Here is a 115,343-nt window from a genome sequence, read left to right as displayed (position 1 = left end):
CGCAAGACGCTGATGCTTAGTTTGCTCAGCTTTAGCGTCATCTCTTTGATCACCCCGTTTTCCACAAGCTTCTTGATGCTATACACTGTTCGCTTGATTGCAGGGGTAGCATTGGGTGGCGTGATGGTCTCCGGGTATCCGTATTTTGAAGAAATGCTGCCCGTCAAGCAGCGTGGAAAAGGTGTGGTTTATTTGTCAGCGGGATGGCCTCTGGGGATGCTTCTGGCACTTGGCATGACTGCCCTTTTCATGCAAGGAGATGGCATCCTCGGCGGGTGGAGAGGGGTAATTATTCTCAGTTCTCTGGTCGGTCTGTGGGCTTTGATGATTCGCAAAATTCCGGAATCCCCTTACTGGCTGGCTAGCAAAGGCAGACAGGAAGAAGCCAAAGCAGCGATCCGTTATTTGAGTGAAGGCAAGCTGGAAATCGGTGAGCACGAGCAGCTATGGGTCGAGCCGATGACAAAAGGAAACTACTTCACGATCTTCTCGAAACGTTTCCGCAGGCTGACTACCCTTCAAACCGTTGTTAACTTTTCCTTTGCTTTCGGCTACTGGGGATTGTATACATGGATTCCGACACTTTTGGAACAGAAAGGATTGTCCATGTCCCAGAGCTTGACGTTTTTAGCGCTGTCCACTGTTTGTCAGATTCCGAGCTATATGGTTGCCGCATGGTTAACAGGCAAGTATGGACGGAAACGGGTCATGGTGAGCTTTGTGGCGTTGGCTGTCGCATGTGGATTCGGTTTTGCTTACTCCTTGGATATGGTCGAGCTTTATGCATATAACTTTGCGCTCGCCTTTTTTAGTCTGGGAGCATGGGGTGTATGGAACACCTGGTTCGGTGAAATTTATCCAACCAATGGTCGCGTTGCAGGGTACAGCTTTGGAGCCGGTGCACAGCGCTGGGCAAATACGCTTGCGCCATCGATCATCGGAATGGTGATCGGTTGGGGATGGGCATTCAACTCGACGGTTTCCTTTATCCAGGTATTCATGGTGATTACCTTGCTGGTTATTTTGTTCCTTCCAGAAACGGAAGGGCACATTTTGGAGTAATGAACATAGAGAGAAACTTACAACGAGAGTCAGGAGAAGGGAGAGCAAGCATTGCGTATTTTATCCTTACCAGAAGTGGAAGATTTGCTTTACGGAGCGTGTATTTTTGGAACAGGCGGAGGTGGTAGTCTCACAGAAGGACTGCAGCTGGTTCGCCGATTGTATGCAGAGGGCCGGGCTGTTTCGATGATCTCTTTGGATGAGGTAAAGGATGATTGGCTTGTTGCCTCGCCGTATTATGTCGGATCGGTTGCACCACCATCTGCAGAGGTGATGCAACGGCTGGCAGGACTTCCGATGTTGCCCGACGAAGTGTCGACGCTTGCGGCAAGAGCGTTGCAAGACTATTTGGGCAAAAACATCATGGCAGTCGTAGCTACAGAGCTCGGTGGAAATACGGCGTGTGCCATTGAGACAGCAATCAACCTGCAAGTGCCACTCGTAGATGCTGATCCGGCTGGAAGAGCGGTTCCGGATTTGGCTCATACAACCTTTCATATACATGATGTGTCGATCTCTCCATTTGCGCTTGCAAATCGATTCGGGGATACCATGATTGTACAGCACGCAGTGAATCATGATCGGGCTGAACAGATTGCTCGTTCTTTTGCGGGTATTTCGGGAAATCTGGCTGGTGTATGCGATCATCCAGTGTCTGGCGAGCGACTAAAAACGTCAGTAATCAAAGGGACGCTCTCCAAATCAGAGCAGGTCGGAAGAGCCATGCGAGAGGCGAGAGAACAGGGAATCATCCCGGCAGAGGCAATCGTTATCGCGGGAGATGGAAAGCATCTATTCCACGGCATCATTCGCTTGGCAAGCTGGAAAGACGTTGGGGGCTTCATCGAGGGCGAGGTCGTGATTGAAGCGAAGGAGAAGGATGAGCTTCCACTGACGATCTGGTTCCGCAATGAATACATGATCGCCATAAAAGGAGAGGAGCTGCTATCTATTATTCCCGAGTTGATTTCAGTTTTGGATCATCAGACAGGGGAGCCGATCTTAAATCCTTCATGCGAGGCTGGAATGGTAGTGGATGTAGTGACCTTCCCGGCTCCGTCTGCTTGGGAAACAGAAAAGGGCTTATCGATTTTTGGGCCTGAGTATATCGGGATGGAGCGACAGTTGTATAAAACCATGAAGCAAGGAAGCTAGAGTGTCTGGTGGGCAATGCAGTACCGTAATCTGGTGCTGTGTTGCTCATTTTTTGTGCAGCGGGAGTTTGAGGTACCCAGATTTCGTAATCAGTAAAAATGGATAGAGGTTCAGACATTATCTGAAGACCCTATCCATTCTTATTACTAAGACACCCTGCTTTCGCAAGTAGTAATCAATCCTCAAGCAAAAGGCGAAGGTACAGGAATATCCATATACAGTGAACGGTATCACGGTCCTATGTGCAAGAAGGACCAGCTAACCCCATTATTTGCTAATTCAGACCTGTTGTTTTTCTGGGTTCGGTTTAGGAGATTTTTGCCCGTTTTTCCCTAGAACAATGCGATCCAAAGGTAGAACCTTACCTAGCAGATTGTGAATATGCTTCGATTCTTTGGTTAGCACTGGTCCTAAAATGGCGAGAATCAACACATACAGTGCTGTGAAAGGCTGAAGAATTTCCAACAGACCGCCAGCTTTACCCATATTGGCAATCAGGATGGAGAATTCACCACGGGCAGTAATCGTCAATCCAATGTTAGAAGAAGCACGAGGAGAGAGTCCTGCGCTGCGACCTGCCAAAAGACCAGCGGTGTAGTTACCAATTAACGTGATGACAACTGCGCCGAGTGAGAGCCAAACGGCACCTCCTAATGCTAGTGGATCAATCGATAAACCGAAACTAAAGAAGAACATAGCGCCAAAAAAGTCGCGGAAAGGAAGAATCATGTGCTCAATTCGCTTCATGTGTACGGTTTCTGCAAGAACCAGACCGACGAGCAGGGCTCCAATCGCTTCTGCAACGTGAATGGTTTCCGAAAAACCAGCAACCAAAAACAATCCTGCAAAAACAGTGAGCATGAATAATTCATTCGATTTGATGTTAAGCGCACGATTTAAGAATGGTACGAGCTTGCGACCAAGGATGATAAACAACAGCATGTAGCCAAGTGCGATGAGAGCAGATGTGACAACACCCATTACGGACGTAGCTCCGCTAAGCACAAGACCAGACATAATGGAGAGGTAAACGGCGAGGAACAAGTCATCGAACATGATCATACCGAGGATCATTTCGGTTTCCGGATTTGCCGTACGTTTGAGGTCAACCAATACTTTTGCCACGATGGCTGTGGAGGAGATCGTCGTAATTCCTCCGATAATCAAAATCTCTTTGAAAGGAACGCCTGCGAAATAACCGAAGAGGAGTCCCATCGTAAAGTTGATGCCGATGTAAATCGACCCGCCAATTGCAATGGAACGACCAGCTTTAATCAAGCGGCCTACAGAAAATTCAAGCCCTACGTAGAAGAGGAGGAACAGGACACCCATTCTTCCCATGAAATTGATGAGTGGTTCACTTTCGATAAAACGAAAATCAATTAAGCCAAGTGAGGCGGCGTGCGGCCCCACAGCCATCCCGATGAGTATGTAGAATGGCACAATCGAAAATTTGAGTTTCGTTGAGATGAAGCCTGCTAGTGCAATCAAACCAATGGCTAGACCAATTTCGAATACGATGTGCTCCAAATCAAGCCCCCCCTTTTATGAGCGTCGCTTTTAACGCTTTCACCTGCTTTCTTTCTCCTGCAACCACAAGTGTTACCCCTGCTGCAATCACACTGTCAGGTCCAGGACTCACCTTTTGCTTTTGATCCTTTTCAATGATGGCAATGACAGTTGCCCCTGTTTTTTGACGAATGTCCAGTTCCCCGATCGTTTTGCCGATGCAGTCCGACCCTGGTTCTATCTTGTACCATTCGATCACTAATTCATCCAAAGCCATCTCGATCGTTTCCAGTGCTTTTGGCATGTAAGTCATTCCACCGACGATACCAGCCATCTGCCGTGCTTCCTCGTCATCGAGTGTAATCATGGAGATACTCTCATCCCAATCATCCTTGTCGAAATGATAGATCTCCCGTCGCCCATCATCATGAATGACGATGATCAGTTTATCGCCTGCCCTGGTCTCGATCTGGTACTTTCGTCCAATCCCTGGCAAGTCAGATTCCCTGATATTGAACATGTAAACGCCTCCTAACTGATCTCACTATTTTTGTGCATAAACAAACGAAAGTTAAATAAGTATTCGTTTATATATAATTTTACACGTAAATGTGTCAAAAAGTCTACCTGATGAAACAGTTTGAAAAATAAATTGACACGTAAATTAATAAAATTGACTTATTTTGTTGGCAGGAGAGCTTTTTCAGCGCAAAATAGGACTACCCGATTGGAGTCCTATTTAAAAAAAGATACCATGGTATGCCATTTCTTTAGTCTTGCTAGTAACGAGGTAATTATTCTCAGAGCAGAAAAAAGACTTCTTTCATCCAATCGATCTCTTTTCATTGTGCTATGCACCATAGATCTCTATACTTAGAGAATAAGCATTGGATGATAACTGTGAGGGATGACATGCAAAGCTGGATGACCGATTTTATTGAACAGTACAGTTATTTGGGCATCTTTTTGATGATGGCTCTTGAAAATATTTTTCCGCCGATTCCTTCCGAGGTGATTTTGACTTTCGGGGGATTTATCACAACACAGTCCTCACTGACGATAACTGGTGTCGTCATATCCGCTACCGCTGGCTCTGTCCTGGGAGCGATTCTGTTATACGGCATTGGTTACTACGTTGACATCGACAAAATCGAGAAGATCGTCGAACGCTGGGGCCATATCTTGCGCATCAAACAAACGGATATCCAAAAAGCGAACCGCTGGTTTGAAAAATACGGGTACTGGACGATCTTTCTTTGCAGGATGATCCCACTTGTCAGAAGCCTGATCTCAATTCCAGCAGGGATGACAAGAATGAACCTGTGGCTGTTCCTGTTTTTCTCCACCATCGGTACACTCATATGGAATTTTGTGCTTGTCTGGCTTGGAGCGATTTTGGGACAATCGTGGGAGGATATTCTCTACTACATGGACGTGTATTCTACGATCGCATATGCAGGGATAGGATTGGGTGCGGCTATTTTTTTGGTCGTATTCTTAACAAAACGAAAGACAAGCTCATAGGTGACTCATTGCATAGAACCATCCTTCTTTTTGCAAAGGGATGGTTTTTTTATGAGGTGACGGGGCTACTTCGGAGAAATACAAAAGAAAAAGTAAAATTTTTATAAAAAGTGGTAATTTTCTTGCAAATATAAATGAAACGAATCCTTTATCTTGGAAGATAGAAGGTGTCCCACTAATGAGGATACTTTCACTTCTCGGGGTGGAGGCGATGTGGGTTGATCGATTTATTGCTGGTAAACGGAGTTGTCGTCACAATGGACAAGGAGCGGCGTGTACTGCAGGACGGTGCGGTCGCGATTCATGACGGGAGGATACTGGAGGTAGGACCGTCAAAGGTTTTGCAGGAAACATATCAAGCCAGTAAAGTAATAAATTGTGCCTATCACTGTGTTCTTCCGGGGTTCATCGATGCTCATGGTCATGGGGGCCATTCTTTGTTTAAAACCATTGCAACGGAAAATATCAACGATTGGATGCCAATCATCACGCAAACGTACAAGCACTTTGTAACAGACGAGTTCTGGTATTACGAGGGCAAGCTTTCCGCACTCGAAAGGCTGAAGGCGGGTGTGACAACCGGTGTCAGTGTGATGGGCTCCATGCCGCGTTCGGATGACCCGATTTTTGCGTTAAACCATGCCAAAGCCTACAACGAAGTGGGGGTACGTGAGATTGTTTGTACAGGACCATGTAATCCTCCTTGGCCGCATTCCTTCAGTCGTTGGGTCGATGGAAAACGTGTGATGAGAGAAGTTACATATGAAGAAGTGCTGGCCGGAGCAGAAGCGGTTATCGAAGCCCTGCATCATGCCAACAAGGATAAAACGAGGGCATTTATTACTCCATTTGTCATCGTAACCTCTGTCAATCCTTCCGCGCCTACTCCAGTAGATCAGTTATTTGGCTTGACCGAATTTGACCGATATCAGGCGAGAAAAATTCGAGAGATCGCGAAAAAATATCAAACGCGCATACATTCCGATGCCTTTGGAGGCATGATTCATTTGGCCATACAGGATAAGGAGTACGCCTTGCTAGGACCGGATGTTCATCTTCAGCATTGCCGGGGGATTTCTTTTGATGAAGCCAAAATTCTGGCAGAGACGGGGACAAACGTCAGTGCCTCGCCGGGATTTGGGCAAATTAATGCGCGCACACCTGTAACTGAACTGCTGGAAATGGGAGCCACTGTTGCTATTACGACAGATGGAACCTCTCCCATGACGCCTTTTGATATGTTTCAGGCCATGCGCAGAATGCAGCTATTACAGCAAGCAGCACTGCGTGATTATTTTTACTTGCCGCCAGGAAAGCTGTTGGAAATGGTGACCATAGACGCAGCGCGTTGTGTAGGCTGGGACGACGAGCTGGGGTCATTGGAAGCTGGAAAAAAGGCGGATGTCATTACCGTAAACATGGCACAGCCCCATTTGAATCCGGAAAATATGCATGTCCATCGGCTGGTTTATCAGGCAGTAGGCGGCGATGTGAATCATGTTATCGTAGACGGTCAATTAATAATGGATGAGAGAAACGTCCTCACCGTTGATGAAAAGCAGATATTGCAGGAAGCTAACGAAGAAGCAAACCGCACAATTGAAAGGGCAGGACTGGAAATCTACATGCAGCCAAGCAAGTATTTTTGGGGCCATGCCCGTGCTTATCTGGATGAAAGGCGCTATACACCGACATCATAGAAACAAGGAAAAAACAAAAAGCATCTCGACCCACAAGGATGTGAGGCGGGATGCTTTTCTTATGGAACAGAGATGCAGGGTGTTAGTAGATTACTGCGAACGGGATGAATTTTCTTTCTGTTTGATTCGCGTAGCGGAATTCTTACCAATCTGCAGTACAGTCAAAGTCATCAAGGCAATGACTACGAGCATTCCCGCTAGTGCAGGCGTGAAGCTGTGAAACATGTCCTTAGTGAACCCGACCAGCAGAGGACCAAATGATCCGAGCAAATAGCCGACAAATTGCGTCATAGCTGCCCAAGCAGTTGCTTCCTCGGCATTGTTCGATTCTTGAATCGGCAGCAGCAAGGCCAAAGGGAAAAGTCCTCCAGCTCCAAGCCCTAAAAATAAGGTTGCAACGACTGGGGAAGCACCCGCTAGCAGTAAGCTTACGCCAATGAATTCGGAAGCGCAGCAGATCAGCAGCCACAGCTTTTTTTGCTGATATTTGCCAGCGAGAAAGGGAATTAAAAAGCTGACAGGAATCTGAATCAGAGTGAACAAGGTAAGGATGTAGCCTGATTCCGAGCGTGGAAAGCCCATTGTCTGGACAATCGGAGCCAGCCAAGCGGTAATGGAGTAAAACATCGCCGCCATGCACCCGAAAAAGATCATGAGTACACGTACTCGTCTATCGCGCACACTCACTTTTTGAGGCTGTCCGGATGGCAGTCCTCTCTTTTCACTTTTCACAAGAGGCACTAGCAGCACGGCAGCGATGAGTGCTAAAATACTCCAGAAGCTTAATGATTTTTGCCACGAATCATTCAACTGATGGAAGAGAGGTACGGAGAGACTCGATGCGACCGCTGCGCCGATAACCATAGAGACAGAATAGACACTAGCCATAAACGGGCGCTGTGGGAAGTGCTTGCGAATAAAGCCAGATACCAAAGGACCTGCGATCCCAATGCCAATCCCGGCAAATAATGCGGTAGAGACGAGCAAGATCGGCTCCGATACATAAATGCGCATAAAGGTTGCAGCAAGGATACAGAGCATGGCGATCAGCAGTGACCATTCAATCCCGATTCGTCGATTGAAACGGATAGCCAGTACAGAGAATAACCCCATGCAAAAAACGGGAAGCGTTGTTAACATACTGACGGCAACACCATTCATATTTAAATCCCTTTGGATCAGATCGAGCAGTGGACCAATCGATGTGATAGATGGCCGCAAATTGAGAGAAATAAAGAATAACACAACAATAAGATAAACAAACTTCATAATGAACTACCTCCAATCGCTTTCGCTGGTTGTAGTGTAACGCTCGTCAGTATGATAGTTCAATTCTATTTTTTCTATAAAAACGATAGCATAAAACTATGGTTCAAGAGGTGAGTATATGGAGATCAGACAAATTCAATATTTCCTGATGCTATGTAATGAGCTGCATTTTACGGAAGCGGCAGACAAGCTGGGGATTTCTCAACCAACACTAAGTCAACAAATACGAGTCATTGAAAACGAGCTGGGCACACCATTATTTGATCGAATTGGAAAAAAGACCGTGCTAACGGAAGCGGGCAGACTCTTCCGTCAATACGCCCTGCAAATGGTTCAACAGCTCGAAAATGCCAAGGCAGCCGTAACCGAGCTCACCAACCAAAATGTGGGTCTATTTCGTGTGGCTGTCCTTCCATCCGATTTGGATTATCGTTTGACACCGCTTTTAATTGACTTTCATCGCGACTTTCCCAAAACGAAGGTTCAGGTCATTCCTTCCATGAATATTGAAGAGCTGGTGCTGGATAACGAAGTGGATCTGGGCGTGGGGCTAGCGATTCAACCAGACAGCCGTCTGGAACGCATTCACTTTTATACAGAAACGTACTGCCTGTTTGTCAATGAACGGCATGACCTTGCGGAAAAAGAGCTGGTACATCCAGAGGATTTGCCCAAGCTCCCGATAGTCATGTATCCTCAAGGCTTCTACGGGCGTGATCTCATCGATTCTTGGTGTGCCCAGCATCAAGTCTCCATACAACCCATTTTGGAAACAGGCTCAGCCACTTCGCTCTTCCAATTTGTCAAAGAAAATATTGGCGTGACGATTCAGCCAAGTCAGTTGATCACTCACTTTGAATCACTTGGGATTCGTGCAATTCCGATCATGGATTCGCCTTCACGCCAATTAGAAATGTATTATCGAACAGATAAATATTTGAATGTCGCGGTTCGAACCTTTATGGAAAGACTGCGTGACTACTTCGTCAAGTAAAAGGGATTCCAATATGTTCGCCTTACTTACAACGTTGATTTTCTAGCCATTCGTTCTAGAACTTCCATAGCCTCCTGCGCGGTGGGAATATGCCTCACATTCTGTTCTGCGAAACTTTGTGCATGCGGTTCTGTGGAGCTCATAATCTCTTTCGCTGCCGCCTCTACGTCATATGGTGTCCAGCGGTGCTCGTATCCGTTCGGTCCAAGCAGCAGCCAATATGCTCCTGGCTTTTCGGCATAGGGCATGCCTACACTTCCAGTGTTGAGAATAAGTATGTCGCTGATTTTCCGTTTGAACTGGATATGAGTATGTCCACAGATGACGATTCTTTGCGCAATCCCTTGAAACATCGGAAACAGTCTCTCTTCTGGAGTGAGTGGGGTGAAAATATCTTCGTCGCTGACAGGGGATGCGTGACAAAACAGCACTTCTCCCAGACCTTCGATTTCTAGGGGGAGGGTAAGTGGTAATTGGGACAGAAAGTCTCGCTGGGAACAGTTTAGCTGCTTGGAAACCCATAGAGTCGTTTCACGTCCCGCTTCTGACATTTCTGGAGGAAGAGGTGCACCGTCAAAAGCCGAGACAACTTCACGATCACCGTTTCCGCGGATAAAACGGACGGGTGTATCGAGCTGCATGAGCCTTTCAAGGGTTTCCGTGGGCATAGGTCCGGAAACGATGTCTCCACCAATGACGATCAAATCCGGCTTCTCATTTTCGAGTTCTGCCAAAAGAGCGTTTAAGGCAGGCAGATTTCCGTGGATATCATACAGCGCCGCAACTCTCATTACCTCATCTCCCATTCTGTATATATTTGTCTAATCATGGGGTCTAATCCTACGTTTTTTTGTATTTCACTCATTCTGTATTCCAGATGCATATCCCTTTGTCCAGTAAGGGAACTCACAACTACTGCTTACGCTTTCATAAGCTCCAAAGCCCGCTTCACGGTTCGTACTACGAACCACCTCAGGTTATTCTTCAGATGGTTTTTCTAGTTTGCCTTTCATAAGACTAAGTTTTTACCTTTACGCTGATCAATAACTAGGGGTTAGATGAATCTATTTGCCCCCTTGAATAAAAAGAACAAATCTGATAGATTTAGTACTAATTAAATATTTTCTTACTTCAAACCATTTGAAGTGAGGATAGAGGCGCAAAGACCATTAGTACGCAATTGGAGGATAATGAGGTCCTTTGATGATTGTGGAAAGGGGAATTTGCCGAAGCTTTTAAGATTCTCATTTGTCTTAGGGCTGGTTCTGCTATTGAATAAATGCAGAACTGTCATATAGGGAACTATATGGAGGGCTATCTCACGCACGGGAACTTGATTTTGTTTATGTTTCTATTGCAGCAGCGAGCCTTCGTTGCTGCATTTTTGCGTTGACTTGGAATTCCCTTAGCCACCTCTAATTTATTTAAAATAATGATAAGGGTGAGGAAAAATGTATTTTGGCCAAGTTCTAACCGCTATGGTTACACCGTTTGATCAAAATGGTGATGTAGATTTTAACGCGACGAGAACGTTAGTAAATTATTTAATTGAGAATGGCACAGATGGATTAGTAGTCGCAGGTACAACAGGTGAATCTCCTACCTTATCAACAGAGGAAAAGGTAGAGTTGTTTAAATTTGTAGTAGACGTTGTAGGCGGCAGAATACCTGTTATTGCCGGAACAGGTTCGAATAATACCAGGGCTTCAATCAGTTTAACAAAAAAGGCAGAAGCAACTGGTGTTGATGGAATAATGCTCGTGGCCCCATACTACAACAAGCCATCCCAAGAAGGTATGTATCAGCACTTTAAAGCCATTGCCGAGTCCACTTCATTACCAGTTATGCTTTACAATATCCCTGGGCGCAGTGTGGTTAATATGTCCGTTGAGACTATTGTCCGCCTATCCCAAATTCCAAATATTGTAGCGATAAAAGAAGCAAACGGTAATTTAGATGCCATGGCTGAAGTGATCAGCCAAACACCAAGTGATTTCACTTTATACAGCGGTGATGATGGTTTAACATTGCCTGTCTTAGGCATCGGCGGTGCAGGAATTATTTCCGTTGCGTCCCATATCATTGGAAACGAGATGCAGGAAATGATCAACCTCTTTAAAAACGGAAATATCGAAGAGGCAGCTGCAGCCCATCGCAAACTGCTTCCCATCATGAATGCGCTATTTGCTGCCCCAAGCCCATCACCGGTGAAAGCAGCACTAAATCTGAAAGGAATCAACGTCGGCGGCGTCCGCCTTCCTATGGTTCCACTAACCTCTGAAGAAACAAACACATTACAAAGCGTACTGCAACAGCTTGTATAAATGGCGGTTCGGCTGGAGAAGGGGCTTGGTACTGACCAAAAGCAAGTTCTCGAAATACAAGCCGATTACGACAGCCAAATGAGCAGATCTCTTCTATCGGATTTGAAAGGTTGGAGCAGGCATACAGCCACTGGGCGAATGCCTGCAAGCTCCATCTAACTCGCGAAATCTCCTTTTGGCGTATCGAAACTATGAGTCAATCGAAGACGAAATCGTGCGCCTACTTCGGATGAATGACAACCCAGTGTGGTCTGCTGGACGTTACCGTGGAGTTAACAACGACGCCTTGTTTGCGAGTGGGAGGCTGGTAACACCCAACCTCAACTAGTCGGGTTTTTTAAGTTCGGTCCAACTAGAGGCCTGATCTCATAGTTCCATATGTCTCCTTCATACTCCTCACCTGTGTAAAATAGAGCGAATTCTACTGGTGTATCGACTGTTAGTACATCTTCCAAGATAATCGGGATGCTGCCTACGACATCCGAAGATTGCAGGACCCAGTCTTTGCTTTTCCACTCGAGCGTGCCTTCCTTGCATTCAATTAAATCCCCTATAAACTTCTCGGTAACATAAATGTACATGCCGCCTGCTTGATTCCAAGTGGCAATGCCTTTGAAATGAACGGATTGGATGGTCAATCCGGTTTCCTCTTTCACTTCGCGAATGACTGCGTCATATGGCGTTTCATCATCCATGATCTTGCCTCCCACACAATTCCACATCTTTTCAAATGGGGGCTTGTTTCTTCTAAGCATTAGAAATTTATCCTCTAAATAAATGAAACAATGGACATAGTTGATAGACATGATTTTTTACTGAAGAAGCAAGCTGATCAATTTTTCTTTAAATAATGGATTGTCAATCGTTTTACAAACGTTGGCATTAGGGATGTGCCCTGCAAAGCCATCTGATATGGCAAGTTTACTGCCGTCATTCATAATCACTTGGCCGTAGGCAGCTTCTTCTATTGTGCAGACATAACAGTAACACAATTTGTCTTCAACTACGATTTCATCCCAAAGTACTACACCCATTGCTACAGCATCGGGCAAGTCAACAATATGCTCATTACTTCTTTGCAAATTGTATTCCAGTAAGGAACGGTTGCATTTTACGGAGAACTCGGCTTCCGCTTTGCCACTCGATAGCAGCATATCCATATCAGCTTTATTCAAAGCAGCTTCTCCTAAACATATGTCAAATCCAATGATCGTAATAGGGATGCCTGAGTTCAGCATAATACGATAAGCTTCTGCATCGACATACACATTAAATTCAGCAACAGGTGTAGTATTTCCGGGTCCGAAGCCAGAAGTGCCCATGGTATAGATATGTTTTACCAGCTTCATCGTTTCAGGTGCTTTTAAAATGGCAAGGGCAATATTGGTAACAGGACCTATGGTTACGATTTCGATTTCTCCAGGGTTATTCTCAATGATGTCCAGGATCGCATCTACAGCATGCTTGGTCTTCGGTAAAAGAGTAGGATGAATTAAATCACAATCTCCCATACCGTCTTCGCCATGAACATTTACAGCCGTAACCAAATCACGCATCAGCGGTTTGGCTGCTCCAACATAAAGAGGCGGTTTTTGAGCGTTGGCAACCTCGATAGTCATCAGCGCATTCTTCGTTGCCAATTCCAGCGGGACGTTGCCGCAAACGGTTGTGATGGCTTCCACTTTCACATCTGTTGATTTCAGCGCCATAATTAATGCTACGGCATCGTCGCTTCCAGTATCTGTATCAATAATCAATTTCCTCATAAATAAGACCTCCATTTCTAATTTGGACTTAGTATATCGTTCAACTTATAATGAAAAATAGGTCAAATGACCAAACGGTAGAGTAAAGGTGAGCATATGAATTTGAATGATATCGTAAATGTCGCGCCCAAATGGATTAAGAAAGAATTTATTTACAAAAGGCATAAAAAAGGCAGCCTTATCATTCATCCGCATGAGCAAAATGATTATCTCTATATTCTGACTGCTGGTATCGCAGAAGTGTATCGGCAAACTTACGACGGAGCGATGCTTTCCCTCTATATCTATGAGGCATACAGCTGCTTTGGGGAGATAGAGATTTTTAATGAAAAAATAAAAACGCTCAGTGTAATCGCGAAACAAAATTGCGAAACGATTGCGATCCATAAAGCAATGGTCTATGAATGGATGAAGACCGATTTTCAATTCAATTTTTACTTGATGAAACAACTTGCCTCGAAATTAATTTTAAGCTCGGACACAGCGGCGCAATTATCCCTGCTGACAGCGAAAGATCGCCTTCTGTTAAGCATCCATAATCATTATAAAATCGGCGATTTAGATACCCTGACCAAGCAAATGTTATCAAGCGAGGTCTGTGCCCCGATTCGAAGTTTGAACCGTTCTATTGCTCAGTGCATAAATGAGGGTTTTATCAATTATCAAAACAAAAAATTCTCTATCACCTCCATTGAAGCGATTGAAAAACAACTTGATCATTTTTTGCTAAGTTAATACTGCTATGAAAAAAGCACAGAGGGTGCTTTCTTCACTCTATCGTGGCGCTGCCGAAATCGGTGAAAGACGTTTGGCTTAGCTTGTGTTATTGTATGATGGGTAATAGAATGACTGCCTCAATAGGTATTGATCATATAGAACATAGGAGGCTGGAATGTCCTGGAGCAAATTGAAGCAACAGCTGGAGAGTTTTCTCTCTCCTGCGTTAAATGGAAGGGTTGAATACCGTGCAACCGGCTATCGTTATTTACCAGATAAAGCAGGACTTTGTTATATTGCGGTAGATAAAAAGAATGTACTCAATATGAGTGATAAAACTACCTTAATCAAATGGTATCAAACGGAGCTGGAAATTAAGAATGATCCAGATATCCAAATTCCTGTCAGCAATGAAGAAATGGAAGCTATCAGAAAAGAAACCAAGGGAGTAGTTCCCGAGGATCGTCTAAAAGTAATTGCAAGAAGTAGAAAAATATCAGAATATGCAAAGGAGCTTTTGTTAGCACAGTCATCATTAAGTAAATCAAATTTTAGCGCTGTAGCTACTAAATTTTTATCCACTTCTATTGAGGAAAGCATGGAGAGCAAGGATATATTATTAAATATTTTAGCTTTGGTGGATAGACGAGTTGGAAAAAAGCGAATGTTAAACATGGCAGAGAAAATGAAGGTAAAGCATCCAATTGTGCAGTATTTTTATGAATTACGTCTGAGTACCTTTTAAAAACAAATAACTGCTTCACATCCAATCGAGAGTGCTGCAAAACGAATACAGTATCTGTAAAATGAAACCCAGTGCCTTGATGGTACTGGGTTTGTTGTATTGTTGAGAAAAGTAAGTTGAGGTCGAAAACTACCAGCATGAGAGCTCGTCGTTGGACGGAATCTCTGTCCAAACGGCTGTGAATAATAAAATCTTTTGGACAAACAGGAACTTTTACAATTATCAGGAATAGTAAAAGTGGTAACAAAATAGTGATCGTAAAAACGGGATCTGAGCGACCGTTCATTTGTTTTGGCTACCATTCACATGCCTAGTAAGGGGAGGTCAACACGAGATGATGCACTCACAAGAAAACAAAGGAGAGTCCAAGAACGCATTGGAAAAAGACATTCATACAGACTTTCAAAAGGAAATGACCTACGGAGATTACTTGCAGCTGGATAAGATCTTGTCCAGTCAGGTCATGCAATCAACGCATCATGATGAAATGCTGTTTATTATTATTCACCAGGTCAGTGAGCTTTGGATGAAGCAGATTCGACATGAGCTCACAGCGGCTATGGAGAGCATTCGTAATCAGGAATTGGAGCCAGCTTTCAAAATGTTCTCACGTGTTTCACGAATTCAGCAACAGCTGATCAAATCATGGGATGTTCTCTCGACCCTGACTCCTGCTGATTACATGCAGTTTAGAGAGAAACTAGGTCATTCCTCCGGGTTCCAATCGTATCAAAACAGGCTGATTGAGTTTACGCTTGGCTACAAAAACAGTCATGTTCTCGCAGTGTACCAGCATGAGCCAGAACTGTATGGCCAAATGACCAGCGCACTACAAGCGCCAAGCATATACGATGCTTCGATCATGGCGATGGCAGAGCGTGGATTATCGATTGATCCCAAATGCCTGAATCGGGACTGGTCCGAGCCTTATCAGCCGAATGAAAGTGTCGAGCAGGCGTGGTTGACTGTATATCGGAACGTCAATCAGTACTGGGATTTATATGAGCTGGCTGAAAAGCTGGTAGATATCGCGAGTCAGCAGCAGCAATGGCGTTTTAACCACATGACAACTGTGGAACGGATCATCGGACAAAAGCAGGGAACGGGTGGCTCCTCTGGTGTAATGTATTTGCGGAGAGCTTTGGATCATCGTTTTTTCCCGGAGCTATGGAGTCTGCGGACACTGCTGTAAACATTAATGGAATAAAGAAGACCAGTCTAAAACATTCTCGCTCATGTTTGGAGTTCATATAATAGGGGTCACCTCACAAAACGGAATAATCGTACGCAAAAGCGATAATTGTAACATCGAAAAACCGGACTCCTCATTCCATAAAGGAGTCCGGTCTTCTGGTAGAACGCTCTACCCGTAAAGCGGAGTGAGATTCTCGTTTGTACGAAAGTCTAGAGCGTAGACGCTTTAATCGAGCCCCCGATGCTTATCTGACTGCATTGGAGCAGAAATGGGAGAAGATATTCTATTAGTCAATTATGTTGTTGTAGTTTTTTCGTAGAAAAAAGAGCCGCCATGACAGCTACTTTAGTTTGCAGACTTTTATCTAGTCTTGCTCGCTGGCGGTTGTTCTGCTACGTGGCGATTGACAGGTCCCCTGACTACTGCGATCCATACAAGTAGAAAAAGCATAATAACTGGAACTATCGCATCGCCAGCTGGCCCTTTCACAAGCGATGATATCATTGCACCGATCATAATCAACGCCAATAATATCGCGCCGTAACGCGTAGAAGACCGAATAAGTAACGCAATCGATCCGGAAATTTCCAAGACCCCAATTACGATACGAAACCATGCAGGATAACCGAGCTTGTTGAAGACTTCTACCATCGTTTGTACACCCATTAGTTTAAGGACCGCCGCCTGAATAAAGATCAGCGCTATCACAGCAAGCCCTATCCAGCCAGCATATTTCCGCAATTTGTCCATCTACACTTCACCCCGTTTCACTCCGTAGACAAGCTCTACGACTCCAGAACTAAACGTTTTGGTTTCCACAAGCTTAAGATCGATTCTGTCCTTGATATTTTTAAAGAGAGGTTTTCCTCCCCCAACAACAACAGGATTGACATTAATCCGATATTCATCAATCAAGCCGAGTTGCATAAACGTTTGCGCAATGCTAGTACTGGCGATCATCACAATGTTTTTGCCGGACTGTTGTTTCATTTTTGCTATTTCTTCGGGAATATGTTCTTTCACCAGTCGGGAATTGTTCCAGTCCACTTTTTCCAGAGTTTTGGAGAATACAATTTTCTCTGTTTTCTCGATCCAACCAGCATGTTCGGCATGGTACTTCGATTTTGACCAGACGGGATGCGCGTGTACAGTAGGCCAGAAACTTTCCATCATTTGATAAGTCACACGTCCAAATAGAACAGTGTCTACGGTGTTTAGCAAGTCGGTGACATAATTCTGTTCTTCCTCTGTATGGATAACCCAATCCATTTCACCGTTGGGTCCTGTTACGAAGCCATCAAGCGATACGTGCATGAGTAAAATGATTTTTCTCATTGCTATAATCTCCTTTCATTTACTTGGAGAAAAAATCAGTCAAAACGGGAGCGAGAAAATCCGGAGCTACGTTGTGATCCTGTCCTTCCAGGATGTGGGCCTTTGCATTGGGGAGTCTGTCCACGAGCGCTTTCACTGCATTTTGCTGGTACTCAGGACTTGCCCCTCCACCCACCACGAGCACAGGGATCGAGACGGAAGACCACCGCCCGGCTGGCAATGGGTTGCCCGACATGGTGTCACCCATGATAGTGCCATCATAGACCAATGTGTGCGCTACATCTTCCATCGCCGGCCAGAATGGCGCGCTTCGCATCGGAGCAACGAAATCGGCAGGAACGCCAGCTGCCTTCGTCAAGAAATACTCGACTGCATCGCCTCTTCGGCCTGACGTTGTTAGCTCTTTGAGCTGCTTTAAGTAATCATTCGGCAGCGGGGGACGCGTATTGTCAACGATGAACGGCGGCTCGTACAATGCCAGTTTCGCGATAGCAAGCTTGCGAGCCATTTCGAGGGAAAGGACTCCACCAGAAGACATGCCGAATACGAATGCCGATCCGCCAGCTTCGTTGATGAGAGCTTCGATATCTTCGACTTCGCGCTCAACCGCGTACGACGCTGTATCGCCGCTATCCCCTCGACCCCGACGATCGTAGTTGAACACAGTAAAGTGGGGTGACAGAAGTGATACAAGCTGTGACATCATCGGATCCGAACGAGTTTGAAATGCAGCGCATACCAGAATGATCGACGGTCCATTCCCGGATTTATCAAACGCAATGGCGGTTCCGTCTTTCGAAATTACTTTTTTCATTGTATTTGCCTCCTATGATTTGGAAATTACTTCTGAACGACCATTAATCCGTTTCCATTCGGGTCCTGAAACGTGAAGAACTGAATACCTTGTCTGGACTAGAACCCATTGTCTGCGATTCCCTTAGAGCAGAATTGATCCAATGTGGCAGCCAGATCGTGCGATTCAACGATTGGTTCATAAAATCGAAAATTTCGAACCTTCAGTCCTGCCGTTTTAGCAAGTTCACCAACATTTCATTCTCGTAGCATGATCATCCCCTTTTTTGGTTGCTAGCTTTTTACCTGTACACTCACTATACAGCCTTACGTTACGTAAGGATCAAGCCATCCTTCCAAAAAATGCTGTTGATTTTAATCAAAACGTTCCGATGGTTTTCGGAGGTTCGAAGGAATCAAGTAAGAGGTGAAGAAGATGGGGAGACCGAGTTACTGCCCGATAAGAGCTCAGACCCGTCAGCTAAACGTTATCGATTTACACGCCTTGGTCAGGTGTAACGAAGGAATGTAAGGGCATAGACCCTTTGAGTTATGGGATGGTGAACCCCAAGGTAAGTGTGGAGTATTCGAGTGGAAGATTAATCCTTGGGGAAATGTTCCATCATCATTTCGCCATTTTTGTGATACGGAACCGTACCATAAATAAGGGCAAGTTTTTTAGCGTTCAGTTTTTTATTAAGTCAGATAGGAGAGATACAAATGGGCATCTTTGGTGCAGCAGCGCTGCATGAATGGCAATGGGATCGATAGGTCAATGAACCAGAGGCATTCTAGGACTTTATTATCGTGTCCTGGACTGCCTCTGGCTCTTTTAACAAGGTTGGTCTAAAACTAATTTTACGATTGTAGCTGATTTAGTAATGTAAAAAACTGATTAGATCAACATCGTCAGTCTAAAACTTTATTATTTCTGTACAACATAAGCAAAGAAAGGAATCCGTTGCAAGGCGGATTCCTTTCTTTGGATTATAGAATTACATCTTATGCGAGCAAATTCGTTTCTCCAATGAGATTTTTAAAAGCGATCGGTGAAGACATTACGATCAGAGTCGTATAGGTTCCGTATTGATCGCACCGGTTTTCAAAATCCTCAAGCTCCTTGGTTGTTTCTGTGAGGATCTTCAATAAATAATTATGCTCTCCGCTTATCCGATAACATTCCGTGACCTCCGGTGATGAACGACAAAAATCAAGGAAAGGATAGCAATTCCGGGTCCGAACAAGCATATAGGCTATGCATTGCTTCCCCACTTTTTGCGAAGAAATGACGGTTCGGTATTCCTCGATAACACCCTTTTCTTCCATGCGTTTTACTCGTTCAGTTACGGCTGGCTGAGACAGTCCGACCAGCTTTCCTAAATCTGTCATTGATAATCTCGCTTGGTTCTGCAAATGGAACAGGATGTTTTTATCGATTTCGTCCAAGAAAATCACCTCCTTTAATTTAAAAGTTATTTCTTTAAAATACCTTTATAATCATCGAATATTTCTTTATCTAACTTGTTTGTTTTATGTAAAGCGGCAGAAATTATTTTTATAATAAACACACTTACTATAAATAATCAAGTAAATTACAGCAGGAGAGGATGAGAAGTATGAGAAATATCGATCTGGAATTGGTGCATAAAAGCGTAAATGAGGTAATTGACCACGCGCTTGAGGAAAAAAGGATCGTGGGTACCGTTGTCCAAATTGCATTAGGCGGAAACCTCGTTTACAGCAGGCCTGCTGGTTGGGCCGACCGCGAGCAGAAACGGCCGATGCAGGAAAATGCTTTGTTTAGATATGCTTCGGTAACCAAGCCGGTCGTGTCAACGGCAGCCTTGGTATTAATTTCGCAAGGGAGATTGCAGTTAAACGATCTTGTGGCAAAATGGTTGCCCGCCTTTCGTCCCAAACTGCCAAACGGACAGTATGCCTCCGTGACCGTTCACCATCTGATGACGCATACCGCCGGCTTAACTTACCGTTTCTTCCAGGAAGAAAAGGGAACTTATGAGCTTGCCGGGGTATCGGACGGCATGGATCTGGCGGGAATTACACTTGAAGAGAATCTGCAAAGACTCGCTTCTGTCCCGCTTCTATATGAGCCGGGAAAAATGTGGAGGTATTCCATAGCAACAGACGTGCTCGGAGCGGTCATCGAAAAGGTTACTGGAATGCCGCTTAGGGAAGCTGTACAGGTGCTTGTAACTCATCCACTTTCCATGATGGACACGGACTTCAAGGCTGTGGACACGGACAGATTGACCACGGCTTACGCAGATAGCGCTGGAGAGCCCCGGCGCTTGCACGATTTTGATACCGTTCCTTTCGTGGAGGGGACGGCAGGATTCCTCCTTTCACCCAACAGGTTTACCGATAAGACAGCTTATCCTTCCGGGGGAGCCGGTATGATTGGTAGCGCGGGAGACTTTCTTAAACTGTTGGAAGCTTTGCGGCAGGGAGGAAATCCGATTCTGCCAGAGTATCTTGTCACGGAAATGACAACCAATCAAATTGGTAACCTTGTGATGCCCTACTGGCCGGGGAGAGGCTTTGGGCTTGGCTTTACGCTGCTTAAAGACCCAGCGGATGCCAATACACCGGAATCGCCGGGAACGTGGCGGTTGGGCGGCACCTATGGTCACTCCTGGTTTGTTGATCCGAGAGAGGAGCTTAGTGTTGTAGCGTTCACCAATACGGCGCTTGAAGGAATGTCAGGCAGATTTACAACGGAGCTGTGCGAATCTGTCTACAAGGGTATTCGAGGCGTTAAGTAAAGAGTAAGAACGTAATCTTGAACAAATATTCGGAGTGTGCAGACCCTAGTTTGAAAGATTCGACCAACTTTCTCATAATCCAAATGAGCTAAGACTGTTTGCTTATTGGCCCTCTGCTTCTCTTTCTTACGATTGCCCTTGTTGTCCAATAATCAGGTTAACCAGTGATTTCTGGTTGGCCTTTTTTCTTGGGCGCTATAAGATGGCAGTAGCCGGGAAACGTGAACTTTATTGGGAATCAGCCCCGACGCGAAAAAAGTTTACCCACTAACCTAATGACCATGTTTGAGCTGGTTGAGACAGGGATCCCGCATCTCAAGCGAAGCTATGGGTTTGGAACCAACGACATATTTGGAAAATTGCATGGAAGAAGGTTTTATTGGCGAATACTATGACAGCGCAGTTTGCATTGATGCAGATGGCACATTGTTAGGAACCACAAGGATGGTTCACACCTTTGAAAACAGAGGTTTTAATGAAAAATTTTATTACGGCCCTGGAAATACAATCTACCCAGTCTATGAAACCGCAGCGGGAAATATAGGCATTGCCATTTGTTATGATGCCTGGTTTCCAGAAGTTACGCGTTCTTTAGCATTACGCGGTGCTGATTTGATTCTTGTACCTACAGTTGAAATGTATATTGATGTGATGGTTTGCCGCCAACAGATCACGTAGGCGGAACCATTTTTGAAGCTCTTTGCACCATGCAAAAAGCCAATGCCATACATAATGGTGTTTGGGTAGCATTTTGCAATCGGGTTGGTATAGAAGATGATATGCACTATATGGGATCCAGTCTTGTCATCGATCCATGGGGACATATTCAAGAGATGGCCAATGCAGAAACGGATGAGGTGCTAATAGCCGAGATTGACTTGGAACAAAACAGAAAAGTACGCCAAAATATGGCCAATGCTCAGAGACCGCAGAGTGGATACGTATGAAGTGCTGATGACGAGTTTTGGCAGCAAGCCATACTACCATCCAACCAAAGTAAGAATTTAAGAAAAATGATAGTTTAATCTAACGTTACGTAACTAGAGGTCATGTATCTAGATAACATTGAATATTTACTATACAGGGGAGCGGGAGCAGGTAAACAGGGTGATAAGACGGAATATTTTTCTTTTTGTCAAAATTTTTTGTTCGACACCGAGTCAAAGCCCTTCCTTCCCTATTAATAAGTTATTCTTCAATAGCTCAAATTAACAACTTTCCTTTCTTGGATATCATGAAAGTTAGTTATGGGTAGTAAGAGAAAGCCCCGGCGTGTTGCCGAGGCTTTTCCATTTGCCCACAATACTAAGCAAAGCTATTTCGAGTAGAGAAAGTAAATTTGCTGAAATCCATATTTATCAATGCTCATTTTGAAGCTCTGTGTATGCTACCAGCAATCAAGATTGAGATGGAAGACTCGATTGGATAATTTTTGATCCTTAGCCTTCTATTTAACGTGTAAATACTGTCTGCTGCGACTTTGACGCTTACGTTCCGAGTCGCTCAGGCACGTATTTTTTATTTTCCACCACTTTAAAAAAGTGAAGCGATGAAAAGTGCAGCGCATAAAATTAGGTTAGTTTCCGCCTTTAGATTGTGAAGTGAAGGACCGAAACATACTGCATGGTAGAAACATGTTTCATTAATTTGATGTATTAGAATCCTGCGTATTGATCAAGTGAGTATTTTCTGCAACTTCAAACCCTAATCTCATGTAATAGTCTAACAACCTCTTGATCAGTTCTTTTCTGGATCAATACTCATGGAAGAAGATTAATCGTAAAGGGTAGAAAGAGAGTTTGCAACTAGTACTCAATCCTCATGTTTTCACATAATTTACCTATTATCGGGACCAAATACCCTTTATTTTCAAAAGTCTGTATGGTTATTATTTTTTGAGATAGCCTATTTTTTAGAAAAAGCGGAAATGGAGTGACAATTGGATGGAGACAATGAAGCCACCAATGGAAGAACTATACGCAGCACAGCTTAGTGCGCTCAGATCCAATGATACGGGAGCCAAACCACCGAACTGGCTGATGTCACCGAAAGCGGTTCGTGACTTTATACTTGGTACGGATAAACCACTTACATACGAAGGCGAAAAAGTCGAAATCACCAAGAAATTTTATGGGGATGATGTCCTCATCGAACGGGCGATTGTTACACTGGCAGGTAACCGTGGATTGATGCTGGTGGGAGAACCAGGTACTGCCAAAACGATGCTGAGCGAGCTGTTGTCGGCAGCTATATCCGGAACGAGTACGAATACGATTCAAGGTACAGCGGGTACCACCGAGGATATGATCAAATATTCCTGGAATTATGCGATGCTGCTGGACAAAGGACCTACACCGCAAGCGCTGGTACCTTCGCCGCTTTATACAGGTATGAACAAGGGGATTATTACCCGCTTTGAAGAGATTACGCGATGCCCATTTGAGGTACAAGACGTCTTGATCAGTATTTTGAGTGATAAAGTCATGAATATACCAGAAATGGAAGACGGCATTTTATTTGCAAAGCCTGGCTTCAATATTATCGCTACAGCAAACCTGCGAGATAAGGGCGTAAATGAAATGAGCAGCGCCTTGAAACGTCGCTTTAATTTCGAGACGATCTCGCCGATTAATCATGTCAAAATGGAAGCACAAATCATTGAATCACAAGCAAAACTATTGCTCAAGCAAAGTGGTGTCGATATCGAAATCGATCGCGATGTGGTTGAAATTTTGGCGACGACCTTTATGGAGCTGCGCACTGGCGAAACAAAGGAAGGCTACAAAATTGATTCCCCGCAGTCAGTCATGAGTACAGCCGAGGCAGTATCGGTCTACGTCCAGAGTGCGATGACGTCCCATTACTATGAGAACAAACCAATTTCCTTGGAGCGTCTCGTACAAAACATGCTAGGCGCAGTGGTGAAAGAAAACCAAAAGGACGGGAGCATCCTAAAAACGTACTTTACCAAAGTGGTCAAAGAACGGGCAAAGGAAGAGGGGCTATGGGGAGCTTATTACAACGAGAAGAAATGGATCAGATAAACAAGCTGGCAGCAGAAGAAGTTTATAACCTGAACAAGCAAGTCGTTTATTTTCCAATTAGGCATCATAGTCCAGCTTGTTCCTTTCATTTGAAGAAAACGATTGAAGCCTATCAACCTACAACTATATTAATTGAGGGACCGGATAACAGTAATCACTTGATCCCGATATTGGCGAATGACCAGACGCAGCCCCCGGTGAGTATTTATTACGCATACACCACGGAAGAACGTAAATATGTGTGCTATTTCCCTTTTCTGTCGTATTCACCAGAGTACGTGGCCCTGCTGGAAGCGAAGCGCCTGCAAATTCCAGCCTCTTTCATCGATCTGGGATACGGGAGCAGGCTGGAGAGCCTCGAAGACGGTCATGATTTGAAAAAGCACAATGAGAAACAGTCCTATCACGACGAGCGCATGCTGTCGGGGTCCTCGTTTATTCAACAGCTATGTGCGACGCTGAAATGTCGCAATTTCGATGAGCTGTGGGAAAAGGTATTTGAAATCGAAGGCATCCGAAAAACGTCAGCCGATTTTGTCAAGGAAGTGTTTGCTTACTGCTACTTGTCACGCAAATGCTATGATGATGCGGCATTAGAGGCAGAGGGTGACCTGATTCGCGAAGCACATATGCGAAAAAAGATTGAGGAAGCCAAACAAACACATGACAGGATCCTCGTCGTAACTGGGGGTTTTCATACATACGGATTGATCGAGAACCGCCCTGTCACCTACACGGTGAAAAAAGCAAAGGAAGAAAAGGTGTATCCGATGGTATACACCTATCAGGAAGCCGATCAATTAAACGGCTACGCCAGCGGGATGCCGTTCGTCCATTACTACGAAAACGTATGGCGAGCGCTGGAGAAGAAGGAGAACGCCCCTTTTACGAAGAGCGCACTCACCTATTTGCCCCACCTGCTAAAAAAGCTGCGCGATAAAGATGAAAGCAACTCCACGGCAGATGCCATCGAAGCATACAGCTTGATGAGTGGCCTAGCTGTGATGCGTGAGAAATCTGAGGGTGGTGCATACGAGCTGCTTGATTCTGTGCTGTCAGCTTTTACAAAAGGGGAGCGATCTATCGCTACGAATCAGCCGATAGAAGCCCTCAGAGAGCTCATGACGGGCGACGGGATTGGTCAGGTAGCCAAAAATAATCTGGATGTGCCGATTGTTCGCGATTGCAAGGAAAAGTGCAAGACGCACAAGCTGCAAATATCTACCACGGGTCGCAATCAGAAAATATTGGAGCTGTATGCGAAAAAAACACATCGTCAGGCAAGTCATTTTTTTCATTGCATGCAGTTTTTAGGGACAGAATTTTGTCAAAAAGAAGCGGGACCCGACTGGATGAACTACAAGCATGTCAATCTCGTGCGGGAAACGTGGCGTTACGGATATTCCTCCTACGTGGAGGCACGTCTGATCGAGGCTTCTATCTATGGAGGTACGGTGCAGGAAGCAGCTGCCCAAAAACTGGAAGATATGGTGAAGGAGCTGCCGCAGCACCAAAGTCATGAGCTGGCAAAGTGGCTGCTGCAAGCCATCGTCATGGGATTGGAAGAGCTCGGAGAACGGTTGTTCGAGCTGGTAGAGCAATCAGTCAAGCAGGACGGACATTTTTTATCCTTGTGTCAAACGCTCAAGGTGCTGACCATGCTGCATGAACAAAAGCGTTTATTTGGACTAAAAGACACTGCTCGACTAGAACGGCTGCTTGATGAGATCTACTATGAGGCAGTAACGAAAATTGCCTGGCAATCCAATCCTCATCCAGACGAATGGAGTGCGATAGCAGAACAGCTCAAATTCCTCTACACCGTGAGCGAACAGAAGCAAGCAGCAGACGCACGGGAAATTTTTAGCGATCAACTTCAGGCATTGCTAAACAGTGACCAGCTACCAGCAAATCTTGTGGGAGTGGTGACAGCGATACTGTGCAATTTGGCGGTGCTGGACCGTTCGGAGGTTTCTCGCCGTGCCCGAGCGTATATGCTCGGCTCCCCTGATCAGATTTTACATACGGCTCCTTACTTGCAAGGTGTGTTTCTCGTCGCTCGCGACTATCTTTTTTACGAAGAGGCGCTTCTAAGTGATCTGAATCAAATGATTAGTTCCATTAGCTACGACGATTTTATCCAGGTCGTCCCTGAGCTGCGTCTTGCGTTCACTTACTTTAGCCCTATGGAAATCACGATGCTCTCAGAGAAAGTGGCAGCACTGTTCAATGCTTCTGTGGGAGATGTAATGGGTTCGTTTGTCGATGAGAAAGTCATGCGAGAGGCACGGCGGCTGGACCTGGGAATCAAGGAGGAATATGCCAAATGGAACCTCATCTAAGCCGGGAGGCCCTCAACCGATGGCGTTTGCTGTTGGGATCGCATGCCGAAGAATCGCTTCAAAGCTCGGAGCATTTTTCATCGCAAGATTTTTCTTATCAGGAATTGGATTCGATACTGGATTATCTCTACAGCAGAGAGTATGGAGAGGACCAGGGCTATCGTAAAGAGGGAGGGAGGGGCGATTCACAGCTGACCGTCCCAACTTGGCTGGGCAAGGTCAGGAAGCTCTTTCCGAAAAAAACAGTGGAAATTCTCGAGAAGCAGGCACTAGACAGATACGGCATGACCGAGCTGTTAACCGATAAAAAAGTATTGGAAAAGCTTGAGCCAAACATGACACTGTTAAAAAACATTCTGCAATTCAAAGGCAGGATGAAAGGCGAGGTCGTCAAAAGCGCCAAGGAAATCGTTCGTCAGGTTGTAGAGGATCTGCGGCGAAAGCTGGAATCGGAGGTCCAGACGAGCATTGTTGGAAAGCGCAATCGTCACAGGCGCGGGTACACCAAAACGATGCGAAATCTGGATGTGCATAAAACGATCCGTAAAAACCTGAAAAACTATGACCGCAAAAAGAATCGGTTCGTCATCGATGAGCTTTATTTCCACAGTAATATCCAGCATCACAACAAGTGGAACGTCGTCATTGTCGTGGATGAAAGCGGCAGTATGATGGATTCGGTCATTTACAGTGCAGTCATGGCGAGCATTTTTTACAAGCTGGCTGCGTTAAAGACGCATCTCGTCATCTTTGATACAAAGGTAGTCGACTTAAGTAATCGCTTGGATGATCCGGTAGATGTGCTGATGAGCGTGCAGTTGGGTGGGGGGACTCATATTGCACAGGCTCTCAAATACGGAAAATCCCTGCTTGAAAATCCAGCAAAGACCATCTTCATCCTGGTCAGCGATCTGGAGGAAGGCTATCCGATCAAGGAAATGTATCGCCAAAGTAAAGAAATCATCGATTCTGGCTGCAAATTTTTAGTGCTCACTGCACTTGATTTCAACGGTAACGCCACGTACAACAAACATGCCGCACGAGTCCTGGCAGATATGGGCGCCAATGTAGCGGCGATCACACCCAACGAGCTATCGCAATGGATTGGAAAGATCATTAAATAAGCGAGGGAAGATAGAGGAGGAGATTGAATTGGTACTGCGTAAAACAGTCGCTGATCCACTTACGAAACGATTTGTAGAAGAATATATGAACATTGGACACGTTAACAGTCAGTTGCATGATCAGATCGCTGACTACGTGACAGGTGAAACTGATGTACGCCCACCTATCGAAGCTAATCAGCGGTTTTATGGCTATTCGGTCATGAACCATCTCGACAGGCTGAAAAAAAGCGGGGATGAACAGGCTTTTTTCCGTGCGGCAGAGCTGGTGTATCGGGCAAGCCATCGTTTTTATGAAAAGAAAGACGTCATGGAAAAATGCTTCTGGGATGCAATCAAGCTGAGAAAGCTAAACGACACTTCCAAAAGGCGCGCTTCCAAAGAGGAAGAAGCCATCGAAGCAATGAAAAAAACGGCCACGCATTTTGGACACCCTATTTTCAGTGAGTTTATGGTGAAGGCTGCGGAGGATTATCGCGCCAGTATCAATCGGGACTACAATTCCATATTCGAGCGGGCGAACCATTTGCTGCTCATTTCGTATGCCTATGAAGTTTCGCCTACGCTACTGGAAGAAGCGAAAGTAAAGCTGGAGCCGATCTACTATCATCTCGTGACAGGAGACGAGGAAGCATACATCAACGAATTATGGAATCTGGCAAAGAACATCACCATGCTGCAAATCAACAGCAGTCATTCGGTCACAAATGAAGTGTTGCCTCCTGCATTTTTAAAAGAGAAAAGAGCGCAGGTTCGGGAAACCTATTTCCCTGACGAGATCGTAAACGAAGGGTCTGTCCTGAACCACAAGCACAAGCAGCGTTATATCGAGATGTTACTCAGCCTGGTGTACTACCGCGTGCATGTCGCTGGAGGGATTGAAGCTTTCCTAGCACAGCCGGATAAAAAGGATTGCGAGCTGCATTCTGTCTTGACCATTCTCATGGAGCTGTTCCCACTGGATGTACTGGCGCAGGATGTACAATTGGCTGAGCTTGTACAGATAGATGAACCCTATTTGTTGCTGCTTCAGCTGCGAAACCACCTTTCTTCCGCGCCAGTTTCTTGGCGAGAGCTGGATGAATTGACAGTGGCGAACATCGATAAGACGAGACGGGCATTTGAACTGACCACGCTACCAATCATTAAGGGCTATCTGTTCAAAACCATGCAAGCCGCAGGTATCGATCTATCGGATCAGGAGCATTCTCTGGAGACAATCATTTTGGACGCGCTTCGCCGGATGAAGGGGACGACCAAGCTCGCCAGCTTCCTGCAAGGCACTTGCACGATTGAAGAGGTGTTGGGATCATCCCACCTAGAGGACATGCAGCGAGTGGGACAGCAGATGTATTTGCTAAACTTCCTGCCTATCGAACACCCATTTATTCAGCGATTGATCCAATTTTTAAGCACGTATGTTGATAAATCTTCTCGTAAGGTCGGTCTTTCCTGCTTTGCTCATGCGTTCCAGGACCAACTGGGCAGCATTGTTGATTTGTACCGGACAGCCGAGGACATAGACTTGCAAAAGCTTGTCGTGCAGATCTTGGAAAGCAAGGGCTCGTATTATTACTACACACAGGTCAACGAAGAGAACTATGTAACTCTGATCAAAAAGTGTCCGGAAATCTGCCTGGCATCCTTTGGACAGTTTGAAACAGATGTCCGGGTGTTCGTTTTGGAAACCATGCTCGCGCAAAAGGAATCGTTGCCACTTGAGCTAAGGAATCAAGCTATACTGCTCGGAATGGGAGATACCTCGAAGAAGGTGTCAGCGATTGCGAACGCAGAATTCCTTTTGCAAAAGGACAAGGAGCTATACGTGCACGTCTACACCACGGAGAAAAAAGCAAAAGTGAAAGAGCTGGCATTGGATGCGATACGTGGTCTGGAAGATAGCAAAGTAATTTTGCAGGAGCTGCTCGCAAAAGAGAAAAACAGCAAATTTAAAACGCTGCTGCAAGCCTTTGTGGATTCGGAAGAAAGCGGACCGGATGCGAGCCTGTCCAATCTCGGCAATCTGGTTGATAAACGGAAATTGGTACGAATCAAATGGCTTCCATTGGAGCTCCTTCCTGCTCTCTGCGACATGGAAGGCAACGAGCTCGGCAGAGAAGTGATGGAATACATATTGACGTGCTCTATCGAAGCACAAACAGCGCCGAACCCGCGCGTCCTTGAACTGAAGGAGCATTTGTCGGCGTCGTCGTTGGCTAATTTTACGGCAGAGGTTCTGCGCACATGGCTGGATAACGGAGCTGTCGCAAAAGAAAAATGGGTCATGCCGCTTTGCATCGCGTTTGGGGACAGACGCAGTGTCGATATCATTGGACAGATGATCAAAGAGTGGACCGATCATTCACGCGGGGCATTGGCTTCGGATGGCGTTCGCGCACTATCGTTTTCAGACGATCTGGCTGCCTTGCGCATCATTGACCACACGAAGAGAACCATCAAGAACAAGCAGGTGAAGAGCGCAGCAGAAGAAGCATTACAAATGGCTGCAACGAATCAGAATATCTCGACGGAAGAGCTGGAGGATCGGTTGGTGACACAGCTGGGCTTTGATGCTTCCGGCAAGCAGGTATTTGATTACGGTGATCGCACCTTCACCGTCAAAGTAAACAACGAGCTGGAACTAGAGGTTATCAACGATAGCACGGGAAAAGCTGTGAAAAATCTGCCTGCGCCGTCAGCAAAAGACGATCAGCAGAAGGCGGAAGAGGCACGTGCAACATTTGCTTTGCTGAAAAAGGATTTGAAAAATCTGGTGAAAATTCAATCGCTTCGACTCGAAGAATTCCTGTCCAAGGCGCGCTTCTGGTCCACAGCAGCTTGGAAGGGGCTGTTTGTGGAAAACGTGCTCATGCAAAAGTTTGCGATTGGCCTCGTCTGGGGTGTTTACGAGGAAGGAAGGCTCGTTGATACATTCAGGTACATGGACGACGGCACGTTTAATACCGTGGATGAAGACGAATACGAGCTTGCAGATGATCAGTTCATCGGCTTAATTCATCCGCTGGAGCTGGACGCAGATACCCTTTCAGGCTGGCGCACGCAGCTGGAAGATTATGAAATTACGCAACCATTTGATCAGCTGAATCGTGAAGCGTTCCTGCCGACAGAGGAAGAGCTGAAGGCTCACGCAATCCTGCGTTTGCCACAGGATTCGTACACGCCTACGACCTTTGCCAAAACGATGGAGAAATTCGGTTGGATAAAAGGAATTCCGCAAGATGCCGGATTCTATTATGAGTTCTACAAAGTGTACGGGGATATTGTGGCTGAGCTTAGAATCAGCGGAGCGAGTATTTCGTATTACGATGGCATGGAGGATATCCAGCTGGAGGAGCTAGCTTTTTATTCAGCGAAAGACAATCAGTACCGCTACCATTACTACCAGCCAACCGAGCGGATCAATCTCAATGAGATACCTGCACGCGTATTCAGTGAAACCGTCTATGATGTGACGCGGGCAGCAGGAAAGTAAACATGGCCGAATTCAAGACAGAATTTCATCGATTTATTGCGCTCTGCAATGAAGAGTACTTGATTCAATACGCCAATAAAGGCATTTACAATCGTGCGCTTAAAGATATGGAAAAAGGGGTAACGGTTTCCTACGAGTTTGGGGAAGATTACGTCGAGTGTGCGCTGTCGGATGACAGCGTATGCCGACTTCATGCAGATATCTCGCGTTTTTCTTGCTCATGCCCCTCGGATAAAATGTGCAAGCATGTGATCATCGCCATCGTCTATTATGCAAATCAGTATCTTACTGTAGATACGACGGAGGAGGTTGCGGGCTTTCAACCTGATTTTGGATGGGTGCTTGATCTCGCTCCTGCGCAAATATCCAAGGCATTTTCTGCCGCCCAGATTGAAGAGGTTCTCTTTCGCCTGGAATACGATGAAGATATCGAAATAGCGATGACGTCCTTTTTAACTGTGACCTTGCCATCACAAAAAGTGATTGTCACGTTTGAGCCCGATTCTGAAATTGCGAAAACCATGTGCAGCTGCAAGGCGAAAGGAAATTGTATTCACAAGCTTGAAGCCCTGCTTCGCTATCGCCTGGCCAATCAGATTGATGACAGCGCTGCGCTCCTGACAACGAATCTGGATGTGAGCTTTGATCAAGACGTAGTCCGAGAAACCAAAGAACTGATCCAGGAAGTGCTTGGTATCGGTCTTGCCAAGCTGTCGAACACGATTTGCACAAGACTTGAGCTACTGGCCATTGCAGCGCACAATGGCAATCTGCCGAATCTGGAATCGGAGCTTCGCGGGCTACACGGGGATCTGTCGCTGTTTTTCAAACGCCATGTTCAGTTTTCCAAGGAAGGACTGCTGGATAGACTAACAAGAGTGTATGTGGGGCTGGTTGCCTTGGAGAGGGCAGTGCACAGTGATCAGAAAAAACAGCTGCTTGGCAGCTTTAAAAGCAGGTACTATACGATCCCGCAGCTGACCCTGTACGCTCTGGGCGCCAATCCATGGGAAACACGCTCAGGGTACAAAGGCGTTACCTATTACTTCTTCTCGTTAGATGACAAACGCATCTACACGTATACCGAGGCGCGGCCAGTCTACTACGAAGGAAGCTCCTTCTCGTATTTGAATAGCTACAAAGGGAAAACGCCCTGGAGTGATCTGTTGACGATGGAGGAGCTAGCGCAATCACAAGTCGTATTGACTCAGCCCAAAACCAATCGGGAGCAGCGCCTGTCCTCGAGCGAGGATACCCAGCTAGGGATTCAAGCTCGTTTACACATTGAGGAGATCGAGCTGGGGGATACGTTTATTCGCGATTGGGCGGAAGTAACAAAGCGAAAAAGCGGAGACTTGTTTGAACAATCAACGGATACGGTTTTTTTATTGCGAGCAGCCAAGGCGAGCAACGTCGAGTTTGACGATGCAACCCAAAAGCTGTCCATCACAATCGAGCATGAGGATTGCCATACCATTGATTTGACGATCACGTATCAGGAGAAATTTGCGCGTACGCTTAATGCTCTTGAACGAAACAAGCGTTTGCTGGAGCTGCGTGATGTATTTGTGCTTGTTCAACGCATCGGAGACACATTTGTTCCGATCAGTTTCTTGCAAGGTACCTCGCTTACCAGCATCAAGCTTGATTTATAGGAGAGTAGGAGCGTGAATTCCAATGGACCAACTACAACTGCTTTTGGAAAAGCTATCTGATTGGCTGGAACGATTGCTGCTCAAGGGTATCTATAAAATCGACAGTAAAGACATCGACGAGCTGCGTTCGTTGCAGGAATCGGCGCAAGCATATGAGATGAGCTTTCTCGCACAGCTTCTGGATGAGCTTGCGAGTGAGGGAAAAAGCTATACGCGCTCGATTCAGCATGATGCCGAATCACTGATAACTCGGTATTTGTACGTGTCACAATACGTATCCATGCAGAAAAGAACTGCATAACGATAAAGAAAAGGGAGTCTCATCCACACGGGCAAGAGTGGGGTGAGGCTCTTTTTGTTGGGGTGGCGATGAGGAAAAAGCAGGCAACATCTTTCAAAAATGAAACAGCGCATTTCAAATTTGAAAGAATAGGCCCTCATTCCTAGCAAAAAACTGAATAAATGCCATGGCATAGAAGTTGCTATTTATGAATGTAGCAGGCAGTATATACCTCCAGCCAAAAAACATTCGACAGCGGGGAGTGAGATTCGTGAAGCTCGAGCATACATACACGTTTGACATTCCAAGAGATGTTGTTTGGAAGCTCATTCAGAATGAAGAAGTATTGAAGAAGTCGATTCCCGGATGCAAATCGTTTGCCCAACAGGATGATGGCATTTATCAAGCAGAAATGGGTGTGAGTGTGGGGCCGGTTAAAGGCGTCTTCACAGGTCAGGTCCAACAGGTTGACCAGCAGGAGCCATCTTCTTATCGATTGCTGGTTCGAGGAAAAGGATTGCCTGGAGAGATTGACGCTGTGGCAGATATGCAGCTGGATGAAATCGGGCAAGGCACACAGCTAACTTGTACCACCGAAGTGCAGGTGACAGGCGTTCTCGCATCAGTAGGACAACGAGTGATGGGAGGGGTCGCCAAGATGGTGCTGGGACAATTTTTCAAAACGGTGGACAAGGAAATGAAACAGTTGGCTGCACATTCAGAGTAAAAATCGATAAGGAGGTGCCGGTGATGACATGTAAGAAGAACATTACACTGTCGGTAAATGGAGTCACACGCCAGGCTGAGATAGAACCGAGGCTGCTCCTGGCTCATTTGCTTCGTGAAGAGCTAAACCTCACAGGTACACATATTGGCTGCGATACGAGCCAGTGTGGAGCCTGTACCGTTATGGTGGACGGCGATGTTGTAAAATCCTGTACGGTCCTCGCTGTGCAAGCAGATGGAAAAGAGGTCACCACAGTAGAAGGCTTGGGTGATATGGAGCAGCTGCACCCGATTCAACAAGGGTTTTGGGAAAAGCACGGCTTGCAGTGCGGCTTTTGCACACCAGGTGTGATGATATCGATGGTCGGTCTGCTCAAAGAAAATCCGAATCCATCGGAAGAAGAAATTCGTGATGCGCTCGAAGGAGTCATCTGTCGATGCACCGGCTATCAGTTTATTGTAAGCGCTGTGCAGCATGCTGCACAACTGATCGCTGAAGGAAATGCTGTGAAAGAGACAATCGTCAGTTCAGGGGAGGGACACTAACGATGGCAAAGCTAATCGGAACCCCACAAAGGCGAAAGGAAGATCCCAAGCTCATCACAGGGAACGGAAATTTTACGGATGACATCAAGCTGCACGGAATGCTGCATGCCGCTTTTGTACGGAGCCCTCATGCTCATGCGAAAATTGTCAGGATAGATAGTTCAAATGCTTTAGCGTTGCCAGGGGTTGTAGCTGTGTATACTGGAGCTGACCTCGCGGGGAAAGTAAAATCCGTACCAACGATGTGGCTATTGCCAGGCGCAGACTTAAAGCCCAAGGATCGGAGCGCTTTGGCAATCGACAAGACCCGCTATGCGGGAGAGTGTGTTGCATTGGTGGTAGCAGAAAATCGCTACATCGCACGAGATGCTCTGGATTTGATTGAGGTGGATTATAAGGATTTACCAGCGGTCGTTCATCAGGAAGCGGCATTGCTGGAAGGCGCGCCACTCGTTCATGACGATGTTGAAAACAATCTGGCCCTTTTATGGAAAGCAGGCGAGATTCCAGAAGAAGAGTTTCAAAATGCTGAGGTTGTCGTCAAGCAGCGTTTGTATAACCAGCGCGTCATTCCCAATCCGATCGAGACGCGCGGAGCAGTCGCTCAGTACAATCCAGGAAGCGGTGAATTAACCATTTGGTGTACCTCGCAAAACCCGCATATTCATCGCATGGTGTATGCAGATGTACTAGGGATTCCTGAATCCAGATTGCAAATTGTTGCACCTGATGTCGGCGGTGGATTTGGCTCGAAGATTGCTACCTATAACGAGGAAGCAGTCGTCGGCCATGCAGCGCGAGATCTGAAGCGACCAGTAAAGTGGATTGAAGATCGCAAGGAACATTTTATGGCGACCACGCATGCACGTGACGAGGTTATCGAAGTAGAGCTGGCAGGAAGACGAGACGGAACCTTTACAGCAATCCGCGTAAAAAATACGGCAAACCTCGGCGCGTATCTGTCTACTTTTGGTGCAGGCTGCCCTACAATTGACTTCGGCTTGATGGTAACGGGAGCTTACACGATCCCCAAAGCGTCCGTAGTGACGTATGGTGTCTACACAAACACGACGCCGACTGATGCTTATCGAGGAGCAGGAAAACCGGAAGCAGCTTTTCAAATCGAGCGGATCGTAGATTTGTTTGCTCAGAAAATCGGTATGGACCCGGTGGAAATCAGACAAAAGAACCTGATTCCAGCCGAAGCATTTCCGTATGGAACAGCGATGGGTGTGAGCTACGACAGTGGAAATTATCATTATACACTGGATCGAGCGCTCGACATTGCAGACTATGCTTCACTGCGGGAAGAACAAGAAAGTCTTCGGGAGCAGGGCAGGTTGCTTGGGATCGGGGTGTCCACGTATGTGGAGCTTTGTGGATTCGGACCGTCAAAGGTAGCTGGCGCAATTGGGTTCCAGGGCGGTGTTTGGGAAAACAGTACCGTCCGTGTACATCCAACCGGCAAGGTAGCCGTCTTTACGGGAACGTCTCCACACGGTCAAGGAACAGCGACTACATTTGCCCAAGTCGTTGCCGAAAAATTGGGTATTTCGATTGACGATATTGAGCTCGTTTCTGGAGATACACGCAGCGTTTCGATGGGCTGGGGCACCTATGGATCGAGAAATACGGCAGTCGGGGGAGCAGCGGTAGCGATTGCGACTGACCGTGTCATTGAAAAAGCGAAAACCATCGCTGCCCATGAATTGGAAGTTTCAGTAGAAGATTTGGAATTTTCAGATGGTATTTTTGCTGTAAAAGGTGTTCCCGGGCAGTCGCGCTCGTTTCAGGAGATTGCCAAATCCGCCAACTTTGCGTGGAATCTGCCAGACGGTATAGAGCCATCGCTGGAGGGACAATCGTTCTTTGATCCGCCCAATTTCGTCTACCCTTTCGGCGCTCATATATGTGTGGTCGAAGTAGATGCTCAAACAGGTGAAATTGAATTGAAACGATACATTGCGGTTGATGATATCGGTCGTGTCATTAACCCTTTACTAGCGGAGGGACAAGTACACGGAGGTGTAGCACAGGGGATTGGGCAAGCGCTATGGGAAGGCGCAGTCTATAGCGACAATGGCCAGCTGTTATCAGGAACGTTTATGGACTATACGATGCCAAAAGCTCGCTTTTTCCCAACTATTGAGTCGCATTTCACCGAGACTCCTTCACCTGTCAACCCGCTTGGCGCAAAAGGTGTGGGTGAGACAGGAACAACGGGAGCTCCTCCAGCGGTTGTGAATGCGGTTATGGATGCTCTACGTCCATTCGGGATCAAGGACTTGGATATGCCGCTGACACCGGAAAAAGTATGGAGAGCCATGCAGACGAAGGGGGAAAACGCATGATACCGAACGCATTTGATTATGTCAAGGCAGGTTCAATCGAGGAAGCCATCCAGCTCATGCAGGAAAGTGATGGTGAAGGGAAGTTTCTTGCAGGTGGACATAGTCTCGTTCCCTTGATGAAGTTCCGTTTGACCAATCCTGGCAAGCTGATTGACATCAGCAGCCTCCAGGAGCTGAAAGGGATTCGTTTAGAGGGAAACAGGCTGATTGTCGGGGCATTGACTACACATAAGCAATTGTATTCCGATGCGCTCGTAAAAGAAAACATAGCCGTCCTGGCAGATACAGCGAGGACGATTGGCGACATGCAGATTCGCAATCGCGGTACCATCGGAGGAAACCTCGCACATGCGGACTCCGCAGCGGATTTGCCTGGTGTGGCGTTGGCGTTGGAGGCTCTTTTGGAAGTCCAAGGAGAGGATGGAAAAGAAGTAATCGATATTGACGGTTTTTTCCTCGGACCTCTGGTGACTGCACTCCCTGAGACGAGCGTGCTTACGTCCATATCCTTCCTGATTCCGCCATCTCATACCCAGAGTGTTTATTTAAAATATGCCCATCCGGCTTCTGGATACGCTGTTGCTGGTGTTTGTGCCATCGCAGGGGTTGGAGACGATGGACGCATAGATTTCGCCAGGATTGGTATAAATGGAGTAGCGGATGTTGCGTATCGGGCTACCTCTGTGGAGCAAGCATTACTGGGAGAATTGCCTACAGTAGAAACGATACAGAAGGCAGCAGCATTAGCGGCAGAAGAGGGTGAGATTGGGCATGATCTCTTCGCCTCTGAGCAATATCGACGCAATCTTGCCGCAGTTTACACCGAGCGTGCGCTGTCCCGCGTCCTTCTGTAATGACGAGGGAAGAAAAACAACGGATTACCTCTTCGGGGATTGAAGCAGCTTTTGCACAAAACGGTTATGTAGCAGACCGAGCCTCGGCAACCGCGCTACAGCTGATGATTTCCTTAAAAAAACCGCTATTGGTTGAAGGGCCGGCTGGGGTGGGGAAGACGGAGATTGCCAAGGTGCTTGCAAAAGTCCTGCAAACACGTCTTATTCGTTTGCAATGCTACGAAGGGCTGGATGTTCATTCTGCTTTGTACGAATGGAATTATCGCAAGCAATTGCTTCATCTCAAGCTAAGTGAAAACGACGGGCGAAGTCTTCGGGAAAAGGAAGCCGACTTGTATGACCAATCATTTTTGCTCCGCCGTCCCTTATTGGAGGCTTTGCTGGACCCGGTGTCATCGCCCGTCCTCCTCATCGACGAAATTGATCGGGCTGATGAGGCTTTTGAAGCGTATTTGCTGGAAACTCTAGCGGAATTTCAAGTAACAATTCCCGAGCTGGGTACGGTAGCGGCACAGCATCGTCCTTACATCATTTTGACCTCCAATCGAACGAGAGAATTGAGTGATGCACTTCGCCGGAGGTGCTTGTACCAATGGATATCATATCCAGATCTTGATAAAGAATTGCAGATTTTACATGCCAAAATACCGGGAATGAATACAGAATTGGCGGAGCAAATCTCCAGGGTGATGGAACAAATTCGACGCATGCCCTTGGTCAAAACGCCAGGTATGGCGGAGACCCTCGACTGGGCACTCGCTTTAGTGACGTTGCATCAAGGGATTTTGGACAGAGAAACGATGCAAGAAACGCTGGGATGTGTTTTGAAAGACAAGGATGACTGGGAACTCGTCATTCAGCGCATGAACCATGGAGCTTTATTGAAGGATCAATCGTTCACAGGGGATGGGCAATGAACATTCGTGAATCTGTTCAGCCACCAAAGAGTAATCTGGTCGAGCATGTCGCACGGTTTTGCCAAATGCTAAGAACGCACGGGTTCAAGATTGGTCCCGAACAAACGATAGACGCGCTTCGAGCCATGGAGATCGCAGGTTTGTCCTTCGAGTCAGATGTGAGGGAAGCGCTTCGTCTAGTTCTTTGCTCAAGCCCATCAGAGCAGCTGCTCTTTGATGCATTATTTGCTGCGTACTTCTGTGGCGACAACCTGCGTCCTCATGCTGCAGACAGGAAGCAGCAACGCTCCGAGGAACATCCCCTTGCCATGGGGAGAAAGCAAAGTCCAAATGCTCCATCTCCAAAGAGCCAGCCTAATACTGTGAAGCCTTCACGTACTGGGGATGTCCTCGGGTTTGATACAGGCATTTCACAAGAGTCTGATTCAACTGAACCAAAAGATACAGGAAAGTCCATTCTCGCATCCCTTTTACAGAAGGATATGCCATCACGTGCCCGGATTCCCCTTGAGGATTTGGACAAGGCCATAGAGGCTGCAAAATGGCTGCTGCATCGAGCAAAACGAGAAATTAGCCGAAAGCAGGAAGCTGGTCATAAGGGGAAGCAGCTGGATTTTCGTAAAACGATGCGCATGAACCTGCAGGAGGGCAGTGAGTTCTTCAACCTCGCCTGGAAAAAGCCAAGGCCAAAACGAATTCGATTCGTGCTCTTTTGCGACGGCAGCCGCTCCATGACAGGCTTTGCAGAACGATTGTTGCAATTTGCCTACGCATTGACCTGCTGCTCCAAGCTGGTAGAAGTTTTCCTCTTTTCCACAAATCTGAAGAGAGTGACAGGAATGTTGTACGAGGCCAAGCGCCAACAGCTTCGGACCTTGCCTGTGCTCGGAGCCGAATGGGGTGGCGGTACACGAATCGGGGAATCACTGGCGACATTTCTTTCTGGGGAAGGACGCCATATGCTCGGAAAAAACACGGTGGTCATGATCGGAAGTGATGGTTTAGAAACAGGTTCGATTGAAATACTTCAGCAATCAATGAAGGTCATTCACTCACAAGCAGCGAGTGTGATTTGGCTCAATCCGCTGCTAGCGATGCCTGGCTATGAACCGATAGCTAGCGGAATGCAGGCGGCACTCCCGTATATTGATACATTTTCATCTGCAAACGACCCCGTTTCCTTTAAAAAAATGGCTGCTGCCTTTACATGTCGGAGGTGATCGTATGAGGGAAAATGAGGCGGTCCTGCTAGCATTACAGGAGGCACGGAAAGCGGGGAAAAAGGGAGCACTGGCAACAGTTGTAAAGGTAAAAGGATCGGCCTATCGCCGGGAAGGCGCAAAAATGTTTATCGATGAGACAGGTCACTATGTGGGTTTGATCTCCGGCGGGTGTTTGGAATCAGATGTAGCAGAGGTCGCACAGGCAGTCATTTGTGACAACAAAGCCATGCTGAAGCGCTATGAGCTGGACGAGGATCTCGTTTGGGGGCTGGGGTTGGGGTGTCCAGGTACGGTAGACCTCTTCATCGAGCCAATAGCGGCGGACAAGGAATTGCATCCTGCATTCTCCAAATGGACGCAGGACATTCAAAATGGGAAGGCAGCGGTCTTATGTACCGTTATTGGAAGGAATGAGAACACGTGTGACTCAGCGAGTAAACGACTGGTCATTACAGAACAAGGTCAGGTAGCGGGCAGTCTGGAAAATGCGGGGATAAACCGCTATGCAGAAAAATGGGCAAAGGAGCTTTTGCAACAACAAAACCCGCGCTCATCCTGCCAATCTATTCTTCTTGAGGATGGTACGTCCATCAATCTGTTTCTTGATGTCGTTGTTCCACTTCCTTCGATCCTTATTTTTGGAGCCGGAAACGATGCCATACCAGTTGCAAGACTCAGTGCGACACTAGGGTTGCCTACGACGGTCGTTGATCCTCGTCCTGGCTACAATACGTCAGAACGATTTCCGCAAGCGACCAGGCTGCTCATCGATTCAGAGAAATACGCCCAACAGCTTTCGGTCGGAAAGCGATCTTATGTGGTGATCATGAACCACCACATGGAAAGAGATCAGGAAGCATTGAGATTCGCTTTGCCATCTCAGGCAGCTTATGTAGGGTTGTTAGGTCCTCGTTCGCGCCGTGAGCGCATCATGGAGGCGTTGGAAAAAACAGGGTCGAGCTTTACGGTGCGTCAGCTGGCACGACTATGTAATCCGATTGGGCTGGATATCGGTGCGGACAATGCAGAAGAAATCGCTGTGAGTATTCTGGCTGAAATCATTGCGAAACGGACTGGACACGAGGGCGGATTATTGCGCGACAAAGCACAAATTCATCAAACTGACAGTCATTGCAGGCTAGCGCTATGAAAAAAGGAGAGGAGCCTTTTATGCAACAGGGATGTGCAGTCATATTGGCTGCTGGTACGGCATCCAGAATGGGCACGGCGAAGCAGCTCCTTTCTTGGCAAGGCTATCCGATGCTGGAGCATGTCATTCGGCTGGTATTGAAAGCGGATTTTGCCCAGGTGATTACCGTGATCGGGCACGAAGCAGAGCGTATCCAGCATACGATTTCCATTCCCGATCCTCGTTTTCAATGGATGGTCAATCCAGCATACCTGCTCGGGCAAAGCACGTCGTTTAAAGCGGGAATGGAGAGGGCGCTGGACTTGCATACCTCTGTTGTCGTCTTTCTTGGGGATCAGCCCTTTATCAAAAGCGAGACGGTGCAGCGTCTTTGGGAAATGGGGCAGAAGAACATGGGCGAGAGAAGAGAGCCGTTCGTCATACAGCCTACGTATCGTGAAAAACCAGGTCATCCCGTATGGTTCGGAAACGTATACGAGGGTCAATTTGATCAGGTAGAGGGCGATCAAGGGGCAAAAACAGTGCTGGCAAGTATGAAGCGCATATTTTTACCTGTCGATGATCCTGGTATTCACCTTGACATCGATACGCGTGAAGATTTTGAACAAGCAGAGCACATATCATGAGCATCTGATGAGTATGCATTCTTTTGAGACACTCAACTATGGGGGTGAGGGATCATGAGTACGATGAAAACCTTATATGAATACGGAGGCGACGAGTTTATTTTCGTTCAGCTTTCCGAAGAGATGAGTCTGAAGTCCAATTTCACTGGCATGACGATTACGCGAAAGCTGAAGGAGCGACAGATTGAAGGGATTTTGGATATATGTCCATCCAATGCCTCTTACATGATCCGCTTTAATCCTGATATTGTCGATCCAGCCTGGCTGATGGACGAATTAAAAGATATTGAACAAACGACAGATCCGTTTGATGTGACGATTTCCTCCCGACTGGTAGATGTTCCTGTCCTGTTTGAAGACCCGTGGACACATGAGGCTCTGATGCGTTTTCGCGATAGACATCAGGACCCGGAAGCAACGGACCTGCAATATTCTGCCCGGATAAATGGATATGACAGTACGGAGGAGTTTATCGCAGCGATAACAAGTGCACCGTTTCTCGTCTCCATGATTGGATTCGTTCCAGGATTGCCATGGTGCTTCCAGATGGTACAGCGAGAAAAGCAGATCGAGGTTCCGAAATACGTTCGGCCAAGAACCTTTACACCTGAGCGTGCGTTTGGATTTGGTGGTGCTTTCTCTGTCATTTATCCAGTACAAGGCGCAGGTGGATACCAGCTCTACGGAATTGCCCCGGCGCCTATCTATCAAAAAGAGCAAACACTTCCTGATTTTAAAGAGTCCATGGTCTTTCCGCAACAGGGTGATATTTTCCGCTACCGCAGCATCAACCGCGAAGAGTACGATGACATTCGTAAGCAGGTCGAGAACGGCACGTTTTCGTATCAAAAGCAAGAATTCACTTTTACCCCGAAAGAGGTACTTGCCGATCTGGATTCTTTCGCGGAGAACGTCATGAGGAGGCTATACCATGATTAAAGTGCTGAAAGCAGGTCTGCAAACAACTGTGCAGGACAGGGGCAGAATCGGCTTTTATGAAATCGGTATGCCTCCCTCCGGGGCGATGGACCAATACTCATACACAGTAGCCAATCTATTGGTAGGAAATGCACCGCATGCAGCAGCTTTGGAGATTACGTACCTCGGCCCCGAGCTCGAATTCGAAGCAGATACCATAATAAGTCTAACAGGTGGTCACATCCCCCCTAAAATCAATGGGCAAGCCGTACCGATGTGGGAGACGCTGGCAATCAAGGCAGGGGATGTACTTTCCTTTGATTTCGTCAAGTCAGGTGCGCGGGTCTATCTGGCTATCGAAGGCGGAATTGATGTGCCGCTCATCATGAATTCCCGTTCCACCTATACATTGATCGGTATTGGCGGATATCAGGGAAGACCACTCGCAGCAGGAGATGTACTGCAAACGGCAGATATGAAAGAAAAGGATGTACCGGTAGGCAGCAACATTTCAGATGCAGACATTCCTGTCTTCAGTAAATCTCATGAGGTCAGGGTCATTGTCGGTCTTTGCAGCTATCGGTTGACAGAGGAGAGCAAGGAAACGTTCTTTCATACTGAATGGACGGTAACACCAGAAGCCAATCGCATCGGCTATCGTCATCGCGGTGAGCGATTGAAATTCGTCGAACGAGAACAGCCCTTTGGTGCGGGCAGCAATCCGTCCAATGTAACCGACCTTGGTTATCCGATTGGTTCGATTCAGGTACCGGATGGCGTGGAGCCGATTGTACTTTTGCATGATGCCGTCACAGGCGGGGGATACGCGACAATTGCGACCGTTATCAGCACCGATTTGAATCGGATGGGACAAATCAAAACGAATGATAAAGTTCGCTTCGTGTCTGTTGCCCTGGAGGAAGCTCTGAAAGTGAGAAGAGATACACAGGCAAAGCTGTCACGAATCGCAGCAACATTATGAAGAAACAGGAGGAACCAGCATGAGTGATAAAAAAGTGATTCTCTCGCCACTTCCTGGCGTTTTCTACCGCAAGCCGAGTCCAGATCAGCCAGACTATGTGCAGGAAGGGGATACGGTCAAATCTGGTGATATCGTCGGATTGATCGAGGTCATGAAAAATTTCTACGAGGTAAAGGTTGAAGCAGACGGAGTGGTTATGAGCTTTGCAGTTGAAAATGAAAGCATTGTCGATGTTGACCAGGAGCTTGTCATCCTGAAATAGACCACCACATGCCATCTCGAACAACAGCGTGGATAAAATGGAGGACTTCATGCGTTATTTCAAAAAAGTGCTAATAGCCAACAGGGGTGAAATTGCTCGCTGTATAATCCGTACCTGCAAACGCTTGTCTATTTCTACGGTAGCTGTTTACTCGGAAGCAGATGCAGCGGCTTTGTTTGTTAAGGAAGCAGATGAGGCGGTTCTTATTGGACCAGCACCAGTCAAAAAAAGCTATCTTGACCTTGAGGCGATCATTCAGGCTGCGAAACAAACAGGAGCAGATGCCATTCATCCGGGGTATGGTTTTTTGGCGGAGAATGCTAGCTTTGCGGAACGCTGCACGGAAGAAGGGATTACGTTCATTGGACCCTCAGCTTCTATCATACGATTAATGGGAGACAAAATCGCGGCTCGCAAGCAGATGAAGGCGGCGGGGATTTAAATCGTTCCTGGAGTGGATGGAGCTCTTCGTTCACTTGAGGAAGCGCCATCACCGTTTCTTGATCCCAAGGCACGTGAAGCATTGTGTGCTGCAGCGGTCAAAGGTGCCGAAAGCATTGGCTATACGAATGTTGGCACGATGGAATTCATTGTGGATGAGCATGGTCAGTATTACTTTTTGGAAATGAACACACGAATTCAAGTGGAGCATCCAGTCACAGAAGAAATCAGTGGCGTCGATTTGGTCGAGTGGCAGCTTAAAATTGCAGCCAATGTACCTATTGATCGAGACGAAATCCCAGCTACTCCATCCGGTCACGCTATCGAGTGTCGGGTATATGCAGAAGACCCTCGTACCTTTATGCCTTCACCCGGGAAGATCGACACTTTGATTGCGCCGGAAGAGGCACGTTTGGAATTTGCTGTGACGCAAGGAGATCAGGTAACCCCGTTTTATGATCCGATGATTGGCAAGATGATAACGCATGGTGCAAGCAGAGCGGAAGCCATTGAAAAAATGCAACAAGCTTTGCAACATTGCACAGTGAGCGGGATCAAAAACAATTTGCCCTTATTAGCATCGATTATGGATGATTCAGCTTTTCAAGCCGGAAACTACAATACCAAATTTGTAGAGACGCTTCTTAAAGGATGACAGCAGGGGGGATAACATGAAGGTCGATTTGAACTGCGACATGGGGGAGAGCTTTGGCCTGTATCAAATGGGCAATGATGAGGAAATGATCAAATACATTTCCTCCGCAAATATTGCGTGTGGCTACCATGCAGGCGACCCTCATGTGATGCACAAAACCGTTCAGATGGCAAAGGAGTATGATGTCGCAATCGGAGCTCATCCGGGTTTTCCAGATTCGATCGGCTTCGGTAGGCGATACATGTCCTGCACGCCAAATGAAATCCGCGATTACATCATGTATCAGGTTGGTGCCCTGCGTGAGTTCGCTACCTATTATCACATGGAGCTACGGCATTGCAAACCGCATGGTGCCCTGTACATGATGGCCATGGACGATGAAAAGCTGGCCCGAGCCATATTGGAAGCATTGGGACGGGTATCAAATAGAATGATTGTATTTGCCCTGCAAAATTCGGCTATGGAAGAAGTCGGCAGACAAATGGGCATCCCGATTGCGAAAGAAGTATACGCAGACCGAGAGCATACCAAGACCGGTTCGATTGTCCTTACGAGAACAGGACCCACGATTGAAAATTACGAGATGATGGCAGCACGCGTAGTTCGCATGGTAAAAGAGGGGATTGTAGTGACCCCATATGGAGAAGAAGCGAGTGTTCATGCCGAAACGGTTTGCATTCACGGCGACACCCCAGGAGCTCCCATCCTCATCAAGCATATTTATGAAGCACTGCGCGCCACAGGTATAACAGTAGCACCGATTCAGGCAAGCTGATCGCCTTTCGCGTTCAGCTTCTTCTTTTTCGTAATCAATCTCCCATACATATGAAAAGATTGGTATGCTAGAGAGGGTGAGTTTTCTAAAAATTCATGCTTTCGGAGGGGATAGCTTGCTGGTATGGAACGATATCTTGCATCCGGTTTCAATCCATTTACCGATAGAAAGTACATTACAGGAAGCTCTCGATTTCATGCAGGAAAGCAAATTGACCAGATTGCTGATTGGAAATGAACAGCAAGGAATTGTCGGCTATATCGACCGCAGCTCACTTTTGAAGCAAATCCAGGCGACGGGCAACCTCTTGGATCAGGTTGAATACCAAAAGGATATGGTGAAAGTACCCGTTGATAGTCCGATCGCCTTCTTTCACAACATTTCGGTTGTACTAGGTGTGGATCAGAGTGGAAAAATTACGGGCTACACCAGTGCGCGAGATGCGCGGAATCGGCTGGGGCAGTACAAGCTGGAACAGTTGAATCACATCTTTAACAGCTCAGGAATCGGCATCATTACGACTGACTCTCATTTTGAAATCTCTTTTATGAATGAAACGGCGGAGCAAATTCTTGGCCTGCCCAAAAGTGTGCTTCAATACCGCAATTACAAAGCTTTGCTTACGATTGATAAAGATCTGGATGAGGTTCTTTCAGGCAAGCAATTATTGAGTGTGGAGAGCTCGATCAATTTCAAACGGACGAGCGGTAATTTCTCCCCTTTATACGAGCATGGAAAGATTATTGGCATTGTACATATATTTTCTCACCGTGAGCGGCTGGGAGAAGCCATGAACGAATTGGAGTTCGTCCGCAACATAACCGATGATCTGCAGGCGATCTATTCCTCGGAAAACGAGCAGATCGTGGTTGTCAATCATGCGGGGAAAATTGTGCGGATCGCAGGCACCTTCCTGCAAGAGTTTTGGCAGGTGCAGCATCCGGAGCAACTGATCGAAAGTGATGTGTATCAGCTCGAGAAAGCAGGCATTTTTTATCCGAACATCGCCGATTTATGTATGACGCAAAAGAAAAAGCTATCTCTGATTCAGGAATCAAAAAGCGGCAGAATGGTATGGTCTGTGGCAACCCCTGTATTTCATGGTGACCAGCTGGAGAAGATCGTCATCCTGTCAAGAGACATTACGGGTATTCATGTGCTGCGCTCCGATTTAGAGGTGACTCCTGCAACTGATGCGTCTGAACTGGCTACGCGCCAGGCGAATCACAAAAAGCTTGTCTACCGATCGCAAGTGATGGAGAGCCTGGTTGATGAGCTCAAGCATATTGCCAAGGTAGATTCGACTGTGCTGTTGGTCGGGGAATCAGGCGTTGGAAAAGAAGTGTTTGCCCAAGCCATCCACGAATTCAGCATGAGAAAAAACGAGCCTTTTATTCGCGTAAACTGTGGAGCGCTCCCTGAAAGCTTGATCGAAAGCGAATTGTTTGGGTACGAAAAAGGGGCTTTTACGGGAGCGGATCAAAAAGGAAAGCCGGGCATGTTTGAAATGGGACACAAGGGAAGTATTTTTCTCGATGAGGTCACAGAGCTGCCTTATAACATGCAAGTGAAGCTACTTCGCGTCCTGCAAGAAAGAGAGATTATGAGAGTAGGAGGAACCCGTACGATTCCTGTGGACATCAGGATAATTGTGGCGACGAATCAAAACATGAAGGAGCTTGTAAGAAGTCAGAAATTTCGGGAAGATCTCTTTTATCGTCTATACGTCGTTCCGATTGAGATCCCACCTTTACGCAAGCGCATTGCGGACATCATTCCGTTGGCGATCCATTTTCTAAAGGAATTCAACGAGATGTACGCGCTGGAGAAGAGCATTAATCGGGATGCCTTGCATATGCTCGAAGGATATTCGTGGCCGGGGAATGTCCGAGAGCTGCAAAATGTCATCGAAAGACTCGTAGTAAAGACTCGCTCGGATAGCATCGGGACGCAGGATGTCATTCCCAATCTGTTTAAGGAAGAACCGCTCGCCCGGGAAAACAAGACTGTGGTTCTCGATATTATGCCGTTAAAAGATGCCGTGGAGGAAGTGGAAAATCAGTTGATCTCGCTGGCGCTGAAAAAATACGGTACGGCAGCACGCGTAGCGAAAATTTTAGGGGTCAGTCCCGCGACGGTAAGCAGACGCATGCAACGAAGACTTCAATGATTGTGGATAGAGAGGAGCATTTCGGATGTTTACCTTGCCCGAAACCCGTTTTGACTTTGGAGGAGACGAATACATTTACGCGGAAATCTCTCGGGATATGAGTGAAGAAAGTAATTTCAAAGCTTTGGCGGTGACAAATGAATTGCGCAAGCGGGACATTCCTGGCGTGCATGATATTTGCCCGTCCAATTCTTCGTATATTATCCGTTTTGATCCGGAAGTCATTTCTCCAGTTGATTTGCTGGAGTATTTGAAAGAAATCGATATCACCAAAAGTAATCCTTCCGAGCTGAATATGCAGGTGCGAATCGTAGAAATTCCGATCTGGTACGATGATCCGTTTACACAGGAGTACAGTCGTCGCTTTTCGGAGCGAAATATTTCGCATGATGCGATGAGTGACTTCGAGCTGGTCATGAAGCTGAATCATTTTGCATCCAAGGAGGAATTTATCGAGGCCCACTCATCCAGCCCCTATCTGATTACGATGATGGGGTTTATTCCAGGGACGGCATGGGAGTATCCATTAGGGCTGGAACAGCAGCAAATCATCCAAACGCCGAAATACAGCAGTCCACGTACGGATACGCCAAGTCTAGCCGTGGGACTTGGTGGTGCTTTTACTGTGATCTATCCCTTGCACGCTCCTGGCAGCTATCAGCTTATCGGGACGGCGGCAGTACCCGTTTTTGATCAATCAGGGAGACTTCATGACCTGAAAGACACGTTCTTTTTGGCAAGACCCGGCGACATATGGAAGCATCGTCCAGTGAATGAAGCCGAATATAACCAGATTATCGGGCAGGTAAATGCGGGGGAGTATCGTTATCGTATCAAGCATGTTGATTTCTCCACAGAGGAGTATTTTGCAAACAAAAAAGCGTATTTGACACAGCTCATGGAGGGATTTTAATGCTTTACATCCGGGACGGCGGACTGCAAACATTGGTCCAAGATATGGGACGCAAAGATTACTACCACCTGGGCGTTCCTCCTTCGGGTGCTGCTGACAGGTACTCCTACGTTCTGGGAAACATTTTACTGGGAAATCCCGTAGATTATGCGGCTCTCGAAATTACGCTGCTAGGTCCTGAAATCGAGGTGCGCAAAAAAACAGTCATAGCCATTACCGGGGCACCATTGGACGTAAAGTTGAACGGGTCAGTCATACCGATGTGGGAGACGATCTGCGTGCAGGAAGGTGATATTTTAACCCTCCGTTCTATGAAAAGAGGAGTGAAATCGTACTTGTGTGTCTCCGGTGGCATACAAGTTCCGCATGTTCTCGGGTCTCGTTCGACCTACACACTCAGCCAGCTTGGGGGCTTCCATGGCCGTAAGCTGATGGCAGGGGATGAGATCATAATCGGCGAGCCGTTACCAGGAGTATTTCATCATGTCGGTATGAGAATACCTGAGGAGTATATGCCCAAGTTTTCATCGTCTGTCGATATACGCATGGTGATGGGCATCTCCAGCTATCGGTTAAGCGATGAAGGAGTCAAAGCCTTTTTGAATTCGGAGTGGCAGGTGGGAATCGAGTCCAACAATATTGCCTATCGGTATTCGGGTGCCTCGGCATCGTTCAAGCCGATCGATCCGCCCTTTGGCGCTGGTAATAACCTCTCCAATACCGTTGACATTGTTTATCCGATCGGGGCAATCATGGTTCCGAACGAAAAAGAGCTGATCCTGTTGTTACGCGATGCAACGACCGGCGGAGGCTTTGTGACGCTGGGGACGACGATAAGCGCAGATTTGGACCTGGTTGCACAGTCAAGGCCCCAAACTAAAACACGATTTATCGCTGTTACTATGGAGCAAGCGATCGAAGCACGAATGAGCAAGAAAAAGAAGGTACTAGCCCTACAGGGTCTGATGAAGTAAGTGCAGCGGCATTGACCATAACGGCCCCTTGCATGATACAATACCTTACAGTCGCTGGATCGAAATGGCGGGAAAGGGAGACGAAAATGGAACTCCAATTGCAGATTTCGGATATTCATGATTACTACCCGCTCTTTCTGAAATCCATGCAGGGGACGATGCGGGATCAGAAGTGGGAGCAACAGGCCGTCATCCCGTCCCATACTGGGTCTGGCGAGATTACGCGCATGCGTATTCGATCAGGTATGGAAATTGTCATTACAATGTACGTTTGGTAGAGGACCTGAAGCTAACGATCAAGGAAAGCTGCCGATTGCTTGAGTTTAATTACAGCCTGAATGGCGATACGTATTGTGCTTGGAACGGGCGTGAACGGCATATTAGCCGTCAACAAGGAAATGTTGTTTTTCTGGAGGACAGTCAGATTTATGTGGAGAGGAAAGCACTTATCCGAAATCAGTTTTTGGAGATACGGATGAGTCCCGAGCATCTTTTTGGATATACCGATAGTATAGAAGACAGAGGTTCTCTGGAAGCCTTTTTAAAGCGGCATACAGACAGCATTGACGCGTACGAAGTGACTCCGGCTATTGAAAAATGCGTCCATGACATGTACTTTTGCACGTATCAAGGACCGCTCAAGAAGCTATATCTGGAGAGCAAAGCGATGGAAATCATTGCGCTGGTCAATCAGGATCACAGCTTCGTACAGCCCCCTTCCAAAACAAAGGTCATTTGGCGAAAGCAGGACCGGGAAGTGATCGAACAAGCTCGTGAACTCATTCTCACGCATTTGGAAAATCCGTTATCAATTCGCCAGCTGTCACGACAGGTAGGGATGAATGAGTTCAAGCTAAAGCAGGGCTTTCGAGAATTGTACGACATGACGATCTTTGAGCAGGTGAGAAAGGCTCGCTTGGAAAGAGCGCTGTGGCTGATGGAAACGGAACAGGTAAATATCGGACAGGCGGCAGTAGCAGTTGGTTATAGCAATGCCAGTAATTTTACGGCAGCCTTTCGAAAACAGTACGGCTGTAACCCGAGTGAATATGTGAAAAGGCACTTCGGATATTAAAACAACCTTGCTTCGGCTTGGTTGTTTTTTTGTATGACGATTGTCGCTTGCTAATGGGATAGCGTAGACCAGTTTACGAAATTACTCCCGCTGTAGGGATAAAAACTTCTGCTGCAAGTAGAGGGAGTGTTTCCAAGTGGTTGATAATCATTATCAGAGAGGAGAGAATCACGGTGAACAAAAACTTCCTGATGATTTTTATCACAGTACTGGTCGCAATGACTTCCATCGCCACCTTCAATCCGATCCTGGGATTGCTGGCACGCAATTTGGGCTTTACGGAGATTCAAACGGGTAGTCTGGTGACGATTACCGGCTTGTTCTGGATCATCGGCAGCTTTCTATGGGGAAATTGGGCACGAACCAAGCGGAAAAGGGTCATGGTGATTGCAATCACTGGCTACCTTTTGACACTCGCGAGCTTTGCTTATTTATCCGATCAGGCACAGCTTGTTGCGGTAAATCCTATCGTTCTTTACTGGCAGTTGTTTTTTCTACGGGCAGTCGGCGGTTTTTTCTTTGGAGCGATTCCAACGATGGCACAGGGCTATCTCATGGAGTGGACAACCGCTCAAAACCGGGCATCCGGGATGGCGTTGTTCGGGGGAGCGAGCGGTATGGGTTTTGTACTTGGGCCAGCTTTGGGTGCCGCATTGACTTCTGTTGGCTTCACAGCGCCTATGTATGCTTCGGCTGCGTTGCTTGCTGTGGTAGCGATTTGCTTTGCAATGATCATTCCTCCCCAGCAAAAGCAGCGGGAAAAGGCATCGGGTGGAAAGCTGTCGGCTACTGATCCGCGCATCAGTCTATATGTGGCAATCGGTCTGTTGCTATCGACCGTTATGATCATTTTGCAGGTGACGTGCGGGATTTATATGCAGGACCAGCTATCATTAGCCGCGATAGATGCAGCTACGATGATCGGCGTCGGGCTTTCCGTGGCAGGGGTCATCGTGGTAGTCGTACAGCTCATGGTAGGACGCTATCTCAGATGGAAGCCAGCTCGCTTACTTAAACTCGGCTTGACATCTTTGTTTGCCGCCTTTGCGCTATTTTTGTTAGCTCCGTCGCTGTATCTACTCGTGTTCGTTTTATTTGGAATCGGAATCGGATTTACTCTACCCGGTTATATCACAGCGGCATCACTTGCAGTTCAGGCGGAAGAGCAATCAACCGTGGCCACCTATACGGCAGCGGCACAAGGGGTGGGCTCGTTTATCGGTCCCTTGACCGGGACCCTCCTATACTCGCTTCATTTGTCGATTCCGTATGTGGTTTGTGCCGTATTGCTGTTCCTGTTTTGCCTACGTGTATTTACAAAGAGAAGAGTGGAAGCTGTGGTAGCTAACTCGTAAACGAATTGGAAAATCAAAAAGGTATTCAGGAGCGAAACATCCATTCCTGGATACCTCTTTTTATGAAATCTCGATGATCCATTTGATTCCAGTAAGACTTCCACATAAGACTTCAAGGTTCTTGAGGTAACCATCATGACCACCTCAAAATCTGGATGGTTGGATAACGTCTGCACGAACTGCTGTCCCGGTTCAATCAGATTTTGGAGCGATCGAAACGAAGGAAATGATAGGGCGTCAAATATGACGAAGGGGGGATTATATGAGGATGCAGATGAGTGTACTCTCGGCTCTCTTTCTTGCATGTACTTTATTTATTGGTACTGTCAAGGCGAGCTGGGCGTATATGTTTGTTGTCAATAATGGAAGCATATATGTGATCTCAGAGGAGCATGTAGATCCAAAACAAATTGGCTCGAAAATCGGAAAGGTTACTAGCTATTCGGATCAGGAAGGGACTTACTCGGGGAATTTTTCGAATCGATACCCAAAAGGAACGGAATATTTCGAAATTATCGGACTTGAAAGAAAGGATGCAATCGCTGTGAAAGAAAAGGAGGGGGTGTATATTAAGGCAGCTTATGAGGGTGAGTATGCGGGTGATAGGAATGGCTGGTCAGACTTTTACCCATATGTTGTTTTCGGAGCTCTTATTGTGTTCATTACTATGTATTTCCTGAAAAAACGGATGATACGGTAGCATTTACACGGATAGTAAGATTTGGTGAGTCGAACCGACGGATAGAGCTTGAGAACCTCTCAAACATAGTGGGCATAAGCTGAGCATATATGTCGATTTGAGAGGATGTCTTTCACATGTATCCTTATCGCCAAGAATTTTATCCATTTCCCTTCCCTGATTATAGGTATATGCCAATCAGGTATTATTCCTCCCCATATTCAGAAGGATGGCTGCCCTGGACCAAGGGTACCCAAGGAGCGGATGAAGGATACCATTCACCGGAGCAAGAGCAGCTTATCTTCGTGCTTGTACACGGATCTTGGGCTGACGCTCACTTCTGGGACAGTGTTGCAGAGGTGCTGCGCAGTCAAGGTCATGTCGTCTATACACCGGAATACGCAGGTCACGGCAACGATCCAAATAAAGATGTCACGCATGCGATGATTACGAAGTCGGTCGTTGATTTTATAACGAAACGGAACCTGCGTGATTTTATTCTCGTCGGTCACAGCTTCGGCGGATCGGTCATCCAGAAGGTTGCAGAGCAAGTACCGGACCGCATCAGACGCCTAGTCTTCTGGGACGCTTTCGTACTCAAAGACGGCGAATCGGTTGCCGACGAGTTTACCACGGAAATGAAGGAAGGCTTCGAGCAGCTCAGAGCCAGCTCAACGGACGATACGATCATGCTTACGTTTCCGTTGTTTCGGGATGCATTCGTCAATACGGCAACTCATAAGGAAGCCAAACAGATGTATGCAAGTGTCACTCCGGAACCGGCTAAGCCGCTTTTCGAGAAGCTGGATCTGAAATCGTTCTATGCACTGTCTACGCCTAAAAGCTATGTTTACTTCTACCAAGACAATGCATTGCCACAAGGAGAAGGCTTCGGCTGGCATCCGCACATGTCCAGCCGTCTCGGTCAGTTCCGCTTGATCGTTGGCGATGGAGACCACTTTACGGACACACTGACAAGACCGGCGATGTTGGCTCAGAAGATTTACGAGGCGGGTAGGGACTGACAAGTGGAAATAACGAACACATTGGCTCTATAAAAATGTCTTGGAAAGAAAGTGAACTAGGCATTTTTCGTTGACGTTAAAATTCTTTTTCTGTGTGTAAGAGAGAAGAAGGTGAGAAAAAAGTTCACATAATAAAAATTATGTAAACATATTTCGTGAGGGAAGAACAAAAGCCGCGCTCGTCTCGTTTACCCCGAGCAGTTTCTTGATATCGACAAACGAGCAGCCTGTTGTCCCAGATTTTTCATCGAAAAAGCCTTGCTGCTATTAGGAGCGCAAGGCTTCTTGATTGTTCATGACGGTTGAAACAGTTTCAAGCTTCGGCAATTGATCGATAAACGCCTGAAGTGCACTCGTCACATAAGTATCTTTCCGCGTGATGAACTCCGTTTTTATAAGCCGCATCGACTCCGGAATTTGATGCGTAGCGATCATTCCTTCCGCCACATGCTTACTGATTACCTTTTTGGGCAGCAAGGAAATCCCTAGACCAGCGGCTACTCCTCCAATAATGGCCTCCAAGGTCCCTAGCTCCATAATAACAGGCTGATCCAGACCCATCATTTTCATCCACTGCTCCAATACAGCACGGTAAGAGCAGCCCTGAGTAAATACGAGAATCGGCTTTTGGGAAGCATGCTCGATGTCGATCACGGATGCAGTGGAAGCGATGACCAGCTCTTCTTCAAAGGCTGGAAGAGACGAGAGTTCGGGATGATTGCATTCACAGCCGATGAAGGCACCGTCGAGTTCATAGTGAAGCACCTGATCCATTAAAAACTGAGTATGTCCGGTAGCCAAAGAGAGACGGACATTGGGGTATTGCGCATAATACGAGGCAAGCAGCTTGGGTAGCCGTACCGCGGCGGCCGTCTGTGTAGAGCCAATCGCTAGCGGGCCGCTCGGTTCACTGGACGATGAGAGTGCTCTCGTTGCTTCATCAAGCAGACCGACGATTTTGTTTGCGTAGTCAAGAAGCATTTTGCCACTGGAGGATAACGTCATTCCTCGGTTATGGCGATGAAAAAGCACATTGCCGAGCTCTGCCTCCAATTGCTGTATTTTCGCAGTAACATTAGATTGAACATAGCCTAAACGAGCGGCTGCCTTTGTAATCGAACCCTCTCTTGCCACCATTTGAAATACCCGCAAATCGGAACTTTCCACAAAGAACCCCTCCTGATTCGACGTTCCAAATAACTCATGATTGAAAGAAAAGTTTTGCTATCAGAAATGGAGATAGCAAGTATCTTTACTAATCATTATGCATGATGGCAATCCTCCTTTACAATAAAAACATCTCAAGCAAAGTGGAGGAGAGCAGCAATGAACAAATGGAGTTACTACGGGTTAATCCTTCTCACTACTCTTATGATGGGGATTGCGTTTCCAATTGGAAAAATGGGGTTAGCCTATGCGCCGCCATTCTTGCTTGTCGCCGTCCGTTACCTACTCGCTGGCGGGATTCTCGCAGTGATCGTCTCCAAGCGACCAAAGCCTCAAGGCAGCAAACAGTGGCTCCAGGTTGGCACTATCGGACTATTTCAATCAGCAGGCGTTATGGGCTGTGGCTTTTACAGCTTGCATTGGATTACGTCGAGTGAGTCGGCCATCATTACCTTTGTCAATCCGCTGATTGTAATCGTCCTGGGTACCTTTGTGCTTGGCAAAGTATACTGCGCGTATCAATGGTTAGGAGTGGCCATCGGTTTTATCGGTGTCGTCTTTACGTTCGGCTTCCATCTAAATTTGCAGCCTGGCACCTGGCTCGCTTTTGCCGCAGCTGTTAGCTTTGCGGTAGCGACGTTACTGATCAAAAAGTGGGGAAGTGCTTTTGACACAATGGTGCTTGCTGCTTATCAAATGCTTGCCGGTGGGCTGATCATTTTGCTCCTGAGCATGTTTACAGAAGAGCCTGTTTTCATCATCAATCCATCATCACTCTTTATTCTGCTCATGCTCGTAGTTGTTTGTTCTATCTTACAGTTTTCACTCTGGTTTTATTTATTGAAAAAAGGGGATGCGACCAAAACGAGTGCCTTTTTGTTCCTCGTACCATTTTTCGGAGTTCTCAGCAGCTGGTGTCTACTGGGTGAGCAGGTGCAATGGTACGTCATCGCTGGAGGTGCACTGATCTGCGTGGGTATTTTTCTCGTCAATTGGGACAAGAAAAGCACGGCACCGCAAATGGTAAGAAGGGTGCTGACAAGATAAAAGAACAGTTTTTTGCGAAGCAGGGATGTAGACTGAAAAATTGCAGGAGGGGAGGTGGAATCGTTTGAAATAATCTTGTTGACAAGAAAAAAGACGTCTTTTATATTTGTTGTACATACAATAATTCGGAGTTGAGGATTCATGGCTGATGAAAGCTATTTGCATGACTGCCTGTTTTTTACGACGAACCGGTTGAGCCGTGCAATTACGAAGATGGCAGAGGAAGAGTTTGCGATGACAGGGCTGACCCCGATGTATGGATATGTCATTCGTCTCGTCATTGGAAATCCGGGTATTCCTCACAAAGAGGTAGCAGAAAAACTATATATCTCTCCTTCGACACTGACGCGATTTGTTGACAAATTGCAAACCAGACAGCTGGTGGAGCGACAGGTACAGGGCAAGCATGTTTTTCTTTATCCAACTGAAAAAGGGTTGGAGCTTGAAGAGACGATCCGTGCTGCGTCGAAGAATTTGTGCAGACGCTATCAAGCAATCCTCGGGGTAGAACCTACTGATTTAATGGCAGCACAAATGGAATTGATGAGTGAGAAACTAGAGAACGAGTAATTTTTTTATAAATATAGTTGTATGTACACACAACAATAAATAGGAGAGTGGAGGAGTCTTCTCATGCAGTTGAAGGAAAAAGCCCCAGGTATTTATTACGGTTGGATTGTGGTCTTTCTTACTTTTCTCACCTTGCTAGTTTCTGCTGGTATCAGATCCATGCCAAGTATCCTCATGCTGCCGTTCTCGACTGAATTTGGCTGGAGTCGAGGGAGTATTTCTGGTGTCATTTCTGTCGGAATATTCTTATATGGCTTGACAGGACCTTTTGCAGCAGCGTTATTGCAAAAATTCGGAATACGCAGAGTGGTTGTCATATCCCTTGCCGTATTGGCAGGAAGCTTGGCTGTTACGCCATTAATGACCTCTCTTTGGCAGTTTGAAATTTTGTGGGGCTTGGTATCCGGGCTTGCTACAGGGATGATGGCCAATGTGCTGGGGGTCACGGTCAGTAATCAATGGTTTGTGCATCGCCGTGGCTTAGTGGTCGGTCTGCTTACAGCGAGTGCCGCTACAGGTCAGCTGCTGTTTTTGCCCCTGCTCGCGAAAATTACGGTGGAGTTTGGTTGGCGCTATGCAATTTTTACCTCTGTGGCTGCATTGGTGATCGTGATGATCGTTGTTGCAATCTGGTTTCGTAATCATCCGCACGAAGTAGGTCTCGCACCTTATGGAACAGATAAAGTTGCCCCGCCGGTACCGTTTACCGGGAATATTTTTCTAACACCGATTAAAGCGTTGCTGTCTGCATTGAAAAACAAAACGTTTTGGCTACTGGCTGGTACCTTCTTTTTCTGTGGTTTTTCTACAAATGGACTGATTGGTACCCATCTTATACCAGCCTGTGGTGATTTTGGAATTCCAGAGGTGACGGCAGCCGGTCTTTTAGCCTTGATGGGGTTGTTTGATTTGGTTGGTACGACTTTGTCGGGCTGGCTCTCAGATCGTTACGACAATCGCAAGCTGCTCTTCATTTACTATGGACTGCGTGGTCTGTCTCTGATGTTTCTACCGTATGCACTTGATGCAGGTCCAACGATGCTGCTCATCTTCTCGATCTTCTATGGTCTCGATTGGATTGCTACCGTTCCACCGACTGTGAAGCTGGCTGCGCAAGAATTCGGGAAAGAGAACTCGGGCATGATTTTCGGTTGGATCGTGGTCGCTCACCAGGTGGGGGCTTCGGCAGCAGCTTATGGTGCAGGGGTCATGCGTGACTGGCTGGGAAGCTACTCGACACCATTTATCATTGCTGGTCTTGTCTGCTTGCTCGCAGCACTGATGTCCATGCGAATCGCCAAAGCAAGCACGAATTTGACAGTAGCAGGAGTGTCTAAATAAACAACAAAAACAGCCATGCCCAAGTGAAATGGGGTGGCTGTTTTTGCGTCGTAAAGAGATCATAGCGTGATATCCAAATCCTTTAGCTTGCGATAAAAGGTCGTTCTGCCCATTCCCAGCTTGGATGCCAGCAGTGATTTATCTCCACGAAACGATTCCAAATACTTTTGCATAATCACTTTTTCCGCTTCTAGCATGCTCTCCCGGTAGCTTTCCTTGATTCCCATCTCAATTTTATCCTCCATGTGCATCCATTCCTCAGAGCGATCCTCCATGCACTCCAGAACAATCTGCTTGATGAACTCGGCACCAAGAAGCTGTTGTTCATCAGCCGGGTCGATTAAAATAGCAAATCGCTCCAGGATGTTATACAGCTCACGAATATTGCCAGGATAATGGTATTTCTTTAATTCGCTGTACAGGGTCAAAGCGTACGGCTCGAGCTGGCGGAACAAGTCCTTGCTCTGATTTTTTAGAAAAAGCTTGGTAAGAAGCGGTATATCCTCCAAGCGATTGCGCAGGGGAGGGACGTTCACCTTGAGCACATTCAGACGATAATACAGATCTGCGCGAAAGGTGTTGTTTTTCACCAGATGAATTAAATCCTCATTCGCCGCTGCCAGCACACGAATGTTAATCGGGATCACCTTGTTGCCGCCGAGACACACGACCTCCTTTTCTTGCAAGACCCGAAGCAGGCGTGCTTGGAAATGAAGCGAAATCGAATTGATTTCATCCAGAAAGACAGTGCCGTTGTGCGCAACCTCAAACAACCCTTTTTTCCCATGCTTGGAGGCGCCCGTAAAAGCTCCATCCTCGTAGCCAAACAGCTGACTTTCCAACAGTGTCTCAGGCAGGGCGGCACAATTGATTGCAACAAATGGATGTGACTTTCGCTTGCTATGATTGTGAATGCTTTGGGCTATTAATTCCTTTCCTGTTCCGGTTTCCCCGATAATCAGTACTGTCGAGTCTGTCAGAGCAAATTTCTTGGCACGCTCAATCGTCCGTTTCATATCTGCATTCTCACAAATGATGTCCTCAAACGTGGTTTTCGCGAGTTGTCCTTTGGCTTCATTCTCCAATCGATATTTTTGTTCAATTTTTTGGATGTTAGTAATGTCTTGAAAGGTAAATACGTTACCGATCTTCCTGCCCTTTTGATACAAGATGGTTTTATTCGTATTCAGGCGCGAATGCTCGAACGAAATGATTTTATCTTGAAAGTCGTCCTGATCAGCAAGCTGGCGAGAGGCTTCATCGGATACGGCTTGAGACAATTCCTTTCCAAACAGACTTTCTGCGGGCAACTCCAGGAGCTTGCGGGCAGCCTCGTTGACGATTGTGATTTTGTCTTGTCCATTTGTGGCGATGATCCCGTCACGGACGGAATGAATAATGGCTTTAAACTCTTGATTCTTTGTTTCTTCTTCTCTTTTATAATGGATGATTTCGATCGCACGCTCGATCGATTCGAGAATACTTTTTTCGGAATAAATGAGGGTTCCATGCAGCCCGTTTTGTTTGGCAAAGGTAACGGCAAATCCGGTTCCGATCACTGCGCCTTTCGTTTTGGAAAACTTCTCAATTTTTACCTGTAGCTCTTCCGGGGTGCGGTAGGTGATGTACTCGAGCTTGATATTCAGCAAATCCTGCAGGGCAGAGTAGTCGTAGCGAAGATCTGCCAGGTCAAACATCGCGATGGCGATACGGTTGGAGTAGGGCATCGACTTTTTCACAGCTGAGAGAATGTCGGATGGAGTCAAATGCAAATGAATCACAGGAATATCGGTCTTGCTTTCCAGCAGGCCTTTGGTGAAGCGGCCCGTAATGATAATGTCCGTCTCGGTTTTCTCCACGCGAGGCAAAAGAGTATGGAGCAAATCGTCAGCATCCTCGGGATGTGATTCAAAAACTTGAATGTTCACATTCATCTTGCTTGCGAGCTTGGTTGTGATTCGTGTCGCTAGCTGGATGAAATCTCCTTGCCCCAGTATCGAAATATTCGTCATCAAGGCTGCTCTCTCCTGACTAGGGAATTTGACATACACAAGTAAACCACTCTACTTACTATACATTCTTGATAAGCTATGTAGTTCCTCTTTTGGTACGTTTGTTCCGTTTTCGGGATAGCTTGTCCAAACATAACGAGTAGAAATGCTGCCAAATGAACATTCTGAGTATTGGCATAGTTCATGCAATAATACCTGGTTCAAATACGAAAGGGGAGTGCTGATCTTGTTTACGATTAAACCAAGGGTTGCGGGTGTTACCGAAGAGCTGCGCGATCTATATGAAACAGTGAGTCCATCCACGATTGGTCATCTTACGGATTTTGGTTTTCTGACAGGATTGCAGCCTTTGTTTCGACCTATTCACTTTGTTGGCAATGCCGTGACGGTACGTATTCCGCACATTGATGCTACAGCGATTCGCCACGCGCTTGAATTGGTAGAGCCAGGCGATGTGATTGTGGTTGACATGTCTGGTGACGAGCAGCGTGCTTGCTGGGGAGAGTTCATGACGTATGCTGCTATGACAAAAAAGGTAGTTGGGGCGATCGTTTCCGGATGCGTGACAGATGTTCGACCGATTATGGAGGTGGGCTTTCCAGTCTTCTCCCGGGGAATTAGTCCGCTGACTACAAGAGCACTCAACCTGGAAGGAGAAGTCAATACGACCGTCAGTATTTGCGGTGTCGGCATTAATCCGGGAGATTTGGTAGTCGCCGATGATGACGGTGTTTTCGTGGTTAATCCAGCCCAAGCCAAAGATTTCGCCATAAAAGCATTGGAAAAACAGCAAAAGGAAAAGCAAATGCGAGAAGAACGTGGCTACGATCAGTTGTACTTATCTCGGGTCAAGCAATCGTAAACAGCAGGCATGTAGAAAAGGGGGTTTTATTCTGTGCGAAGGAATCGACTAGCATCATTATTGCTTTCATTGACATTGTTACTTGCGGCTTGCGGCTCAAATGAGTCGGCCTCTTCAGGCGAAATAGAAGCAAAAGACTTGGTGGTAGCCCTAACGGGAGATCCCGTGAGCCTAGACCCGCATAACGCTACGGACACGATCTCGAGCTTGATCAATTACCAGGTCCTGGATACGCTCGTTGCTTTTAATGAAAAGATGGAGATCGTACCACGTTTGGCAGAAAGCTGGACCGTTTCAGAAGACGGGAAAACATGGACCTTCAAGCTTAGACAAGGCGTTACGTTTCACGACGGCACTCCATTTAATGCAGAAGCGGTAAAAATCAGCTTTGAACGAGTTGCGAACAAGGAGAAGAAGCTCAGCCGCCGCGCTCTTGTTGGGCAATTTATTGATCATATTACCACAAATAACGATACAGAGGTGGTATTCCATCTCAATACACCACAGGGACCTTTTTTAAACAACCTGGCTGTCACGGCGAGTGGAATCCTCAGCCCCAAATCGATTCAGGAAAACGAGCAAGGGATCGCCAAAAACCCAGTAGGGACTGGTCCTTTTATCTTCAAGCAATGGACTCCTGGAGATGCGTTGGTATTGGAAGCGAATCCACAATATTGGGGCGGCAAGCCAGGTGTGAAATCCGTTACCTTTAAACCAGTCCCGGAAAATGCTGCGCGCGTCATCATGCTGGAAACAGGAGAAGCAGATGTAATCGAAAAAGTACCAGCTTCGGAGATAGATCAGCTGAAGAGCAAGGTTGACCTGACAGTTATCTCCAGAGCGACGAACAGGGTCTTGTATGTCGGAATCAATACGACAAAAGCGCCGCTCGACCAAATCAAGGTTCGCCAAGCACTTAACTATGCGATTGATCGAGAGACGTTGGTAAACAAGCTGTATGAAGGACGAGTGAAGATGGCAACGGCAGCTGTAGCTGCGCAAACGTTTGGCTATAGCGATGTAGGCGCGTATCCGTATGACATGGAAAAAGCCAAGCAGCTACTAAAAGAAGCAGGTGTAAAAGAGGGGACTAGGCTGAGGCTGATCCTCGCTGCGAACGTCATTCAAGATAGACCGGCAGCCGAGTTTGTCCAGAACAATTTACAAAAGGCTGGACTGGATGTTGAATTGAAAATTCTTGAACTGGGCGCTTATTTGGAAGCATTGAAGGATCCGAACAGCTATGATCTGTTTGTTCGTGGGGCTTCTGCCAATACGGGTGACGCTGATTCTGTCCTGAGTGACGGTTTGTTATCGACGAATGCAACCAATTACTCCCATTATGCAAATCCGGAAGCAGACAAGCTGATCAAAGCAGGTGCGGCCCAGATCAAGCCGGAGGATCGTCAAAAATCGTATGGCGAGGCATTGAAGCTGATCAAGGAGGAGGCTCCGTGGATTTCCCTGCACGAAGACGTAGGCTATGTTGGTGTACGGAAAAACGTCGAGGGAGTCGAGCTTCAACCGACATATATTTGGGATCTGCGCAAGGTAATCAAAAAATGACAGGAGTGACCAGGATGTCTTTTCAAGTGGTGATGGCCCAGTTAGGCTCGACCGATGACAAGCAATTGAATCTGCAAAAAGCAGAAAAAGCGCTCAGGGAGGCAACGAGCATTCATGGGGCAGATTTGGTCGTGTTCCCGGAAGCGTATATGAGTTATTTTCTCGTGGGTACGCCACGTGAGGTAAAGCTAAACGATGCGGAGACGATACAAGGTCCGTTTGTCAGTGGAATGTGCGAGTTGGCTCGCCAATATGGCGTCTGGGTCATATTTGGAATGCGGGAGAGGACAGAGGATACAGAGGATGACAGAGTCTATAATTCGGTCGTTCTGGTAGATTCGGCTGGGACAATCGTGAGTACGTACCGGAAGACGCATTTGTACGATGCATTCGGAGCAAAGGAATCGCAGAACATTAAACCCGGCGCTTCTTTGTTTACACCAGTTGAAACTCCATTTGGCAAAATTGGCTTGCTCGTATGCTATGAATTGCGTTTTCCCGAAATTGCCCGTTATCAGGCTTTGCACGGAGCGGATATGCTCGTCGCTCCTTCTGGCTGGGTGAAGGGACCTGTAAAGGAGCGTCACTGGGAAAATCTCGTTTCGGTTCGCGCATTGGAAAATACGGCTTATGTGGTTGCTTGCAATCAGATCAATGATTACTACATCGGGCAAAGTCTGGTTGTGGACCCGATGGGCGTGGTCCTCGCTCAAGGCACGGAGACAGAAGGCTTGATTCCTTGTCGGATTGATCTAGAGCGTGTGAAGGAAGTGCGGGCAAAGCTTCCATCACATCTGCACCGTATGCCAGAGATGTACGCATAACGAGAAGGGGGAATTCCTTTGCTCCGTTATATCGTAAAACGCTTGCTGCAAATGATCCCGACCCTGATTGGTGTGTCCCTGCTTTGCTTTATCATCATCCATTCCGTGCCGGGCAATCCAGCGCATCTCATCGCAGGGGTCGATGCGACTGCAGAAGAGATTAAGATTGTCACCGAGCGTTTGGGACTTGATCGACCTTTGTATGAACAGTACGGCAGCTACGTATGGGGATTGCTCCAGGGAGACTTGGGCACTTCCCTGCGTTCTGACAGACCGGTGGCTGAAGAAATATTGTCGAGATTCCCCAATACGATCATGCTGACTTTGCTATCGGTGGTCATTATGGTGATCATCGGACTTTTTGCGGGTGTCATTTCTGCGACGAAGCCAAATAGTGTGCAGGACAACACTGCCATGATGGTTTCATTATTTGGCATATCGATGCCTGTTTTTTGGTCGGGAATCATGCTGATTCTCGTATTTTCCTATTATTTGCAATGGCTTCCCTCTGGGGGCAGCACGCAGTTCAAGCATTACATTTTGCCGGCGCTGGCACTTGGATTTTCATCCTCTGCAGTGCTCGCACGGTTGACACGCTCGAGTATTTTAGAAGTGATTAACCAGGATTTTATTCGAACAGCCCGTGCCAAAGGGGTCAGAGAAAAGCTGGTCATTTACAAGCACACATTAAAAAATGCGTTAATTCCGATCATTACCATCATCGGATTGGAGTTCGGTCATCTGCTGGGCGGAGCGGTTTTGACCGAAACGGTTTTTTCCATGAATGGACTCGGTCGTTATATTATTCAGTCCATCCAGTTTCGGGATTATCCCGCTATCCAAGGCAGCATTCTCTTTGTCGCTGCTCTGTTCGTCATCGTAAATCTCGTTGTTGATTTATGCTACGGCTCGGTTGATCCGAGGATTCGCTACGACTGATGAAGAGGAGGGAAGAGCGATGAGTAATTCCGAAATCACGCTAAATGTGGGAGCGACATCAGCTGAGCCCGCTTATGAACGTCGTTCACCGTGGGCATACATGCTGCGTCGATTTAAAAAGAACAAGCGTGCGCTGGTTGGCTTTTGGATGGTTGCTGTATTTGTTGGCTTGGCTATTTTTGCAAGAGTCATCGCACCGTACGATCCGATTGAGCAAAACATGAATGTGATCCTGCAGTCGCCATCCATGAATCATTGGTTCGGCACAGATGAGTACGGGCGCGATATTTTTTCACGAATTTTGTATGGTGCTCAAATCTCCTTGATGATCGGAATTGTAGGGGTCCTGATTTCTGTCGGTATCGGAGTCGGTCTCGGTACGATATCTGGTTATTTTGGTGGCAAAGCTGACATGCTGATCATGCGCATCATGGATATTTTTATGGCTTTTCCGAGTTTTTTGCTCGCCCTGGCTATCGTCAGTGTGCTTGGTCCAGGCATGGTCAACGTGATGATTGCGATCGGCATTTTTTCCGTTCCTACTTTTGCCAGAATCTCACGGAGCGCGGTCATTTCTGTGAAAACGAAGGAGTATATTGAGGCTTCCAAATCGATGGGAGCCAGCCATTCCCGAATCATTTTCAAGCATGTCATCCCCAATAGTGTTGCGCCGATTATTGTTTTGTCGACCATGCGCATCGCGACTGCGATTCTTACCGCCTCCGGACTCAGCTTTCTCGGCATGGGAGCACAGCCACCCACTCCTGAATGGGGCGCGATGCTGAGCACTGGCAGAGAATACTTGCGTTCTGCTCCACACGTCAGTACGATTCCGGGCTTGGCGATCATGTTTATGGTGCTGGGCTTCAATATGCTCGGTGACGGCTTGCGTGATGCACTTGATCCAAAAATGAAGCTGTGAGATGGGAGGGAGAGCCATGGAGCGCAGCATTTTGGAAATAAAAGGTTTGAAGACGGTCTTTTACACAGATGACGGTGTAGTAACCGCTGTAGATGGGGTCGATATAAAAGTTCGGGCAGGGGAGACTGTCGGAATTGTAGGGGAATCCGGCTCCGGCAAGAGTGTCACCTCCTTGTCAGCGATGAGATTGACACCAGGGAAAGTAGAAGGCGCGATACATTTTAACGGACAAGATATCATGCGTCTGTCGGAAGAAGAGATGAGAGAGATTCGCGGAAATGAGATGGCGATGATCTTTCAGGAGCCGATGACCTCACTCAATCCTGTTTTCACGATAGGGGATCAAATCGGAGAAGCGGTTCGCATTCATTTGAAATACGATAAGGGAAAAGCCCGTGAGCGTTCCATCGAGATGTTGAGGCTCGTTGGAATACCGAGAGCAGAGCAAATCGTGGATGAATACCCGCATCGATTATCAGGCGGGATGCGACAGCGTGTCATGATTGCCATGGCAATGGCTTGCAATCCCAAGCTTCTCATAGCTGATGAACCAACTACGGCCTTGGATGTGACGATTCAGGCGCAAATTCTCGATTTGATGCGTGAACTGAAAACGACCAAAGGCACGGCTATTCTATTCATTACGCATGATCTGGGAGTCGTAGCGGAAATGTGCGATCGAGTCGTGGTCATGTATAACGGAAAAGTAGTAGAAGAAAGTGATGTCGTCACGCTGTTTACCAACCCACAGCACCCGTATACCCGAGGTTTGATGAAGTCCATGCCCACGCTGGAATCTGCAGAAAAGCGCCTTTACTCGATAAAAGGAAGTGTGCCCTCACCAGGAGCTCCGCAAATCGGATGCAGCTTCGCTCCCCGTTGCGAATATGCCATGGACATTTGTAAAATCGAGCCTCCACGTTTAGAGGAAATCGGAGCCGATCATGTGAGCAGATGCTGGCTTCATTCGTCGGAAGGGAGGTGGAACGGTCATGAGTCAGCCGTTAATTGAGGTAACCAATCTCAAGAAATACTTTCCGATTAAAAAGGGGATTTTCAGCCGAACGGTCGGACATGTCAAAGCAGTGGACGGATTGGATTTTACGATTTTCAAAGGGGAAACACTTGGTCTGGTAGGTGAAAGCGGTTGTGGAAAATCGACGACAGGCAGAGCCATTCTGCAATTAATCGATCCTACAGAGGGAGAGGTTAAGTACGAGGGGAGAAATCTGGTCGGTATGAAGACCACCGAATTACATAAACTTCGCAAAGACATGCAGATGGTTTTCCAGGACCCGTATGCTTCGCTCGATCCACGGCTAACCGTAGGAGATATCATTGCGGAGCCTTTGGAAATCCACAAGATCGCACAGGGCAGTGAAAAGAACCGGCGCATCGATGAACTCTTGAATGTGGTTGGGCTTAGTAGTGCGCATGCCAAGCGCTACGGTCATGAATTCAGCGGGGGACAGCGTCAGCGGATCGGGATTGCCCGTGCACTTGCCTTGAACCCAAAGCTGATTGTGGCGGATGAACCTGTATCCGCTCTGGACGTATCGATTCAGTCACAGGTGATTAATCTGTTGCAGGACTTGCAGGAGCAATTCGACTTGACCTATTTATTCATCGCCCATGATCTCAGTGTAGTCAAGCATATTAGCAACCGAATCGGTGTGATGTATTTGGGACGCATTGTGGAGCTAGCGGACAAGACCGAGCTGTTTGATACTCCTATGCATCCGTACACGAAAGCACTCTTGTCGGCGGTACCTAACCCGAATCCATTGATGAAAAAAGAGAGGATTGTACTGCGCGGAGACGTTCCCAGTCCAGCCAATCCACCAGCAGGATGCACATTTCATCCACGCTGCACAGATTGCATGGAAATTTGCAGGACAGTGAAACCGATCTTTAAGAAGGTCAACGGCAGATATATCGCTTGTCACTTGTACGAATAAAATAGCCTGCTTTCCTAAAGGAGGATGTCCGAATGACGTCAACGAACTATATGAAAGAGATGAGCTGGACCACCTTTGTCGAGCGCGCCAAGGAAACAGATTTGGTTCTTTTGCCTACAGGCGCTTGTGAGGTGTATGGTCCGCATTTACCCCTTGGTTCAGACCTACTGGTTGCAACAAAAATTGCGGAAAAGGTAGCCACACGTGTAAATGCCATCATCGGTCCAGCCCTTGAGGTTGGTGATTCATCAGCTCTCGACGATTTTCCCGGAACCATTACCATTAGGCCGGAGAGCTACAAATAGTACTTGCAGGATGTGGTAAACAGCTTGGTCAAATGGGGACTGAAAAACTTCCTCTTCGTCAATGGTCACGCTGGCAATGTTGCGATGATCAATCATGTAGCGCAGTCACTACGCGAGCGCCCTGAGCTACGTTGTGCCCAAATTGATTGCTGGCGTTTCATCAAATCTCAGGATCAAGGTATCGTCGAAGCAGGTGAGGTCGCACACGGACATGCTGGTGAGGCTGGAACGTCTGTCATGATGTATTTGTATCCGGAGCTTGTTGATCCGAGTAAAGGAATCGACGAGGTACCCAAGCAAAAAGATTTCTTTCCCGAGATTATTAAATATTCCCGTTATTCCACAAAATCAGAGTCGGGTGTCATTGGCTATCCTACTGCTGCAACAAGTCAAAAGGGCGAGGTGCTTGTCCATCGTTCCGTCGATCGGATCGTTCAATTCTTGCATGAAGCATGGGACATTCCTCACTCCTAGTACATAGCCAGCGGTCACTGTGCTCGATGTAGACAGGAGGATTTATGATGACAATGAGTGAAAATCAGGTGAGAGTGGCTGTTGTACAAGCATCGCCAGTGATCATGAATTTGACAGAGTCGATTGAAAAGCTTCGCACGTTAACATCAGATGCGGCCAAGCAGGGAGCGAAATTAGTGCTGTTTCCGGAAGCCTTTCTTTCTGCCTATCCAAGAGGGCTTACTTTTGGCTCCAAGATCGGGAGTCGTTCTGAAAAGGGACGAGAAGACTGGTATCGGTATTGGGAAAGCTCCCTCGCTGTGCCGAGTGCAGAAACCGATCAACTTGCTAAAATAGCAAAGGACTATGCCGTGTATCTTGTTGTAGGGGTAACGGAAAAAGAGCACGGCTCTGGTACGCTCTATTGCACGGTTCTTCATTTTGGACCGGATGGTACATTACTCGGAAAGCACCGGAAATTAAAGCCAACCGGGATCGAGAGACTGGTTTGGGGCGAAGGAGACGGTAGCACCTTGCCCGTTTTCGAAACATCCTATGGGAAAATCGGGAGCTTGATCTGTTGGGAAAACTACATGCCCCTCGCACGCATGGCGATGTATAGCAAGGGTGTGGAGTTGTATTTGGCACCAACGGCTGATTCCAGAGAAGTGTGGCAATCGACCATTCGTCATATCGCTTTGGAGGGGCGCTGTTTCGTTTTGTCATGTAATCAATTCGTTACAAAAGATATGTACCCGACCGATTTAGCCTGCTACGAAGAGCTGGAATCTGAGCCAGAGGTGATGTGCAGTGGGGGGAGTGCCATCGTAGGACCGCTTGGAAACTATGTGGTAGAGCCGGTATACGGGAAAGAAGACATTTTGCTTGCTGATCTGGATTTGAGCCAAATTGTAAAAAGCCGCCTCGATTTTGATGTGAATGGGCATTATTCCAGGCCGGATGTTTTCCAGCTCTCGATTGATGAAAGGCCACGAGCGAATACGAAAGAAACGAGTAGTGAATAACGATGAAAAAGACAACCATTTGCATGACAGCTCATTGATTGGAGTGGCTGTAAATGGTTGTCTTTCTTCATAATTAAATTGTTCACTCTACATACAATCCACCTGTATAAATCGCAGTCAGATTGCGTGCAATCTCATCGACAGGATGGTTGTACTCATTGCGCACAATGTCCCACAAATACATTTCGTTAGCAAAAAACCAACCTCTTGCGATCAAGGTGTGATCAACATCCTTGCGTGCGAGTCCATTTTGTTGGGAGTAGATAATGTCCTGTGAGATGTGCAGGATGAATTGCTCGCGAATTTCTTTCCACTTTTGATTGACTTCCTCTGATAATCGTATGCCTTCCTCGATGACCTGCATCATGGCGCGCTCCTGATTTGCCATTTCCAGAAAAAGTCCAGCCTGCTTTTCAATCATAGCACTCGCTTCCTCTTTTGATCGTGGAGTAAATGTCATCTGCGCAATCGCATAAAACTGCTTCATAACCTCATCCATTAATTGAATCAGGATATCGTCTTTCCCAGTGAAATGCAGATAAGCGGTGCCGTACCCGGTTTCCGCTTTTTTGATGATCTGCGAAATCGTCGTTTTTTGAAAACCATATTCGATAAAAACATCACTTGCCGCTGCCAAAAGCTTTGCCCTGGTCTTGAGGGAGCGTTGTTTTCTTGCTGAAGCCTGCTCATTTATTGGATTCATGCTGAGTCCTACCATTTCTTCGTTTTGTAACTGACGCGGTGTCATTGACATGATGTCAGTTATAGAATATTCTAAATTCAATAGTGAAATCAAGTCAAAAAGGGTGGTTACGATGAAAGAGTATACGTTCGATCCTTCGATAGACTGTGCACGCGCATTGGATAAGGCAGATGAATTGGCAGCTTTTCGTAATGAATTTTACATAAAAGCAGAGCGAATTTATTTGGATGGCAACTCGCTCGGATTGCTGTCCAAAAGAGCGGAACAGTCACTTTTGGATGTATTGGACACATGGAAGGAGTATGGGATCGACGGCTGGACGGAAGGCCCCAACCCATGGTTCTATCTATCGGAGCAATTAGGGGAAAAAATGGCGCCACTCGTTGGTGCGAAGCCCGAGGAAGTTATCGTTACCGGCTCTACCTCCGTGAATTTGCATCAGGTTGTCTCGACCTTTTATCAGCCCAACGGCAAGAAAACGAAGATCCTTGCCGACGAGTTGAATTTTCCATCAGACATTTATGTGATGCAAAGCCAATTACAGGCAAAAGGCTACGATCCCGATGAGCATTTGGTTCGTGTCAAAAGTCGTGACGGTCGTTTTATCGAGGAAGAGGACATTATTGCCGCCATGACAGACGAAATTGCCTTAATCGTGTTGCCGAGTGTATTGTATCGCAGCGGACAGATACTTGATATGAAAAGGCTGACGAAAGAGGCGCATGACCGAAACATTTTGATTGGGTTCGACTGCTGCCATTCTGTTGGTGCCATTCCGCACTCCTTTGATGAGTGGGGCGTCGATTTTGCTGTTTGGTGCAACTATAAGTACGTGAATGCAGGGCCTGGTGGTGTCGGAGCGATCTATGTAAATCAGAAGCATTTCCAGAAAGTACCCGGTCTAACAGGCTGGTTTAGCTCCAGCAAGGAAAAGCAGTTTGACATGGAGCATGTACTCACACCTGCAATAACGGCTGGTGCATTTCAGATTGGTACCCCTCATCTTTTGAGCATGGCGCCATTGATTGGTTCACTCGAAATCTTTGCAGAAGCAGGGATTGACCGACTTCGCAGCAAGTCTTTGCACCTGACAAGCTTTATGCTTTTCTTGATCGAACACGAACTGGAGGGAATGGGCTTCACTGTCGGTAATTCGCATTTGGATGAGAGACGTGGAGGCCATGTATTCCTGGAGCATGCAGAGGCCGCAAGAATTTGCAAGGCGTTGAAAGAAAACGGAGTAATCCCAGACTTCCGTGCACCAAACGGAATTCGTCTTGCTCCGATGGCCTTGTACAATACGTATGAAGAAGTGTGGCATGCTGTACAGATTCTTGCCAAAATCATGAAAGAAGAGCAGTACAAGAAGTTTGAGAATAAAAGGGGAGTCGTTGCTTAATCGAATTCGCCAGACCAGCGCTGAAAAACGCATGGTTTGGCGTTTTTATTTGATAGGCGATTCATGAGCTGTGTTCACACGGAGGAATATCGGAAACATGCTGAGGGATACTAAATTTAAGAAAGAATGAGAACTCATACCAAGTTGACATTTTCCTTAAATTGTCATGATAATGAGCTATGCTTGTATGAAGCGGTCCCACGATTGCAAACCAGTCAAAATTGCGCTTCTCGAACTTACAGAAAAAGGGTGTAGCTGCATGAATCATAATGAAGCGTCTGCGTTAAAAAAACCGTCTGCTGTAACCTTTGTGCAAGTGTTGATGTACTTTACCGCTGTAATAAATGTGGTGAATGGGTTTTTATCGTTCGGCAGTACTGGACTGTTCAAGAAAACATTGTGTATCGCCATGATACTGGTTGGTTGTGCAGCTGTTTACGTGGCTGCACGTTTGAATAAACCAAGCGAATCGAATCGGAGGGCGGCGATTGTTCTTTCCGGCATTCTGATCGCATTTAGAATCGTAGAGTTCGCCGTTTGGTACGACATCGGATTTTTAATGGGGATGATCCTGCCTGTTTTCGTGATATGGAGATTGAATCGATCGGAAGCGAGATCATGGTTTCGTTGAAAATAGCTTATTTCGTCTGCATGGGATGAAAAATGGGATAGGAGTACTGTTAAACAAGCGTTTTTTATAGGTGACGTAATAAGTGTTATGTCAACAAACTCATTTGTTTGTATATGCAATTGACGTGTATCGATGTCCCTATCTGTGAAGACGAAGGAAGGAGGGGGGACAGTGAAAATCATGAAAGGGATTGGAATCATAGTTTTGTTCATGATTCTAACTGCGTGTACCGTTCGCGAAAATAATCAGGAGACAAATCGGAGTAGTGGCGTAATAGCGATTCAACAGCCTGCTACCAGCATGACAAGCAACGTTTCGTATGGCTTTCCCCTACCTTTTTCTACAGTGAAAATAGAACAGCCTTTGACCAAAACTACTTTAACCAATCTAGGACCAATTGTAGAAAAGAAACAAATAAACGATGAGGTTGTATATCTTTATCAAAAAGAGAAGGAAAATTTATACGCGGCAATTCAGTCAGGCTCTACCGTTTTTGATATCGGGCAGATCGGATACTCGCTTCAACAAAAAGATTCAATTTCAATCGAACAGGTTGAGGTTTTTGGTGAAGCCTATATCAAAATGACGGGCTTTTGTGGAGCAAATTGTCCGATTACTAACTATGTTCAAATAGAACATAATCCCTCAAGCTTTCTTCAAATGACCGCTCATACCGTAGAAGCAGACATCAATCAGGATGGGGTAAACGAGATTATCGCCACAGTGGGTACGCTAGCTGAGACCTCGATCTATCGATTCAGTCCGGAAAGGATCGAAGGCGTTCACCTAAATGAGGCAATGAATGCACAGGCCGTTACGTACAAGCCTGAAACGAATACCTTTGAGGTGAGCGGCCCCAACGAATTACTTTCTGAATGGAAATATCGCGATGGAAAGATGGGCCCGCTACTGATCGGTAATCTTCAAATTAAGAAGTGTTCTTAAAGCGGCGGATTTAGCAGCGTAAGCCTTTCTCCTTATTTTCTTCATCCTTTCTTTTTATACTGAGGAGTAGGAGTAATCTGCATGGTTAGTGGAGGTGTAAGCCCATGTCTTCGATATTAATTGTGGATGACGAGCCGCAGATTTTAGAGATTCTTTCGTCTTATTTGCGGAAGGATGGCTATCATGTGCTCACAGCGTCTGAAGGGGGAGAAGCTCTGGAAATCGCAGAGACCTATCCACTCGCGCTAATCATCCTTGACCTTATGCTTCCTGATCGGACGGGTGAAGATGTATGTAGGGAAATTCGCAAAACTTCTCGTGTTCCTATCCTGATGCTGACCGCCAAAAGCGGGGAGGCAGACAGAATTAGGGGGCTGGAGATTGGCGCCGACGATTATTTGGTCAAACCATTCAGTCCACGCGAGCTGGTGGCGCGGGTTCGTGCCATTTTGCGCAGGATGGGAGATTACCAGTCTTTGAGCGATCTTATTGAAATGGGCGAGCTTACTGTATCTTTGGGGGAGAAGCGTATTTTGCTCCGAGGTAAACCAGTAGAAACCACGCCAAATGAATTTCGCTTGTTGGCAACACTTGTCCGTTACCCCGGTCGCACGTGGACGAGAGATGAATTGGTGGAGGAAGTTCTGGGGATTGATTTTTTTGGCAGTGATCGAACTATTGACACCCATATTAAAAACCTGCGTCAAAAAATCGAGGATGATCCGAGACAGCCTGTTTTCATAAAAACGGTGTACGGGTTGGGCTATCGCTTCGACAATCCTGACAAAAGTCGGGGGTAAGGGATGAAACGTATCTGGATGAGGCTCGCTCTCGTGTTCATGCTCGTGAGTGCGAGTGGAATTTTGATTTCCACGCTTCTTTCGATCAAAGAAATGCAGCATCATTTTTCGCTCTATGTGCGTGACGTTAATCAAGTCCATCAACAAGATCTGATCGCCATGCTTCAAGACGAGTATGCAAAAAAACAAAAGTGGGAAGAAGGGACTTTTCAAAAGCTTGAAGCCGCTTCTCAGCTACTCGGACTGCAGATCATGCTCTATGATGGAAACCTCCAGCTGCTTCGTTCTTTTGGGGATACCCATACCCATCCCGTTTCTGTGAGTAGCAGGGACGATGAGCTTACCCAAATAACTGAACATGGCAAGGTTATTGGAGCCTTACGCATTCACTTCGACAATTCAGGGACCACTTTTTTAGAGGAGCATTTTCAAATCGCCCATACGAATGCGATGCAATGGACGATGCTTGCCTTGCTGCTGATTGTCTGCCTGGTTAGTGTGATCACTGCCAAACGCTTCACCAAACCGATTGTCACGATGAGCGACGCGGCAGTAGAGGTGGCAAAAGGGAATTTGGCAACGAGAGTAAATGTTCCCAAGGGAAAAGATGAGCTTGCCAGTCTGGTAGAATCGTTTAACAATCTGGTCAAGAGCCTGGAAAATCAAGAAGAACTGAGAAAGCGGCTGACCTCAGATGTTGCACATGAGCTGCGCACTCCGCTCAATACCTTGCTTGCCCAAACAGAAGGAATGATCGATCAGGTCTGGGAAGCAACCCCAGAGCATCTGGAGGCGATCCGTGCGGAAGTGCTGCGACTTATTCGCATTGTCAGCGACTTGGATCAAGTCATGCAGGCAGAAGCGGGAGTCCTTACGATTTCCAGAGAGCAAGTGAATGTGAGCAGGCTGATTGAAAATACAGCTGCTTCCATGTCCGCTTCCTTTTTGCAGAAGCAGATTGAGCTGTCAAGCTATGTGCAAGCTGGAATCCGGGTGGTAGGGGATGAGCAGCGGCTGGTGCAGGTGTTGACCAATCTACTGACGAATTCGCTCAAGCATACAGATCATGGCGGGAAAGTAAGTGTAACTGCCGAAAAGGCAGGCGCTTTTGTTGAAGTAAAAATCATCGATAACGGAAGCGGGATCACTGCACAAGACCTGCCCTTTGTATTTGAGCGCTTTTATCGCGGAGATCGTTCAAGAAATCGGGTGCGTGGAGGTGCTGGACTTGGGTTGACCATTGTCCAAGGGATTGTGGAGGCTCACCAAGGCGATATTTACATTGACAGTACAGTGGGAGAAGGGACGACGGTTACAATACATTTCCCCATGGTAATAGAGGGAGGGCAGGAATAATTGATTCCTGCCCTTTATACATGGAATCACTCAGGCATGTTTTTCACCGTAGGATCGACGACAAAATCCCTTTTGAACCCCTCGTATTTTACTTCCGACATCATGCCCTGCGCTGCATGGCCCAGATCATGACAATGGAACATCCATTCTCCAGGATTATCCGCGATAAACGACACGACAAATTCCTCTCCCGGCAGCAGATTTAATGTGTCCTTCACTAACGGAGAACCAGAGACAGGCTGCCCGTTTTTACTTAAAACCTGAAAGAAATGTCCGTGCAAATGCATGGGGTGAAGGTCTTTGGGAGACTTGTTCACGAGCTTAACCTTGACCCGATCTCCTTTTTTAACCTGAAGCGGTGGCGTATCAGGATACGTTTTGCCATTGATCGTGAATGCCATTTCCCCATTGCTCATTTCGGTATTCAGATCCATCGTGTATTCGATGTTATACGAATCGTCGAGGGAAAAATTACTCTTTGCAGCCTCGCCGTATTTGGTGATATCGATGATGGGCATATCTCCTTTTTCGGCTTTTGGTTTGGTTGACTCGTAGCCTTCATACACGATCGGAACCGCCAAGGATGCAGCACCAGGATTCGAGCTGTGTTCCTCCAGCAGCCAGCTACCTGGATTATTGGCCACAAACTCAATGTCGTATCGTTCACCGGGTGCGATATTTAACAGTTGACCGCTTACGAGAGGGGGATTGTTAATTGGCTGCCCGTCTGTAGAAACGATTTTGTACTCATGTCCCTGCAGGTAGAGCGGATGGGAAAGAAAGCCCGCATTCACCAAGCGAATTCGTATCTTTTCACCCTGCTTGACCAGCAGCGGTTGAATAGCCGCACCTGTCTTGCCGTTCGCTGAAAAGATCGTATACATAAGCGGCATCATCTCTGCATCGCTCATCGGCGTATCCATGCTGCTGTTGTTGCCGCTGCTGGTATTGCTCATGTTCATTCCTGCATGGCCGCCTCCGTGACTCATTCCAGCCATGCTTTCATCTTTTAGCCATTCATCTACGACAAGCGTAAAATCTTTATCGACAGGCTGCTGTTCCTTTGGCTCAACAACCAAGGAACCGTAAAGCCCTTTGTCGACCTGGACAACACCGTTTTGGTGGGAATGGTACCAGTACGTACCAGGGACATCGACTTTGAATTGATAGGTAAAGCTATCACCTGGCTTGACGGCGTTCTGGGTGATGCCCGGAATGCCATCCATATGATTGGGTACAGGAAGTCCATGCCAATGAATCGTTACAGGCTCAGTCAGTTCGTTTTTTAATACAACCTTGATAGTCTCGCCTTGCTTCACGCGAAGCTGGGGACCTGGGACTGTTCCATTATAGGTCCACGCATTTTTCATCGTGCTGTCATCGAGATGAAGCATACTTTCCTTTGCCGTCAGCGTAAATGAATTTCCCGTCAGCACCTCCATAACGGTGTCGTTCGAAGCGAACATAGCTGCGGCTTCGCTGTTAGCTGGAATGCTTGAGGTCGAACCCATATTACCCATGTCATGACCTTGATGATTCATCGGTTGACTGTTGGTTGAACAAGCGGAGAGCAGCAGTGCACCCGCAATGATCAATGGAAGAGCGAGCTGCTTTTTTCTCAGTTGCTTGGTATTCACGTAGAAACCTCCTTTATGCCGATGCCTCAAAAGTAGCACAGGACTATGAAGAAAAGATGGAGATTATAATACTCACTTGACCGCTTGGAATAATCAGATTAGACTAAATGATAATCTCGCCGATCAGTCAACTGAAGGCTCCCATAGCTTGCGTCAGGCAAGTAAGGGGGCTTTTTGTCTTATTTCCCTACATTCAGTTAGGAGGATGTTCATGGAATATAGATGTCTGAATTGCCAGCAGGTTTTTCAGGCAGAGGCGGAATTCTGTCCTCATCTTGCGCAATTTTTTGCGTCTCTTAATGGGCAAAAGGTGTGGCGAATCCGCTTCCTGCATCGCTATGCATTTGAATTTTACAGTGATGCGCAAATCCAGGCGATGGTGGTGGCAGAGCCATTGAATGTTTCCGAGGTGGTATGTATTGAAGCGTTTGATGCCAAGACCTTTATGGGGATAAACGCCCTCGGAAAGCACGTTTCCATCTTTGATTAAATCGAAGTTACAGCAGTTACGATGCGGCCAAATGCTTCCAGATGCCACTAAACATAAAGGGAGGCCATTGGATGAATATTGAAAACCTCGAAGCGTTTGTGTATGTCGTCCATTTCAATAGCTTCAATAAAGCTGCGGATGCTCTTTTTTTATCACAGCCCTCAATTTCGGCGCGCATACAGACGCTGGAGCGGGAATTGGATGTCAAGCTGTTCCTGCGAGAAGGCAAAAGCTTTTCATTAACCGAAAAGGGGAAGCAATTTCTCCCGTACGCCCAGCAAATTCTGCAATCCTTTCGCAAAGGAAAGCAGCAGCTGCGACGAGAGCTGACCACCTTGCACGAGCTGAGGATCGGCTGCACCGCTTCCGTTTCCGCTTATATTATGCCGGAGCTGCTTCCTCTTCTGAAGCAAATGAACCCCGAGCTGCAAATCAAGCTGCTGACAGCGCCGAGCGAAACGATCGTGGAAAAAGTCCTGCAAAAGGAAATCGATTTGGGACTTGTCCGCAATATTAGCCATCCCTTAATCGATTCGGTTTTGTTCTATGAAGACCCGATCCGCTTATACGTCCACCAAAACCACTCATTTACCCATCATCATCCGAGTACACTTGAAGAGATTGGCGGGGAAAAGCTCGTGTTTTTCGAGTGCGGATCGCTTGACTGGATGAAGCTGCACAGCTTGTTCGAGACGCTGCAGCGACCACCCGTGATCGATCTGAACATCGATAATCATGAGGCTGCCAAAAAATGCATTGCAAAAGGAATGGGCATCGGATTTTTGCCTGATTTGTGCGCGCGAAGGGAAGTGGGTGACAATCTGTTGTTTCCGATTGACATCCCTGGGCTGGCAAGCATTTCGTTACGAACAAACATCATTACCTTAAAAGGGGAAGGTGCCGAGCTACGCAAACGTTTTTTAAAGCTGATCGGATCTTTTGAATGAAGCTGAATCGAATGTTTCAATCGATCTATAGAAATACCTAATTGGGGAATCAATTGACGATGCGTAAGCTGGGTGATAAAGTTTGAAATCATAAAACCAACTATTCTTATCGGTTTTATAAATTCAGCATTTCAAGCACATGGGGAAGGAAGATCTTTTACATGAAATTTGCTTTGTTCAGTCTCATGATGAATATTCCAAACGCAGTGACGGGGGAAGCATTAACGACACAACAAAAGTTTCAAAATGTTTTGAAGCAGGCTGTCCTTGCTGAAAAGCTGGGCTTTGAAGCCTACGGAGTGGGGGAGCGTCATGGAGAGCCGTTTATTTCCTCGGCACCGCCTGTCGTCCTGACAGCTATTGCTGTACAAACATCACGCATTCGCTTGCTGACTACTGTGACCGTACTGAGTGTGCTCGATCCGGTCAGGGTAGCCGAAGACTATGCTACACTTGATCATTTGTCAGGCGGGCGTCTGGAATTGATTATTGGAAAAGGCAACGATCCACGCCATTATCCGCTGTTTGGCATCACTGAGGATGAGCAGTGGGATTCGCTTGCGGAGCGATACGAGCTGCTCAAGCGGTTATGGAACGAAGAGAATGTTACGTGGGAAGGTAAATACAGACCAGCACTTCAGCAGGTGACGACGCAACCCAGACCGTTTCAGGCAAAAATCCCGATTTGGCATGGCAGTGCATCCAGTCCCCTTTCCACTGAGCTGGCTGCAAAAAATGGTGATCCAATCTTCTCGTCAAACGGGTTTCACCATATGAGCAAATACAAGGCGCTGATTGATCATTATCGGGAGCGCTGGGCGCATTATGGGCATGATCCAAAGGAAGCTGTGGTTGGAGCAGGTGGTGGTACTTTGTACCTTGCAAATTCTTCAGAGGAGGCGATCAAGCGGTACCGCCCCTACTATAATGCCTTTCACTCGACAGAAGCCTCCAAGCACAATCAATCGCCTTTCACCGACCTGGAAGACAATATCAAAAATGGTCCTGCTTTGATTGGAAGCGCTGATTTTGTCATCGAGAAAATCTTGAAATATCAGGAAGCATTTGGTCACCAGGTACTTAGCATCAGCGTGGACGGTCTGACGGAGGCAGAACAACTGGAGCAAATCGAACGGTTTGCTGCCGATGTGATGCCTGTGCTTCGCAAAGAGATTCCGAGTACCGTTTGGGAGAATGTTTCAAAGGTCCAAATCGATCATGTGCACAAAGTATGAGCGGAGAGGGTTTATCACTGAAATTAATCCGATTAAACATATTGTTTTAGTTTAAATTATTCCATTTATTCATTCATACATGGGAGGAAATGAAGACATGAGCCAAATCGATATTCAAGCCTACCTGGATTTACACGCCCACTTAGCAGAAGCAATCAAAGGATTGACAACAGAAGAGCTGCACTGGAAGGAAACAGCAGAATCGTGGAGCGTAACGGAAGTTCTCACCCATTTACTTGATCATCATCTTGTCGTTTCGTTTCGCATTCGTGATGTTCTTTCTGGCACGACGGTACAGCTTCCGGCTTTCAACCAAGACAATTGGGTGAATGGACAGAAGGCAAATGAGAGTGATCCTGAGGAGATTTTGCAAGCCTACAACGCTTTGCTCCGTTACAATTCTCAGTTATTTACGAGATTGGCGCCAGAAGACGCTGGGAAGACAGGGATCAGCCACAAAGGAGATGCCGTACGTGTCGTCGATATCGCGGCCGGATTCATCAAGCACGTCCATCACCATATCGGACAGATTGATCGGATCAAGCAAGCACAGGCTGCGCACAGCGTGGGCTGACTGCAACCATAAACCAATAACAAATAAGGGAGTAGGACGACAGTGGAGATCAGAAGCACAAACAAGTGGATAAAACATACAGCTATTTCTCTTATAGCGGCAGCGCTGCTCGCAGGATGCTCTTCGAGTCAGGGACAGAGCACGAATGCTTCGGGACAGCCAAACCAGGCAGATTCTTCAGCGGGGGGTGAACAAGGCGGCGAGTTCACCTATGCCTTGGCGACCTCTCCAGACACGCTGGATGCGGGCGCAAGTGGATTTGCGGTATCCCATCGCGTGTTTCGCAACATTTTTGACAGCCTCGTGTTTCAAGCAAAGGATGGAACCTTTCAGCCGTGGCTGGCTTCAAGCTGGACCAAATCGGAGGACGGCAAGGAATATACATTCAAACTGCGTAAGGATGTGAAATTCCAGGATGGCACTGCGTTTAATGCCGCAGCGGTAAAGGCGAATTTTGATCACATTTTTGCAGGAGGACGTGGACAATCCCGCTCCCTGCTCGGCACCTTCTCTTCAGCAGAGGTCGTAGATGAGCATACGATCAAAATCATTCTGTCAGAGCCGTTTGAACCACTACTGAGCGGTCTTAGCTCAGCCTTTCTCGGAATTTCCTCGCCAAAGGCATTTGAACAATACAAAGATCAATATGGTAAGCATCCTGTTGGCTCGGGACCGTTCAAATTCGTGAGCTGGACGGAAAACGACCAAATCGTGCTGGAAAGAAATCCGGACTACAACTGGGGACCTCCTGGGGCAAACAACAAAGGACCTTCGCAACTGAGCAAGATTACTTTCAAGATCATTCCAGAGGAAGCGACACGGATCGGCAGTGTGCAGAGCGGTCAAGCACTCGCAGCGGAGGCAGTTCCACCACAACTGATTACATCCCTGCAAAATGACCCCAATATTACCGTCGACCAGTCCATCACAAATGGAACTGCATTTTCCCTCTACATCAATACAAAAAGCGAGCCTTGGAGCGAGCTAAAAGCGCGTCAGGCAGTCCAGCTTGCTGTTGATGTAGATACGATTGTTCGCACGCTTTATTTGGGAACGTACGAGCGGGCGTGGTCAGCTTTGACGCCAGGTATTCTCGGCTATGATTCTTCCCTCGAAAACAAGCTAAAGCCGGATATTGCAAAAGCGAATCAGCTGCTCGACGAACTGGGCTGGAAGCTGGGCACAGACGGAATTCGCGAAAAAGACGGCAAAAAGCTGGTTCTACGCTACCTAGACGGTTCGCCAAACCGTGAAAAACGCAATGATATTGCTGCTATCGTGCAGCAGCAGCTAAAACAAATCGGGATTCAGGTCAATTTGAACATTACAAAGGATACCAATACCCCAATCACAAACGGTGAATACGACATTTTCGGGAACTCTCAGGTAAAAGCAGACCCTGATATTTTACGCAATCTATTCCGTTCGGATAGAGTCTTTACCAAAGGCGGCACTAACTGGTCGAATATTGCAGAGCCAGAGATAGATCAGCTGCTCGATCAGGGGGCAAAAGAAAGCGATCCGCAAAAGCGAAAGGAAATTTATGAAGAGATCCAGCGATACATGATTGACAATGCGATCATTCTCCCGATCTATGTCTTCCCGTATACGGTCGCTCACTCGAAAAAGGTAGAAGGATTGCAGTTCGATTTGCTTGGCTATCCGTTATTCTACGACGTCACTATTCACCAATAAACGAGAGGAGGGAAGTGTAGGTGACCGGAACGTTTGCTACCCGATTGCTAACCTCGCTGCTCGTCGTTATTGGCTCGTCGATGCTCGTTTTTGTGATTATGTACGTTCTGCCCGGAGATCCGGTTTTACAGATGCTCGATGGAACCGCGACGACACCCGAGGCGATTGAGCAAATGCGGCAGCAATTGGGGCTTGATCAACCGTTTTATGTTCAATTCATGCAGTATTTTCTGCAGCTGTTGCAGGGGGATTTTGGCGCATCGCGGATTGATAGTACGCCAGTTCTTCCGAAAATTTTGGAGCATGTGCCGGCAACCCTTGCTTTGACTGCTGCCAGCGCGATTGTCTCTGTCCTGGTAGGCACGATCCTCGGTGTGTTATCCGCCATTCATCGAAATGGAGTCATCGACATCCTAGCAAGATTTGTAGGTTTGTTCGGGATCTCCATGCCAACTTTCTGGACGGGAATTTTGCTCTTATTGCTCTTTTCCATACACTTGGGAGTATTTCCAATCGCAGGATCAGATGGTTGGAAATCTCTAATTCTGCCAGGGGTGACATTGGGGCTTGTCGGGGCAGGGTTTATCGTGCGAATGGTGCGAAATACGATGCTGGAGGTCATTAGTGAGCCATTCATTGTGACTCTGCGCTCAAAAGGCTTGACCGAGAGAGTCGTTATGTACAAACACGCTCTGCGAAACGCACTCATTCCAGCCTTGACGATCATGGGGGTCATGATTGGAGAGCTCTTGAGCGGAACTGTTGTCGTCGAGACAGTATTTGCCCGTCAAGGCATCGGACGGATACTTGCAGATGCAATTATGTCCAAGGATATGCCAGTGGTACAAGGTGTGGTCTTTTTCACCGCAATCATCTATGTACTCGTAAATTTGTTGGTAGATGTATCGTATTCCTTCGTCGATCCGCGTATTCGACGATCGCAGTAAGGGGGGAATTGGGATGAAAGATACAACGATAGAGAAGCCGCTCGGGACGTCTGTTCAGCTGCAAAGATATCGGCTGCGACGAATCGATCTGACACAGTTGTTTCTGTTTGCGGCAGGGCTGGTTGTGATGTTTCTCGGCATATGTGCGATAGTGCCGCAATGGGTAGCGCCTTATTCTCCCACGATGATCGATCCGGCTAATTTGCTGAAGCCGCCGAGTGCAAGTCATCTATTTGGAACGGACTATTTTGGAAGAGACGTTTTTACACTGGTCGTCTATGGTAGCCGCGACTCTCTGCTTATCGGTCTTACTTCCGTCATCGTTGGCGGGGTGACAGGAGGCGTGCTTGGAGCCATTTCTGGTTACGTGGGTGGACTGATTGACCTGATCATTATGCGCATCATTGAGGTATTGATGACCATTCCAGGCATTCTTCTGGCTTTGGCAATTGCGGCGGCACTCGGGCCAAGCACGCTCAATGTCGTCCTTGCCATTGCCTCTGGAACGATTCCCCGCTATGCGAGAGTGATGCGCAGCCAGATTTTAAGTGTGAAGCTTCGTTCCTATGTCACCGCTTCGCGATCGATCGGTAGCTCCGAAATTCGCATCTTTTGGAAGCATGTACTGCCAAACTCGACGGCACCTTTTTTGGTCATGGCGACAATCGGTATTGGGACGTCCATTTTAACCGGTTCGAGCCTCAGCTTTCTTGGACTTGGGGTGATGAAAGAGATTCCGGATTGGGGCACCGTCTTGTCCCAAGGGAGAGGATATTTGACGGTTGCCTGGTGGGTGTGCACCTTTCCTGGACTTGCCATCGCCCTGTTTGTGCTGTCTGTTAATGTGATTGGCGACCAGATTCGGGACGTACTGGACCCGAAAAAGAGTAACGGGTAATTCAAAGGAGGCAGCGAATGTCACAACTCCTACTCGAAATCAAAGGCCTGACGATTGAATTTCCGACCTCGGAAGGATCAGTAACGCCTGTGACCGATGTGTCATTTCACATGAACCGCGGTGAAACCGTATGCATGGTCGGGGAATCCGGTAGCGGCAAAACGATTACCTCAAAAGCGATTATGCGCCTGATTGACTTTGAAAGGGGACGTATTGCAGCAGGCACGGTCAAGCTGGATGGCGAGGACTTGACCGTATTTCCGCAAAGTGTTCTGCAATCGATTCGGGGAAAAAGGGTAGCGATGGTTTTTCAAGAGCCGATGGCAGCGTTCGATCCTGTGTTTACGATTGGAACGCAGATTGTTGAGACGATTCGGAGGCATGAAAAGCGAAGTGCAAAGGAAGCGCGTAACCGTGCAATCGACCTGTTGGCGCGAGTCGGATTACTGGAACCGCAGCTTCGTTTTCAGCAATATCCAAATGAACTGTCAGGGGGCATGCTGCAGCGAGCCATGATCGCGATGGCGCTTGCCTGCGGACCAGAGCTGCTTATTGCAGACGAGCCGACGACTGCATTAGATGTGACAATCCAAGCGCAGATATTAAGCCTCTTGCGCGACCTGCAAGCCGAATTCGGCATGGCGATTTTACTCATTACGCATGATCTGGGTATTGCAGCTAAGATGGCTGATCGGATGATCGTGATGTATGCAGGCAAAATCGTCGAGCAAGCTTCCACCAACAAGCTGTTTTCTAATCCACAGCATCCATATACGGCGGGACTGCTCCGTTCCATTACAACAATGGACAGTGATCGCTCCGCTGTGCTCTATACAATTGATGGTACTCCGCCAAATGCGGCAGATTTCCCATCGGGTTGCCGATTCCACCCGCGTTGTCCTCTGGCGACAGAGCAATGCAAAGCAGCTGCACCTCCTCTTGTCGGAACGGCTGATCATGAGACAGCTTGCTGGCACAGTGACCTGCTTGCAGGTGAGGACACGCTGGAGCAATTGGCGACTACCTCTGTGGAAGTAATTGCAGAAGCCGAGCGCTCTGCTGTGGAGCATCGCTCAGATAGACAGTCAAAGCTGTTGTTTGAGGTTAATGGCCTGACGAAGCACTATCCGGTGAAAGGCTCATTCGGTCAAACCAAAGCCGTCATCCATGCCGTAGACAATGTGTCATTTGCGATACGGGAGGGGGAGACATTTGGCTTGGTCGGTGAATCGGGCAGTGGCAAATCGACGCTCGGACGTGTTTTGATCCAGCTGGAAAAAGCAACGGCAGGCTCGGTGTTTTTTCGCGGGGAGGAGCTTGGTAGTATGGGGGCTTCACGGCGCCGGGAAATTCAGCGCGACATGCAAATGATTTTTCAGGACCCATACGGTTCGGTTAATCCGCGCTGGACGGTAGAGGATACCGTTGCTGAGCCACTGGACGTTCATAATTCCCTGAGCAGGGGGGATCGCAGGGCGAGGGTTGAGAAGCTACTCGAGATGGTAGGGCTTAACCCTTCCTGGGCAGATCGTTACCCTCATGAATTTTCCGGTGGTCAGCGCCAGAGAATCGGCATCGCTCGCGCCATCGCCTTGGAGCCCAGATTTGTGCTAGCAGACGAAGCAGTATCTGCGCTGGATGTATCTGTCCAGGCTCAAATCGTAAATCTCATGCAGGAATTGCAAAACAAGCTCGGACTCACGTATGTGTTCATTGCCCACGGTTTAAATATCGTAAGGCATGTTTCTACACGGATCGGAGTCATGTATCTGGGAAATGTTGTGGAGATCGCACCGGCAGAGGAATTGTTCCAGCATCCCGCGCATCCCTATACAGCTCTACTGATTTCGTCCATTCCTTGGCCAGACCCTACGCAAAGAAGGGAATTCTCAGCGATCAAGGGAGAAATTCCTTCTCCGGCCGCTCCACCACCTGGCTGCCGCTTCCATACCCGTTGTCCAGCCGCGACTGCCCGTTGCAAAGAGATAGCACCAGAGCTGCTGCCGATTGGAAACGGACGCATGGTTGCCTGCCATTATCCGATTTAAATCACTCAGAACAAATATCGAGAGGGAGGCGTTTATCCGATGAAATTTGCTTTGATGAGTCTCTTGCAAAATACCCCAAATCCTGTGACAGGAGAAGCGTTTACACAGCAAGAAAAATTTCAAAATATCCTGAATCAGGCGATTCTCGCGGAAAAGCTCGGCTTTGAAGCTTACGGTGTAGGAGAACGACATGGGGCACCGTTCATTTCGTCGTCACCACCAATTGTTTTGACAGCCATCGCAGCGAGAACCTCGCGCATTCGTTTATTAACTACTGTGACTGTTTTGAGCATACTTGACCCGGTGAGGGTAGCCGAGGATTACGCAACACTCGATCATCTTTCTGGTGGACGGATCGAGTTGATTATTGGCAAGGGCAATTTTGCGCAGCACTATCCACTGTTTGGAATTGAGGAAGAAGAACAGTGGGATTCCCTGGCGGAGCGCTATGAGCTGCTCAGCCGGTTGTGGAGCGAGGAAAATGTTACCTGGGAAGGGAAGTATCGACCAGCCTTGTACAACGTAACGACGCAGCCAAGACCGTTTCAAAAGAAAATCCCGGTGTGGCATGGGAGTGCGTCCAGTAAACACTCCACAGAATTGGCGGCGAAATACGGCGAGCCGTTGTTCTCGTCGAATACGCTGCATCATCAGGAGAAATACACAGCATTGATTGAGCATTACCGCGAGCGTCTTGCCTATTACGGCCATGATCCGAAAAAGGCGATCATAGGAGCAGGCTCGGGTGGAAGTATATATTTGGCGAATACGACAGAAGAGGCAATCAAGCGGTTCCGACCCTATCATGATGCATTTCGGGCACGACTTACACAGCCACATGACATACCTCCCTTTAAAGATTTGGAGGACAATGTGAAAAATGGGCCAATTCTCGTGGGCAGTCCTGAGCATGTGATTGAAAAAGTGCTCGACTACCATCGCGCATTTGGGCACCAGGTACTGAGCATTAGTGTAGATGGATTGACGGAGGCAGAGCAAAAGGAGCAAGCAGAACGCTTTGCTACTGAGGTCATTCCGGTTTTGAAAAAGGAGATTCCAAGCACAGTCTGGGAGACGAATCCTGCAACAGTAGAGGAAAGTGCTGCTACGCATTAACCCCCGTAAATAGGTGAAAAAGACAACGAAAGCTACAAAGGCGATTTCCAAAGGGAATCGCTTTTTTCGTTCCAACACTTTTTCGTTCCAACACTTTTTAGGTACATAGATTCATAGGATGGGCAGGATAATAAATTGATAAATCGAATTATTCAAAATATAAGTAAGGCATTTCCATTTCGATCGTGAGGAGGCTATCCAAATGTCCCTGTCCAATCAATTGGCTTATATGTCTGCCAGCGAGCTTGCATCACGCATTCGGCGCCGCGAGCTTTCGCCTGTAGACGTGACAGATGCTTTTATTGAGCGAATAGAAGAGAGGAACAGCAGCATTAATGCCTTGATTTACTTTGGTTTCGAAGATGCGAGAAGAGCTGCCAAACGAGCAGAACAAGCCCTCGTGTCTGGCGAAGAAATCGGTCCTCTGCATGGTGTTCCTACAGCGATCAAGGATTTGTTTGATTTTAAACCGGGTTGGGTTTCCACCTTTGGCGGCATCCGGGCACTAAGACAAAACGTTGTCGATTTTGCTTGCTTGTATACAGAACGCATGGAAAAGGCAGGGGCGATTATTGTTGGCAAGACGAATAGTCCACTGCTTGGTTTTCGGGGAACCTGCGATAATTACTTGTTTGGCCCGACACGCAACCCGTTTGAACTAAGTAAAAACAGTGGCGGGTCGTCTGGCGGGAGCGCAGCGGCAGTGGCTGACGGTTTATTGCCGATTGCAGAAGGAACGGATGGCGGTGGTTCGATCCGAATCCCGGCTTCCTGGTGTGGGGTTTACGGATACAAGGCATCCTTTGGTCGTGTGCCACATACGGGGCGTCCGAATGCTTTTGGCGGTACGATGCCGTTTTTATACGAAGGTCCCATCACAAGAACAGTAGAAGATGCGGCCATCTCTATGAATGTATTGTCTGGCTATGATTCGCGTGATCCTTTCAGTCTGCCGGAGGAAATCGACTTTACGAAAGCGCTGACTCGTTCAGTGAAGGGCTGGCGGATAGCGTACAGCTCCGATTTTGATATTTTTCCCGTCGATCCAAAAGTAAAAGAGGTAGTGGCACGTGCGGTATCCGCTTTTGCCGAGGCAGGCGCACATGTGGAAGAAGTCCGCTTGGGAATCAAGTATTCACAACGTGAGCTGAGCGATTTATGGTCAAGAATGATCATGCCAGGAAGTGTGCGGATGCTGGATAGCATGAAAGCAGGCGGTCTGGATTTGCTGGCAGAACATCGGGATGACTTCCCTCCACAAGTGCTGGAGTGGCTTGAGAAAGCATCTCGCCTGACTGCGCAGGATGTGATTCGCGACCAGGAGATGCGGACACATATTTATGATGCGATACAGGGAGTTTTTGAACAATATGATCTCCTAATTACCCCGACTCTGGCATGCCTGCCTGTGGATAATGCTACAGATGGAAACACGGTAGGACCAACGATGATCAACGGAGAAGAGGTAGACCCGCTGATTGGATGGTGCATGACGTATTTTATGAATTTCACCGGTCATCCTGCTGCCTCGATTCCAGCGGGATTGACAGATAATCATCTTCCTGTTGGTATGCAAATCATCGGAAAACGCTATGCCGATGTGGATGTACTTACCGCAAGCGCCGTTTTCGAAAGAATACGCCCGTGGTATCAAACGTATGAGCGCTGTGCAAATCGTCTGGTGACGAGCTGACACAGAAGAGCGGCCCCTTCCTAAACGAGAAGGGGCCAATTTTTTGCAAAGCTATTCGATGCCGTACCGTGCGAGTGCTTTCGTAGACGACTCATGCATCCGCAATTTTAATTCCTGACCTGCAATGACTTTGACCCGTTTTCCCAAAAAGCGCATTTTCGACAGAATGTATTCTCGGTCATCAACTAGAAAGGTGAGTGTAATTCGATACGTGTCTGTAGCATCTTCATATTCTACATCCTTCTCGAAGCAGGAGAAGGCGTAGAGGATACGTGACAATTCCTTGTTGAACGAACGAACCACCTCGATGACAGCCCGTTCTTTTCGCGATTCAAGCAGGGCTTCGATCTGTTGCTTGACAATCTGTACCTGATCGCAAGCTGCGATTGCTTCATCGACGGATACGATATTTTGAAGTTTTGTTGCCATGAAAGAGTGCTGGCGCAAATGATACCAAAGCAAATACCATTCCCGTTTGACCATCGAATATTCCAGTTTGTACGGAAGTCCTGCCTGTACACTCCCGACCTTGCCATTTCTGTTTTTGTAGACGATGTGTATTCCTTGGTTGTTGGTTATTATCCGTCTCAGCTTGCGCAGCAGAGGATGATAGATTTGCTTCTCCACACTTTTTGCTTTTTCAATCAAGCTGCTAGAGATGTCATACGTTTCTTCTTGCTCGACGATTTCCCGGAGCCTTCTCAACGTATCCGGTTCAAATGCATCCTCAGCAGCTGGGTGAGCGAGCATTGTTTTCAGCCAGGTACGTTCATGCGCCGTGATCGTAAGGGTATTCGACTCGTGCAGTCTGGCAAACACTTGATAATTAAATATTTTCTCGAATGGATTCATAGTAAGATTGAATCTCCTTCCATTCGTTGATAAATTCTCTTCGTAAATAAGCGGGCTCCAAAACCTCGCAGCTGGAGCCAAAACTGCGGAGCCACGGTCGGATTTCCATCGTTCCGTTTACCATGATCTCAAATAAAAACGAATCCTCATTCTCCTCTGTAATCATTCCCCACTGGCCCTGCTGCTGTACACGGTGCTTGATAAAATTGGGCTCGTTACCCTCAGGATGATAGAAGCGCACTTTAATTTTTACCGGTTGGCCTGTATCAATCAGCCAGCTGAAGCGTATTTTTTCTTCAAGAGCAGCACATTTTCTGGCAAACTCCTCTTCAAGCACGCTCTCTTTTTCTTCGATCTGCGTTAGCCCCTCCACACGGTACTTCGTGATGCCAAGTCTCTTGCTGTGGCCTAGCAAATACCATCTTCCGTATTGATGGTCATAGATCACCTTTAAGGGAAGGAGCAGCTCTTGTTTCCCTGTCGATTCCTTTTCAAACAGGGGATTCGTATTCTGCGAGGTATACCGCTTGCCAGATTTCGGTGAAAAATAGAGGAACGATATTCGACGCCGCTGCCTTATAGCTCGAAACAAGGTATACAAATGGGCCTCATCTAAAATGCGGGAGTAAAAATGATATTTGTACAAAAATAGCTCCGAAGCTGCCTCTGTTTGTTTCCGCGCCTTTTTCAAATTATCCCGCAGCAAATACCCTTGTACAGAAGGGACCTGTGTGTTCGCCATTACGTCCACAAAGTCGTACAGATCCGTTAATTCCTCGTCATGCAAGCCTGTCACGATTTCATGATGAATCCGGTAGCGAAAAGGACGTCCGCCCGTCTCCTTGCGTATGACACCAACCTCCTCCAGATACTTGAGGTCAGAGCGAATCGTTTTTTCGTCCGGTAAGGGGAGATCGCCGGGGAGCTGTTCATGACAGATGTCAATGATTTCAGCAGTAGTCAATGCCTGCTCCTGTATGGCTTTTAAAATGAGTGACAGGCGAATACTTTCTGATTCCTTTAACGATTTGGCTCGAAAAAGAAACAGGAGCATCGGGTCTGAGGAGTCATAGTAGCTGTAACGGAGCATTTGGGTGAGCTCTTTTTCCTGGTGGGCGGGCAACTCATTAGACATCGTATAAATGATTTCTTTCAAGCGCTTGATCGTTTTATCGAATGTATGTACAGAAATTCCTAATCGTTCTGCAAACTGCTGCCTCGTATAAGCGCCGCTCGTCAAAACAAGCAAACGCAAGAACTGGATTTCTTTATCAAAGCTTTCTCTCGCCATAGGTATTCCTCTCTTTACTGGTTGTAGCTATTCCCTTCATGATAAAGCGAAAAAGGGAAGGGAAGGGGGAAAATGGTAAATTTATCTGAAGTCGTAATACTTTCGCCATGTTCGCTTACCAAAAAGTAAGCGATGATAAGCGTGTGAGGTCGAAGCAACAAGTGAAGGCCTCTCGCACCAGGATCATAGAGGCGCATGGATGGGTTACTCCGCCTTTTAAGCGACGTGTCGTTGGTTCGAGTCCAACTCCTGTCTGATCGGCAGGATAGCTCAGTTGGTAGAGCAGTTCGTACCTATCCGCCTTTTTCCTCCATGATCTCTTCAAAAGGTTACTGAAGCGAGGCGCTTGAAAGGGTTCCTTCGACATGAATCGGATTGAATGTGACGATGCTCCAAGTGGGCACTCACAAGACCTTTTCAGATCATTCCTCGCTTCAGTCTACCATTTCATTTCCAGTGACACACGGATCAATTCCTAGGACTTATTTCTCGTTTTTCTTGAGAGTCCGTAAAAGGGGGCAACAAAAGATGGGTATGACCAAAAAGCTCTTTGGAGCACAACTACCTACAACACATAACAAGGACGGATACTCTGCTTACATACGCTCATTAGAAGAGCAATATTTGCAGACACTCTTAACCAATACACTTGGAAATACGTTTTATGCAGACCAAAATCAAATAATGGAGGAAGCCCACGAGCTGCATCATGAGATTGCGAAACAAAATCCACAATTTATGGCAAAAGCACTGGTCTTTGCTCGCAACGAAGGCTTTATGCGTATGCAGCCTCTTTTTGGCCTGGCAATTTTGTCGCTTTATCGGCCAGACTTGTTTGCAGCCGTTTTTATGCAAGTGGTTCGAATTCCTTCTGATTTGTCTGATTTCCTGACCATTCTCAAAAGCATGGGAAGGGGAGAAGGTGGAAGAGCGGTAAAGCGGCAAGTAAACCGTTTTTTGACCAACATCACCGAGTATTGGGCATTGAAGTATAACGGACGGGGAAGAGGCTATAGCTTGGGGGACGTCATTGCAACTGCGCATCCGAAGCCAATTGATCTAAAGCAGCAGGCATTATTTCGCTACTTACGAGGTCATGAGGTGAACAAGGCACTGCTGCCGCAAATCGAAGCAGTAGAAAAGCTAAAGCAAGCGCAGACAGAAGCGGAGCAAATCGAGTGGATTCACGCTGGAAAGCTCCCTTACGAAACCGTGACAAGTGCGATCAGGCCTACGAAAGCGATCTGGGAAGCGCTGCTGTACCAAATGCCCGTATTCGCTCTGCTTCGTCACTTGCAAGCATTAACACGTGCTGGAGTATTTGCTGATTCTGATCACCTCGATTATGCGGTAAGTCGGTTAACTGACCGTCACGCCTTGCAAAAAACGAAAATCTTGCCGTTTCAATTTGCAAGAGCGTTCGAGCAGGTAGAACATCCCGTGCTGCGAGACGCCCTGCGTGAAGCGGTAGACTTGACCTTTGACAACCTGCCGGAGCTGGGGGAGAAAACAGCCATCTTCCTGGATATTTCAGGATCGATGAGAGGGGACTACTTGCAGATCGGATCCGTATTTGCCCTGGCTTTGTATAAAAAAACGAAGGGAAACTCCATCTTCTGGCTGTTCGATACGAATGTGGAGGATGCCAAGCCATCACGTCATGATAGCATTTTGAGCCAAGCGGAGAAGATCCGAGCCCGTGGCGGCACAGATACAGGCGCACCCGTCAGAAGACTCACACGAGAGGGCAAGCATGTCGAGCAAATCATTATAATCACAGACGAGCAGCAAAATAGTGGCAGCCCGTTTTATCGTGACCTGCTCAAATACCGTTCTGCGGTCAATCCCGATGTCAAAGCCTTTATCGTAGATATCGCCCCTTTCCGTCATGCCATGGTACCTCCACAGGATGAAAAAACCTTTTACATTTACGGATGGAGCGATACCGTCCTCTCCTACATCGCACAAACAATCCAAGGGTATGACACGATGGTAGAGAAGGTCAATGCGCTTTCCCTGTGAAGAGAATCGTAACAAGAATTGAGTCAGCCCGGAACGAATCTTGTTCTTGGCCTCGTTTACTACCAATTGGAAAGGTGGGCCCAGTATGCCTGATTACAAACCATCCATTTTAAACGAACTGCACAAGATTGAACAGGAAGAGCAAGTCCGCATCCTGTTTGCCTGCGAATCAGGCAGTAGAGCATGGGGATTTCCGTCTAAAGACAGTGACTATGATGTGCGATTCCTGTACATCAGGCAACCATCCTGGTATTTATCTATTTTTGATAAGCGGGATGTCATTGAACGCCCGATAAGCAATATGCTCGATATCAATGGCTGGGACTTGAAAAAGGCGCTGCAGTTATTCCGTAAATCCAACCCTCCGCTGCTCGAATGGTTGCACTCACCGATCCAGTATGAGGAGAAATATTCGTTAGCCGAGCAGCTGCGCCAGCTTTCCAAACAAGCTTTTTCTCCTAAATCGTGTATGTATCACTATTTGAACATGGCAAAAGGAAACTACCGCGACTATTTAACAGGAGACAAAGTGAGAATAAAAAAGTATTTCTATGTGTTGCGCCCGGTTCTTGCTTGCTCTTGGGTTGAGAAATTTGACACCATGCCGCCGGTGGAATTTGAGCGCATGGTTGAAGCGCTTGTTCCAGTCGGCAGTGAGCTAAAATCGACGATAGAAAATCTATTGGCTCGAAAAAAGGCGGGAGATGAGCTCGATTATGAGCCAAGAATCGAGACAATCAATGCGTATGTAGAGGAAAGAATTCAGTATTTCGATGTGATGACAGGCATGATCGGACAAAAGCGAGTACAGATCGATGAACAATTAGATGCTTTATTTCTTTGCGCGTTAGAAGAAGTATGGTCATTCGCTAAAAACTAGGACGGGGGGAGAAGATAGCTATGGCAATCGTTCAATTAAGATCGCAAAACCCGGATTTTTCTTTTCTGATCAAAAAGAATCCGAGCTCTGGAATGCTTCTGCGATCGATTCGAAAGGGCATCGGCTACGGGTGGTATACCGATGACAACACGTTCAACGTGTACTTCAAGGATGCCGACAATGAAATCTCTTATAAACAGTCTGCAGACGATACGTTTGAATACTTGAATGTATCACGATACAACACACCATTATTTCCACTGCATGCGATTAACGAGTTTTTTTCGGCTCCACTCAAATCACAAGATGAACGGGATAAAGCAGGCTATGAACACATGTTTTTCATCAATATGGTTCATGTCGAAATGGTGCATTACATCGAATTTTTTCAAAAGCATTTACCGGACTATACTTTCGAAACCAAGCACCTCGCACATAAAAGCTACTCTCTTACAGTAACGACGAGAAAAACGCTATATGAGCTGCTTCACACTCTGAGTGTGCTATGTTTGTTCTTTTCCATGTTCGGCAAGGAGTATTTGGATATCTCAGAAAGCCTGTTGGATAAGTATATAAAGAGCATTCAAGTAATGGATGCCCCGTTCTACATTCGAAGCCTGTTTGCTCGCAACTTTCTGACAACAAAGCGCTTGTTCCGTCAATATAGGGAGTCGCTTGAAAAATCAGATCGATACGTGATTTCGCTCGATTATGGCAGCACAGCTCACCAAAGAAGGAATTACATTGAGAGCTTGTTTTCCTTCAATAAACCGATTCTCGATATTGGCTGTGGGGAAGGATTTTATGCGATTCCGTTTGCTGCGAAGCTCGAGGATTTCTATTATGTGGTGGACACAAATGAAGAAGCGCTAAAGACAGTCAGTCGCAGAGCAGAAGCAAAAGAAATGGGAAACATCATTTCGTATCATTCCATTTCTCATTTTCTAGAAGAGTACGATGGTGAACAAGTAGACATAATTTTGACAGAAGTCATCGAACATATGAGCCTGGATGAAGCGAGCTTGTTTATCAAGCAAATCATTCAAGGGATTCACTTTGAGCGACTCGTTATTACAACGCCAAATGCTGATTTTAATACGTTTTATGAATTAACTGGCTTCCGTCATGAGGATCACAAGTGGGAACTCGGGCAAAATGAATTTCGAAAATGGCTTTTGGATGTGATTGGCCAAACAGAGCTGCAGGTTGAGTTTGTAGCCATCGGGGATAAAGTCAATCAGATCCAGACAACACAAGGCGTAATCCTTACGAAAAGGGGGGCATGAATGTGGAAATACGGACGAGGGTCCACACGATTTTTTTGCTGATTGGACCGACAGAATGCGGAAAAACAACCTTTGCCAAAGAACTCTTGATCCCTGCACTACGATTTGCCGACGAGTCGAAAGGCGTACAGGCAAATGTTCAATATATTTCATCAGATCAGATTCGTCAGGAGCTGCTGGGACATGATTTTGACAAATACGATCAAGTTATGCTGGAAGCGAGTGAACAAGCTTTTCATCTCTTGTTTGAAAAAGTAAAAATGGCTACCTCGTTTCCCATCCTTGCAGAATTCGTCGTAGTCGATACAACCGGGCTGGCCGAAGACTTCCGGGCACAGATCCGTGAAATTGCAAAACGGAATAACTACAATCTGGACGTCATTCTATTCGATTACCGCAAGCGTGACGACTATTATGCCTCCGAGCGATCCAAAAAGCTGATTACCTCACATGTGCAACGATTGAAAAAAGAGGTGATGCGGTCACTTTCCAAGGAAGGGTACACGCACATTCATCGAGTGAGGTTGAAGGATTTTTACTCTCCCGTTACTTGTGAGGCAAATCCTGAATACAAGGTGTCCATCGAAAATCTGGACGAATATATGTCTACGAATCTGCCAAAGGATCAAAAATATATCATCGTGGGAGACGTCCATGAGTGCGTTGAGGAGCTAAAAGGGCTATTGCAAAGCCATGGCTACCGCATCGATGGTGATCACGTCGAGCTGACCGAAAAAGTCCAGCATACAAAAGTAATTCTCGCTGGTGACTGGATTGACAAGGGAAAACATACGAAAGAAATGATTCGCTTTTTGTTTGACAATCAGGAGCATTTCTTATTGGTCATGGGGAATCACGAAAACTTTGTCTTTCAATTTTTGCAGGGAGAAATAAAAGGAATCGATCAAGAGCTTCTCGAAAACTTCTTCGACTCAGTCCAAGTTTTGCGGGAGAGTGAAGAGCTGAAAGAGAAATTTTATCACCTGCACGCCCAATCCAAACCATTTTTCAAAGGAAATGCTCCCTCGGGACCGACCTTTTACGTTACTCACTCGCCATGCAAAAATAAATACGTGGGGAAGCTCGACACCAATTCCAAACGACATCAACGCAATTTTCGGATCGATCGCAGTGCGTCCCTAGAGGAACAGCTCTCCTTTTTAAAAGAAGAGGCAGTTGGGAATCACCCGTATCACATCTTCGGGCATGTGGCGGCAAAGCACGCTTTTCGCTTCAAAAACAAGCTGCATATTGACACAGGATGTGTACATGGAAATGCACTGACCGCTGTTGTGATTGCAAATAAACCGTTTCTGAAGACGCAGAAATCGAATTGCACTGTCTTCCAGGAGGAGCTGCTGTCCTTTTTCCAGGAAGAGCGTAAAGTATCGATTCAAGATTTGGCGGAGGAGGAAATCCGCAGACTACAATATTGCTCGCGCCACAAAGTGAACTTCATTTCCGGCACGATGGCGCCAGCAGACAAGGATGAAGCGAGTAACGAGCTGGAATCATTGCGATCCGGGTTAGCCTACTTCACCGAACGCGGCGTGCAGCAGGTCGTTCTGCAGCCGAAATATATGGGCTCGCGTTGCAACATTTATTTGCATAGTGACCCTGAGCAATGCTTTGCCGTCAGTAGAAACGGCTACAAGATCAATCAGGTAGATTTAACAGAGATGTACAATCAGTTATTGCAAAAGTTCGCGGGCTATATGCAAGAGAAGCAGATTGCCATGCTCATTCTGGACGGTGAGCTGCTGCCATGGCGTGCAATCGGAGAAGGTTTAATAGAAAAGCAATTTAAGCCAATCGAAAAGGCGCTAGAGAGTGAAATGGAATTTTTGCAACAAGCAGGCTTTGATCAAGCAATCGGCAAGCTTGCGACGGAGTATAAAGAAAGCGGTTTTGAAAAAGATCATTATCACAAATCCAAAGCCGAATTAATGGAAACCTACGGATCGAGAGTCTATCAAACGTTCAGATATGCTCGTGGCGTTCTGGACACCTATATGCCAATCGAGGAGCATCAACGGGCATTACAGATTTACAAGAAACAGCTAGAGTTGTATGCCGGTGATGGTGACATGGAGTATAAGCCATTTGCATTACTGAAAATCGTTTACAAAAATGGTAGTGAGGAAATACCCGATTGGCGTACTTCAGACGTGTATTCATTTTTATCGGACGATGAATATTTGCAAGTAGATTTATCCGAGCCGGATGCTTATGATCGCGCGGCCCAGTTCTTCTCCAAAATGACACTGGAAAATCTGATGGAGGGACTTGTGATAAAACCTGAGATCAACACGATCAAAACAGCTCCTTATATGAAGGTTCGCAATCCGGAGTATCTATCGATCATTTACGGCTATGACTATCGTTTTCCACATAAGTACAGAAAGCTGCTCAAACAGAAGAATATTGTACAGAAGCTGCGTACCTCGATGAAAGAGTACAACCTCGGAAGCAAATTGCTTTCTGTACCATTCGAATTCATTTCACCCGAGCATGACACGTACCGGGAAATTACTGCGAATTTATTATTTGAAGTAGCAAAAGAAAAAGAAATGGACCCTCGCTTGTAGGGTTTATCAATGGAGGATGACACAACGTGTATCAAACGATCAACAACGTAAGAGTATGGGGGAATCCGCTGGAAAATGCGGTCTCCCAAGCGGTAACATGCGCGCAGCATGGAAATGTCGTACAGGTATTGTTAATGGCGGATCATCATAAAGGGTACTCTCAGCCAGTCGGTGGTGTCGTCGTGTACGATGGACAAATCTCACCATCGGGTGTCGGCTATGATATCGCGTGCGGGAATAAAGCGGTCAAAACCGATCTGAAATACGAGGAGATCAAGGGAAAAATCAGTGCAATCATGGACACCATCGCAAAAGAGATTTCGTTTGGAATCGGACGCTCCAATAGCGAAAAGGTGGAGCATGAGCTGTTTGACGATGAAAACTGGGCAGTCTATCGAACGATTGGCAAGCAAGAGCATGACACGCTTAAGGCACTAGCACGAAATCAGCTCGGTACGGTTGGCTCAGGCAATCATTTTGTAGACATTTTTGTAGAGGAGTCTACAGGGGATGTATGGATTGCCAATCATTTTGGCAGCCGTGGCTTCGGTCATAAAACAGCAAGCGGTTTTTTGAATCTGGCACAAGGAAAAAAATTCGCGGACAAAGCAGCGGGAGAGAGTATGGACCAGCCGCCAACCCTGCTTGATTTAACGAGCGAGCTAGGCGACATGTATTTTCGCGCGATGACGTTGGCAGGCAAGTATGCCTACGCAGGACGGGATTATGTGAGCGATCAGGTTTTGTCTATTTTGGGGGCGAAATCGTTGTTTGAAGTTCATAATCATCATAATTTCGCCTGGAAGGAAATGCATAACGGGAAAGAGGTCGTCGTAGTGAGAAAGGGAGCAACACCATCTTCTCCGAATCAATTAGGGTTTATTGGCGGAAGCATGGGAGACTTCTCCGTGATTGTAAAAGGAAAAGATTCTAATGAAAACGCAGATGCTTTCTATAGCACCGTTCATGGTGCGGGTCGAATCATGAGCCGTACAGAGGCAGCAGGAAAAATGAACTGGAAGACGCGGACGCGTAAAGGCGGAAAAATCTCATATGAACAAATGAATAGCGCCATCAAGCAATTTGGTGTGGAACTGCGCGGAGCGGGAACAGATGAAAGTCCATTTGTGTATAAAAATCTCGGAGATGTCCTGGAAGCACACAAAGAAACCGTCGACGTGCTGCATGTGTTGAAGCCGATCGGCGTGTGTATGGCCGGCGCGGATGAATTCGATCCGTATAAAGACTGATGTTTGATTGATAAGAGAAGGAACCACACCCCTTCATTTCGAATTAAGTAAGCAGACCTCAAGACCAACGGAAAAGGAAGGATAACGGGAGGGAGCTTATGAACGATTTCAAGGAAAATGTTGAGAAATATGCAGATCTTGCTATTCGCACAGGAGTGAATTTGCAGCTCGGACAGACGCTTGTCATTGTCGCGCCGATTGAAGCGGTTACCTTGGTTCGCGTACTAACGGAAAAAGCTTATGATGCGGGCGCAAAGCATGTGCTTGTGGAGTGGAGCGATGATGAGCTGTCACTGATTCGGTACAGAAAAGCACCGGATGAGGCTTTTACAGAATATCCTTCCTGGAAGGCAAAAGGATTCGAAGAGCTGGCAGCAGGTGGAGCAGCTTTCCTTACGATCTATGCTCCAACACCTGGTCTTTTAAAAGACATTAACCCGGAGAGAATCGCCACGGAAGCCAAAACGAATGCGATTGCGATGAAAAACTACCGGAATTACACCAAGTCGGACGAAGTGAGCTGGTCAATCATTGCGTATCCGACTGAAGCATGGGCGCAAAAAGTATTTCCCGACCAACCCATCCAGCAGGCGATTGACCAACTATGGAATGTTATTTTCAAAGTAACACGTGTGTATGAGGATGATCCGAATCAGGCATGGAGCGAGCATAATGCCAAGCTTGCGAAGATTGTTGCGTATTTAAATAACAAACAGTATCAAGAGCTCAGTTATGAGATGAATGAAACAAAGCTGTCGGTAGCTCTCCCCAAAAATCATGTTTGGAAAGGGGGAGCTTCCGTCACGAAGCAAGGAACTGTCTTCAATCCAAACCTGCCAACGGAAGAAGTATATACGATGCCCCACAAGGATGGGATTCATGGCGTTGTTCACAGTACGAAGCCTCTTAACTACGGAGGAAATGTCATCGATCAATTTTCTCTCGTCTTTGAACAGGGGATGGTCGTTGATTTTTCGGCGGAAACAGGCTACGAAACCTTGCAGCATTTACTTAAGATGGATGAAGGTGCCCGGCATTTAGGAGAGGTGGCGCTCGTTCCGTACCGCTCGCCGATATCCTTGTCGAATGTGATTTTTTATAACACGCTCTTTGATGAAAATGCTTCCTGCCATTTTGCGCTGGGGCAGTGTTATCCTACCAACATCACGGGTGGAACAGCCATGAACGATGAAGAGCTTGCACAGCATGGCGGCAACAAAAGCCATATCCACGTTGATTTTATGATGGGTGGAGCCGAAATGAATATTGATGCCATCACGGAGGACGGGAAGAGAGAACCACTCTTTCGCAATGGCGAGTGGGCAATAGAAGGTCTATAGAATAGTAGGAAAAGAATCCTTCCAATGTAGGGATTCTTTTTTGTGACACGATGCCCGTAAATACATTCTGTTAGAAGAGAACGTTCATTTATCAAGATTGAGAAATTTTTCTCAATTCTTGTAAACGAAAAGGCTCGATTCTGCTATCAAGTAGGGGAAAATGGTTGCGTTTATTTCAAGTGATTAGTCACAGACATAGTGGCATTATTATTGCAAACATTTTAGAAATGCTTGCAGGATCCGCTATGAATAGGAGGTGTGTGTGATGAAAACATTCAAAACAGTATGTCCGCATGATTGTCCTGATACGTGCTCGATTATTGCACAAGTAGAAGAGGATAAAGTCATTTCCACAAAGGGAGATCCGGCTCATCCGTTCACACGTGGTGCATTGTGTGCCAAGGTCATTCGCTACAGCGAACGGATTTATTCACCGGATCGATTGCTATATCCATTGCGACGCGTGGGAGCAAAAGGAGAGGGGCAATTTGAGCGGATTACCTGGGACGAGGCGTTGGATGAGATAGCTTCACGATTGAAGCAGAATGTACGTGATCACGGGAGTGAATGCGTTTACTGCTTTCAAGGAAGCGGCAACATGGGAATTATTCAGATGAACGCACACTTTCCCTTTTTTCATAGGCTAGGCGCAAGTCGAGGACGTGGCAATCTGTGCTCGCCTGCTGCCGACGTGGGATGGAACTACACGATCGGTGCTATGGTGGGAAGTCGGCCAGAATCGGTGAAGCATACAGATTTGTTCCTCGTTTGGGGTTCGAATATGGTTTCCAGCAACATGCATATGCTCGCCTTTTTCAAAGAGGCGAAGAAGCAGGGAGCTCAAATGATCGTGATTGACCCCTATAAAAATCGTACAGCCAAACAAGCGGATTGGTATATCCCGATTCGTCCGGGCACCGATGCGGCACTTGCACTCGGTATGATGCATGTGATGGTTGCCGAGGGACTCGTAGATGAGGCTTATATCGAAAAATATACGACAGGCTTTCCGGAATTGAAGGAATCTCTTGCCGACTATCTGCCAAATCGCGTGGAGCAAATTACAGGAGTACCAGCAGAGGACGTCCAACGACTGGCGCGTATGTACGGACAGGCACGAGCCCCGTTTATTCGCATCGGGATTGGTGTGTCACGTAGTCGCCGCGGCGGCATGTCCATTCGCACAATCGCTTGCTTGCCTGGATTGGTTGGAGCTTTTCACAAGCAAGGTGGGGGAGCATTGATGTTTACGTCAGGTGCATTCCCAATCAATATGGATGCGATTGACCGTTCCGATCTGTTGCCTAGAGAGACGCGAATACTGGACAATGTGCGGTTGGGTCACAATCTTATGAACCTATCTGATCAACCGCTTAAGTGTCTGTTTGTAACAGGGAGTAATCCGGTTCTCACTTGTCCGGATGCAGGATTGGTTCGCAAAGGATTGCTCCGTGATGATCTGTTTACGGTCGTTCATGAGCAATTTATGACGGATACAGTCAAGTACGCGGATATTGTCTTGCCTGCTACGACCTCCTTTGAGAGCTTTGACGTCTTTAAAAGCTACGGCCACACCTATATGCAAAAAGCGGAGCCGGTCATTTCTCCAATGGGTGAGGCGAAAAGCAATTACGACCTCTATACAGCTCTCGGACAAAGAATGGGCTTTACCGAGGATATTTTCTCAAAACCGATAAGGGACCTAGTATGGGAGCTATTTCCGAGCTTTCACGCCAATGAACAACTGCGTGAAGATTTTCAAAATGGCAAGACGATTGAGCTGATTGATATTGACAAAGCGTTCACAGACGGTTTTCCAACCCCTTCCGGAAAACTGGAATTTTATTCGGCGCAGATGCAAAAAGATGGCTATCCTCCACTCCCAACTTATCTGGACGTCGAAGAGGAAGTAGGAGATCTTCATTTATTGACACCACCTGCCCACTTTACCCTGAACACCTCTTTTGGGGGAGTGAAGGCACTGCGTGAAAAAGAAGACAATCCGACACTCCTCATTCATCCTGCTGATGCAGCCTCGCGCGGTATCGAGGAAGATGGCTGGATTGAAGCGTATAATGAGCGCGGAAGCATACAGCTGTGGGCGAGATTGACTGAGGATATCCCACTGGGTACAGCAGTAGCAGAGGGAGTATGGTGGAACAGAGATACCCCCGACCAAAAACCGATCAATTTACTGACGAGCGACCGCTTAACCGATATGGGATGGGGAAGCACGCTCCATGATAATCGCATTTCCGTAAGAACAATCAAATAAGACAATTAGATAAGACCAACTAAACAGCTTGGCAGCAAACAAAGAAGGGAGGTGGTATCTGTCACAAAAGATGGAGTAAGTCGTTTGATGCAAGTCGTACCAAATGATGGATAGTGAAGGGGGTAGTTCATTTGGAAAAACAGCTTTCATTCAATCGTACTTTAACCTTGCTGCCAGTTGTCTTGTTTGGACTTGCTTACATGGCTCCGATGACTGTCTTTTCTACCTACGGTGTAGCGGCAGAGGCTTCTCAAGGAATGCTTCCTGCTGCCTATCTCGTTGCTTTGATCGCTATGATGTTTACTGCCTACAGCTATGGGCAAATGGTAAAAGCGTACCCGGTGGCTGGTTCTGCCTATACGTATACACAAAAATCGATGAATCCTCACATCGGCTTTCTTGTTGGCTGGGTCGTTTTGACGGATTACCTGTTTCTACCGATGATCAATTTTTTAGTAGCGGGTATATACTTGTCCGTGGCGTTTCCAACGATTCCGACATGGATATGGGTCCTTCTATTTATTAGTGCGATCACCGTAATCAACCTGCTCGGCATCAAGCTGACGACAAACATCAATGCCTTGCTAATCTCGTATCAGTTTCTGGTCATCATCCTGTTTCTCATTCTCTCTTTCAAAGGACTTGCTGAAGGAATGGGAACCGGCACGCTTTTGTCCATGCAGCCTTTTTACAGCCCGGATGTTTCCTACTCTTACGTGCTTGCAGGCTCTGCCATTTTATGTCTTTCCTTTCTAGGCTTTGATTCCGTTACGACACTGTCGGAAGAGACCATCGACGCAAAAAAGACGATTCCCAAAGCGGTGTCCCTGATCGCCTTAATCGGTGGCTGCATGTTCATTTTTGTTTCCTATGTCGGATATTTGGTTCACCCGAAATACACATTTTCTGATCCGGATTCAGCCGCCTTTGAGATCGCTCAGTACATTGGAGGAACACTATTTAGTTCGATGTTTTTAGCCGGAATGATCGTGTTGTGCTTTGCTTCGGCCCTATCCTCGCATGCCAGTGTGTCCCGACTGCTCTTTGCCATGGGACGTGACTCCGTTCTACCGAAAAGAATTTTTGGACATCTCAACCCACAATTCAACACTCCGATTTACAATATCATCATTGTCGGGATTTTTTCCTTATCTGCTCTTTTTATCGATTTGGTTACGGCGGCATCTTTTATTAACTTTGGGGCACTCGTCGCCTTTACCTTTGTGAACCTATCTGTTATTTTCCATTACTTTATCCGACAAAAGAAGCGTTCTCCAAGAGAAGCATTCCGTTTTTTTGTTTTGCCGCTGATTGGGTCCATGTTTAACATTTGGCTTTGGACGAATCTGAATGTGAACTCATTATTGCTTGGTTTGATTTGGGGGACAATCGGTCTTGTGTACCTGATGTATTTGACGAGCATGTTTCGAAAGAATCCTCCTGAAATGAACTTTGAAGATAAAGAATATTCAGTTGAGTCTGACGTATCAGCATCATAGCGTGGACATGATGGGAGGCAGACGAGGAGGGTAGGGGAGACGATTGACTACGCATGAACAAGTAAAAGCAAATGTGGTCTTATCAAGTAAGGCCATCTTCACGGGAAGCGATGATGCGGTGCGAGCAGGAGCCTTGGCGATTACAGGAAACCGCATTACCGCCATAGGTTCCAAAGAAGAGATCGAGAACTACATTGGGCCGGATACGCAGGTATATGACTACGGTGATCAACTGATCATGCCCGGCTTTCACGATTTTCACCTTCATTTGCTGCTCGGGAGTCTGTACCACGATTGCGTCAACCTGCTGACAGCGACCTCAGAAGAGGAAGCAGCTTTGATGGTAAAGCAATTTGCAGATAGCAGGCCAGAAGATCCGTGGGTGTTTGGCTTCAGCTGGTACCATGTCTATTGGAAAAAGAAGCAGCTTCCTCATCGAGCCACGCTAGATCGGTTGATACCGGATCGTCCTGTCTTTCTCTTCAACGCAGAATGTCACGGGGCTTGGTTGAATTCAAAAGCACTGGAAATTTTGAATATCACCCGAGATACGGCGGACCCGCCATTTGGGCACATCGAAAGGGACGAACAAGGGGAGCCGACGGGATTTTTATATGAAACCGCAATGGGGCTGGCGCGCGAAGCATTCCAATTACCTGATGAGCAAAAGAATCGATTGTTTCGTGGCTTTTTGAAACAGGCAGGGAGCTTTGGCATAACATCTATCAACGATTTTTTTCCCTTGCCCGGCTTGGAGCTAGGCGATTTGGATTTGTATCAGTCCTTTGAAGCTAGCGGTGAATTGAGCACCCGCATTCATTTTCTGGCAGCACTGGATGGAAATCTGGATCGACCTCGTTATTTACGAAAACAGTATACCTCAGGCAAGCTGAAGTTTTCCGGGTTGAAACAGTTCTTGGATGGTGTTCCAACGACCTATACAGCCTTTCTTGTTGACCCGTATTCCGATCGACCAGACAGCAAAGGCGATACATTAATTCCTCAGGAGACCGTGAAAAAATGGGTAGTGGAAGCAGACAAGGAAGATTTTCGAGTACGCTTGCATGCTTGCGGGGATGGCGCAGTGCGTCTAGGTCTGGACTGTTTCGAAGCTGCCCGTGTGCAAAATGGAATCCGGGATTCTCGCCATACCATTGAACATGTCGAAGTCATTCATCCAGATGATATTCAGCGGATGTCTCACTTACAGGTAATCGCCTCCATGCAGCCCGAGCATATGGCAGCAGCACCTGCTTTTCCAGATAATTGCTATCCAAATCGCTTTGGCAAAGAGCGTGATCCCTATACATGGCCGATCAAGACGCTTTTGAAAAATGAGGTATCGCTTGCTTTTGGCAGCGATTATCCGATTGTGCCGCTAGACCCGATGACAGAGATTTATCGAGCAGTGACAAGACTACATGACGATCATCAGCCTGAGGGCGGCTGGAATCCGCAAGAGAAGATCACGATGGCGGAAGCCTTGCGTGCCTATACAAGCGCTCCTGCCTATGGAGTATTTCGCGAGCATGAGCTAGGTACACTTGCGCCAGGCATGTTGGCAGATATCGTCGTACTTGACCGTAATTTGTTTGCCATCGAGCCACCTTTGATTCGAGACACCAAAGCACTGCTGACCATCACGGATGGAAAGATTGTATTCAACAGGGGAGAACCAGAGACTTCAAACGACTTCTCATTTTCGAGAAATGATTCTCACCTGAAAACGTCATGTTTGGAATAGAAGCATGCACATTTTCGCTTGCTTGCCCTTTTCTTTCTAAAAATTGAGAAAAACGTCTGGAAAACGGGTGAAATACCCTGGCTTTTTGGTTGGCACCGTACTTGCAATAATCTTAATTGTGAAACAATAACACTGAAAAGGATGGATATGTATGGAACGCAAGTCGAGAGAAGAAGCTCTGGAGTTGGCGTCAGAGGTGCTCGAATTTATTCAAAGTGAGAAGCTGACTGTTGATCAAAAGAAAAAAATCGTTTCTGATTCTGTCGATAATTTTAGCAATTATGTAACCAAAGCCATTTTGGCTCACCGCAAGTCTGTCTCGAATGATTTTTCGGTCGTGGAGTGGGAAGATGAAGCTGCTGTATTCCGTGACACAATGGGTGATGAGTACATCGATTGCTTGGGTGGATACGGTGTTTATTTGTTAGGCCACAGACATCCAAAGGTAGTCAAGGCTGTAGAAGCCCAAATTAAACGCTATGCGCTACATAGCCAAGAAATGATCGATCCCTTGCGCGGTTTTTTATCCAAGCTCGTAGCTTATATCACACCGGGCGACCTGCAGCATTCTTATCTCGTCAACTGCGGTACAGAAGCGAATGAGATGGCATTAAAGCTGGCTCGACTGGCAACAGGCAAGAAGTATTTCATTTCTACGGAAAAAGGCTTCCATGGCAAAACGATGGGCTCGTTGTCTGCTTCAGGAAAAGGCACGTTCCGCGAGCCGTATGTACCGTTGGTTCCTGGATTCCAGCACGTTCCTTTCGGAGATGCTGATGCGGTCGAGCAAGCGATTCGCATTCTTATTAATACAGGAGAGACAGTGGCAGGGGTGATCGTCGAGCCAATACAGGGGGAAGGCGGTGTAAACATTCCGCCGGATGACTACTTGCCTCGTTTGCGGGAAATCTGCGACAAGTATGAATGCCTGCTCATCGTTGACGAGGTGCAAACCGGTATGGGGCGTACGGGAACCATGTTTGGCGTCGATCACTGGAATGTCGTGCCAGATATCATGACTTTGGGCAAAGCATTTGGCGGCGGAGTTATGCCGATCGCTGCGATGGTTGCCAAGAAAAAATGGTGGGGCAAGATGGAGGAAAACCCATTTCTCCTCGGGTCATCTACATTTGGGGGCAACCCGCTCTGCTGCGCTGGAGCAATCGCAGGAATCCATACAATCCTCGAAGACAATATCCCGCAAATGGCAAAGGAAAAAGGCGATTATATTTTGAAGCAGCTACAAGAAATCCAAAGCTGTCATTCTGATATTTTTGTCCAGGTACGTGGCAAAGGTCTGTTGATCGGAATGGAGTTCGCTACGAACAGCTTCGGTTATACGCTGGCGAAACGCCTGTTTGGCAAAAAAATTCTGGTGGGCGGCACATTAAATAATGCGACAGTTATTCGTCTGGAACCGCCTGCCATCATTTCATATGAGCAAATTGACTACGTTCTTGCTTGCATTGAAGAAGGAATCGCACAGCTTTCCAAGGAGTCCAAAGTGCTACGTTAAGGGGGGAGTGGATCCATGTCTATGCCGATTAAACAAATGTTCATCGACGGAGAATGGGTTTATTCTCAAAAGCAAGAAACCTTTCCTGTTCTTAATCCTGCGACAGGGGAAACCATTGCGATTGTCACCAAAGGCGGCAGGGAGGATGCACAGAGAGCAATTTCGGCAGCCAGACGCGCTTTTGATGAATCAGGGTGGGCCCAGACACATGCCAGACAGCGCGCTGATATTTTGAATCGGGTTGCGGATTTGCTAGAGCAACGGGCGGATGAATTCGCTCAGGTAGATACGCAAAATAACGGAAAGCCGCTACGGGAGTCTACGTATGATGTAGCTGACGCCGTCAATCAGTTTCGCTATTATGCCGGATTATGCACAAAACCGAATGGGCAAACGTATGACGTCCCGGATGATATACAAGCACTTGTTGTCAGAGAGCCGATCGGTGTAGTAGGGGCGATAACATGCTGGAATTATCCGCTGGTCATGAATGCACAAAAGCTTGCTCCCGCTTTGGCGGCAGGGAATACAATTGTGATCAAGCCTGCTGATCTGACACCGCTGACAACGATCATGCTGTTTGAATGCTTGCAGGAAGCTGGCTTGCCTGCTGGTGTTGCCAATCTGATAACCGGACCAGGCAGCGAGGTCGGCGATGAGATATCCAGGAACGAGCTGGTTGACAAGGTTGCTTTTACAGGTGGGACCGATACGGGGATTGCGATTATGAAAAATGCAGCAGATACAGTCAAAAAGCTTTCCCTTGAGTTGGGAGGCAAGTCACCCAACATCGTGTTTGCTGACGCCGATTTTGAAACAGCCGTTGATTATGCCCTTTATGCTATTTTCGCAAATCAAGGAGAGGTATGCTCAGCTGGATCACGTTTAATTCTTGAAGAAGCCAGCTATGATCGTTTTCTCGACAGGCTGGTAGAGCGTGCGCAAAAGATCGTGGTAGGGAATGGAATGGATGAGGAGACCGAGATGGGGCCACTGATTTCCGAATCTCATATGAATCGCGTCCTGTCCTATGTTCAGCTCGGAATCGGCGAAGGGGCTAAGCTCTTGTGCGGTGGAAATCGCTTAATGGAAAACGGCTTGGAAAAAGGCTTTTTCATCGAACCGACGATTCTGGAAGCCACGGACTCATCTCTGCGAATCGTGCAGGAAGAGATTTTTGGACCGGTTCTCGTCGTCCAAAAGTTCCAAACGGAGCAAGAGGCCATTCGTTTGGCAAACGGCACGAAATTCGGTCTGGCAGGCGCTGTGTTTACAAACGACGGAGCCAAGGCACAACGGGTGATTCGCAAGCTGAGAGCAGGCATCACCTGGATCAATACGTATCATCCTACGTTCAATGAAGCTCCATGGGGTGGTTACAAGCAGAGTGGGATTGGTCGTGAGTTGGGAACGTTCGGTTATGAAGCGTACACGGAGGTAAAGCAAATCAACATCAATTTGCAGGTAAAACCGTCTGGTTGGTTCCGAAACTGATGGCATAGAAACAACAAGGGGAGGTACGCTTTGTACCTCCTTTTTTGTTTGGATCATTCATCTTTTCAGCGACAAGCTTATGTGACATGCTCTTCTGCAATGATTTGATGGGCATCAATTTTTCGATAGAGAGTGGCGAGTCCAATATCAAGCTTCGCAGCAATGATTCGTTTCGCTTCCAGCCCTGTTCCGTATTTTCTCAGCATTTCCAGCAAAATTTGCCTCTCGTGGTCTTGTAGCATTGCTTTTAAAGGCTGCTCATCTGCTTCTACCATGACGGGCAGTCGTGTGCTGTTTGCATTTCGAATCCGCGGAAGGACACTTTCCATATCGATATAGGGGGAGGTCGTCATATTCACTGCGTATTCAATTGCATTTTCCAACTCACGCACATTGCCAGGCCAATGATAGCTGACAAAAGCTCTTCGAACCTCAGGCGAAAAATGAAGGGGACTGTGCTCAGACATTTGACTGTATTTTGTGAGAAAGGATTCCATGAGCACGGGGATATCCTCTGTGCGTTCAGATAAAGGCGGCATATGGAGCGGGATGACATTTAACCGGAAAAACAGATCCTCCCGAAATTCCTTTGTCCGAACCATCTCCTCCAAATCCTTGTTCGTAGCGGAGATCACACGAATATTAACAGAAATCAGACGATTAGAACCTACTCGCTCAACTTGCTTGGACTGTAGTACATGCAACAGCTTCACTTGCAGGTGAAGAGGGAGATCCCCGATTTCATCTAAAAAAATGGTGCCTCCGTCCGCCAATTCAAATTTTCCCGCCTTGCCTTCACGTCTGGCCCCAGTAAAAGCGCCGCTGGCATAACCAAACAGCTCACTTTCCAGTAATGTCTCAGGAATGGCCCCGCAATTGACAATAATAAATGGACCGGATCGCCTGTTGCTGGCAGAATGGATCGCGGCAGCCATCATCCCTTTTCCTGTACCGCTCTGGCCGGTTATCAGTATATTGGATGTTCCTCTTGCCACTTGTTCTGCCTGTTTTTTTACTAGAGAGAGCGCACGGCTCTGCCCGTAGATTTCTGTGAAATAGAGATCCTTTTGCTCACTGGTCAGCTCATAAGCCAGTCTCCGGGCATCTGCCATTCTGCGAAAGGTCGCCACCACACCGACGACTTGATCCTGAATGATAATCGGGCGAGCCGTAACAATGAAATGCATCTCATGCTGGTCCAATTGGTAATGCTCTTCCTGCTGAATGTATCCTTTTCCTGTTTGGATCACTTCGAGCATGGGAGAGTTTGACCAGATTTGCTCGATAGGTGTATGGATCAATTGTTGCTTATCTTTGTGGACGAGGTGCTCGGCGGTTTCATTACAGTTCGTGATCAAGCCATTTTCATCAATGGCAATAATTCCTTCATGAATCGAACCGATCAGGACTTCGAGCTTCTGGGTGGTTTTGATCCACTTGTTGAGCGCAGCCTGCTCGGCAATTTTACTGGTCAATAATTCTGACATGCGTTGCAGATAGGTAAGCAATACGAGCTTGTTCATGACCAGCGACCGACGCTGCGTTTCATCAAAAGCAATCAGACCGATGACGCCGATGACCATACCTTCGTAATGGATAGGCGCACATACTTCTGCGAGCTCTTCCGTACCTCCAGTGAGCACAGACGGATCATAGGAGGGGTCGTTGCGTGCGTCTTCGACAAAGAATGGCTGGTTCGTTCGAATGACGCGTCCGTACAGGTATCCCGCTTCTATCTGGCCTTCTTCTTCCTTCATGTTGATCAGCTCTTTGTATTTTCCTGTCCCAGCGATGATGGTCATTTCATTATCAACGATTTCTGTTTCGATCTGCAGGACTGCGGAAATCGCTTCTGCAACCTGTTGGGTCGTGTGCTGAATCTCTTTTAACAGACTCACGTGTTGCACCTCCATTGCACGATTCTGGAAAAGGCTAACAACTGCACAACCAAATCACTAGTATTTTCTCTTTTTTTGGAAAAACACCTCTATCTATTTTGTTTATTATTTTTGAGAATAAGGAATGGAGGAGACAAAAGCTTACTTTTGCCAATTGCTTCTGATCTATCATGGTTTTTTTATTGTACGATATCCTATCTGAATAGTGGACACTACGGCTATAATGGATCGTAACGATCAAGTTTGTGATGAGAGGGTTTGACATGACAGATCAGACAATCAAGGAAAGAAAGATGCTGTTACAAGAGGTTGAGGGCCTTCTGTCGTTAATCACCTTACCGATTCTGGTTGTCGATACTACCGGCGTTGTCATTCACGCCAATCCGGCTGCTGAGCATGTCTGGCAGCGTTCTCAGGTTGTGCTTCTCAATCAGACACTACAAACGCTTGTGGGTACACCCAAGCTTCTTGAGTATGTAAAGAAAGGAAAGCCCTTACGCGATTTTTCGGTTGAGCTGATCGATGGCGGCGGAAAAAGGCATGCCTATTTATGTCGCTTGCATCCACTGTTTGTAGAGCGAAGTGTAGCGGGCGCGATTCTGCAATTTACCATCCAGATCAAGGAAGCCGATTCGGAAAAAAATCGTAAATTTGTGACGCGATACAATTTCGAAGACATTCGGGGGCATAGTCCAGCGATTCTTGCCTTAAAGGATCAGGCGAGGCAAATTGCGAGAAGCGATTCTACCGTTTTGATTCGTGGAGAAAGTGGAACAGGAAAAGAGGTACTTGCTCAGTCAATTCATCGAAACAGCGATCGAAAAGAGGGTCCTTTTGTGGCAATCAATTGCGCTGCGATACCTGAGGCATTGCTTGAGAGCGAGCTGTTCGGCTATGAGGACGGTGCGTTTACTGGCGCCAAAAAAGGAGGCAAGCCTGGGCGCTTTGAGTTAGCGCTTCATGGCACGCTCTTTTTGGATGAGATCGGGGATATGCCCCAATACCTGCAAGCAAAGCTGCTACGCGTTTTACAAGAGCGTCGGATGGAACGGGTAGGTGGCTCTGAAAGCATTCCGGTTGATGTCCGTTTAATCGCTGCAACCCACAAGGATCTGGAATCGATGATTGTCAGTGGTCAGTTCCGTGAAGACCTGTTTTATCGATTAAACGTCATTCCGTTATTTGTTCCGCCACTACGGCATCGAAAAGAGGACTTATACGATTTGATTCAGTTTTACTTAAAATGGTTTGGGGATCGTTTAGGGAAAGAGCCGAAGCGCTTCTCGACCCAAGCGATGAAATGCTTTATGGATTACCATTGGCCGGGAAACATTCGCGAGCTGGAAAATACACTTGAGTATATTGTGAATCTGGAGATTGGCGATTTGGTCACGATCAGCAGCTTGCCATCAACGATAAGAGGAAACCAGACCACAGACGAGGGATCATCGCTTCCGCTGCATTCATTTCCACCGACTTATCCAACTGCAGAGAAAAGAGATGTCTTTTCAGAGCGTATCTTAGAGCAAACAGAAGAGCAGTTGATTATAGACGCGGTTCAACGCTATGGCAAGAATACCGAGGGGAAAAGAAAAGCAGCGGAGTATCTGGGCATTAGTGTCGCGACACTGTACAGACGCCTACAAAAGATTAATCGTAAAGGATAAAGAGGAGGTGCATGGATGCCGAAAAGCATCGATGAGCGCTTTGTCGATTCCTTGGCTTGTGGTGCCATGTTTTTGGGATCAGGCGGTGCCGGGGACTCAGCTTTATTGCAAATCATGGCAAAGCAAGCGATTAAAGAATTTGGCCCTGTGCAGCTCGTATCTCCATTCGAACTTCGTGACGAGGATTGGGTAGTGACGATTGCCTTAATGGGCTCGCCTGCGATTCACTATGAAAAAATGATGTCAGGGCAGGAAATGATCACGGCTTTGAGAGAGATGGAAAAAGAGGAGCGGTGCGTTGCCCAAGCCATCACTGCACTTGAAATTGGCGGAATCAATGCCCTGCCTCCCGTCCTGACTGCAGCACTGACAAAGCTTCCCCTAGTGGATTGCGATGGCATGGGGCGCGCTTTTCCTGAGCTCCAGATGACGACATACCATGCATTTGGAGCGCAGGCGAGTCCGTTAGTCCTTTGTGCCAATAATGGAGAATCAGAGAAAATGATTAGCCCTTCGAATTTTGAGATTGAAAAAGTCGGACGGGTAGCGATGACGAAAATGGGTGGCTCAGTAGCAACGGCGAGCTTTCCGATGAAAGCAAAAAGGCTGCAAGAGGTAGGGATTCCCCATACCTTCTTATTATCACATCGAATTGGCGAAGCAGTGCTGCGTGCTGGAGCAGACGTCCATCGCGTATTTACCAATTTGCACAGGGAGCTGCAAAATTCGATTTATGGACAGCCCTTCAAGCTGATCGAAGGCAAAGTGGTAGAACTGGAGCGCTACTTGCAAAATGGTCTCTTACGGGGAGAACTGCTCGTAGAAGGAACAGGTTTCTATCACAGTGAACAAATCGAGGTCCAATTTCAAAGTGAGTATTTGCTGGCGAAAAAAGGGGAACGGATCTTGGGGATGGTGCCCGATCTGATTTGTGTGCTTGATGCCGATAATGGTCTACCCATCTTGATTGAGGAATTGGAAACGCATATGAATGTGTGGGTCATCGCGATTCCTTGCCCGATTATTTTGCGGCACGCCAAAATGATGGATGTCATCGGACCATGGAATTTTGGCATTTCCAACACGTATACGCCTGTCGAGCATTTATGCGCTGAAGAGGGGAATGGAGATAGTCATGTACCGTTTAGGTATTGATGTAGACCAGGTGTACACAACGGCAGTAGTCATGGACCACCAAGGGAAGCTCCATGCTATCGCCAAGGAAGCAACCATCTCCGATAACTTATTGAACGGGATTGGCATTGTTCTGGAAAAAATATTGCAGCAGACGGCTCAAGCAGACAAGCCGATACGTGAAGTGATTGTTGGCACCGATTACTTCGCGAATGCACTGGTGGAAGGAAGGCAGCTTGCCAAAGTGTGCTCCATTCGAATCGGACAAGCAGAGAGCACCATTCCTCCTCTTTACGGGGGACCCACACTCATCCACCAAGCGATAGGAGCAGCTACATTCCATGTCCAAGGTGGGCATGAGGTTGATGGGAGTCCAGCTTGCTTGGAGCCATCCAGACAAGATGTGGAAGAATATGTGAGGTCAATTTATCACCTGGGATTTGAAGCATTTGCTATTACAGGATCGTTCTCTCCCGTGAATCAAGCGCATGAAATGCTCGTCGCCAAATGGATTCGAGAGCTGATAGGAGAGAACTATCCGATAACGATGTCTCATGAGCTTGGCAGTGTAGGCTTTCTGGAACGAGAAAACTCGGCGATTCTCAATGCTGCCTTGTCCAAGGTCATTATACATTCCCTCAAAGGCTTGGAAGAGCTTATGAACCAATCTCGTATCGATGCGAATCTATCCTTTACCCAAAACGATGGATCGCTTTTGTCCTACCACTCGGTCTTGCGTCATCCGATTCGTACGTTCGGATCGCGACTGTCAAACAGCTTTCGCGGTGCTTCACTGCTCACAGGGCTTAATGATTGTGTCGTTGTCGACGTTAATCATTCAGATGTGTGCGTAGGCGTTATCGAGGGGGGCTTTCCAAGGGAAAAACGGCGAAAACAAAAAATTGCGGGAATGGGGGTAAATCTCCAAATGCCCGATATTACCACTCTGAGCTATGAAGGTCAGCTACATGTGAATGATCAGCTGTTAGATTCGGTCTATCACGCTATTCAACGTTATCAGCCCCGATTTGAGCCTCTGCCAATTGTATTTGTAGGGAAAGAAAGTGCATCACTTGCGGCCGTTTTCAAATATCCGTGGGCGGATGTACACCATCCGAGTCATTATGAAAATGCGAGTGCGATCGGAACATGTTTTGCGCCAGTCAGTGGAAGTGTTGACCGGATCTACTGGCTGGAGGACATGAATCGGGAAGAAACGATCCAACTGGCCAAAGTAGAAGCGATGCAATCTGCCATCCATGCTGGAGCTATACCAGAAACCGTGTTCGTTCAAACGGTTGAGACGATTCCCTTATCCTATATGCCGACGAAAGCATTACGGATCAAGGTAAAGGCTGTTGGTGCGCTTCACATTCATGCGGGATCAGCTTGATACCTGAGATCACTGCATTCAAAAGCCTGGCTGGGTTCTAGAAAGGATGAACAATCCTTTTAGACCCAGTCTTTTTTTGCATGCTTTTATCAATGATTATTCTCATTTTGATAAAGAAAGAGAAAAATTGCGATTTATTGAGAAAAATTACTTATGAAATGAATAATCTACGTATTCTGTTTGCAAAGCTGCTCGAAAATAACGACTTTTTCTGAGAAAAACAGCAAATTCGCTTCATTACTCTCAAAAACGTCCTGAAAAAGCTTGGCATGAGAATTGCTCTAAGTAATTGTCAGATAATAAAAAATGTTCCAATTCAAATTTTTGGTTTTGATCTAGGCAAGGGAAGGAGCTGAGCGAACAGTATCACACGGTAGTTCTATCCATAATGAAAAAGGAGGGCGGAGATCATGGCTGGTAATTCCAAGATGGCAGATGATTTCTCATTGAGCAGGGTACCAAAAGAGGCAAGAGTACCGATGTGGGAAATACTTGTAATTCGGATTGGGGCTTTCACATCACTCAGTCAATTTATTTTAGGCGCTTCACTTGGATTTGGGATGACCTTTTGGGATGCAGCGATCGCAAGCTTTTTGGGAGTGATCCTACTTGAGGTCGTTACGTTTTTCATAGGAATTGCCGGCATGCGCGAGGGACTTTCTACAAGCATGCTCTCCAGATGGACCGGTTTTGGGAAATACGGCTCCAGCATGATTGCTTTTGTGATTGCTGTCGGGACGATTGGATGGTTTGGTGTACAGAATTCCGTTTTTGCCAATGGCTTGAATGATGCGGTTGGTGGGGTTTTAGGATTTCCGTTAGCAGCGACATTAACAGGTTTGTTTGTAACCTTTATTGTCATCTTCGGTTTTAAATGGCTAGGGCTGACCGCGAAAATTGCTGTGCCTGCCTTCCTACTCGCAATTGCGTATGGGATTTATCATGTGTTTGAAAGTCATTCACTGAAAGAGTTAATTGCCTCTGCTGCCCCGGGACCTGCCCTAACGATTGGAACAGCTGCTACAATTGTTGCCGGAAGCTTTATGGTAGGAGCTATCCTTGCGCCAGATATGACACGCTACTGTCGGAATGGCAAGGACGTTTTGTGGTCAACCTTGATTTCTGTGGTGATCGGCGAAATTGGAATCAATTTAATTGCTGTTCTGATGGCACACGCTGTGAATAGCAGCGATGTCGTAACTATTGCACTCCAGACCTCAGGCTGGCTAGGAGCTGCGACCGTAGTGTTTGCCACTGTAAAGATCAATGATATCAATTTGTATTCGGCCTCATTAGGTTTTACCAATATTCTGGATAGTGTTTTTGGCAAACATGTAAATCGTGGTCTCCTGACGCTGATTGTTGGTGTAATTGGTACCGTGCTTTCTGTGCTGGGGATTCTGGATCAGTTTGTAAACTTTCTGATTTTTCTTGGAATATGGGTACCTCCTATTGGCGGCATCATGGTGGTGGATTACTTCATTCTCAAACGGAGCAGACAAATATTAGATGAAAGCCGAGCGCAAGGTGCATTGCCAGAATCTTGCGAAACATGGAATCCAGTATCGATAATAGCTTGGGCACTTGGCTTCATTATTGGCTATCTGTTTGAATGGGGGATTCCATCGTTAAATTCCTTAATCGTCGCTGGCGTTTCTTATTATGTCGGGATGCGAATATTTGG

At 46.9% G+C, this 115,343-nt stretch carries 96 protein-coding genes, 2 pseudogenes and 1 riboswitch (2 of these 99 only partly in view); of the genes and pseudogenes, 81 read left to right on the top strand and 17 right to left on the bottom strand.

Annotated elements, in window-relative coordinates:
- Window positions 1-1,062 carry the 3' portion of an MFS transporter gene (locus tag ADS79_RS18665; protein ID WP_049739899.1) on the top strand. It extends 276 nt beyond the left edge of the window, so only the last 1,062 of its 1,338 coding nucleotides appear in the window; its start codon lies beyond the left edge, outside the window; the stop codon is at window positions 1,060-1,062.
- 51 nt (window positions 1,063-1,113) lie between these two features.
- Window positions 1,114-2,217 carry a DUF917 domain-containing protein gene (locus ADS79_RS18660; RefSeq protein WP_049739898.1) on the top strand — a complete coding sequence of 368 codons (1,104 nt, stop codon included), beginning with the start codon at window positions 1,114-1,116 and terminating at the stop codon, window positions 2,215-2,217.
- Window positions 2,218-2,496: 279 nt separating this feature from the next.
- On the opposite strand, the gene ADS79_RS18655 is transcribed toward ADS79_RS18660, so the two are convergent.
- On the bottom strand, window positions 2,497-3,747 hold the full coding sequence (locus ADS79_RS18655; RefSeq protein ID WP_049739897.1) for a cation:proton antiporter: 1,251 nt from the start codon (window positions 3,745-3,747) through the stop codon (window positions 2,497-2,499).
- Window position 3,748: 1 nt separating this feature from the next.
- Complete coding sequence (locus tag ADS79_RS18650) at window positions 3,749-4,246, bottom strand: cation:proton antiporter regulatory subunit (RefSeq protein ID WP_049739896.1); 498 nt, start codon at window positions 4,244-4,246, stop codon at window positions 3,749-3,751.
- A 392-nt stretch (window positions 4,247-4,638) separates the two neighbouring features.
- Between ADS79_RS18650 and ADS79_RS18645 the strand changes: the two genes are divergently transcribed.
- A complete protein-coding gene (locus ADS79_RS18645) occupies window positions 4,639-5,250 on the top strand; it encodes a DedA family protein (RefSeq protein ID WP_049739895.1) in 612 nt (203 codons plus the stop codon).
- A gap of 218 nt (window positions 5,251-5,468) precedes the next feature.
- Window positions 5,469-6,950 (top strand): amidohydrolase family protein, encoded by a 1,482-nt coding sequence (locus tag ADS79_RS18640; RefSeq protein ID WP_174769577.1) that lies wholly within the window; start codon window positions 5,469-5,471, stop codon window positions 6,948-6,950.
- 90 nt (window positions 6,951-7,040) lie between these two features.
- On the opposite strand, the gene ADS79_RS18635 is transcribed toward ADS79_RS18640, so the two are convergent.
- Window positions 7,041-8,219, bottom strand: coding sequence for an MFS transporter (locus ADS79_RS18635; protein ID WP_049739894.1), 1,179 nt, complete (start codon window positions 8,217-8,219; stop codon window positions 7,041-7,043).
- Window positions 8,220-8,337: 118 nt separating this feature from the next.
- On the opposite strand from ADS79_RS18635, the gene ADS79_RS18630 reads away from it, so the two are divergent.
- Entirely contained in the window at window positions 8,338-9,213 is an 876-nt protein-coding gene (locus tag ADS79_RS18630) for a LysR family transcriptional regulator (RefSeq protein ID WP_049739893.1), read from the top strand.
- 26 nt (window positions 9,214-9,239) lie between these two features.
- On the opposite strand, the gene ADS79_RS18625 is transcribed toward ADS79_RS18630, so the two are convergent.
- A complete protein-coding gene (locus tag ADS79_RS18625) occupies window positions 9,240-10,004 on the bottom strand; it encodes a metallophosphoesterase family protein (protein ID WP_049739892.1) in 765 nt (254 codons plus the stop codon).
- Between the two features lie 353 nt (window positions 10,005-10,357).
- Window positions 10,358-10,538, top strand: a riboswitch (Lysine riboswitch).
- A 126-nt stretch (window positions 10,539-10,664) separates the two neighbouring features.
- On the opposite strand from ADS79_RS18625, the gene dapA reads away from it, so the two are divergent.
- Complete coding sequence (gene dapA / locus ADS79_RS18620; protein ID WP_049739891.1) at window positions 10,665-11,537, top strand: 4-hydroxy-tetrahydrodipicolinate synthase; 873 nt, start codon at window positions 10,665-10,667, stop codon at window positions 11,535-11,537.
- 320 nt (window positions 11,538-11,857) lie between these two features.
- On the opposite strand, the gene ADS79_RS18615 is transcribed toward dapA, so the two are convergent.
- Entirely contained in the window at window positions 11,858-12,343 is a 486-nt protein-coding gene (locus ADS79_RS18615) for an NUDIX hydrolase (RefSeq protein WP_084765990.1), read from the bottom strand.
- Between the two features lie 6 nt (window positions 12,344-12,349).
- Window positions 12,350-13,303 (bottom strand): nucleoside hydrolase, encoded by a 954-nt coding sequence (locus tag ADS79_RS18610; protein WP_049739889.1) that lies wholly within the window; start codon window positions 13,301-13,303, stop codon window positions 12,350-12,352.
- Window positions 13,304-13,399: 96 nt separating this feature from the next.
- On the opposite strand from ADS79_RS18610, the gene ADS79_RS18605 reads away from it, so the two are divergent.
- The 3 genes from ADS79_RS18605 (at window position 13,400) to kynA (ending at window position 15,957) form a co-directional block, all read left to right on the top strand.
- Complete coding sequence (locus ADS79_RS18605) at window positions 13,400-14,038, top strand: Crp/Fnr family transcriptional regulator (RefSeq protein WP_049739888.1); 639 nt, start codon at window positions 13,400-13,402, stop codon at window positions 14,036-14,038.
- Between the two features lie 157 nt (window positions 14,039-14,195).
- Window positions 14,196-14,765: an SF0329 family protein gene (locus ADS79_RS18600; protein ID WP_049739887.1), complete on the top strand. Its 570-nt coding sequence runs from the start codon at window positions 14,196-14,198 to the stop codon at window positions 14,763-14,765.
- Window positions 14,766-15,102: 337 nt separating this feature from the next.
- Window positions 15,103-15,957, top strand: a complete 855-nt coding sequence (gene kynA / locus ADS79_RS18595) for a tryptophan 2,3-dioxygenase (RefSeq protein WP_049741059.1) — start codon at window positions 15,103-15,105, stop codon at window positions 15,955-15,957.
- Window positions 15,958-16,320: 363 nt separating this feature from the next.
- On the opposite strand, the gene ADS79_RS18590 is transcribed toward kynA, so the two are convergent.
- From ADS79_RS18590 to ADS79_RS18575, 4 genes are all read right to left on the bottom strand, one after another.
- A complete protein-coding gene (locus ADS79_RS18590) occupies window positions 16,321-16,710 on the bottom strand; it encodes a DoxX family protein (RefSeq protein WP_049739886.1) in 390 nt (129 codons plus the stop codon).
- Window positions 16,711-17,295, bottom strand: coding sequence for a dihydrofolate reductase family protein (locus ADS79_RS18585; RefSeq protein ID WP_049739885.1), 585 nt, complete (start codon window positions 17,293-17,295; stop codon window positions 16,711-16,713). It abuts the gene before it with no gap.
- 19 nt (window positions 17,296-17,314) lie between these two features.
- A complete protein-coding gene (locus ADS79_RS18580) occupies window positions 17,315-18,109 on the bottom strand; it encodes an alpha/beta fold hydrolase (protein ID WP_049739884.1) in 795 nt (264 codons plus the stop codon).
- 980 nt (window positions 18,110-19,089) lie between these two features.
- Window positions 19,090-19,533 (bottom strand): Lrp/AsnC family transcriptional regulator, encoded by a 444-nt coding sequence (locus tag ADS79_RS18575; protein WP_049739883.1) that lies wholly within the window; start codon window positions 19,531-19,533, stop codon window positions 19,090-19,092.
- Window positions 19,534-19,703: 170 nt separating this feature from the next.
- Between ADS79_RS18575 and ADS79_RS18570 the strand changes: the two genes are divergently transcribed.
- From ADS79_RS18570 to ADS79_RS18425, 30 genes and pseudogenes are all read left to right on the top strand, one after another.
- On the top strand, window positions 19,704-20,870 hold the full coding sequence (locus tag ADS79_RS18570; RefSeq protein ID WP_049739882.1) for a serine hydrolase domain-containing protein: 1,167 nt from the start codon (window positions 19,704-19,706) through the stop codon (window positions 20,868-20,870).
- 363 nt (window positions 20,871-21,233) lie between these two features.
- The gene (locus ADS79_RS36425) at window positions 21,234-21,548 is read left to right on the top strand and encodes a nitrilase-related carbon-nitrogen hydrolase (RefSeq protein WP_049739881.1); all 315 of its coding nucleotides are present in this window, start codon (window positions 21,234-21,236) and stop codon (window positions 21,546-21,548) included.
- On the top strand, window positions 21,527-21,817 hold the full coding sequence (locus ADS79_RS36420) for a carbon-nitrogen hydrolase family protein (RefSeq protein ID WP_141260817.1): 291 nt from the start codon (window positions 21,527-21,529) through the stop codon (window positions 21,815-21,817). The genes ADS79_RS36425 and ADS79_RS36420 overlap by 22 nt, the downstream gene beginning before the upstream one ends.
- Window positions 21,818-22,813: 996 nt before the next feature.
- Complete coding sequence (locus ADS79_RS18555) at window positions 22,814-23,914, top strand: ATP-binding protein (protein ID WP_049739879.1); 1,101 nt, start codon at window positions 22,814-22,816, stop codon at window positions 23,912-23,914.
- Complete coding sequence (locus tag ADS79_RS18550) at window positions 23,875-26,256, top strand: DUF5682 family protein (RefSeq protein ID WP_049739878.1); 2,382 nt, start codon at window positions 23,875-23,877, stop codon at window positions 26,254-26,256. Before ADS79_RS18555 ends, ADS79_RS18550 begins: the two co-directional genes overlap by 40 nt.
- Window positions 26,241-27,380 carry a VWA domain-containing protein gene (locus tag ADS79_RS18545; protein WP_049739877.1) on the top strand — a complete coding sequence of 380 codons (1,140 nt, stop codon included), beginning with the start codon at window positions 26,241-26,243 and terminating at the stop codon, window positions 27,378-27,380. The genes ADS79_RS18550 and ADS79_RS18545 overlap by 16 nt, the downstream gene beginning before the upstream one ends.
- 28 nt (window positions 27,381-27,408) lie before the next feature.
- Window positions 27,409-30,873, top strand: a complete 3,465-nt coding sequence (locus ADS79_RS18540; RefSeq protein WP_049739876.1) for a DUF4132 domain-containing protein — start codon at window positions 27,409-27,411, stop codon at window positions 30,871-30,873.
- A 2-nt stretch (window positions 30,874-30,875) separates the two neighbouring features.
- A complete protein-coding gene (locus tag ADS79_RS18535; RefSeq protein WP_049739875.1) occupies window positions 30,876-32,528 on the top strand; it encodes a hypothetical protein in 1,653 nt (550 codons plus the stop codon).
- Between the two features lie 22 nt (window positions 32,529-32,550).
- Window positions 32,551-32,829, top strand: coding sequence for a hypothetical protein (locus tag ADS79_RS18530; protein WP_049739874.1), 279 nt, complete (start codon window positions 32,551-32,553; stop codon window positions 32,827-32,829).
- Between the two features lie 250 nt (window positions 32,830-33,079).
- Window positions 33,080-33,535: an SRPBCC family protein gene (locus ADS79_RS18525; protein ID WP_049741058.1), complete on the top strand. Its 456-nt coding sequence runs from the start codon at window positions 33,080-33,082 to the stop codon at window positions 33,533-33,535.
- A 23-nt stretch (window positions 33,536-33,558) separates the two neighbouring features.
- Window positions 33,559-34,080: a (2Fe-2S)-binding protein gene (locus ADS79_RS18520; RefSeq protein ID WP_049739873.1), complete on the top strand. Its 522-nt coding sequence runs from the start codon at window positions 33,559-33,561 to the stop codon at window positions 34,078-34,080.
- 2 nt (window positions 34,081-34,082) lie between these two features.
- On the top strand, window positions 34,083-36,431 hold the full coding sequence (locus ADS79_RS18515; protein ID WP_049739872.1) for a xanthine dehydrogenase family protein molybdopterin-binding subunit: 2,349 nt from the start codon (window positions 34,083-34,085) through the stop codon (window positions 36,429-36,431).
- Entirely contained in the window at window positions 36,428-37,285 is an 858-nt protein-coding gene (locus tag ADS79_RS18510; RefSeq protein WP_049739871.1) for an FAD binding domain-containing protein, read from the top strand. Before ADS79_RS18515 ends, ADS79_RS18510 begins: the two co-directional genes overlap by 4 nt.
- The gene (locus tag ADS79_RS18505; RefSeq protein WP_049739870.1) at window positions 37,285-38,202 is read left to right on the top strand and encodes an AAA family ATPase; all 918 of its coding nucleotides are present in this window, start codon (window positions 37,285-37,287) and stop codon (window positions 38,200-38,202) included. The genes ADS79_RS18510 and ADS79_RS18505 overlap by 1 nt, the downstream gene beginning before the upstream one ends.
- On the top strand, window positions 38,199-39,422 hold the full coding sequence (locus ADS79_RS18500) for a vWA domain-containing protein (protein ID WP_049739869.1): 1,224 nt from the start codon (window positions 38,199-38,201) through the stop codon (window positions 39,420-39,422). Before ADS79_RS18505 ends, ADS79_RS18500 begins: the two co-directional genes overlap by 4 nt.
- Before the next feature lie 4 nt (window positions 39,423-39,426).
- Window positions 39,427-40,575 carry an XdhC family protein gene (locus ADS79_RS18495; protein ID WP_049739868.1) on the top strand — a complete coding sequence of 383 codons (1,149 nt, stop codon included), beginning with the start codon at window positions 39,427-39,429 and terminating at the stop codon, window positions 40,573-40,575.
- A 20-nt stretch (window positions 40,576-40,595) separates the two neighbouring features.
- On the top strand, window positions 40,596-41,201 hold the full coding sequence (locus ADS79_RS18490) for a nucleotidyltransferase family protein (protein WP_161807308.1): 606 nt from the start codon (window positions 40,596-40,598) through the stop codon (window positions 41,199-41,201).
- Between the two features lie 54 nt (window positions 41,202-41,255).
- Window positions 41,256-42,140 carry a 5-oxoprolinase subunit B family protein gene (locus ADS79_RS18485; protein ID WP_049739866.1) on the top strand — a complete coding sequence of 295 codons (885 nt, stop codon included), beginning with the start codon at window positions 41,256-41,258 and terminating at the stop codon, window positions 42,138-42,140.
- Window positions 42,133-43,101, top strand: a complete 969-nt coding sequence (locus ADS79_RS18480; RefSeq protein ID WP_049739865.1) for a 5-oxoprolinase subunit C family protein — start codon at window positions 42,133-42,135, stop codon at window positions 43,099-43,101. The genes ADS79_RS18485 and ADS79_RS18480 overlap by 8 nt, the downstream gene beginning before the upstream one ends.
- 19 nt (window positions 43,102-43,120) lie before the next feature.
- On the top strand, window positions 43,121-43,363 hold the full coding sequence (locus tag ADS79_RS18475) for an acetyl-CoA carboxylase (RefSeq protein WP_049739864.1): 243 nt from the start codon (window positions 43,121-43,123) through the stop codon (window positions 43,361-43,363).
- Between the two features lie 49 nt (window positions 43,364-43,412).
- A pseudogene (locus tag ADS79_RS18470) lies at window positions 43,413-44,459 on the top strand (acetyl-CoA carboxylase biotin carboxylase subunit).
- 16 nt (window positions 44,460-44,475) lie between these two features.
- Window positions 44,476-45,234, top strand: a complete 759-nt coding sequence (locus ADS79_RS18465) for a LamB/YcsF family protein (RefSeq protein WP_049739863.1) — start codon at window positions 44,476-44,478, stop codon at window positions 45,232-45,234.
- A 115-nt stretch (window positions 45,235-45,349) separates the two neighbouring features.
- On the top strand, window positions 45,350-47,404 hold the full coding sequence (locus ADS79_RS18460; protein WP_049739862.1) for a sigma-54-dependent Fis family transcriptional regulator: 2,055 nt from the start codon (window positions 45,350-45,352) through the stop codon (window positions 47,402-47,404).
- Between the two features lie 25 nt (window positions 47,405-47,429).
- Window positions 47,430-48,317 carry a 5-oxoprolinase subunit B family protein gene (locus tag ADS79_RS18455; protein ID WP_049739861.1) on the top strand — a complete coding sequence of 296 codons (888 nt, stop codon included), beginning with the start codon at window positions 47,430-47,432 and terminating at the stop codon, window positions 48,315-48,317.
- Complete coding sequence (locus ADS79_RS18450; protein WP_049739860.1) at window positions 48,317-49,291, top strand: 5-oxoprolinase subunit C family protein; 975 nt, start codon at window positions 48,317-48,319, stop codon at window positions 49,289-49,291. The genes ADS79_RS18455 and ADS79_RS18450 overlap by 1 nt, the downstream gene beginning before the upstream one ends.
- 86 nt (window positions 49,292-49,377) lie before the next feature.
- Window positions 49,378-49,569 carry a hypothetical protein gene (locus ADS79_RS18445; protein WP_049739859.1) on the top strand — a complete coding sequence of 64 codons (192 nt, stop codon included), beginning with the start codon at window positions 49,378-49,380 and terminating at the stop codon, window positions 49,567-49,569.
- A 35-nt stretch (window positions 49,570-49,604) separates the two neighbouring features.
- Window positions 49,605-50,366: a helix-turn-helix domain-containing protein gene (locus ADS79_RS18440; RefSeq protein WP_141260819.1), complete on the top strand. Its 762-nt coding sequence runs from the start codon at window positions 49,605-49,607 to the stop codon at window positions 50,364-50,366.
- 173 nt (window positions 50,367-50,539) lie between these two features.
- Window positions 50,540-51,721 (top strand): MFS transporter, encoded by a 1,182-nt coding sequence (locus ADS79_RS18435; protein WP_049739857.1) that lies wholly within the window; start codon window positions 50,540-50,542, stop codon window positions 51,719-51,721.
- A gap of 262 nt (window positions 51,722-51,983) precedes the next feature.
- Entirely contained in the window at window positions 51,984-52,421 is a 438-nt protein-coding gene (locus tag ADS79_RS18430) for a hypothetical protein (RefSeq protein ID WP_174769578.1), read from the top strand.
- Window positions 52,422-52,537: 116 nt separating this feature from the next.
- Window positions 52,538-53,425 carry an alpha/beta hydrolase gene (locus ADS79_RS18425; protein ID WP_049739856.1) on the top strand — a complete coding sequence of 296 codons (888 nt, stop codon included), beginning with the start codon at window positions 52,538-52,540 and terminating at the stop codon, window positions 53,423-53,425.
- A 267-nt stretch (window positions 53,426-53,692) separates the two neighbouring features.
- Here ADS79_RS18425 and ADS79_RS18420 read toward each other — a convergent pair whose 3' ends face one another.
- Window positions 53,693-54,592 (bottom strand): LysR family transcriptional regulator, encoded by a 900-nt coding sequence (locus ADS79_RS18420; protein ID WP_049739855.1) that lies wholly within the window; start codon window positions 54,590-54,592, stop codon window positions 53,693-53,695.
- Window positions 54,593-54,751: 159 nt separating this feature from the next.
- Here ADS79_RS18420 and ADS79_RS18415 point away from each other — a divergent pair, with 159 nt between their 5' ends.
- From ADS79_RS18415 to ADS79_RS18405, 3 genes are all read left to right on the top strand, one after another.
- Entirely contained in the window at window positions 54,752-55,639 is an 888-nt protein-coding gene (locus tag ADS79_RS18415) for a DMT family transporter (protein ID WP_049739854.1), read from the top strand.
- Window positions 55,640-55,780: 141 nt separating this feature from the next.
- On the top strand, window positions 55,781-56,209 hold the full coding sequence (locus ADS79_RS18410; protein WP_049739853.1) for a MarR family winged helix-turn-helix transcriptional regulator: 429 nt from the start codon (window positions 55,781-55,783) through the stop codon (window positions 56,207-56,209).
- A 63-nt stretch (window positions 56,210-56,272) separates the two neighbouring features.
- Window positions 56,273-57,550: an MFS transporter gene (locus ADS79_RS18405; protein ID WP_049739852.1), complete on the top strand. Its 1,278-nt coding sequence runs from the start codon at window positions 56,273-56,275 to the stop codon at window positions 57,548-57,550.
- A gap of 59 nt (window positions 57,551-57,609) precedes the next feature.
- Here the strand turns inward: ADS79_RS18405 and ADS79_RS18400 are convergent, their stop codons facing one another.
- Window positions 57,610-59,562, bottom strand: a complete 1,953-nt coding sequence (locus ADS79_RS18400; protein ID WP_049739851.1) for a sigma-54-dependent Fis family transcriptional regulator — start codon at window positions 59,560-59,562, stop codon at window positions 57,610-57,612.
- Between the two features lie 226 nt (window positions 59,563-59,788).
- Here ADS79_RS18400 and ADS79_RS18395 point away from each other — a divergent pair, with 226 nt between their 5' ends.
- The 9 genes and pseudogenes from ADS79_RS18395 to ADS79_RS18350 all read left to right on the top strand — a co-directional run bounded on the left by ADS79_RS18395 (window position 59,789) and on the right by ADS79_RS18350 (window position 68,416).
- Entirely contained in the window at window positions 59,789-60,424 is a 636-nt protein-coding gene (locus ADS79_RS18395) for an RraA family protein (RefSeq protein ID WP_049739850.1), read from the top strand.
- 33 nt (window positions 60,425-60,457) lie between these two features.
- Window positions 60,458-61,990, top strand: coding sequence for a glutathione ABC transporter substrate-binding protein (locus tag ADS79_RS18390; protein ID WP_049739849.1), 1,533 nt, complete (start codon window positions 60,458-60,460; stop codon window positions 61,988-61,990).
- Between the two features lie 14 nt (window positions 61,991-62,004).
- Window positions 62,005-62,814, top strand: coding sequence for a carbon-nitrogen hydrolase family protein (locus ADS79_RS18385; RefSeq protein WP_049739848.1), 810 nt, complete (start codon window positions 62,005-62,007; stop codon window positions 62,812-62,814).
- An 18-nt stretch (window positions 62,815-62,832) separates the two neighbouring features.
- Window positions 62,833-63,753: a nickel ABC transporter permease gene (nikB, locus tag ADS79_RS18380; protein ID WP_049739847.1), complete on the top strand. Its 921-nt coding sequence runs from the start codon at window positions 62,833-62,835 to the stop codon at window positions 63,751-63,753.
- Between the two features lie 19 nt (window positions 63,754-63,772).
- Complete coding sequence (gene nikC, locus ADS79_RS18375; RefSeq protein ID WP_049739846.1) at window positions 63,773-64,675, top strand: nickel transporter permease; 903 nt, start codon at window positions 63,773-63,775, stop codon at window positions 64,673-64,675.
- A 16-nt stretch (window positions 64,676-64,691) separates the two neighbouring features.
- Complete coding sequence (locus ADS79_RS18370) at window positions 64,692-65,687, top strand: ABC transporter ATP-binding protein (RefSeq protein WP_049739845.1); 996 nt, start codon at window positions 64,692-64,694, stop codon at window positions 65,685-65,687.
- Complete coding sequence (locus ADS79_RS18365) at window positions 65,668-66,633, top strand: ABC transporter ATP-binding protein (RefSeq protein WP_049739844.1); 966 nt, start codon at window positions 65,668-65,670, stop codon at window positions 66,631-66,633. The genes ADS79_RS18370 and ADS79_RS18365 overlap by 20 nt, the downstream gene beginning before the upstream one ends.
- Before the next feature lie 32 nt (window positions 66,634-66,665).
- Window positions 66,666-67,412 (top strand): annotated as a pseudogene (locus tag ADS79_RS36225) (creatininase family protein).
- A 47-nt stretch (window positions 67,413-67,459) separates the two neighbouring features.
- Window positions 67,460-68,416, top strand: coding sequence for a carbon-nitrogen hydrolase family protein (locus tag ADS79_RS18350; protein ID WP_174769588.1), 957 nt, complete (start codon window positions 67,460-67,462; stop codon window positions 68,414-68,416).
- Between the two features lie 82 nt (window positions 68,417-68,498).
- Here ADS79_RS18350 and ADS79_RS18345 read toward each other — a convergent pair whose 3' ends face one another.
- A complete protein-coding gene (locus tag ADS79_RS18345; RefSeq protein WP_049739841.1) occupies window positions 68,499-69,119 on the bottom strand; it encodes a TetR/AcrR family transcriptional regulator in 621 nt (206 codons plus the stop codon).
- 112 nt (window positions 69,120-69,231) lie between these two features.
- Here ADS79_RS18345 and kynU point away from each other — a divergent pair, with 112 nt between their 5' ends.
- The 5 genes from kynU (at window position 69,232) to ADS79_RS18320 (ending at window position 74,250) form a co-directional block, all read left to right on the top strand.
- Complete coding sequence (gene kynU / locus ADS79_RS18340) at window positions 69,232-70,518, top strand: kynureninase (protein WP_049739840.1); 1,287 nt, start codon at window positions 69,232-69,234, stop codon at window positions 70,516-70,518.
- A 259-nt stretch (window positions 70,519-70,777) separates the two neighbouring features.
- Complete coding sequence (locus ADS79_RS18335) at window positions 70,778-71,149, top strand: hypothetical protein (RefSeq protein WP_049739839.1); 372 nt, start codon at window positions 70,778-70,780, stop codon at window positions 71,147-71,149.
- A 171-nt stretch (window positions 71,150-71,320) separates the two neighbouring features.
- Entirely contained in the window at window positions 71,321-72,094 is a 774-nt protein-coding gene (locus ADS79_RS18330) for a hypothetical protein (protein WP_049739838.1), read from the top strand.
- 104 nt (window positions 72,095-72,198) lie between these two features.
- Window positions 72,199-72,894, top strand: a complete 696-nt coding sequence (locus ADS79_RS18325) for a response regulator transcription factor (RefSeq protein WP_049739837.1) — start codon at window positions 72,199-72,201, stop codon at window positions 72,892-72,894.
- A 3-nt stretch (window positions 72,895-72,897) separates the two neighbouring features.
- On the top strand, window positions 72,898-74,250 hold the full coding sequence (locus tag ADS79_RS18320; RefSeq protein ID WP_049739836.1) for a HAMP domain-containing sensor histidine kinase: 1,353 nt from the start codon (window positions 72,898-72,900) through the stop codon (window positions 74,248-74,250).
- 26 nt (window positions 74,251-74,276) lie between these two features.
- Here the strand turns inward: ADS79_RS18320 and ADS79_RS18315 are convergent, their stop codons facing one another.
- Window positions 74,277-75,887 carry a multicopper oxidase family protein gene (locus ADS79_RS18315; protein WP_049739835.1) on the bottom strand — a complete coding sequence of 537 codons (1,611 nt, stop codon included), beginning with the start codon at window positions 75,885-75,887 and terminating at the stop codon, window positions 74,277-74,279.
- A gap of 211 nt (window positions 75,888-76,098) precedes the next feature.
- Between ADS79_RS18315 and ADS79_RS18310 the strand changes: the two genes are divergently transcribed.
- The 10 genes from ADS79_RS18310 to ADS79_RS18265 all read left to right on the top strand — a co-directional run bounded on the left by ADS79_RS18310 (window position 76,099) and on the right by ADS79_RS18265 (window position 87,530).
- Window positions 76,099-76,377 carry a hypothetical protein gene (locus ADS79_RS18310; RefSeq protein WP_236700036.1) on the top strand — a complete coding sequence of 93 codons (279 nt, stop codon included), beginning with the start codon at window positions 76,099-76,101 and terminating at the stop codon, window positions 76,375-76,377.
- A gap of 71 nt (window positions 76,378-76,448) precedes the next feature.
- On the top strand, window positions 76,449-77,324 hold the full coding sequence (locus ADS79_RS18305) for a LysR family transcriptional regulator (RefSeq protein WP_049739833.1): 876 nt from the start codon (window positions 76,449-76,451) through the stop codon (window positions 77,322-77,324).
- Between the two features lie 161 nt (window positions 77,325-77,485).
- Window positions 77,486-78,559, top strand: coding sequence for an LLM class flavin-dependent oxidoreductase (locus ADS79_RS18300; protein WP_049739832.1), 1,074 nt, complete (start codon window positions 77,486-77,488; stop codon window positions 78,557-78,559).
- 97 nt (window positions 78,560-78,656) lie between these two features.
- Window positions 78,657-79,133: a DinB family protein gene (locus tag ADS79_RS18295; RefSeq protein WP_049739831.1), complete on the top strand. Its 477-nt coding sequence runs from the start codon at window positions 78,657-78,659 to the stop codon at window positions 79,131-79,133.
- A 42-nt stretch (window positions 79,134-79,175) separates the two neighbouring features.
- Entirely contained in the window at window positions 79,176-80,828 is a 1,653-nt protein-coding gene (locus tag ADS79_RS18290; protein WP_236700035.1) for an ABC transporter substrate-binding protein, read from the top strand.
- A gap of 20 nt (window positions 80,829-80,848) precedes the next feature.
- On the top strand, window positions 80,849-81,775 hold the full coding sequence (locus tag ADS79_RS18285; protein ID WP_255323295.1) for an ABC transporter permease: 927 nt from the start codon (window positions 80,849-80,851) through the stop codon (window positions 81,773-81,775).
- Window positions 81,776-81,788: 13 nt separating this feature from the next.
- Entirely contained in the window at window positions 81,789-82,673 is an 885-nt protein-coding gene (locus ADS79_RS18280; RefSeq protein ID WP_049739830.1) for an ABC transporter permease, read from the top strand.
- A gap of 17 nt (window positions 82,674-82,690) precedes the next feature.
- Window positions 82,691-84,721, top strand: a complete 2,031-nt coding sequence (locus tag ADS79_RS36490; RefSeq protein ID WP_049739829.1) for an ABC transporter ATP-binding protein — start codon at window positions 82,691-82,693, stop codon at window positions 84,719-84,721.
- 39 nt (window positions 84,722-84,760) lie between these two features.
- Window positions 84,761-85,837 (top strand): LLM class flavin-dependent oxidoreductase, encoded by a 1,077-nt coding sequence (locus tag ADS79_RS18270; RefSeq protein ID WP_049739828.1) that lies wholly within the window; start codon window positions 84,761-84,763, stop codon window positions 85,835-85,837.
- 202 nt (window positions 85,838-86,039) lie between these two features.
- Entirely contained in the window at window positions 86,040-87,530 is a 1,491-nt protein-coding gene (locus ADS79_RS18265) for an amidase (protein ID WP_049739827.1), read from the top strand.
- A 51-nt stretch (window positions 87,531-87,581) separates the two neighbouring features.
- Here the strand turns inward: ADS79_RS18265 and ADS79_RS18260 are convergent, their stop codons facing one another.
- Entirely contained in the window at window positions 87,582-88,382 is an 801-nt protein-coding gene (locus ADS79_RS18260; RefSeq protein ID WP_049739826.1) for a WYL domain-containing protein, read from the bottom strand.
- Window positions 88,357-89,673, bottom strand: a complete 1,317-nt coding sequence (locus ADS79_RS18255; RefSeq protein ID WP_049739825.1) for a helix-turn-helix transcriptional regulator — start codon at window positions 89,671-89,673, stop codon at window positions 88,357-88,359. The genes ADS79_RS18260 and ADS79_RS18255 overlap by 26 nt, the downstream gene beginning before the upstream one ends.
- A 528-nt stretch (window positions 89,674-90,201) precedes the next feature.
- On the opposite strand from ADS79_RS18255, the gene ADS79_RS18250 reads away from it, so the two are divergent.
- The 11 genes from ADS79_RS18250 to ADS79_RS18200 all read left to right on the top strand — a co-directional run bounded on the left by ADS79_RS18250 (window position 90,202) and on the right by ADS79_RS18200 (window position 107,567).
- On the top strand, window positions 90,202-91,695 hold the full coding sequence (locus ADS79_RS18250) for a TROVE domain-containing protein (protein ID WP_049739824.1): 1,494 nt from the start codon (window positions 90,202-90,204) through the stop codon (window positions 91,693-91,695).
- 85 nt (window positions 91,696-91,780) lie between these two features.
- Complete coding sequence (locus ADS79_RS18245) at window positions 91,781-92,575, top strand: nucleotidyltransferase domain-containing protein (protein WP_049739823.1); 795 nt, start codon at window positions 91,781-91,783, stop codon at window positions 92,573-92,575.
- Between the two features lie 20 nt (window positions 92,576-92,595).
- Window positions 92,596-93,861, top strand: coding sequence for a class I SAM-dependent methyltransferase (locus ADS79_RS18240; RefSeq protein ID WP_049739822.1), 1,266 nt, complete (start codon window positions 92,596-92,598; stop codon window positions 93,859-93,861).
- Window positions 93,862-93,863: 2 nt separating this feature from the next.
- On the top strand, window positions 93,864-96,449 hold the full coding sequence (locus tag ADS79_RS18235) for a metallophosphoesterase (protein WP_049739821.1): 2,586 nt from the start codon (window positions 93,864-93,866) through the stop codon (window positions 96,447-96,449).
- Window positions 96,450-96,475: 26 nt separating this feature from the next.
- Window positions 96,476-97,699 carry an RtcB family protein gene (locus ADS79_RS18230; protein WP_049739820.1) on the top strand — a complete coding sequence of 408 codons (1,224 nt, stop codon included), beginning with the start codon at window positions 96,476-96,478 and terminating at the stop codon, window positions 97,697-97,699.
- A 98-nt stretch (window positions 97,700-97,797) separates the two neighbouring features.
- Window positions 97,798-99,039, top strand: coding sequence for an aminopeptidase (locus tag ADS79_RS18225; RefSeq protein WP_049739819.1), 1,242 nt, complete (start codon window positions 97,798-97,800; stop codon window positions 99,037-99,039).
- Window positions 99,040-99,304: 265 nt separating this feature from the next.
- On the top strand, window positions 99,305-101,314 hold the full coding sequence (locus tag ADS79_RS18220) for a molybdopterin-containing oxidoreductase family protein (protein WP_049739818.1): 2,010 nt from the start codon (window positions 99,305-99,307) through the stop codon (window positions 101,312-101,314).
- 131 nt (window positions 101,315-101,445) lie between these two features.
- Window positions 101,446-102,813: an APC family permease gene (locus tag ADS79_RS18215; protein ID WP_049739817.1), complete on the top strand. Its 1,368-nt coding sequence runs from the start codon at window positions 101,446-101,448 to the stop codon at window positions 102,811-102,813.
- A gap of 43 nt (window positions 102,814-102,856) precedes the next feature.
- On the top strand, window positions 102,857-104,557 hold the full coding sequence (locus ADS79_RS18210) for an amidohydrolase (protein WP_084765988.1): 1,701 nt from the start codon (window positions 102,857-102,859) through the stop codon (window positions 104,555-104,557).
- Window positions 104,558-104,708: 151 nt separating this feature from the next.
- Entirely contained in the window at window positions 104,709-106,073 is a 1,365-nt protein-coding gene (locus tag ADS79_RS18205) for a putrescine aminotransferase (protein ID WP_049739816.1), read from the top strand.
- Window positions 106,074-106,088: 15 nt separating this feature from the next.
- On the top strand, window positions 106,089-107,567 hold the full coding sequence (locus ADS79_RS18200; RefSeq protein ID WP_409362404.1) for an aldehyde dehydrogenase family protein: 1,479 nt from the start codon (window positions 106,089-106,091) through the stop codon (window positions 107,565-107,567).
- Between the two features lie 77 nt (window positions 107,568-107,644).
- Here ADS79_RS18200 and ADS79_RS18195 read toward each other — a convergent pair whose 3' ends face one another.
- Entirely contained in the window at window positions 107,645-109,465 is a 1,821-nt protein-coding gene (locus ADS79_RS18195) for a sigma-54-dependent Fis family transcriptional regulator (RefSeq protein WP_049739815.1), read from the bottom strand.
- A gap of 263 nt (window positions 109,466-109,728) precedes the next feature.
- On the opposite strand from ADS79_RS18195, the gene ADS79_RS18190 reads away from it, so the two are divergent.
- From ADS79_RS18190 to ADS79_RS18175, 4 genes are all read left to right on the top strand, one after another.
- Window positions 109,729-111,132 (top strand): sigma-54 interaction domain-containing protein, encoded by a 1,404-nt coding sequence (locus tag ADS79_RS18190; RefSeq protein WP_049739814.1) that lies wholly within the window; start codon window positions 109,729-109,731, stop codon window positions 111,130-111,132.
- A 15-nt stretch (window positions 111,133-111,147) separates the two neighbouring features.
- Entirely contained in the window at window positions 111,148-112,287 is a 1,140-nt protein-coding gene (locus ADS79_RS18185; RefSeq protein WP_049739813.1) for a DUF917 domain-containing protein, read from the top strand.
- Window positions 112,268-113,659 (top strand): hydantoinase/oxoprolinase N-terminal domain-containing protein, encoded by a 1,392-nt coding sequence (locus tag ADS79_RS18180; protein ID WP_049739812.1) that lies wholly within the window; start codon window positions 112,268-112,270, stop codon window positions 113,657-113,659. Before ADS79_RS18185 ends, ADS79_RS18180 begins: the two co-directional genes overlap by 20 nt.
- Before the next feature lie 410 nt (window positions 113,660-114,069).
- On the top strand, window positions 114,070-115,343 hold the 5' portion of the coding sequence (locus ADS79_RS18175; protein ID WP_049739811.1) for a cytosine permease. The gene runs 52 nt beyond the window's last position; only the first 1,274 of its 1,326 coding nucleotides appear in the window; its start codon is at window positions 114,070-114,072; its stop codon lies beyond the right edge, outside the window.

Origin of the sequence: Brevibacillus reuszeri, assembly GCF_001187725.1 — a bacterium.
Classification (GTDB): Bacteria; Bacillota; Bacilli; order Brevibacillales; family Brevibacillaceae; genus Brevibacillus; species Brevibacillus reuszeri.
This window is presented reverse-complemented; position numbering and strand designations above follow the sequence as displayed.

Excerpts from the sequence above, each read along its gene's own strand:
- ADS79_RS18325 (WP_049739837.1), top strand. The coding sequence starts at position 72,199 with ATGTCTTCGATATTAATTGTGGATGACGAGCCGCAGATTTTAGAGATT.
- ADS79_RS18555 (WP_049739879.1), top strand. The coding sequence starts at position 22,814 with ATGGAGACAATGAAGCCACCAATGGAAGAACTATACGCAGCACAGCTT.
- ADS79_RS18425 (WP_049739856.1), top strand. The coding sequence starts at position 52,538 with ATGTATCCTTATCGCCAAGAATTTTATCCATTTCCCTTCCCTGATTAT.
- ADS79_RS18455 (WP_049739861.1), top strand. The coding sequence starts at position 47,430 with ATGTTTACCTTGCCCGAAACCCGTTTTGACTTTGGAGGAGACGAATAC.
- ADS79_RS18220 (WP_049739818.1), top strand. The coding sequence starts at position 99,305 with ATGAAAACATTCAAAACAGTATGTCCGCATGATTGTCCTGATACGTGC.
- ADS79_RS18475 (WP_049739864.1), top strand. The coding sequence starts at position 43,121 with ATGAGTGATAAAAAAGTGATTCTCTCGCCACTTCCTGGCGTTTTCTAC.
- ADS79_RS18490 (WP_161807308.1), top strand. The coding sequence starts at position 40,596 with ATGCAACAGGGATGTGCAGTCATATTGGCTGCTGGTACGGCATCCAGA.
- ADS79_RS18250 (WP_049739824.1), top strand. The coding sequence starts at position 90,202 with ATGGGTATGACCAAAAAGCTCTTTGGAGCACAACTACCTACAACACAT.
- ADS79_RS18365 (WP_049739844.1), top strand. The coding sequence starts at position 65,668 with ATGAGTCAGCCGTTAATTGAGGTAACCAATCTCAAGAAATACTTTCCG.
- ADS79_RS18255 (WP_049739825.1), bottom strand. The coding sequence starts at position 89,673 with ATGGCGAGAGAAAGCTTTGATAAAGAAATCCAGTTCTTGCGTTTGCTT.
- nikC (WP_049739846.1), top strand. The coding sequence starts at position 63,773 with ATGAGTAATTCCGAAATCACGCTAAATGTGGGAGCGACATCAGCTGAG.
- ADS79_RS18635 (WP_049739894.1), bottom strand. The coding sequence starts at position 8,219 with ATGAAGTTTGTTTATCTTATTGTTGTGTTATTCTTTATTTCTCTCAAT.
- ADS79_RS18570 (WP_049739882.1), top strand. The coding sequence starts at position 19,704 with ATGAGAAATATCGATCTGGAATTGGTGCATAAAAGCGTAAATGAGGTA.
- ADS79_RS18305 (WP_049739833.1), top strand. The coding sequence starts at position 76,449 with ATGAATATTGAAAACCTCGAAGCGTTTGTGTATGTCGTCCATTTCAAT.
- ADS79_RS36425 (WP_049739881.1), top strand. The coding sequence starts at position 21,234 with ATGGAAGAAGGTTTTATTGGCGAATACTATGACAGCGCAGTTTGCATT.
- ADS79_RS18185 (WP_049739813.1), top strand. The coding sequence starts at position 111,148 with ATGCCGAAAAGCATCGATGAGCGCTTTGTCGATTCCTTGGCTTGTGGT.
- ADS79_RS18550 (WP_049739878.1), top strand. The coding sequence starts at position 23,875 with ATGGGGAGCTTATTACAACGAGAAGAAATGGATCAGATAAACAAGCTG.
- ADS79_RS18400 (WP_049739851.1), bottom strand. The coding sequence starts at position 59,562 with ATGACGAATATTTCGATACTGGGGCAAGGAGATTTCATCCAGCTAGCG.
- ADS79_RS18265 (WP_049739827.1), top strand. The coding sequence starts at position 86,040 with ATGTCCCTGTCCAATCAATTGGCTTATATGTCTGCCAGCGAGCTTGCA.
- ADS79_RS18625 (WP_049739892.1), bottom strand. The coding sequence starts at position 10,004 with ATGAGAGTTGCGGCGCTGTATGATATCCACGGAAATCTGCCTGCCTTA.
- ADS79_RS18645 (WP_049739895.1), top strand. The coding sequence starts at position 4,639 with ATGCAAAGCTGGATGACCGATTTTATTGAACAGTACAGTTATTTGGGC.
- ADS79_RS18200 (WP_409362404.1), top strand. The coding sequence starts at position 106,089 with ATGTCTATGCCGATTAAACAAATGTTCATCGACGGAGAATGGGTTTAT.
- ADS79_RS18605 (WP_049739888.1), top strand. The coding sequence starts at position 13,400 with ATGAATTTGAATGATATCGTAAATGTCGCGCCCAAATGGATTAAGAAA.
- ADS79_RS18600 (WP_049739887.1), top strand. The coding sequence starts at position 14,196 with ATGTCCTGGAGCAAATTGAAGCAACAGCTGGAGAGTTTTCTCTCTCCT.
- ADS79_RS18205 (WP_049739816.1), top strand. The coding sequence starts at position 104,709 with ATGGAACGCAAGTCGAGAGAAGAAGCTCTGGAGTTGGCGTCAGAGGTG.
- ADS79_RS18500 (WP_049739869.1), top strand. The coding sequence starts at position 38,199 with ATGAACATTCGTGAATCTGTTCAGCCACCAAAGAGTAATCTGGTCGAG.
- ADS79_RS18280 (WP_049739830.1), top strand. The coding sequence starts at position 81,789 with ATGAAAGATACAACGATAGAGAAGCCGCTCGGGACGTCTGTTCAGCTG.
- kynA (WP_049741059.1), top strand. The coding sequence starts at position 15,103 with ATGCACTCACAAGAAAACAAAGGAGAGTCCAAGAACGCATTGGAAAAA.
- ADS79_RS18545 (WP_049739877.1), top strand. The coding sequence starts at position 26,241 with ATGGAACCTCATCTAAGCCGGGAGGCCCTCAACCGATGGCGTTTGCTG.
- ADS79_RS18580 (WP_049739884.1), bottom strand. The coding sequence starts at position 18,109 with ATGAAAAAAGTAATTTCGAAAGACGGAACCGCCATTGCGTTTGATAAA.
- ADS79_RS18295 (WP_049739831.1), top strand. The coding sequence starts at position 78,657 with ATGAGCCAAATCGATATTCAAGCCTACCTGGATTTACACGCCCACTTA.
- ADS79_RS18270 (WP_049739828.1), top strand. The coding sequence starts at position 84,761 with ATGAAATTTGCTTTGATGAGTCTCTTGCAAAATACCCCAAATCCTGTG.
- ADS79_RS18450 (WP_049739860.1), top strand. The coding sequence starts at position 48,317 with ATGCTTTACATCCGGGACGGCGGACTGCAAACATTGGTCCAAGATATG.
- ADS79_RS18510 (WP_049739871.1), top strand. The coding sequence starts at position 36,428 with ATGATACCGAACGCATTTGATTATGTCAAGGCAGGTTCAATCGAGGAA.
- dapA (WP_049739891.1), top strand. The coding sequence starts at position 10,665 with ATGTATTTTGGCCAAGTTCTAACCGCTATGGTTACACCGTTTGATCAA.
- ADS79_RS18335 (WP_049739839.1), top strand. The coding sequence starts at position 70,778 with ATGAATCATAATGAAGCGTCTGCGTTAAAAAAACCGTCTGCTGTAACC.
- ADS79_RS18430 (WP_174769578.1), top strand. The coding sequence starts at position 51,984 with ATGAGGATGCAGATGAGTGTACTCTCGGCTCTCTTTCTTGCATGTACT.
- ADS79_RS36490 (WP_049739829.1), top strand. The coding sequence starts at position 82,691 with ATGTCACAACTCCTACTCGAAATCAAAGGCCTGACGATTGAATTTCCG.
- ADS79_RS18260 (WP_049739826.1), bottom strand. The coding sequence starts at position 88,382 with ATGAATCCATTCGAGAAAATATTTAATTATCAAGTGTTTGCCAGACTG.
- ADS79_RS18415 (WP_049739854.1), top strand. The coding sequence starts at position 54,752 with ATGAACAAATGGAGTTACTACGGGTTAATCCTTCTCACTACTCTTATG.
- ADS79_RS18385 (WP_049739848.1), top strand. The coding sequence starts at position 62,005 with ATGTCTTTTCAAGTGGTGATGGCCCAGTTAGGCTCGACCGATGACAAG.
- ADS79_RS18535 (WP_049739875.1), top strand. The coding sequence starts at position 30,876 with ATGGCCGAATTCAAGACAGAATTTCATCGATTTATTGCGCTCTGCAAT.
- ADS79_RS18520 (WP_049739873.1), top strand. The coding sequence starts at position 33,559 with ATGACATGTAAGAAGAACATTACACTGTCGGTAAATGGAGTCACACGC.
- ADS79_RS18310 (WP_236700036.1), top strand. The coding sequence starts at position 76,099 with ATGGAATATAGATGTCTGAATTGCCAGCAGGTTTTTCAGGCAGAGGCG.
- ADS79_RS18465 (WP_049739863.1), top strand. The coding sequence starts at position 44,476 with ATGAAGGTCGATTTGAACTGCGACATGGGGGAGAGCTTTGGCCTGTAT.
- ADS79_RS18585 (WP_049739885.1), bottom strand. The coding sequence starts at position 17,295 with ATGAGAAAAATCATTTTACTCATGCACGTATCGCTTGATGGCTTCGTA.
- ADS79_RS18225 (WP_049739819.1), top strand. The coding sequence starts at position 97,798 with ATGAACGATTTCAAGGAAAATGTTGAGAAATATGCAGATCTTGCTATT.
- ADS79_RS18485 (WP_049739866.1), top strand. The coding sequence starts at position 41,256 with ATGAGTACGATGAAAACCTTATATGAATACGGAGGCGACGAGTTTATT.
- ADS79_RS18300 (WP_049739832.1), top strand. The coding sequence starts at position 77,486 with ATGAAATTTGCTTTGTTCAGTCTCATGATGAATATTCCAAACGCAGTG.
- kynU (WP_049739840.1), top strand. The coding sequence starts at position 69,232 with ATGAAAGAGTATACGTTCGATCCTTCGATAGACTGTGCACGCGCATTG.
- ADS79_RS18320 (WP_049739836.1), top strand. The coding sequence starts at position 72,898 with ATGAAACGTATCTGGATGAGGCTCGCTCTCGTGTTCATGCTCGTGAGT.
- ADS79_RS18650 (WP_049739896.1), bottom strand. The coding sequence starts at position 4,246 with ATGTTCAATATCAGGGAATCTGACTTGCCAGGGATTGGACGAAAGTAC.
- ADS79_RS18630 (WP_049739893.1), top strand. The coding sequence starts at position 8,338 with ATGGAGATCAGACAAATTCAATATTTCCTGATGCTATGTAATGAGCTG.
- ADS79_RS18445 (WP_049739859.1), top strand. The coding sequence starts at position 49,378 with ATGGAACTCCAATTGCAGATTTCGGATATTCATGATTACTACCCGCTC.
- ADS79_RS18370 (WP_049739845.1), top strand. The coding sequence starts at position 64,692 with ATGGAGCGCAGCATTTTGGAAATAAAAGGTTTGAAGACGGTCTTTTAC.
- ADS79_RS18405 (WP_049739852.1), top strand. The coding sequence starts at position 56,273 with ATGCAGTTGAAGGAAAAAGCCCCAGGTATTTATTACGGTTGGATTGTG.
- ADS79_RS18610 (WP_049739889.1), bottom strand. The coding sequence starts at position 13,303 with ATGAGGAAATTGATTATTGATACAGATACTGGAAGCGACGATGCCGTA.
- ADS79_RS18180 (WP_049739812.1), top strand. The coding sequence starts at position 112,268 with ATGTACCGTTTAGGTATTGATGTAGACCAGGTGTACACAACGGCAGTA.
- ADS79_RS18515 (WP_049739872.1), top strand. The coding sequence starts at position 34,083 with ATGGCAAAGCTAATCGGAACCCCACAAAGGCGAAAGGAAGATCCCAAG.
- ADS79_RS18350 (WP_174769588.1), top strand. The coding sequence starts at position 67,460 with ATGACAATGAGTGAAAATCAGGTGAGAGTGGCTGTTGTACAAGCATCG.
- ADS79_RS18495 (WP_049739868.1), top strand. The coding sequence starts at position 39,427 with ATGAGGGAAAATGAGGCGGTCCTGCTAGCATTACAGGAGGCACGGAAA.
- ADS79_RS18240 (WP_049739822.1), top strand. The coding sequence starts at position 92,596 with ATGGCAATCGTTCAATTAAGATCGCAAAACCCGGATTTTTCTTTTCTG.
- ADS79_RS18505 (WP_049739870.1), top strand. The coding sequence starts at position 37,285 with ATGACGAGGGAAGAAAAACAACGGATTACCTCTTCGGGGATTGAAGCA.
- ADS79_RS18480 (WP_049739865.1), top strand. The coding sequence starts at position 42,133 with ATGATTAAAGTGCTGAAAGCAGGTCTGCAAACAACTGTGCAGGACAGG.
- ADS79_RS18615 (WP_084765990.1), bottom strand. The coding sequence starts at position 12,343 with ATGTCTATCAACTATGTCCATTGTTTCATTTATTTAGAGGATAAATTT.
- ADS79_RS18245 (WP_049739823.1), top strand. The coding sequence starts at position 91,781 with ATGCCTGATTACAAACCATCCATTTTAAACGAACTGCACAAGATTGAA.
- ADS79_RS18190 (WP_049739814.1), top strand. The coding sequence starts at position 109,729 with ATGACAGATCAGACAATCAAGGAAAGAAAGATGCTGTTACAAGAGGTT.
- ADS79_RS18410 (WP_049739853.1), top strand. The coding sequence starts at position 55,781 with ATGGCTGATGAAAGCTATTTGCATGACTGCCTGTTTTTTACGACGAAC.
- ADS79_RS18530 (WP_049739874.1), top strand. The coding sequence starts at position 32,551 with ATGGACCAACTACAACTGCTTTTGGAAAAGCTATCTGATTGGCTGGAA.
- ADS79_RS18345 (WP_049739841.1), bottom strand. The coding sequence starts at position 69,119 with ATGAATCCAATAAATGAGCAGGCTTCAGCAAGAAAACAACGCTCCCTC.
- ADS79_RS18590 (WP_049739886.1), bottom strand. The coding sequence starts at position 16,710 with ATGGACAAATTGCGGAAATATGCTGGCTGGATAGGGCTTGCTGTGATA.